At 45.2% G+C, this 113,466-nt stretch carries 111 protein-coding genes and 6 tRNA genes (1 of these 117 cut by a window edge); 67 read left to right on the top strand and 50 right to left on the bottom strand.

Annotated elements, in window-relative coordinates; all coding sequences use genetic code 11:
- Positions 1-94: 94 nt before the first annotated feature.
- The 5 genes from RDK53_RS00865 to RDK53_RS00845 all read right to left on the bottom strand — a co-directional run bounded on the left by RDK53_RS00865 (position 95) and on the right by RDK53_RS00845 (position 4,436).
- A tRNA-Glu gene (locus RDK53_RS00865) sits at positions 95-170 on the bottom strand.
- Positions 171-184: 14 nt separating this feature from the next.
- Positions 185-260: transfer RNA gene (locus RDK53_RS00860), tRNA-Ala, on the bottom strand.
- A gap of 84 nt (positions 261-344) precedes the next feature.
- Positions 345-1,775: a glutamate--tRNA ligase gene (gene gltX / locus RDK53_RS00855; protein ID WP_308512846.1), complete on the bottom strand. Its 1,431-nt coding sequence runs from the start codon at positions 1,773-1,775 to the stop codon at positions 345-347.
- A gap of 84 nt (positions 1,776-1,859) precedes the next feature.
- Positions 1,860-3,536 carry a putative transporter gene (locus RDK53_RS00850; RefSeq protein WP_308512845.1) on the bottom strand — a complete coding sequence of 559 codons (1,677 nt, stop codon included), beginning with the start codon at positions 3,534-3,536 and terminating at the stop codon, positions 1,860-1,862.
- Between the two features lie 447 nt (positions 3,537-3,983).
- A complete protein-coding gene (locus tag RDK53_RS00845) occupies positions 3,984-4,436 on the bottom strand; it encodes a DIP1984 family protein (protein WP_308512844.1) in 453 nt (150 codons plus the stop codon).
- Between the two features lie 262 nt (positions 4,437-4,698).
- Between RDK53_RS00845 and dcuC the strand changes: the two genes are divergently transcribed.
- The 3 genes from dcuC (at position 4,699) to RDK53_RS00830 (ending at position 8,121) form a co-directional block, all read left to right on the top strand.
- On the top strand, positions 4,699-5,973 hold the full coding sequence (dcuC, locus tag RDK53_RS00840; RefSeq protein WP_308512843.1) for a C4-dicarboxylate transporter DcuC: 1,275 nt from the start codon (positions 4,699-4,701) through the stop codon (positions 5,971-5,973).
- A 217-nt stretch (positions 5,974-6,190) separates the two neighbouring features.
- Complete coding sequence (locus RDK53_RS00835) at positions 6,191-6,808, top strand: translesion error-prone DNA polymerase V autoproteolytic subunit (protein WP_308512842.1); 618 nt, start codon at positions 6,191-6,193, stop codon at positions 6,806-6,808.
- A gap of 2 nt (positions 6,809-6,810) precedes the next feature.
- The gene (locus RDK53_RS00830; RefSeq protein ID WP_308512841.1) at positions 6,811-8,121 is read left to right on the top strand and encodes a Y-family DNA polymerase; all 1,311 of its coding nucleotides are present in this window, start codon (positions 6,811-6,813) and stop codon (positions 8,119-8,121) included.
- Positions 8,122-8,243: 122 nt separating this feature from the next.
- On the opposite strand, the gene RDK53_RS00825 is transcribed toward RDK53_RS00830, so the two are convergent.
- From RDK53_RS00825 to RDK53_RS00810, 4 genes are all read right to left on the bottom strand, one after another.
- Positions 8,244-9,413, bottom strand: a complete 1,170-nt coding sequence (locus tag RDK53_RS00825) for a hypothetical protein (RefSeq protein ID WP_308512840.1) — start codon at positions 9,411-9,413, stop codon at positions 8,244-8,246.
- Between the two features lie 123 nt (positions 9,414-9,536).
- Positions 9,537-9,611: transfer RNA gene (locus tag RDK53_RS00820), tRNA-Val, on the bottom strand.
- A gap of 45 nt (positions 9,612-9,656) precedes the next feature.
- Complete coding sequence (gene rnhA / locus RDK53_RS00815) at positions 9,657-10,130, bottom strand: ribonuclease HI (RefSeq protein WP_277041770.1); 474 nt, start codon at positions 10,128-10,130, stop codon at positions 9,657-9,659.
- A gap of 1 nt (position 10,131) precedes the next feature.
- Positions 10,132-10,917, bottom strand: coding sequence for a class I SAM-dependent methyltransferase (locus tag RDK53_RS00810; RefSeq protein WP_308512839.1), 786 nt, complete (start codon positions 10,915-10,917; stop codon positions 10,132-10,134).
- 103 nt (positions 10,918-11,020) lie between these two features.
- On the opposite strand from RDK53_RS00810, the gene RDK53_RS00805 reads away from it, so the two are divergent.
- The 7 genes from RDK53_RS00805 to RDK53_RS00775 all read left to right on the top strand — a co-directional run bounded on the left by RDK53_RS00805 (position 11,021) and on the right by RDK53_RS00775 (position 19,396).
- Positions 11,021-12,730: a LysM peptidoglycan-binding domain-containing protein gene (locus RDK53_RS00805; protein WP_308512838.1), complete on the top strand. Its 1,710-nt coding sequence runs from the start codon at positions 11,021-11,023 to the stop codon at positions 12,728-12,730.
- A 79-nt stretch (positions 12,731-12,809) separates the two neighbouring features.
- Positions 12,810-13,598 carry an SDR family oxidoreductase gene (locus RDK53_RS00800; RefSeq protein ID WP_308512837.1) on the top strand — a complete coding sequence of 263 codons (789 nt, stop codon included), beginning with the start codon at positions 12,810-12,812 and terminating at the stop codon, positions 13,596-13,598.
- Position 13,599: 1 nt separating this feature from the next.
- Positions 13,600-13,992, top strand: coding sequence for a DUF423 domain-containing protein (locus RDK53_RS00795; RefSeq protein ID WP_308512836.1), 393 nt, complete (start codon positions 13,600-13,602; stop codon positions 13,990-13,992).
- A gap of 11 nt (positions 13,993-14,003) precedes the next feature.
- Positions 14,004-14,699 carry a hypothetical protein gene (locus RDK53_RS00790; protein ID WP_308512835.1) on the top strand — a complete coding sequence of 232 codons (696 nt, stop codon included), beginning with the start codon at positions 14,004-14,006 and terminating at the stop codon, positions 14,697-14,699.
- A complete protein-coding gene (locus RDK53_RS00785) occupies positions 14,680-15,597 on the top strand; it encodes an NAD(+)/NADH kinase (protein ID WP_308512834.1) in 918 nt (305 codons plus the stop codon). Before RDK53_RS00790 ends, RDK53_RS00785 begins: the two co-directional genes overlap by 20 nt.
- Positions 15,594-17,252, top strand: a complete 1,659-nt coding sequence (gene recN / locus RDK53_RS00780) for a DNA repair protein RecN (RefSeq protein ID WP_308512833.1) — start codon at positions 15,594-15,596, stop codon at positions 17,250-17,252. Before RDK53_RS00785 ends, recN begins: the two co-directional genes overlap by 4 nt.
- Positions 17,253-17,596: 344 nt before the next feature.
- Entirely contained in the window at positions 17,597-19,396 is a 1,800-nt protein-coding gene (locus tag RDK53_RS00775) for a C69 family dipeptidase (RefSeq protein ID WP_308512832.1), read from the top strand.
- Positions 19,397-19,845: 449 nt separating this feature from the next.
- On the opposite strand, the gene fur is transcribed toward RDK53_RS00775, so the two are convergent.
- Complete coding sequence (gene fur, locus RDK53_RS00770) at positions 19,846-20,304, bottom strand: ferric iron uptake transcriptional regulator (protein WP_308512831.1); 459 nt, start codon at positions 20,302-20,304, stop codon at positions 19,846-19,848.
- A 72-nt stretch (positions 20,305-20,376) separates the two neighbouring features.
- On the opposite strand from fur, the gene RDK53_RS00765 reads away from it, so the two are divergent.
- From RDK53_RS00765 to RDK53_RS00745, 5 genes are all read left to right on the top strand, one after another.
- The gene (locus tag RDK53_RS00765) at positions 20,377-20,895 is read left to right on the top strand and encodes an outer membrane protein assembly factor BamE (RefSeq protein WP_308512830.1); all 519 of its coding nucleotides are present in this window, start codon (positions 20,377-20,379) and stop codon (positions 20,893-20,895) included.
- Positions 20,892-21,698 carry a 4-hydroxy-tetrahydrodipicolinate reductase gene (gene dapB / locus RDK53_RS00760; RefSeq protein WP_308512829.1) on the top strand — a complete coding sequence of 269 codons (807 nt, stop codon included), beginning with the start codon at positions 20,892-20,894 and terminating at the stop codon, positions 21,696-21,698. The genes RDK53_RS00765 and dapB overlap by 4 nt, the downstream gene beginning before the upstream one ends.
- A gap of 50 nt (positions 21,699-21,748) precedes the next feature.
- Positions 21,749-21,946 carry a hypothetical protein gene (locus tag RDK53_RS00755; protein ID WP_308512828.1) on the top strand — a complete coding sequence of 66 codons (198 nt, stop codon included), beginning with the start codon at positions 21,749-21,751 and terminating at the stop codon, positions 21,944-21,946.
- On the top strand, positions 21,943-22,248 hold the full coding sequence (locus RDK53_RS00750; RefSeq protein ID WP_308512827.1) for a hypothetical protein: 306 nt from the start codon (positions 21,943-21,945) through the stop codon (positions 22,246-22,248). Before RDK53_RS00755 ends, RDK53_RS00750 begins: the two co-directional genes overlap by 4 nt.
- Positions 22,249-22,559: 311 nt before the next feature.
- Positions 22,560-23,561 carry a 2Fe-2S iron-sulfur cluster-binding protein gene (locus tag RDK53_RS00745; RefSeq protein WP_308512826.1) on the top strand — a complete coding sequence of 334 codons (1,002 nt, stop codon included), beginning with the start codon at positions 22,560-22,562 and terminating at the stop codon, positions 23,559-23,561.
- On the opposite strand, the gene lgt is transcribed toward RDK53_RS00745, so the two are convergent.
- The 7 genes from lgt to mdcA all read right to left on the bottom strand — a co-directional run bounded on the left by lgt (position 23,558) and on the right by mdcA (position 30,476).
- Entirely contained in the window at positions 23,558-24,352 is a 795-nt protein-coding gene (gene lgt / locus RDK53_RS00740) for a prolipoprotein diacylglyceryl transferase (protein WP_308512825.1), read from the bottom strand. The genes RDK53_RS00745 and lgt overlap by 4 nt on opposite strands.
- A gap of 14 nt (positions 24,353-24,366) precedes the next feature.
- Complete coding sequence (gene sbcB / locus RDK53_RS00735; protein WP_308512824.1) at positions 24,367-25,836, bottom strand: exodeoxyribonuclease I; 1,470 nt, start codon at positions 25,834-25,836, stop codon at positions 24,367-24,369.
- Positions 25,837-26,049: 213 nt separating this feature from the next.
- Complete coding sequence (gene mdcE, locus RDK53_RS00730) at positions 26,050-26,841, bottom strand: biotin-independent malonate decarboxylase subunit gamma (RefSeq protein ID WP_308512823.1); 792 nt, start codon at positions 26,839-26,841, stop codon at positions 26,050-26,052.
- Entirely contained in the window at positions 26,834-27,685 is an 852-nt protein-coding gene (locus tag RDK53_RS00725; RefSeq protein WP_374041545.1) for a biotin-independent malonate decarboxylase subunit beta, read from the bottom strand. Before RDK53_RS00725 ends, mdcE begins: the two co-directional genes overlap by 8 nt.
- Complete coding sequence (mdcC, locus tag RDK53_RS00720) at positions 27,666-27,971, bottom strand: malonate decarboxylase acyl carrier protein (protein ID WP_277040328.1); 306 nt, start codon at positions 27,969-27,971, stop codon at positions 27,666-27,668. The genes RDK53_RS00725 and mdcC overlap by 20 nt, the downstream gene beginning before the upstream one ends.
- A 10-nt stretch (positions 27,972-27,981) precedes the next feature.
- Entirely contained in the window at positions 27,982-28,824 is an 843-nt protein-coding gene (locus tag RDK53_RS00715) for a triphosphoribosyl-dephospho-CoA synthase (protein WP_308512821.1), read from the bottom strand.
- On the bottom strand, positions 28,824-30,476 hold the full coding sequence (mdcA, locus tag RDK53_RS00710) for a malonate decarboxylase subunit alpha (protein ID WP_277040335.1): 1,653 nt from the start codon (positions 30,474-30,476) through the stop codon (positions 28,824-28,826). Before mdcA ends, RDK53_RS00715 begins: the two co-directional genes overlap by 1 nt.
- Positions 30,477-30,720: 244 nt before the next feature.
- Here mdcA and RDK53_RS00705 point away from each other — a divergent pair, with 244 nt between their 5' ends.
- Both RDK53_RS00705 and RDK53_RS00700 read left to right on the top strand, forming a co-directional pair.
- Positions 30,721-31,341, top strand: a complete 621-nt coding sequence (locus RDK53_RS00705; RefSeq protein WP_308512820.1) for a malonate decarboxylase holo-ACP synthase — start codon at positions 30,721-30,723, stop codon at positions 31,339-31,341.
- A gap of 4 nt (positions 31,342-31,345) precedes the next feature.
- On the top strand, positions 31,346-32,248 hold the full coding sequence (locus RDK53_RS00700; protein WP_308512819.1) for a malonate decarboxylase subunit epsilon: 903 nt from the start codon (positions 31,346-31,348) through the stop codon (positions 32,246-32,248).
- 3 nt (positions 32,249-32,251) lie between these two features.
- On the opposite strand, the gene RDK53_RS00695 is transcribed toward RDK53_RS00700, so the two are convergent.
- Positions 32,252-33,199, bottom strand: coding sequence for a LysR family transcriptional regulator (locus RDK53_RS00695; RefSeq protein WP_304702799.1), 948 nt, complete (start codon positions 33,197-33,199; stop codon positions 32,252-32,254).
- 262 nt (positions 33,200-33,461) lie between these two features.
- Between RDK53_RS00695 and RDK53_RS00690 the strand changes: the two genes are divergently transcribed.
- The 3 genes from RDK53_RS00690 to thiE all read left to right on the top strand — a co-directional run bounded on the left by RDK53_RS00690 (position 33,462) and on the right by thiE (position 35,804).
- Positions 33,462-34,277: a sulfite exporter TauE/SafE family protein gene (locus RDK53_RS00690; protein ID WP_308512818.1), complete on the top strand. Its 816-nt coding sequence runs from the start codon at positions 33,462-33,464 to the stop codon at positions 34,275-34,277.
- Positions 34,278-34,381: 104 nt separating this feature from the next.
- Complete coding sequence (gene thiM / locus RDK53_RS00685) at positions 34,382-35,176, top strand: hydroxyethylthiazole kinase (RefSeq protein ID WP_308512817.1); 795 nt, start codon at positions 34,382-34,384, stop codon at positions 35,174-35,176.
- A complete protein-coding gene (gene thiE, locus RDK53_RS00680) occupies positions 35,169-35,804 on the top strand; it encodes a thiamine phosphate synthase (RefSeq protein ID WP_308512816.1) in 636 nt (211 codons plus the stop codon). The genes thiM and thiE overlap by 8 nt, the downstream gene beginning before the upstream one ends.
- Here the strand turns inward: thiE and RDK53_RS00675 are convergent.
- On the bottom strand, positions 35,801-36,151 hold the full coding sequence (locus RDK53_RS00675) for a hypothetical protein (protein WP_308512815.1): 351 nt from the start codon (positions 36,149-36,151) through the stop codon (positions 35,801-35,803). The two genes, thiE and RDK53_RS00675, sit on opposite strands and share 4 nt — an antisense overlap.
- 189 nt (positions 36,152-36,340) lie before the next feature.
- Here RDK53_RS00675 and RDK53_RS00670 point away from each other — a divergent pair, with 189 nt between their 5' ends.
- The 8 genes from RDK53_RS00670 (at position 36,341) to murI (ending at position 43,645) form a co-directional block, all read left to right on the top strand.
- Positions 36,341-37,267 carry a hypothetical protein gene (locus tag RDK53_RS00670; RefSeq protein WP_308512814.1) on the top strand — a complete coding sequence of 309 codons (927 nt, stop codon included), beginning with the start codon at positions 36,341-36,343 and terminating at the stop codon, positions 37,265-37,267.
- Between the two features lie 125 nt (positions 37,268-37,392).
- Positions 37,393-38,286, top strand: coding sequence for a phosphoribosylaminoimidazolesuccinocarboxamide synthase (locus RDK53_RS00665; protein ID WP_308512813.1), 894 nt, complete (start codon positions 37,393-37,395; stop codon positions 38,284-38,286).
- A 62-nt stretch (positions 38,287-38,348) separates the two neighbouring features.
- Positions 38,349-38,849: a 5-(carboxyamino)imidazole ribonucleotide mutase gene (purE, locus tag RDK53_RS00660; RefSeq protein ID WP_308512812.1), complete on the top strand. Its 501-nt coding sequence runs from the start codon at positions 38,349-38,351 to the stop codon at positions 38,847-38,849.
- A gap of 5 nt (positions 38,850-38,854) precedes the next feature.
- A complete protein-coding gene (locus RDK53_RS00655; RefSeq protein WP_374041548.1) occupies positions 38,855-40,027 on the top strand; it encodes a 5-(carboxyamino)imidazole ribonucleotide synthase in 1,173 nt (390 codons plus the stop codon).
- An 88-nt stretch (positions 40,028-40,115) separates the two neighbouring features.
- Entirely contained in the window at positions 40,116-41,111 is a 996-nt protein-coding gene (locus RDK53_RS00650; RefSeq protein WP_308512810.1) for an L-threonylcarbamoyladenylate synthase, read from the top strand.
- 2 nt (positions 41,112-41,113) lie between these two features.
- On the top strand, positions 41,114-41,986 hold the full coding sequence (locus tag RDK53_RS00645; RefSeq protein WP_308512809.1) for a pseudouridine synthase: 873 nt from the start codon (positions 41,114-41,116) through the stop codon (positions 41,984-41,986).
- The gene (locus tag RDK53_RS00640; RefSeq protein WP_308512808.1) at positions 41,964-42,866 is read left to right on the top strand and encodes a DMT family transporter; all 903 of its coding nucleotides are present in this window, start codon (positions 41,964-41,966) and stop codon (positions 42,864-42,866) included. The genes RDK53_RS00645 and RDK53_RS00640 overlap by 23 nt, the downstream gene beginning before the upstream one ends.
- A complete protein-coding gene (gene murI / locus RDK53_RS00635; protein WP_308512807.1) occupies positions 42,851-43,645 on the top strand; it encodes a glutamate racemase in 795 nt (264 codons plus the stop codon). The genes RDK53_RS00640 and murI overlap by 16 nt, the downstream gene beginning before the upstream one ends.
- 7 nt (positions 43,646-43,652) lie before the next feature.
- Here murI and RDK53_RS00630 read toward each other — a convergent pair whose 3' ends face one another.
- Positions 43,653-44,243, bottom strand: coding sequence for a cyclase family protein (locus RDK53_RS00630; protein ID WP_308512806.1), 591 nt, complete (start codon positions 44,241-44,243; stop codon positions 43,653-43,655).
- Between the two features lie 106 nt (positions 44,244-44,349).
- On the opposite strand from RDK53_RS00630, the gene RDK53_RS00625 reads away from it, so the two are divergent.
- From RDK53_RS00625 to purB, 5 genes are all read left to right on the top strand, one after another.
- Positions 44,350-44,910 carry a nitroreductase family protein gene (locus RDK53_RS00625; protein WP_308512805.1) on the top strand — a complete coding sequence of 187 codons (561 nt, stop codon included), beginning with the start codon at positions 44,350-44,352 and terminating at the stop codon, positions 44,908-44,910.
- Positions 44,911-44,947: 37 nt separating this feature from the next.
- Positions 44,948-45,556 carry a LemA family protein gene (locus RDK53_RS00620; RefSeq protein ID WP_308512804.1) on the top strand — a complete coding sequence of 203 codons (609 nt, stop codon included), beginning with the start codon at positions 44,948-44,950 and terminating at the stop codon, positions 45,554-45,556.
- Entirely contained in the window at positions 45,534-46,514 is a 981-nt protein-coding gene (locus tag RDK53_RS00615; RefSeq protein ID WP_308512803.1) for a TPM domain-containing protein, read from the top strand. The genes RDK53_RS00620 and RDK53_RS00615 overlap by 23 nt, the downstream gene beginning before the upstream one ends.
- Positions 46,514-47,008 (top strand): TPM domain-containing protein, encoded by a 495-nt coding sequence (locus RDK53_RS00610; RefSeq protein ID WP_308512802.1) that lies wholly within the window; start codon positions 46,514-46,516, stop codon positions 47,006-47,008. Before RDK53_RS00615 ends, RDK53_RS00610 begins: the two co-directional genes overlap by 1 nt.
- A gap of 85 nt (positions 47,009-47,093) precedes the next feature.
- A complete protein-coding gene (gene purB / locus RDK53_RS00605) occupies positions 47,094-48,458 on the top strand; it encodes an adenylosuccinate lyase (RefSeq protein ID WP_308512801.1) in 1,365 nt (454 codons plus the stop codon).
- Positions 48,459-48,583: 125 nt separating this feature from the next.
- Here the strand turns inward: purB and RDK53_RS00600 are convergent, their stop codons facing one another.
- From RDK53_RS00600 to tsaE, 4 genes are read right to left on the bottom strand one after another with little or no spacing between them, the layout of a single operon-like run.
- A complete protein-coding gene (locus RDK53_RS00600) occupies positions 48,584-48,979 on the bottom strand; it encodes a diacylglycerol kinase (protein WP_308512800.1) in 396 nt (131 codons plus the stop codon).
- A 3-nt stretch (positions 48,980-48,982) separates the two neighbouring features.
- The gene (gene fba, locus RDK53_RS00595) at positions 48,983-50,050 is read right to left on the bottom strand and encodes a class II fructose-bisphosphate aldolase (RefSeq protein WP_282195894.1); all 1,068 of its coding nucleotides are present in this window, start codon (positions 50,048-50,050) and stop codon (positions 48,983-48,985) included.
- A gap of 59 nt (positions 50,051-50,109) precedes the next feature.
- Positions 50,110-51,540, bottom strand: coding sequence for an N-acetylmuramoyl-L-alanine amidase (locus tag RDK53_RS00590; protein WP_308512799.1), 1,431 nt, complete (start codon positions 51,538-51,540; stop codon positions 50,110-50,112).
- Positions 51,540-52,031 carry a tRNA (adenosine(37)-N6)-threonylcarbamoyltransferase complex ATPase subunit type 1 TsaE gene (tsaE, locus tag RDK53_RS00585; RefSeq protein ID WP_308512798.1) on the bottom strand — a complete coding sequence of 164 codons (492 nt, stop codon included), beginning with the start codon at positions 52,029-52,031 and terminating at the stop codon, positions 51,540-51,542. The genes RDK53_RS00590 and tsaE overlap by 1 nt, the downstream gene beginning before the upstream one ends.
- Before the next feature lie 254 nt (positions 52,032-52,285).
- Here tsaE and RDK53_RS00580 point away from each other — a divergent pair.
- The 4 genes from RDK53_RS00580 (at position 52,286) to RDK53_RS00565 (ending at position 54,912) form a co-directional block, all read left to right on the top strand.
- Positions 52,286-52,361: transfer RNA gene (locus RDK53_RS00580), tRNA-Thr, on the top strand.
- A 184-nt stretch (positions 52,362-52,545) separates the two neighbouring features.
- Positions 52,546-52,992: an Arm DNA-binding domain-containing protein gene (locus RDK53_RS00575; protein WP_308512797.1), complete on the top strand. Its 447-nt coding sequence runs from the start codon at positions 52,546-52,548 to the stop codon at positions 52,990-52,992.
- Complete coding sequence (locus RDK53_RS00570; RefSeq protein WP_308512796.1) at positions 52,949-53,737, top strand: site-specific integrase; 789 nt, start codon at positions 52,949-52,951, stop codon at positions 53,735-53,737. The genes RDK53_RS00575 and RDK53_RS00570 overlap by 44 nt, the downstream gene beginning before the upstream one ends.
- A gap of 335 nt (positions 53,738-54,072) precedes the next feature.
- Positions 54,073-54,912 (top strand): Bro-N domain-containing protein, encoded by an 840-nt coding sequence (locus RDK53_RS00565; protein ID WP_308512795.1) that lies wholly within the window; start codon positions 54,073-54,075, stop codon positions 54,910-54,912.
- A gap of 40 nt (positions 54,913-54,952) precedes the next feature.
- Here RDK53_RS00565 and RDK53_RS00560 read toward each other — a convergent pair whose 3' ends face one another.
- Entirely contained in the window at positions 54,953-55,327 is a 375-nt protein-coding gene (locus RDK53_RS00560; RefSeq protein ID WP_308512794.1) for a hypothetical protein, read from the bottom strand.
- A gap of 275 nt (positions 55,328-55,602) precedes the next feature.
- On the opposite strand from RDK53_RS00560, the gene RDK53_RS00555 reads away from it, so the two are divergent.
- On the top strand, positions 55,603-55,788 hold the full coding sequence (locus RDK53_RS00555) for a hypothetical protein (protein WP_308512793.1): 186 nt from the start codon (positions 55,603-55,605) through the stop codon (positions 55,786-55,788).
- A 187-nt stretch (positions 55,789-55,975) separates the two neighbouring features.
- On the opposite strand, the gene RDK53_RS00550 is transcribed toward RDK53_RS00555, so the two are convergent.
- Together RDK53_RS00550 and RDK53_RS00545 are read right to left on the bottom strand one after the other, a co-directional pair.
- Positions 55,976-56,206, bottom strand: a complete 231-nt coding sequence (locus RDK53_RS00550; protein ID WP_308512792.1) for a hypothetical protein — start codon at positions 56,204-56,206, stop codon at positions 55,976-55,978.
- A 943-nt stretch (positions 56,207-57,149) separates the two neighbouring features.
- Positions 57,150-57,234 (bottom strand) — tRNA-Leu (locus tag RDK53_RS00545).
- 175 nt (positions 57,235-57,409) lie between these two features.
- Here RDK53_RS00545 and RDK53_RS00540 point away from each other — a divergent pair.
- The gene (locus tag RDK53_RS00540) at positions 57,410-58,273 is read left to right on the top strand and encodes an ion channel (RefSeq protein ID WP_308512791.1); all 864 of its coding nucleotides are present in this window, start codon (positions 57,410-57,412) and stop codon (positions 58,271-58,273) included.
- Positions 58,274-58,316: 43 nt separating this feature from the next.
- Here RDK53_RS00540 and RDK53_RS00535 read toward each other — a convergent pair whose 3' ends face one another.
- Positions 58,317-58,805 (bottom strand): GNAT family N-acetyltransferase, encoded by a 489-nt coding sequence (locus RDK53_RS00535; protein WP_308512790.1) that lies wholly within the window; start codon positions 58,803-58,805, stop codon positions 58,317-58,319.
- Between the two features lie 165 nt (positions 58,806-58,970).
- Here RDK53_RS00535 and RDK53_RS00530 point away from each other — a divergent pair, with 165 nt between their 5' ends.
- Positions 58,971-59,648 (top strand): DUF6710 family protein, encoded by a 678-nt coding sequence (locus RDK53_RS00530; protein ID WP_308512789.1) that lies wholly within the window; start codon positions 58,971-58,973, stop codon positions 59,646-59,648.
- A gap of 226 nt (positions 59,649-59,874) precedes the next feature.
- On the opposite strand, the gene RDK53_RS00525 is transcribed toward RDK53_RS00530, so the two are convergent.
- Positions 59,875-62,316 carry a DNA translocase FtsK 4TM domain-containing protein gene (locus tag RDK53_RS00525; RefSeq protein WP_308512788.1) on the bottom strand — a complete coding sequence of 814 codons (2,442 nt, stop codon included), beginning with the start codon at positions 62,314-62,316 and terminating at the stop codon, positions 59,875-59,877.
- Positions 62,317-62,409: 93 nt separating this feature from the next.
- Here RDK53_RS00525 and trxB point away from each other — a divergent pair, with 93 nt between their 5' ends.
- Together trxB and RDK53_RS00515 are read left to right on the top strand one after the other, a co-directional pair.
- Positions 62,410-63,372 carry a thioredoxin-disulfide reductase gene (gene trxB, locus RDK53_RS00520; protein WP_308512787.1) on the top strand — a complete coding sequence of 321 codons (963 nt, stop codon included), beginning with the start codon at positions 62,410-62,412 and terminating at the stop codon, positions 63,370-63,372.
- Between the two features lie 7 nt (positions 63,373-63,379).
- Positions 63,380-64,024, top strand: coding sequence for a Smr/MutS family protein (locus RDK53_RS00515; RefSeq protein WP_308512786.1), 645 nt, complete (start codon positions 63,380-63,382; stop codon positions 64,022-64,024).
- Positions 64,025-64,069: 45 nt separating this feature from the next.
- Here the strand turns inward: RDK53_RS00515 and RDK53_RS00510 are convergent, their stop codons facing one another.
- From RDK53_RS00510 to RDK53_RS00490, 5 genes are all read right to left on the bottom strand, one after another.
- Positions 64,070-64,408, bottom strand: a complete 339-nt coding sequence (locus tag RDK53_RS00510) for a P-II family nitrogen regulator (RefSeq protein WP_066590876.1) — start codon at positions 64,406-64,408, stop codon at positions 64,070-64,072.
- A 26-nt stretch (positions 64,409-64,434) separates the two neighbouring features.
- A complete protein-coding gene (locus tag RDK53_RS00505) occupies positions 64,435-66,051 on the bottom strand; it encodes an NAD+ synthase (RefSeq protein ID WP_308512785.1) in 1,617 nt (538 codons plus the stop codon).
- Between the two features lie 75 nt (positions 66,052-66,126).
- Positions 66,127-66,879 carry a uroporphyrinogen-III synthase gene (locus RDK53_RS00500; protein WP_308512784.1) on the bottom strand — a complete coding sequence of 251 codons (753 nt, stop codon included), beginning with the start codon at positions 66,877-66,879 and terminating at the stop codon, positions 66,127-66,129.
- 277 nt (positions 66,880-67,156) lie between these two features.
- Complete coding sequence (hemC, locus tag RDK53_RS00495) at positions 67,157-68,089, bottom strand: hydroxymethylbilane synthase (protein ID WP_308512783.1); 933 nt, start codon at positions 68,087-68,089, stop codon at positions 67,157-67,159.
- A 134-nt stretch (positions 68,090-68,223) separates the two neighbouring features.
- The gene (locus RDK53_RS00490) at positions 68,224-69,189 is read right to left on the bottom strand and encodes a manganese-dependent inorganic pyrophosphatase (protein ID WP_308512782.1); all 966 of its coding nucleotides are present in this window, start codon (positions 69,187-69,189) and stop codon (positions 68,224-68,226) included.
- Positions 69,190-69,671: 482 nt separating this feature from the next.
- Here RDK53_RS00490 and RDK53_RS00485 point away from each other — a divergent pair, with 482 nt between their 5' ends.
- Together RDK53_RS00485 and RDK53_RS00480 are read left to right on the top strand one after the other, a co-directional pair.
- The gene (locus tag RDK53_RS00485) at positions 69,672-70,631 is read left to right on the top strand and encodes a DUF362 domain-containing protein (RefSeq protein WP_308512781.1); all 960 of its coding nucleotides are present in this window, start codon (positions 69,672-69,674) and stop codon (positions 70,629-70,631) included.
- 32 nt (positions 70,632-70,663) lie between these two features.
- On the top strand, positions 70,664-71,242 hold the full coding sequence (locus RDK53_RS00480; RefSeq protein ID WP_308512780.1) for a flavodoxin: 579 nt from the start codon (positions 70,664-70,666) through the stop codon (positions 71,240-71,242).
- A gap of 101 nt (positions 71,243-71,343) precedes the next feature.
- On the opposite strand, the gene RDK53_RS00475 is transcribed toward RDK53_RS00480, so the two are convergent.
- From RDK53_RS00475 to rpsU, 5 genes are all read right to left on the bottom strand, one after another.
- Positions 71,344-71,420: transfer RNA gene (locus tag RDK53_RS00475), tRNA-Ile, on the bottom strand.
- A gap of 236 nt (positions 71,421-71,656) precedes the next feature.
- Complete coding sequence (gene rpoD / locus RDK53_RS00470; protein ID WP_308512779.1) at positions 71,657-74,158, bottom strand: RNA polymerase sigma factor RpoD; 2,502 nt, start codon at positions 74,156-74,158, stop codon at positions 71,657-71,659.
- 271 nt (positions 74,159-74,429) lie between these two features.
- The gene (gene dnaG / locus RDK53_RS00465) at positions 74,430-76,358 is read right to left on the bottom strand and encodes a DNA primase (protein WP_308512778.1); all 1,929 of its coding nucleotides are present in this window, start codon (positions 76,356-76,358) and stop codon (positions 74,430-74,432) included.
- 69 nt (positions 76,359-76,427) lie between these two features.
- Positions 76,428-76,874: a GatB/YqeY domain-containing protein gene (locus tag RDK53_RS00460; RefSeq protein ID WP_066590867.1), complete on the bottom strand. Its 447-nt coding sequence runs from the start codon at positions 76,872-76,874 to the stop codon at positions 76,428-76,430.
- A gap of 20 nt (positions 76,875-76,894) precedes the next feature.
- Positions 76,895-77,107, bottom strand: a complete 213-nt coding sequence (gene rpsU / locus RDK53_RS00455) for a 30S ribosomal protein S21 (protein WP_008811706.1) — start codon at positions 77,105-77,107, stop codon at positions 76,895-76,897.
- 247 nt (positions 77,108-77,354) lie between these two features.
- Here rpsU and tsaD point away from each other — a divergent pair, with 247 nt between their 5' ends.
- Positions 77,355-78,371 carry a tRNA (adenosine(37)-N6)-threonylcarbamoyltransferase complex transferase subunit TsaD gene (gene tsaD, locus RDK53_RS00450; RefSeq protein ID WP_308512777.1) on the top strand — a complete coding sequence of 339 codons (1,017 nt, stop codon included), beginning with the start codon at positions 77,355-77,357 and terminating at the stop codon, positions 78,369-78,371.
- Here tsaD and ybaK read toward each other — a convergent pair whose 3' ends face one another.
- From ybaK to RDK53_RS12230, 3 genes are all read right to left on the bottom strand, one after another.
- Positions 78,372-78,863 (bottom strand): Cys-tRNA(Pro) deacylase, encoded by a 492-nt coding sequence (gene ybaK / locus RDK53_RS00445; protein WP_308512776.1) that lies wholly within the window; start codon positions 78,861-78,863, stop codon positions 78,372-78,374. It abuts the gene before it with no gap.
- A gap of 70 nt (positions 78,864-78,933) precedes the next feature.
- Positions 78,934-79,893 carry a 4-hydroxy-3-methylbut-2-enyl diphosphate reductase gene (gene ispH / locus RDK53_RS00440; RefSeq protein WP_308512775.1) on the bottom strand — a complete coding sequence of 320 codons (960 nt, stop codon included), beginning with the start codon at positions 79,891-79,893 and terminating at the stop codon, positions 78,934-78,936.
- Between the two features lie 551 nt (positions 79,894-80,444).
- Positions 80,445-80,777: a hypothetical protein gene (locus tag RDK53_RS12230; protein WP_374041549.1), complete on the bottom strand. Its 333-nt coding sequence runs from the start codon at positions 80,775-80,777 to the stop codon at positions 80,445-80,447.
- Between RDK53_RS12230 and RDK53_RS00435 the strand changes: the two genes are divergently transcribed.
- The 6 genes from RDK53_RS00435 (at position 80,701) to rpmG (ending at position 86,582) form a co-directional block, all read left to right on the top strand.
- On the top strand, positions 80,701-82,155 hold the full coding sequence (locus tag RDK53_RS00435; RefSeq protein WP_374041547.1) for an ATP-binding protein: 1,455 nt from the start codon (positions 80,701-80,703) through the stop codon (positions 82,153-82,155). The genes RDK53_RS12230 and RDK53_RS00435 overlap by 77 nt on opposite strands.
- On the top strand, positions 82,142-82,753 hold the full coding sequence (locus tag RDK53_RS00430) for a response regulator (protein ID WP_308512773.1): 612 nt from the start codon (positions 82,142-82,144) through the stop codon (positions 82,751-82,753). Before RDK53_RS00435 ends, RDK53_RS00430 begins: the two co-directional genes overlap by 14 nt.
- Positions 82,750-84,240 (top strand): FAD-dependent oxidoreductase, encoded by a 1,491-nt coding sequence (locus tag RDK53_RS00425; protein ID WP_308512772.1) that lies wholly within the window; start codon positions 82,750-82,752, stop codon positions 84,238-84,240. Before RDK53_RS00430 ends, RDK53_RS00425 begins: the two co-directional genes overlap by 4 nt.
- A gap of 96 nt (positions 84,241-84,336) precedes the next feature.
- The gene (locus tag RDK53_RS00420; protein ID WP_308512771.1) at positions 84,337-85,860 is read left to right on the top strand and encodes an FAD-dependent oxidoreductase; all 1,524 of its coding nucleotides are present in this window, start codon (positions 84,337-84,339) and stop codon (positions 85,858-85,860) included.
- A 305-nt stretch (positions 85,861-86,165) separates the two neighbouring features.
- Positions 86,166-86,399 (top strand): 50S ribosomal protein L28, encoded by a 234-nt coding sequence (rpmB, locus tag RDK53_RS00415; RefSeq protein WP_066590859.1) that lies wholly within the window; start codon positions 86,166-86,168, stop codon positions 86,397-86,399.
- 15 nt (positions 86,400-86,414) lie between these two features.
- On the top strand, positions 86,415-86,582 hold the full coding sequence (rpmG, locus tag RDK53_RS00410) for a 50S ribosomal protein L33 (RefSeq protein ID WP_066590853.1): 168 nt from the start codon (positions 86,415-86,417) through the stop codon (positions 86,580-86,582).
- 101 nt (positions 86,583-86,683) lie between these two features.
- Here the strand turns inward: rpmG and RDK53_RS00405 are convergent, their stop codons facing one another.
- Both RDK53_RS00405 and purN read right to left on the bottom strand, forming a co-directional pair.
- Positions 86,684-88,249, bottom strand: a complete 1,566-nt coding sequence (locus tag RDK53_RS00405; protein WP_308512770.1) for an RsmB/NOP family class I SAM-dependent RNA methyltransferase — start codon at positions 88,247-88,249, stop codon at positions 86,684-86,686.
- A gap of 7 nt (positions 88,250-88,256) precedes the next feature.
- Positions 88,257-88,901 carry a phosphoribosylglycinamide formyltransferase gene (gene purN / locus RDK53_RS00400; protein ID WP_308512769.1) on the bottom strand — a complete coding sequence of 215 codons (645 nt, stop codon included), beginning with the start codon at positions 88,899-88,901 and terminating at the stop codon, positions 88,257-88,259.
- 217 nt (positions 88,902-89,118) lie between these two features.
- On the opposite strand from purN, the gene RDK53_RS00395 reads away from it, so the two are divergent.
- The 5 genes from RDK53_RS00395 to dut are packed head-to-tail and all read left to right on the top strand — an operon-like array spanning position 89,119 to position 95,140.
- On the top strand, positions 89,119-90,063 hold the full coding sequence (locus RDK53_RS00395; protein WP_308512768.1) for a bifunctional riboflavin kinase/FAD synthetase: 945 nt from the start codon (positions 89,119-89,121) through the stop codon (positions 90,061-90,063).
- 42 nt (positions 90,064-90,105) lie between these two features.
- Positions 90,106-92,976 (top strand): isoleucine--tRNA ligase, encoded by a 2,871-nt coding sequence (gene ileS / locus RDK53_RS00390; RefSeq protein ID WP_308512767.1) that lies wholly within the window; start codon positions 90,106-90,108, stop codon positions 92,974-92,976.
- A gap of 3 nt (positions 92,977-92,979) precedes the next feature.
- Positions 92,980-93,474: a signal peptidase II gene (gene lspA, locus RDK53_RS00385; RefSeq protein ID WP_308512766.1), complete on the top strand. Its 495-nt coding sequence runs from the start codon at positions 92,980-92,982 to the stop codon at positions 93,472-93,474.
- Between the two features lie 18 nt (positions 93,475-93,492).
- Positions 93,493-94,710, top strand: a complete 1,218-nt coding sequence (gene coaBC, locus RDK53_RS00380; RefSeq protein WP_308512765.1) for a bifunctional phosphopantothenoylcysteine decarboxylase/phosphopantothenate--cysteine ligase CoaBC — start codon at positions 93,493-93,495, stop codon at positions 94,708-94,710.
- On the top strand, positions 94,694-95,140 hold the full coding sequence (dut, locus tag RDK53_RS00375) for a dUTP diphosphatase (RefSeq protein ID WP_308512764.1): 447 nt from the start codon (positions 94,694-94,696) through the stop codon (positions 95,138-95,140). The genes coaBC and dut overlap by 17 nt, the downstream gene beginning before the upstream one ends.
- Before the next feature lie 46 nt (positions 95,141-95,186).
- Here the strand turns inward: dut and RDK53_RS00370 are convergent, their stop codons facing one another.
- Positions 95,187-97,499 (bottom strand): AAA family ATPase, encoded by a 2,313-nt coding sequence (locus tag RDK53_RS00370; protein ID WP_308512763.1) that lies wholly within the window; start codon positions 97,497-97,499, stop codon positions 95,187-95,189.
- On the bottom strand, positions 97,492-97,806 hold the full coding sequence (locus RDK53_RS00365; RefSeq protein WP_066590835.1) for an ATP-dependent Clp protease adaptor ClpS: 315 nt from the start codon (positions 97,804-97,806) through the stop codon (positions 97,492-97,494). Before RDK53_RS00365 ends, RDK53_RS00370 begins: the two co-directional genes overlap by 8 nt.
- A 394-nt stretch (positions 97,807-98,200) precedes the next feature.
- Between RDK53_RS00365 and RDK53_RS00360 the strand changes: the two genes are divergently transcribed.
- Complete coding sequence (locus tag RDK53_RS00360) at positions 98,201-98,404, top strand: cold-shock protein (RefSeq protein ID WP_308512762.1); 204 nt, start codon at positions 98,201-98,203, stop codon at positions 98,402-98,404.
- Positions 98,405-98,454: 50 nt separating this feature from the next.
- Positions 98,455-98,868: a DUF192 domain-containing protein gene (locus RDK53_RS00355; RefSeq protein ID WP_308512761.1), complete on the top strand. Its 414-nt coding sequence runs from the start codon at positions 98,455-98,457 to the stop codon at positions 98,866-98,868.
- Positions 98,869-98,915: 47 nt separating this feature from the next.
- On the opposite strand, the gene RDK53_RS00350 is transcribed toward RDK53_RS00355, so the two are convergent.
- Together RDK53_RS00350 and xseA are read right to left on the bottom strand one after the other, a co-directional pair.
- Entirely contained in the window at positions 98,916-99,500 is a 585-nt protein-coding gene (locus RDK53_RS00350) for a superoxide dismutase (RefSeq protein WP_308512760.1), read from the bottom strand.
- 47 nt (positions 99,501-99,547) lie between these two features.
- Entirely contained in the window at positions 99,548-101,380 is a 1,833-nt protein-coding gene (gene xseA, locus RDK53_RS00345; RefSeq protein ID WP_308512759.1) for an exodeoxyribonuclease VII large subunit, read from the bottom strand.
- 446 nt (positions 101,381-101,826) lie between these two features.
- Here xseA and lpxK point away from each other — a divergent pair, with 446 nt between their 5' ends.
- The 5 genes from lpxK (at position 101,827) to galE (ending at position 105,612) form a co-directional block, all read left to right on the top strand.
- Positions 101,827-102,858: a tetraacyldisaccharide 4'-kinase gene (lpxK, locus tag RDK53_RS00340; protein WP_308512758.1), complete on the top strand. Its 1,032-nt coding sequence runs from the start codon at positions 101,827-101,829 to the stop codon at positions 102,856-102,858.
- Complete coding sequence (locus tag RDK53_RS00335; RefSeq protein ID WP_066590826.1) at positions 102,858-103,049, top strand: Trm112 family protein; 192 nt, start codon at positions 102,858-102,860, stop codon at positions 103,047-103,049. Before lpxK ends, RDK53_RS00335 begins: the two co-directional genes overlap by 1 nt.
- The gene (kdsB, locus tag RDK53_RS00330) at positions 103,046-103,804 is read left to right on the top strand and encodes a 3-deoxy-manno-octulosonate cytidylyltransferase (RefSeq protein ID WP_308512757.1); all 759 of its coding nucleotides are present in this window, start codon (positions 103,046-103,048) and stop codon (positions 103,802-103,804) included. The genes RDK53_RS00335 and kdsB overlap by 4 nt, the downstream gene beginning before the upstream one ends.
- Positions 103,805-103,884: 80 nt before the next feature.
- A complete protein-coding gene (gene adk, locus RDK53_RS00325) occupies positions 103,885-104,538 on the top strand; it encodes an adenylate kinase (protein WP_277036426.1) in 654 nt (217 codons plus the stop codon).
- A 54-nt stretch (positions 104,539-104,592) separates the two neighbouring features.
- The gene (gene galE / locus RDK53_RS00320) at positions 104,593-105,612 is read left to right on the top strand and encodes a UDP-glucose 4-epimerase GalE (RefSeq protein ID WP_308512756.1); all 1,020 of its coding nucleotides are present in this window, start codon (positions 104,593-104,595) and stop codon (positions 105,610-105,612) included.
- Between the two features lie 68 nt (positions 105,613-105,680).
- Here galE and alaS read toward each other — a convergent pair whose 3' ends face one another.
- Together alaS and hemN are read right to left on the bottom strand one after the other, a co-directional pair.
- On the bottom strand, positions 105,681-108,308 hold the full coding sequence (gene alaS, locus RDK53_RS00315; RefSeq protein ID WP_308512755.1) for an alanine--tRNA ligase: 2,628 nt from the start codon (positions 108,306-108,308) through the stop codon (positions 105,681-105,683).
- 159 nt (positions 108,309-108,467) lie between these two features.
- Complete coding sequence (hemN, locus tag RDK53_RS00310) at positions 108,468-109,868, bottom strand: oxygen-independent coproporphyrinogen III oxidase (RefSeq protein WP_308512754.1); 1,401 nt, start codon at positions 109,866-109,868, stop codon at positions 108,468-108,470.
- Positions 109,869-109,991: 123 nt separating this feature from the next.
- Between hemN and RDK53_RS00305 the strand changes: the two genes are divergently transcribed.
- The 4 genes from RDK53_RS00305 to RDK53_RS00290 all read left to right on the top strand — a co-directional run.
- Positions 109,992-110,726 (top strand): helix-turn-helix domain-containing protein, encoded by a 735-nt coding sequence (locus RDK53_RS00305; RefSeq protein WP_308512753.1) that lies wholly within the window; start codon positions 109,992-109,994, stop codon positions 110,724-110,726.
- 252 nt (positions 110,727-110,978) lie between these two features.
- Entirely contained in the window at positions 110,979-111,908 is a 930-nt protein-coding gene (locus RDK53_RS00300; RefSeq protein ID WP_374041546.1) for a Bug family tripartite tricarboxylate transporter substrate binding protein, read from the top strand.
- Between the two features lie 48 nt (positions 111,909-111,956).
- On the top strand, positions 111,957-112,421 hold the full coding sequence (locus tag RDK53_RS00295) for a tripartite tricarboxylate transporter TctB family protein (protein ID WP_308512751.1): 465 nt from the start codon (positions 111,957-111,959) through the stop codon (positions 112,419-112,421).
- Positions 112,422-112,430: 9 nt separating this feature from the next.
- On the top strand, positions 112,431-113,466 hold the 5' portion of the coding sequence (locus RDK53_RS00290) for a tripartite tricarboxylate transporter permease (RefSeq protein ID WP_308512750.1). 473 nt of this gene lie beyond the right edge of the window; 1,036 of the gene's 1,509 nt are visible here — the first part of the coding sequence; the start codon lies at positions 112,431-112,433; the stop codon falls past the right edge of the window.

The following is a 113,466-nucleotide window of genomic DNA, read 5'->3' as shown; positions in this document are numbered from 1 at the left end:
CCGCTGACCTCTTGCATGCCATGCAAGCGCTCTCCCAGCTGAGCTATACCCCCAATCGACAGCTATTCCGAAGAATCTCTATCATAACAAATTTTGGCGACGCTACGGGGATTCGAACCCCGGTACCGACCGTGAAAGGGTCGTGTCCTAGGCCTCTAGACGATAGCGTCAAGGACTTTTCTGTTGGTGGAGGTAAGCGGGATCGAACCGCTGACCTCTTGCATGCCATGCAAGCGCTCTCCCAGCTGAGCTATACCCCCAAACAACGAGGAGCGAATTTTATGGGAATTTTTTCTCCTCGTCAAGGCAATCGCTAAAAAATCAGCAATTAAAATGTAACAAAATTATTTTGTATGGTTGATCCAGTTGGTCAAACCTTCTTCTAATTTACCTCTAACTCTTTCTTTTCCAAAGAGTTCTAAGGTTGCATCAATAGACGGAGTATGTTTTTCCCCAGTGACTAAAACTCTCAAAGGAATTGCGATGTGAGGCATCTTAATTTTTAATTCTTTCATGATTGAACGAATTAAAGTATTGATGTCTTCTCTCTTCCATTCCATATCTTTGCTGCGTTCTAAGAACAAGCGGCAAGCTTCCTGGCTGGTAGCTGCATCTTTGATGCATTCGTCAAGAACAGCTAAGTCAATTGGATTATCGCGATAGAAGAGCATGGCGCCCTCAGCCAGTTCGGCTAAAGTGGCTTCACGTTCTTTGAGCAATGCAACAATGCCGACTAAATCCAGGTTTCTGCTTAAATCAGCACCCTTATCTTTCAAACGCGGTTCGATAAGCTTTGCTAAACGTTCGTCATCGGCTTCTTTGATGTATTCATGGTTGAGCCAGCGCAGCTTATCCATGTTGAACTGAGCGGCGGAACGGCTGCAGTCTTCCAGCTTGAACCATTCGGCAAGCTGTTCACGGCTGAATTTTTCAGCATCGCCGTGAGCCCAGCCCAAACGTGCCAAGTAGTTGAAGATAGCTTCCGGTAAGAAGCCCAATTCTTCATAAGCTAAAACGCTGACAGTGCCGTGACGCTTAGAAAGCTTCTGGCCGTCTTCGCCGTGAATTAAAGGCAAGTGTGCAAATGTCGGAATCTCTCCGCCGATAGCCTTGTAAAGGTTAATCTGGCGAGGAGTGTTGTTAATATGGTCAGCACCGCGGATAACATGGCTGATTTCCATGTCCATATCGTCAACAACTACAGCGAAGTTGTAGGTTGGAATGCCGTCGCCGCGCATAATAACGAGGTCGTCCAACTCGGAGTTGTTAATAGCAATTGGACCGTATACACCATCATTCCATGTAACGGTTCCTTCATCCGGATTTCTGAAGCGGATGACCGGAGTAACGCCTTCAGGAATTGGTTTACCGACGCAGTTTTCAGGACGCCAGCGGCCGTCGTAGCGAGGCTTTTCACCTCTGGCTTTTTGGTCTTCTCTCATCTGTTCCAGCTCTTCTTTTGTGGCATAGCATTTGTATGCCAAACCTTTTTCCATGAGCTGATCGACAACTTCTTTATAACGGCCAAGACGGTTCATCTGATAAGTCACATGACCGGCGTTGTCATAATCCAGATTGAGCCATTTCATCGCATCAAGAATGACCTGTGTAGCCTCCGGAGTGGAACGCTCTTGGTCAGTATCCTCGATTCTTAAAAGGAATTCACCGCCGAAATGGCGGGCAACGGCCCAACAATAAATGGCTGTACGTGCTGTACCCAAGTGCATCATCCCGGTAGGGCTCGGTGCAATTCTTGTACGAACTTTTTTAAACATAATTTTCCTAAGTTATTTTTATGTAAAAGAAAGGGCTTAGCCTTTCGGTCAAGCCCATTATTTTAGATCCTAAATCTTTGATTGTCAGACATACTGCCAGAGGATTAGTAGAACGAACTGGCCTGACAAAATTCTGAGGAACATCGCCAGAGGATAGACAGTGGAATACGCGATAACGGAACTGTTTTTCTCAGACAAAGTTCCTGCGTAAGCCAGAGTGGGAGGATCAGTTGTTGCACCGGCTATCATACCGATCATGGCGTGGTAGTTCATCTTATATTTCTTACGAGCAATGGTTCCGACTATCAGCAGAGGAATAACCGTAATAAACAAGCCCAGGAATGCATAGAGGACACCTTCCCCGTTGCCCAACGCTTCAACGAAAGGTTTGCCGGCATTTAATCCGACGCTGGCAAGGAATAATGCAATGCCCAGTTCTCTAAGCATAAGATTTGCAGACTCGGTCGTATATGTAATCAGACGCAGGTTCGGACCATAATATGCCAGCAAAATAGCAATAATAAGAGGGCCTCCTGCCAAACCGAGTTTTAATGGCACAGGCAAACCGGGAATGGCGATAGGAAGACTTCCGAAAATGATCCCGACAACAATGCCTAAGAAAATGGACACGAGATTCGGGTGATAAAGTTTCTTTTCTTGGTTGCCCAAAGTTTCGGCCAAACGTGCTACTGCCCTTTCCGGACCGACGCAGTAAACGCGGTCTCCGAGCTGCAGATGCAAATTGTTGTAAGGGAAAAGAGTTAAACCGGCACGGAAAATTCTTGTGATATTGACGCCGTCATACTTGCTCAAATGCAAATCATGAACGGTTAAACCGTTTACTTTCGGTTTTGTGATGCGGATGGTTCTCGAAGTAATCGGAGAAGATTCCAATACCAAATCGATTTCCTTATCTTCCTTACCGCAAAAAGCTACTACCGGCTCTTTATTTTCTTCCGCACTGACAATTCTTAAGACGTCTCCCGTGTGGAGTACGGTCTCGGCTGAAGGAGAGGTAATAACACCGTTATGAAGGACACGGGAACAGATAAATGGTCGGCCCACGAAATCTCTAACTTGATGAATCGTACGTCCCTCTAAGGCTGGATTGGTAATCCTGGCATGGAAGAAGATAGGTGCTTCGTTGTTAGCCTTTTGGGCTTCTTCCCATTGTCTGTCTTCTTCCTTCAGATCGATCCTAAATACGATTCTTAACACGATAGCTGTGGCAATGATGGCCACAACAGCAAGGGGGTACGCACAGGCATACGCAACTGCAATATCTTCTCCGGTGTATTCCATCATCTTTAGTGCCTCTTGAGTAGCACCGAGACCCGGAGTATTTGTTACAGCTCCGAAATAGACGCCGAGCATTGTCGCCAACGAGACCTTTGCTTTGAACATAAAGAAAAGGATGATGGTGACAACCAGGCTAAGGACAACCGTAAGCAAAGTCAGTAAATTTAATTGAAGTCCTCCGCTTTTAAACGATGAGAAGAAGGACGGTCCGACCTGAAGCCCAATAAAAAATACAAACAAGATAAGTCCGAAATCTCGGACGAATGACAATACCGTCGGATTGACAGTAAAGCCTACATATCCGCAAGCCAGTCCTACGAAGAGGATAAAAGTCACGCCCAGCGAGATACCGAAAATTTTAATTTGTCCTAACAACATCCCAACGCTGATCACCAAGGCATACACCATGAGGATATGAGCAATTGAGTTGGTGTCAGTCCAAAGATTGACGAGCCAGTCCATTGTTTTAATAAAGTTTAAAGATTTGAGGTATGGAACGTTTTCTAACAGTTAATTCCACATTGTGAACCGAACTTCCATGAAAAGAAAGAACTCAAGGACTCGCAGGAAGTGGTTAAAACCAATATAACTATTTGGTTTATTTGAAGAAATAGAATTCTAAAAGAAGAAATATTAAGTGAAAGTATCGATAGTAATTAACCTGACAAGCATTACAGAAAATTGCTTGTCAGGATGTTTTGGTTGCCCGCGACCCACCCTCGCACAAAGGTCATTGTCAAAACATGGTAGTAATGTATAAGCGGTGATTTATAACTTAACCCCCGTACAGAGAGAAGAGCTGTAAAAAATTGGTTTCCTTCCTCTGAGGTCCCTCGAGCCGTTTGGACTCGAAGGTAATTGACATTTGTTTTCGCCCAATTGACCTTTGCGCTACACACAAAACCAACACTAAATTAGATCTGTATTCCAATTGGTGTATTGAATTTTTGCATCTAACATGCGCGCTTCATAAGAAAGCTTATCTACAAGCTTTTGATAAGGTTTCACGTCAACCGCAGCGGTTATCATGATCTCATTACGAGAATATCGCTCAACCTTGTTGGAAGCTTTTTGCAGAAACTCACGCATGATTGAAATTCTCTTAACCATGTAATCACGTTTCGTGATCATTTCGGACAAAGTTTTTCCGTCAACAATAACCGCTCCGTTGGTTTTGTTGATGCGGTCAACCAAAGTTGTCAGCTCATCGATTGTGGTCTCGACATCATTGATCAACACCTTTGGATCTTCCGAAGGGACATCTCCTTCCTGCACTAGAGCATTGGCCTGCAAACGCTGATTGAGTCTGCTCAGCCGACTTTGTAATTCTTTTCTTTCTATCAATGCTTCTGCTAGTTTCATCTTTTTTCCTATTGGATAGGCCTGTTTTTTGCATACGCAAAGTTTACAACGGCAAAAAAGAGGTTAAGAGTCAAATTCACCGTTTCAAGAGCTGCATTGTGAGCAACTACTTACCTTGGTGTAACCAGAGGTTACAAGTTATTGCAATTCTTGAGAAACGTATCATCCATGAAACATAAGTGACAACGATTAAGCAGTAATACTTATAATAGGTACTCCAGTTGGCTTAGGCCTTCTTTTTTTGTTTCAAAAAGGTATATGTATGACACCAACCGCATGGATTGCCATTGCTGTAATCGTGGTCACGGTTTATTGCTTAATTAAGCGTTATGAAACCCGCTTAGTGCTTTTCACCGCCGGCCTCTTCCTCTGCTGTATCGCCATGAGTCCAATGGCTGCACTTGACCAGTTTGCTAAGAGCATGGCCAACGCATCCTTAATTATGGCTATTTGTTCGTCTATGGGTTTTGCTTATGTTGTGACGACTACCGGATGCGACAAGAACCTCGTTAAGTTCCTCGCCGCTCCTCTTCACAAACTCGGCATTCTCCTTATTCCGACAACTACCATCATCACCGCCTTCATTAATGTGGCCATTCCTTCCGCTTCCGGATGTGCTGCCGCTGTAGGTGCAACTTTCATTCCTGTCATGATTCGTGCAGGCATTCGTCCGGCCGCTGCCGGCGCCGCCGTCCTTATGGGCACTTTCGGTTCCAACATTTCCCCGGGAACCAGCCATAACAGTGTTGTTGCCAAAATTGCCAATATGGACATGATGGACCTCATCAGCCTTCACACTCCTTACTCTATCGGCATGGTACTTATCGGTGCAGTTGGGTTGACCATTGTTTGCTTGATTCTCCGCGACAATAAGCCCACTCAAAAAGAATTGGACGACTACTACACTACTGCCGATCAGTCTCAGGAACTTCAGCATATCAATCCTCTTAAAGCGATTGCTCCGCTGGTTCCGTTAGTTATTCTTCTTCTCGGCAACTCCTATGTTCCGTTCATCAAAATGGGCGTAGCACAAGCCATGGTTATCGGCGCAATCTTTGCCTTGATTGTCTCCTGGGTCAACCCGCAACAGTTCACCAAAGACTTCTTCAAAGGAATGGGTGAAGGCTACGGTTCCGTCATGGGCATCATCATTACCGCCGGAGTCTTCGCTGCCGGTCTTAAAGCCACGGGCTTGATTGATGCTTTCGTCGAAGTATTGAAGAGCTCAAACGAAATCGCTCGCTGGGGCGGCTCTTTCGGCCCCTTCCTCATGGCTGCAATTACAGGTTCCGGCGATGCTGCTACTTTTGCCTTTAATGAAGCCGTTACACCGCACGCCGCATCCTTCGGCATGCCGATTCCTAACCTCGGTGCCATGGCTTTAATCTCCGGTCAAATGGGCCGTACCATGTCTCCGATTGCAGGCGTTGTAATTGTGCTGTCCGGCTTGGCAATGGTTCCTCCAATGCAGTTAGTAAAACGTACCTGCATTCCATTGATTATCGGCGTCATTGTTTTAGCGCTGACCATCGTCTAGCAACAGTATTAAAACTCTGCAAAATGCCTCGCGGAATGCGGGGCATTTTTTTTCGGCTGGAATTGTAAAAAAGTCTTTGGGCTTTGGTTGGAGGCGTCCTCTGTCGGAAGCTGTAAAGAACACCGACAGCAAATTGAAGACTCTCTTCGTTTATTGATTTTGAAAAAGTATTATTATTTCAATAAATCCACTTCAACCTTCATCGAAGAGAACTATTATGACTACAACACCATCCGGCTCCCGGGGAGGAGCAAGAAAAGGCGCCGGACGCAAGAGTATTGGTAACACGAGACGCGTCACAGTATGTCTTACCGAAGAACTCTTGCCTATATTTAAAGAAAGAGGCGGTGCTAAGTGGCTGCGCAGTGAACTTTCCCGAACGGAGAAAAAATCCGAACCAGCACAGTTTGAATCCTTCTTTCTTCCTGTTGCCGATCCGGTTTCTATGCGACTGCCGCTTTATCAATCAGGCGTACAAGCAGGTTTCCCTTCTCCGGCAGAAAGTTATGTGGATAAATCTCTTGATCTGAACGAGTATTTAGTGGCCAATCCGGCCGCCACATTCTTTGTGCACGTAGTAGGCGACTCCATGGACCGAGCAGGCATGGAAGACGGAGATCTGTTGGTCGTGGATCGTTCGCTTGACCCTAAAAACGGCGACATTGTCATCGTCAGCATCGATAATGAATTCACGGTAAAACGTTATATGAACGACGAAAAAGGATTGCGCCTGCTGCCCGAGAGCTCAAATCCGATTTACAAAGCAATCCGACCTAAAGAATTTGAAGAATGGCGGTTTATCGGAGTAGTCAAGTTCACGATTAAAAGCAATTAGCTATGTCTTCGGTATTTGCGCTCGTTGACGGGAACTCTTTCTTTGCGTCGTGTGAAAAAGTTTTTAGACCCGACTTAACCCATCGTCCCGTTATTGTTCTCAGCAATAACGACGGCTGTGTTGTCGCTCGCTCCAAAGAAGCTAAAAAACTCGGTATAAAGATGGGGCAGCCTTTCTTTCAGATTGCGCAATTCTGCTTATACGAAGGAGTGGAGGTTTTTTCGAGCAATTACGAGCTATATGCAGATTTGTCGGGACGCATGATGTCGACCATCGCCTCTATGGTTGACTGCATCGACCCTTACAGCATTGACGAATGCTTTGCCAACATGAGCGGGCACGAACGGCTGGGAACGAATCTGACCGCCCTCGGCCGAAAAATAAAAGACAAAGTTCTTCAGGACGTAGGGATTCCAACGTGTGTTGGAATTGCGCCTACCAAAACTTTGGCTAAGTACTGCAACCATCTTGCCAAACACTATGCGGGACTCAAAGGCGTCTGCAGCTGGCTCGACCTTTCAGAAGAAAGACGTCGGCGTGCGCTTGCTTGTGAACCGGCATCTGAAGTATGGGGAGTAGGCAGAAGATATGCCGCCCGGTTAAAAATGCTCGGAGTCCACACGGCTCTTGATCTTGCAAACACCAATCCGGATCAAATTCGCAAAGAATTCGGGTTACCGTTGGCGATGACGGTTAAAGAACTTCAAGGAAGTTCATGTATCCCTTTAGAACTCATTAAGCCGAAACGTCAGCAGATTATGCGCAGCCGCAGTTTCAGCGAACTGGTTTCCGATGAAAATGATCTTCTCGGTGCCATTACGTTTCACGCACAAGAATGCGGACGGACGTTGCGTAAAGAAGGAACCTGTGCTCACACGGTTGGCATTGTTCTGCAAACCAATCCGTTCCGAACTCAAGATGTACAGCACCATGCTTTTCCGTCTTTGGGCCTGCCCTACGGAGTTGCCGATACCCAAACAATTATTCACTATGCCGCTGCATTGTTGAGACGAACATTCCGCAAAGGCTGTCTCTATAAGAGAGCAGGCGTCTACGTCGGCGAAGTTGTCTCCCGCAAAGGCCAAGTCCAAGATCTTTTCGAGTATCAGGAGACAGCTCCCCGCGAAGAAATTTGCAGAATAATAGATACGCTTAACACTCGCTATGGGAAAAATACAGTGCACTTTGCCTCTTCTCGTTTGGGAGAAAAAATTTGGTGCATGAATAGAGAACGGCTGAGTCCTGCCTATACGACCTGCTGGAATGATCTGCCCAAAGTCGGAGCTTTGTACAAAGAGCGCATTCCGTCTTGACGATACTCAAAATCTTACCTCTTTCGCCAAGAGTCCTGCGTCAAAAAAGACGAGAAGAGAAAGCATTCGACCAAGAAAAGAATGAAGACAAACACTACGCTGCAGACTCCGCCAAAGACTTTTTAAGAATTTTCGAGAAACTGTTTCAACTGTTCCGCAATAGCCTGAGGATTATCAATATGGTCCGCGAAAATCTTCATAATTGCGGTTTCTCTCTCATCTCTGTCGGGCGAAACAAACAAATCTTCGGAGTTAAAGGAAGTGGACAAATCTTGCCTGCATGTAAGAATGCTAATGGCTTTCACACCTGCCTCTGCAATTAAATTTATAGGACAGTTTCTATTATTTAGAAAGTTAAACTTCTGCAATTTAAAGGCTGTCACCTCGAGAGCATCGATGATTACTCGGCTTTCAGGATCCAAAGCCTGACAGTAAAATTCCGTCAATTTTTTATGTTCATACGTTTTCGCAAAAACTGCAGACTTGAACCTATTGAGCGCCAGCCAAGTGGGACTGCCGCTTTCATCAACCAAACCGGAGCGCTCATGAACCGGAAGTTTCCGGATGAATTCCATCAGAGTTTCCAGCGTCGGAGAACCGTCCGAATAAGTCTCTATAGATTCAAATGCGATTAACCGCGCATCGCATTCCGCCTGCTCAGCTGCAGAGGTTTGTTCTGCCTCAGGAACCATTTTTTGCTTCCAAAGTTCGGCTGTTACCTCCTTTGGCGGCAAGATTCGAACAAGAATAGGTGCTGTAATTCCGGAAATCGAGCCTCTATTGATTCCGTGGTCCTCATCGCAATACAAGTCCTTGAGATAATTGGAAGCAGTACCTTCTGGATAAGCCAGCCTCAATGCATTTACTCTGGCATGACCGGCTAAGACACGAAACTTTGAGACATCTTCGGAAAAATAGTCCTCATCCGGCTTTCCATCCAGATCATAGGCCGTTAACACTTTATCCGTCTCCACAACTGCATATTGAGCTGCTGACTTGGTTCCGTCCGGAAAAATTATCCAATCGATCTTTCCTAGCTGACTTGGCTCGATTTCTCCGAAGGCTACGACCGGAGCCCCCGCCTCAAAACTCCTCTCACCGCTTAGTCGAAGATAATCCGGATCGGCAGCAATGCTAAGCATCTGCAGGCGTGACGCAACGCTTCCGCGAGTTCTTTTAGGAGGAAGCATCTCGGGAGAAAGTTTGAGAGGATTTTCGAAATCCAACTTCTCAGGAAGTCTTTTTCGAGTCTTGAGTCGTTCTTCTCTTTTTTGGTCTTCTTCTTGCGTCATTTTGCCGTCTAACTAAATATTTATTGCGTATTTCCCTGATAATCAACAACAATTTTGCAGAAAGTACGGTCCGAGATCCAATATTAACTTTTGGAAAGAATGCAGAAGATACGGGAGGAAGTTTGGTGCGCGGTGTTGGTTTCGAACCAGCGACCCCTGCCGTGTGAAGGCAGTGCTCTACCCCTGAGCTAACCGCGCGAAGAAGTCAGGATTGTACACTAGAGAATTCGAATTTGGCGAATATTATTTTCTCGCTTTTTTCAAAGCCTCTTCGACACCTCGGTTAGCAAGCATATCTGCCATCTCATTGCCCTCAATGCCTGCATGACCTTTGACCCATTTCCACTCAATTTCATGTTCGTGGGTTTCTCTCTCTAATTCTTTCCAGAGTTCCGCATTTTTTACCGGCTCTCCCGCTTTTGTTCTCCAGTTATTCTTTTTCCATCCGTGAATCCACATGGTGATTCCTTTCTGAACATACTGAGAATCGGTATGAAGAATAACTTTGCACGGCCTTTTCAAAAGCCTTAACGCTTCCGTCGGAGCGGTTAATTCCATTTGGTTGTTTGTGCAGCTGATGTTGCCGCCGCAAAGCTCTTTTGTAAAGACACGAGTCTTTCCCTGCCACTTCAAAAAAGCGCCCCAGCCTCCCGGACCAGGATTCCCTTTGCTGGCACCGTCAGTCCAAATTTCAACCAGATCTTTTTCTTGTTCCATATTATTCCTTTACCGCCTGTTTGTTGCTTTTGACCCCGGCTTTAGCTCCCGCAAAAAAATAATTCTTCTTTAATACTTTTCCGACAAAAACACCGCTGTTAACGGTCTTCACTGCACTTAGAGCAAATAAAGAACCGCACTGCGGCCACCACCGGTCGCCGGCTTTTTCTATCCAAGCAGGGTGTCGAGCGCATTTATTCGTTTTATACCAACCGTACCTTCCGAATGCTCCTCGGTCTACATTGAAAGACAAAAGCTGCAGCCAGTCCCTGATCTGAGGAACCGTCATAAAGTTACGCGCCGGCAAGAACTGAGGAAGACCGAATTTCTGCATACCGACTCTTAGTCCCCAAAGACTGGCTAAATTAAAGCCCGTCAAAATCACTCTTCCGCCCGGAATTAAAACACGTGCGGTTTCTCTGAGGACACTGTGAGGATCTTCGGCCAGTTCCAACGTATGGGGCAGCAAAACAAGATCAATAGACTCAGATTCAAACGGCAATGTTTCGGGTTGTAACCTCACTCTTGCCGAGGCTTCATCAGGAACATGAGTCAGATTTCTCATCTCTCTATCCCCTGCTATCTTCAAGGCAATCCTGTTGTTGCGCAGGAAGTCGATGCTGGAAGCGCCGAGCTGAAGGGCATTGTACCCAAAACAGTCGGAGACCAATTTGTCAAATTCGTTCTGTTCCCAGGCCAAGCAATACTGGCCAAGGGATGTCCGATAAAAACTATCTAAATCGTATATCGCATCCATACCTGCTGGTCTGACTAGTCGGTTATTCAAAAACTTTGCGTAATTTCCATTAAAGTAATCGCTATTCTAATGTGAGTCGATTTAAATAAGAATGTTCTCCCGGTTTAAGCTAACCCTTCTTGCGTTGTCTTTTATGACGGCCGCCGTATGTCATGCCCAAGAGCCGAAGGTGCCTGACGTTATCGAGACCGCTGCGGCCCAAGACGACGATTTTTATACGGTATGGAGCCGCATCCGCGACGGGTTCAAGATACCCAACATGGACAACCCGGTCGTTAAAGAAAATCTCCAGAAATACTTGAAGCGGCCGGACTACATTCATCGAATGGCAAACCGCTCTTCTCAGTACCTATACCACATCATTGAAGAAGTCGATGCCAGGGGAATGCCGACTGAAATCGCATTGCTTCCCTTTGTGGAAAGCGCTTTCGTCTCTAATGCAAAATCCCGAGCAAAGGCAGCCGGATTGTGGCAGTTCATGCCGGCCACCGGACGGCACTACGACTTAGACCAGTCTTTGTGGAAGGACGAACGTTATGACGTTCTTGAAAGCACGGGCGCCGCACTGACTTACTTGCAAAGATTGTATGATGAATTCGGCGATTGGCAGCTGGCGTTAGCCGCCTACAACTGGGGTGAGGGCAATATCCGCCGCCAGATTAAAAAGAATCAAGCAGCCGGAAAACCCACCGACTATATGTCGCTGAAAATGCCGGCAGAGACCAGAAACTATTATCCGAAACTGCAGGCGATTAAAGAAATCGTGATGAATCCCGACAAATACGGGATTAAGCTGCCGGTTATCTATAACGAACCTTCTTTCATCCAGATCTTCAAAGAGCAGGATATCGACGTTAAAAAAGCTGCTCATCTGGCGGGAATGAAAGAACAGGAATTCACGGAACTGAATCCTTCTTTCAACCGTCCGGTCATCGTGGCTTCTCACCACCATTCTATGCTGGTGCCTTCAGACAAGATCGATACCTTTGTTGAGAACTTGGTAGCCTTCCGTACTTCCGGCAAACCGCTTTCCAGTTGGACCACTTACCGTGTAGGTCCGAACGAAAGCTTAGCTGCGATTGCTCAAAAAGCTCACATGACCGAAGCCGAGCTGCGAGAGGCTAACCAGATTCCTGCGGGACGACGAGTTAAGCCCGGTTCTCTCCTTTTAGTCAGCCGTGCAATCGGCATTGGAGATGCTGAGGACATCTCTTCGGATACCATCGGTGCAACTTTTAGTTTGGCACAGGACTACCGAAGAGTCTCCTACCGTGTCCGTAAAGGCGATACTTTGGCCCGTGTTGCTAAACGTCTCGGCGTAAGTCCGACAGCGATCGTTAAGAGCAATAAACTGAAGTCAAGAAGATTGAGGGTTGGTCAAACATTGGTTGTCAATGTACCGATCAGAAATCGTCAAATGGCTGAACACCAACCGTCAAAACCGGTTGAATCCGCCTCTTCGACTTCAAACACTTCACGTTTTTATGTTGTCCGCAGAGGCGACACACTCTATAGTATTGCCTCGAGGTTCGGAGTACCGGTTTCTGCCGTAAAAGCTGCGAATAATCTTACAAGTAATAATCTTTCTGTAGGCACGCGCTTGGCCATCAACCAGGAAGGTACCCCGACGAAACGAAATGTTGTTCTGGAAAAACTTCCTCCTTCCGTGAAGAAGACAGTGGCGCAACGGCCTTTGAGCAACCAGACTTATCACAAGGTCAGAAAGGGAGATACGCTGTTTTCCATTGCAAGCTCGGCTAATATCTCGGTAAACCGGTTGAAAGCTTTAAACAACTTGCGTTCCAACAATTTAACTATTGGACAAAAATTAAGACTTAAGTAGACTGTGCTAATAACTTTCATACCAAGACTGCAAAAGTCGCTTAATATCTAACAATTGGTTTTATTTATCTTTTCCGACTATGACTTTATTAAAAGACAAAAAGATTCTTCTTACCGGCGTCCTTTCAAACCGTTCTATTGCCTACGGTATTGCTAAGGCCTGCCATAGAGAAGGAGCCCAATTAGCTTTCACTTATCAGAATGAAAGATTTTTGGACAGAATCACAGAATTTGCCAAAGAATTTGACAGCGACATCGTGATTCCGCTTGATGTGGCAGAAGACAGTCAATTGGAGCAGATGGCAGCGACCCTCAAAGAAAAATGGGGTTACGTCGACGGTGCCGTTCACTCAATAGGTTTTGCACCACGCGAAGCCATTCAAGGAGACTTCTTAGACGGTTTATCCAGAGAATCCTTCAAAATTGCCTTAGATATCTCTGCTTATTCTTTCCCGGCGATGGCTAAAGCTCTTCTGCCGTTAATGGAAGGCCGTTCTTCTTCCCTGCTTGCTTTAACTTATATCGGCAGTGAAAGAGTTGTTCCTAACTACAACACCATGGGCGTTGCCAAAGCTGCTCTTGAAGCCTCTACCCGTTATTTAGCCGCTTCTTTGGGACCAAAAGGCATTCGTGCCAACGCACTCTCTTCGGGCCCGATTAAAACATTAGCTGCCAGCGGCATTAAAGATTTCGGCAAGCTTCTCAAAGAAATGGAACACATTGCTCCGCTCAAGAGAACCGTCACTATCGATGAAGTTGGCAATGCAGCAGCATTCCTCCTCTCAGACTATGCTTCGGGCATTACCGGCGATGTCCTCTATGTAGATGCCGGCTTCCATGCTATCGGCGTTGCGGTTGCTGGAGAATAATATGAAACATTTTTGGTCATTCATCGGCGCTTTAATGCTGGCTTCCGGAGTCGCTCTCGGAGCTTACGGAGCACACGGACTGCATAACGTCGTTACGGTGCAGCGCTCTATCGATGCATTTGAATATGCCGTGCTTTATCAATTAATCAGCGGCCTTGGCTTTTTTGCTATTGCTTGGGGCCTCAATCACTTCAGAGAAGGCCTTGTTAACCTGGCAGGACTTTGCCTTTTGATTGGTTCTTTAGGCTTTTCCGTCAGCCTTTACCTTCTCGTCCTGATTGAGTGGCGTCCGTTCCCATTGATTACGCCAATCAGCGGCGGATTCATGATTGCGGCTTGGGTAATTTTTGCCATTGCCTCTCTGACTAGCCATCCAAGAAGAAGTATTTTTTAATTAAGCACTAAATGTCTGCTCTGCTGCCTCCGCCCATTATTTACGTTGCTGACTATACGGTCCCGGTACCGGAAGATGTCTCTCACAAGTATTTAACCCTTGATGTCGTTGAATATTCAGAGCTGCTTCCGGAAGAGGAGTCAAAGGCGTTCTTGTGGAGCAGACTTATACTTCAATCTGTCACCCAACAATTTCAGCCCTCAATGGGCCGAACTCTAAAGGTTGTTGAGAATTACACGAATTCTCTAACCCTTGAAGGCGGTTTCTACAACTATTGTTCCATCGACATCAGAGAAAAATATGTAGCTCTTGCTCTGTCGATTCTTCCGATCAATATTTGCCTGACTTTATTTAAAGATACGCATTTTTGGGAAGAGCTCAGCACAGTCCGTTTTCCGCCGATTTTCCTTAATTGGATTGAAAGACAGCCTGATCCTCGCCTCGCTTTCAGCCAATTGTGGGCGGCAAAAATTTGTCTCTTTAAGAGAAATGATCCTACGATCCGATTGACGATTAGTCCAGAAGACACTCTCATGGTTGAAGGCGCTTGCGCATCTCTCCATGAATCCCTCTCTTTTTGGCAAGTAGATAACTGGCTTGCCACTGTTCAGGGTCCGGCTCTAAACTCTGTACTGACTGAGATTAGAACACCTGAAAAGACGATTGGATTACTGAAAGGCACATACGTTGAAGCAAGTATTGAATAGCGGTTCCGCAGAAGAACAAGTCACAGAATTTAAAAAAGTTGCTATTTTCAGCCGCAGAGGAAAGGTTCTTGTTGAACCAATGAAAAAATTGGCTGAAATCTTTACGAAAACCGGAAGAGAAGTTCTTCTGGAGCATGAAGCTGCCGAAGTTTTAGGATTTGAAAAAGGCTACACGCTCCCGGAAATCGGAAAACTCGCAGATTTAGCCGTAATTTTAGGCGGAGACGGCACTATGCTCGGCATCTGCAGAAAACTTGTCTCTTACCGAGTTCCGGTCATCGGCATCAATGCAGGACACTTAGGTTTCATCACCGACATCTGCTTTGACAACATGGAGTCAGAAATCAAGGAAGTCCTGGACGGTCATTACTTCATTGACTCGCGTATTTTCTTGAAAGCCGATCAGGTTCGCGACGGAAAGACTATTTATTCCGGAATAGCTTTAAATGAAATCTGCGTCAGCCGTGGAATTTCCGGCGGTATGATTGATTTTTCCGTTGCTGTCAACAAACTGCAATTAAGCGCGCAGCGTGCAGACGGCATTATCTTCTCAACACCGACCGGCTCTACGGCTTATGCATTAAGCGTCGGAGGCCCTCTGATTGCCCCTACCGTGCCCTGCATTCTGATGATTTCAGTTGCTCCGCATACTTTGAGCAATCGTCCTTTGATTCTCGCTCAAGAATCTTTAATTGAGCTGGATATTCTTGACATCCGAGATGCCGGCCTCTACTACGACATGCAGGACTTCACCGAGGTTAAAGTCGGAGATAAAATCGTCATCAAACCTTACGAGCATCCGCTCCATATTTTGCATCCCAGATCTCATAATTTCTTCGATACAATTAACAGAAAATTACACTGGAATTTGATGCCGACCACGCGCACGCCGTCATGATTACCTCTCTGAATATAAGAAATTTTGTAATTGTTGAACATTTAGAACTTGAACTTCCCATGGGGTTCACTGCCTTAACAGGGCAAACAGGAGCTGGAAAATCTATTTTGATAGATGCATTACAGCTCCTTTTCGGTGCTCGTTCGGACACTGAATTCATTCGTCAAGGATGCGATAAAAGCGATCTTTCAGCCTCTTTCTCCGTTTCTCCGGAAATCAAAGAATGGCTGGATGACAGAGAACTCAATAACGGTGAAGAAGAACTAATTATCCGCCGTACTTTGGATATTTCCGGTAAAAGCCGAGCATGGATTAACGGTTATCCTTCCACACTGGCTCAGCTCAGAGATTTGAGCAGTCTGCTGGTACTTATCCATGGTCAGCATGCTCACCAATCGCTCTTAAGACGCGGAGCTCAGCTTCAAATGCTTGACGGCTACTGCAAACTCGGTTCCAAACTCATCGAGATAGGCCGAGCTTGGGATGCACTTTCTACTGCGCAAGCAAAGTTAAGAAAAGCCAAAGAAGAAGCTTCTTTGAATGCCGAACGGCTGGAAAGAATCCGCTGGTTCTTGGAAGACATGAAAGACCTTGGTCCTTCCAAAAATGAATGGGCTTCGATTAATGAAGAACACACACGTCTATCGAGAGCAACAGATATTCTGGAAGCCTGTCAGAGCAGCCGGGGACTCTTGACTGAAGAAGACTCCAGTGTCCTCAGCATGATAGACACTGCCTTAGACAGACTCGGTGATGTTATCGACACTGATCAAAAACTGGAAAAGATTTACAACGCTCTGACAGATGCCCGAGAAATTGTTGATTCTGCGTCAGACGATATTGAACATTATCTTTCCCGCACAGACTTTGACGAATCCAGATTTGCAGAATTAGATACGCGTCTTTCCGACTACATCAGAATGGCTTCCAAATACCATCTGGAACCGGCACAACTGTACAACGAATACCTGACAGCTAAAAAGAAAGCTCACGAATTCGAAGAACTTGGTGATTTAACGGCTCTGGAGCAAAAGGTTAAGGAAGCAAAAGAAGTCTATGACGCCTTGGCTGCGGAACTTTCAAAATGCCGTAAAAAAGCCGCGCAAAGCATGGAAAGGCAAATCACCAAAGCCATGCAGACGCTAGCAATGGAAGGCGGCAAATTCGAGATTTCCGTACAAAACACGGAACATCCCGGGCCTAACGGAACGGATTCCGTTGAATTTTTAGTAGCTGGCCACGCCGGCGTTGCTCCCCGCCCTTTAATTAAAGTTGCTTCCGGTGGTGAACTTGCTCGAATCAGCTTAGCGATTGCCGTTACCGATTCAAGCACGGCAACCGTTGACACTTTAATTTTTGACGAAGTTGACACCGGCATAGGCGGAGCGGTCGCCGAAACCGTGGGCAGGCTGCTGAAGTCTCTTGGTGCCAATCAACAAGTATTATGCGTGACGCACCTTTCCCAAGTGGCGGGATGCGCAGAGAATCATTTCAGGATTGAAAAAGTTCAATCAGATAAGGACAAAGCACCCACCTCTCGTATTACTTTGCTGACTCCCGAAGAAAGAGTCGAAGAAATATCCCGAATGATGGGAGGCTTAAAGATTACGGAAGTGACCCGCGAACACGCGAAAGAAATGCTTCATCAAGAATGACTGAATGATTCTTTCGCTCTTGTGAAGTGAAAAGTAATTATGAATGCCGGTTTGAAGATTCTTCAGCCGGCTTCTTTCTTTTTAAGCCCTTCCCGTTCTCTTCAATTCCAAGCGAAGAAATGACAAAACCCAGAATCGAACAATTCTTAGACTATTCAATTCCACTTTCGACATATCTGATATTTGGTCGAAAGGCAATATATTTCTCGGTGTCGAATTTTCCTTCCAAATTTTCTCGAGAAGCTGTAGAATGAGCGTGTGAATGGAGGATTGAAAACAGGAATCCTTCGCTCATTGGAAATCAAAGAATTTCCATCACATTACTTCAAACTCAAGGAGGAACAATGTTTTCAAAGACTTTAGTCTCAGTTGCGATTGCATCAGCAGCTATTGCCTTCGGCGCTAATGCTCTCGCCTGCTCTACTATCATCGTCGGAAAAGACGTTAGTAAAACCGGGACCGTGATTATCGGGCATAACGAAGACAACGGCGGTCGAATCATCGCTCAGCAGCATTGGGTACCGGCTCAAACTCATAAAGCCGGCGAGATGATTAAGTTCGAAAAATCTGCCGCTGAAATTCCTCAGGCAGAAAAAACGCTCGGCTTCTATTGGACTCAAACCTTTTCACCGACAGGAGCTTCCTTCTCTGACGGCTTTGTCAATGAAAAAGGCGTAACTATCGTTTCCAATGCTTGCTCTCAAATCTTCCCGGAAAACAAAGAAAAAGTTAAAGACGGCGGTGTCGGCTATGGAATTCGAAGAATTATGGCTGAAAGAGCAACAACAGCCAGAGAGGCTATCAAGATTGCCACTGATTTGCTCGACAAATACGGCTACTTTTCCAATGGACGTACTTACACCATTGCTGATCCTAACGAAGTGTGGCAATTGGCTATTCACCAAGGCAACAAATGGGTCGCACGCAAAGTCAAAGACAATGAAGTTGTCTACATCCCGAACAATTTCATGATGAACAAAGTCGATGTCACAGACAAAGACGGCGTCATGGTTTCTCCGGGCTTAGTTGAAAAAGCCATCAAAGACGGTAAATACAAACCAGCCGTGGAAGGTCAATGGACAGACTTCAATTTCCGTGAGGCCTACCAGCCTGCCAAGCTGAGAGAAGCCCAATACAATTTCTCCAGAAACCAGATTGCATGGAAGAAAATCACAGGAAAGACGTTCAACTCCGCTGACGAATTCCCCTATAGCGTAGTACCGACCAAGAAGTTCGGGGTTGAAGACGTTAAGAAGATTCTTCGCGCCGACTCCAAAGAAGACGGAAAAGCCGGAGAGTGGTACCACGAAAAAGGCTTCGGCATTTCCAGACCGACGACTCACGAATCCGTCGTATATGTGATGGATTCCAATCCGCTTTTCATCCAGGCATACAAAACGTTAGCCAGACCAAGCGAAACACCGTATGTTCCGCTTTATCCGGTAGCAAAACCGGCTCAGGCTACAGCCTTCTTGACCTGGGATGAAGCGACAAAACAGCATTTCAATGCCAAACCGGAAAGCTTCAACTACAATCCGGATTGGCCCGTCTGGTCCTTCATCAATACTTCCAATGCCGTCGAATACATTCATCCGGCGTATGAAAAGAATATGAAGCAGGTCCGTTCTTTAGAGAAAGAACTCGGCAAAACAGTTGCAAAAGAATTAGAGACAGCAAAAGAATTGGCCAAGATTTCTCCTCAAAAGGCACAGGAATGGCTTCATGCCAAGAATGTTGAAAAATTTGACAAAGCTCAGCAAGCCATGCAAGAAGCTTTCGAAAAGCTTTCTCCTCATGAAGTCTTAGTTCTTGCAGATTCAATCAATTCAAAAGGCGACGAAAACGTAACTATTGCGTTGCTTGGCGATAAGAAGCTTAAGGCTAAAGATGTTAATCTCGCCAAGACTGTTGCGGGCCCGGGACGTTCTTCCGTTGGCGGCAAAGTTAGTTTAACTTCTTTGGCAAAACCTTCTTCTTCCGAAATCAAAGATGTTAACGGTGACGGCGTTGAAGATATCGTCTTTACTTTCACAGCAAAAGATGTAGCCAAAGATATGCTTCCGGGCGCTGTTTATGACGTGTGGCTTTATACCGAAGCCAAAAACAAACCTATTGCAGGTTTTGGCACTGCCATGATTAAGTAATCAAGTTGTTTCTTTGCGGCTCATCGTTTCGCACGATGAGCCGCTTCCAGAATATTTAACTTAGTTCCAGTTACTACAAATCAAACAGGATTTGACTATCTTTCCTCCCACACGGGGCAGAAGATTCTATTTTCTATAACTTTCCTCCAAACTAAGGCGAACTCTTTCGTGTTCATCCAAATATACCCCCAGATCATATTTTCTAATCTTGAATTTATTTCTTAACCGATTGGAAGAATTTCTGAGCATTGTCAGATCTTTTTCTGAGAGCTCACATTCCGTTGTGCTCTAGGCCCGCACGTTGAGAAGTTCTCGACTATTTTGCCGGAAGCTGAACTCTTTTGATGAGAGGAATATTCAATCTCATAAAATTGGAGAGGCGTTAGAAGACTACTCTCCTCCCCGCCCCTCTAATTTTTCTGCAAATCAAAGAATGTTATTTTGACTTTTTACTTGGCTTCTTTCTTCTGGCAGTCTGCACATAGTCCGTACAGAGCCATAGAGTGATGCACTAAACTGAAACCGTGTTTCTTGCTAATCTCTTTTTGCTTTTCTTCAATCTCCGGATCCACAAACTCTTCGACTTTGCCGCAGCTGACGCAAATCAAATGATCGTGATGATGATTGTCGTTAAGCTCAAATAAAGCGTTGTCTTTATCAAAAGTACGGCGTACAAGAATACCGGCAGTTTCAAACTGTGCCAGTACGCGGTATACCGTCGCTAAGCCGACATCTTCGCCTTCTTGAACGAGAGTACGGTAAACCTCCTCGGCACTCATATGGCGTTTCTTACCGGAGTCTGCGTTCTTAATAAAAAGATCTAAAATTTTTAATCTTGGGCCGGTCGCCTTCAATCCTAGATCTTTAAGATCAAAGGGATTTGCCGGATTGAATGTTTTCTTTATCATTTAGCCTTTCCATTTCTATCCTTAGTTAGCTATCATACAGCCTGTTACTATATTGTCCATTAAATTCAACTCATGAAACGATTTTTTGCAGTTGCGGCTATCTCATCCGTATGTTTAATTAGCGGTTGCTCTACTGACAGCCTTCCGGGTTATTTGAAACCATACCGCCCTGACGTTCATCAGGGAAACGTGGTGACTAGCGAAATGCTCGAGTCTCTTCATGAGGGTATGACTAAAAATCAGGTAATCTTTCTTCTTGGAACACCGACCCTGATCAGCTCTTTCCACAAAAATGAATGGGACTACATCTATTACCTGAATCCGAGAATCGGAGAAACACAGATCCGTAAACTTCAGGTGTATTTCGATGAGGACGGAAGAGTCGAAAGCTTCAAGGCCGACAAAATGCCGGACGAAACCGACGCCGACCTCATGATCTTGGGCGAAAGAGCCCGTGAAAGCTCCATCAAGCGTAACGAGGACATGAAAAAAGAAAAAGAGGCTGCTGCAGACTCTTCTGCACAGGCTCAACCTGTAATCCAAGAACAAGATTCATCAGTCTCCTCCACTGATAAGGAAGCTCAACAATGATTAAAACCGCAATCTCAGGGGCCAGCGGCAAAATGGGCAAAATGCTCATCGAAGCGGTCATAAATAATCCCGAATTCGAACTTGTAGCTGCATTGGATCATGCCGGCTCTTCTTCTATCGGACAGGATGCTGCTGCTTTTTTAGGAAAAGAAAGCAACGTAAAAATCACAGCTGATACAGCTTGCCTTAAAACCTCCGGAGCTCAAGTTCTGATTGACTTTACTCGGCCGGAAGGAACCGTCGGTTACCTCAAAGTCTGCGGTGAGGACAAAATAGCAATGGTTATCGGTACCACGGGTTTTTCTGCCGAACAGAAAAATCTGATCGATGAAACCGCTAAAGTCATCCCAATCGCTTTTGCTCCGAACATGAGCACCGGAGTAAATGTTACTTTCAAACTCCTTGCTGAAGCAGCTAAGCTCATGCCGGATTACGATTGTGAAATCGTGGAAATGCATCACAACCGCAAGGTTGACGCTCCAAGCGGTACCGCCGTTGAAATGGGCCGTGTAATCGCTGAAGCCCGCGGACAGAAACTTGAAGATGTTGCTCAATGGGCTCGTCACGGACACACCGGTCCCCGCGTTAAAGGTTCCATCGGATTTGCCGTTCTTCGCGGCGGCGATGTGGTAGGCGACCACCGCGTTATCTTTGCCGGTAAAGGCGAGAGAATCGAAATCGCTCACCTTTCTGCTTCCCGTGAAGGCTACGCTCAGGGAGCTTTAAAAGCCGCAGCATTTTTAATCGGTAAGCAGAACGGCCTCTACAACATGGCCGACGTTCTTGGCTTAAAGGATAACTAATCCTGATGGTTTCTGACACGGTCCGGAAACTGGAGGAGGCGGTCCACCAAATGGCTATCCGCCTCCAGCAGCTGCAGCTGGAAAACCAAAGACTGTTTGAAAAAGCTGCAAGACAGAGTATCGAAATTCAAAAACAAAATGATGAGATAGTCTCGCTGCGGGAAAAAATCGATATCGCTGTACAGGATATCAACGCCAACATTAAGAAGATCGATTCCATCATTGAGTCAGCCAAGAAAACCTCATGAGTTCCGTACCTAAAACATTCAACATCCAAGGCGTTCAGCTCGCTCTCCAGCTGGAGCCGGGAGACCTGCCGTTAATCGAAAAAGCTGTAAACGAAATTAATCAAGCAGTTCGAAATGTAAATCAAGGTAAAGACCTCGTCCTCACTCCCAATAAGCAAACCCGCATCTTGCTTTACGCCATTCTTCAGCTCATTTATTCAAGAGATTCAACGCCTGCAGCCGTGCCCCCGGATGTTGAAAAGAAGCTCGAATCACTCCTGGTTTTCTGCCAGGATACACTCAAGCGCTCCCAGTCATACTGAAACCAAAAGTTATCAAAAGCTCAATTAGAGGCTTCATCTATTTACTTCTAAAAGTTTCACTCATACAATACATCCATCCCCTGCGGAATACGATTAGCGACTGGTTGTTCTTTGAACCAATACTAAATCGTATGGATGCTAACTTGGCTTCCTCTCTGTTGAGCGGCACGCGCTGCTGCTCCTAAGACTAGTCAGAGGCGTCCACCCTGAACCTTCGGTTCAGGACACAAGTCGGACGGTTCAAGCGGGGGACCTAACAAACGCTTTGGTATAATCCAGAGCGTTTATTTTTTGCATGATAAGTGACTAATATGTCTCATAAAATTCAAATTGCAGATTCCAATATTATTTTTGCAGCCGAAGATGGAGAAACCATCAGCCAAGCTGCTGAAAAAAATGGAGTCTTACTGACTTTAGGCTGCAGAATGGGTGCTTGCGGTGCTTGCAAGAGCAAATTGTGCACCGGCGAAGTCAGCTACTCAAAAACGCCTCTTGCCCTGACTGAAGAAGATAAGAAAAACGGCATGATTCTTCTTTGTACCGCGGTCCCGGCAACTGACCTTGTAATCGAAGCTAAAAACGCCAGAAGAACAAAGAAATCAGCAAAACAGTTCGATGTAAAAATTGTCAAGATCGTTAAAGTGAGCGACGATATCCTGAGCATGACCATTGAACGCGTTGACGGTCAGAAATTCGACTTTGAGGCCGGTCAGGTCATCAATATTCTTTTGCCCAACGGCGATTCCAGAAGCTACTCTTTTGCCTCTCCGGCTGTTCAGCAAACTACAGCTGACCTTTACATTCGTCATGTCAGCAACGGCTTATTCACAGGACTTCTCTTCAACGGTGCCGTCAAGGAAGGCAACGTCCTGAAAGCAGAAGCACCGTTCGGAACTTTCACTTTTAATACTCCGAAAGATAAGAAAGCCGTCTTCTTAGTAACAGGCACAGGAATTGCTCCGGTAATGAGCATTCTTCGTACACTTAAAGCTAACGATGACTTGGAAGGCAGAGATATTTCTCTCTTCTGGGGTGTTCGTCACGCCAAGGATTTGGCATTCTTATCTGAACTGGAATCTTTAGCAGAAAGCTATCCGGCCTTTAAGTTCTATCCGGTCGTCTCCAAAGATGAAAACTGGCCCGGACTCAAGGGCAGAATCACCAAGCACGCTGCTGAAATTATCGGCGACTTCACTGACTGCGATGCTTATTTGTGCGGAAGCACACCGATGGTTAACTCCGTCACTGACTACTTGTTTGTCAGATGCGGCCTCAAAGAAGACCGCACCTTCTCTGATGCTTTCGGCGGTTAAGCCTTCTCTTTCTTAAGGTAGGCATAGGCCATCAAACCGATGCCGGCAGCAATCAAAGGAATACACAGCCACTGTCCTCTCGACAAGGACAGTGCCTGCAGTCCGAGATAGCTGTCGGGTTCTCTGAAGAACTCAACGATAAATCTGCCAACCCCATAAACCAGGAAAAACAGCCCGGAAACAGCGCCTCTCGGCCTTGGTTTAATCGAATAAATCCAAACAATCAAAAATAAAATCAAGCCTTCAGCGGTAGCCTCATAGAGCTGCGAAGGATGACGCGGAATGTTGTCTTCTGCTTGAGGAAAAATCATCGCTAACGGAAAATTCGGATCCGCAGCCCTTCCCCACAATTCCCCGTTGATGAAGTTTCCTAAACGACCGAAGAAAAAACCCAGCGGAACCAGCGGTGCAACAAAATCTCCGACAGTCAAAGGAGACTTCTTTTTGCGCCAGGCAAAATAACAGATAGCTAAAATCACGCCGATAAAACCGCCGTGTGCACTCATGCCGCCTTGCCAGACCGCAAAAATTTGCAGCGGATGACTGAAGTAGTATTCCGGCTGATAAAAAAGAACGAACCCCAGTCGTCCGCCGAGAATGACGCCGATCATTCCAAGAAATAACAGGTCTTCCAGGTTTTCTTTGGTAATGTCTCGCCAAGCCTGGCGGCTTCTATAGAGACCGAGGGTATAAAAAAGCGCAAATCCGATAAGGTACATCAAACCGTACCAATGAATGCCGAATGAGCCGATATGGAAGGCAATAGGATCAAATTCTGGGTGCACTAACATCGCGGATTGTTCCTTTACTGTAAATCTTCTTGAAGACCTTCTCCGTACTCTCTCAGTTCCTCAATGAGTTCCATATTGACGTTGGGTCTTTCAGCAAGTTCATCAAGAAGTTTGAAATACTCTTCAAAGGTTCGGCTGCCGTTTGCCCCGCGAATCAAATGCTGAGATTTATATAAATACCAATCCGCAGAATCCTGCTCGGTCATCGCTTCCGGATAATTCCTGGAAATAAAGCGGCGGATTAACTTATCCATGCCTTTGTACTGAAAATCTTTGGTTAAAGATTTCTCGGACAATTCAAACTCATTCATTGCTCTGAGCTCATCAAGAACTCTTCTGTCTTGATCGCCGACAAAACCGCCGGAATAAAGTGCCGTTTCAATATCTTCATCCTTCGGTTGAGTTCCTTCGAAATGTTCCCGACGAATTTCGTTGAGCTTCAAATAAAGATTGCTGACAAAACTTTTATCCATCTCTTTTAAGAATTTTGTTCTCTCTGCCAGTTCTGTTCGGCTTATGCCGAACATCTGTTCAAATTCGTTTTTATAGAAGGGAGAGGCTTTGACGACAAAAGGATATTTATTGGCTGAGAGGCTCACAAACGGAAGAGGCTTTTTGCCCGCTTCCCTATCTTCTGCAGTTAAATTCGTTCTGGCTTCTAAATCTGAATCTTTAAGCTGCGGCAGTTCAGCCGGATCGGCAGTTAAATCCCAGCATAAATATTCTTTGCCTGATTTCAGAATCGGGAAAAGCAAACGCAGGTTCTTTGTCGCGGGAATGGAATAATCGGCGACAGCTAAGAGGGCGGTCTGAGAGTCCAGCAATTTCTGCACATTCTCTTTATTAGACAAACTGACGGCGTAATCCCAAAACTTCGGCTCCGTATCTTTAATCTTCTTGGCCAGTAAAGCCGTTGCCCGCGCATCAGACAAAGCATCGTGAGCATGGTCGTGGACTAAGCCGTTTGCCTTGGTCAGCTCTTCGAGCTTCATCGAAACGGAACCGTTTTCTTTATGCGGCCAATTCAAGGTTCCCGGTTTAAAGGCATAAAGCGCTTTAATCACGGTAAACATATCCATTCTGGCGCGTCCTTCTCCGAACTCCCTGTCATACGGGTTGATGAGATTTCTCCAGAACATGAATCTGCTGACTTCATCATCAAACTTTAAATTGTTATAGCCGAGAACAATAGAATTCGGTTCTTTAAACTCTTTATAAATTTTGTTGGCAAAAACAGCCTCGGGCTCGCCTTCCGTTAGACACATAAGAGGCGTAATCCCCGTTAAAAGACACGCTTCCGGGTGCGGAAGATAGTCATCGGCAGGAGAACAGTAAATCAGCATATCCTTGCTTTTGCGGCGGAAGTTTGCGTCCGTCCTGAAACCGCCGAACTGCGCAGGCCGGTCCCGTTTCTTATCGGTACCGAAAGTTTCGTAGTCGTACCAATAAAAAGTTACGTCTGATGCTGTGCCTTCCTGGGCCATTTATTTCTCCACTTTCCGCGCAACTCAGGTGTCCGTCCTTATGCGCGTCTATTGCTGTTTTTCGATATCAAATAGAAGATTTTAACGTCAAAATGAAATTTTGATTAAGAGAAGAAAAGAGTGATCTCATTTCGCCGCATTGTTAATATGCAAAAAAACACTCAGCCTCAAAAAGAAATGACTGAGTGTTCTAGCTAAGAAAGAAAGGATTTTTTACCAAGCTTCTTTGACTAAGCGTCTGACTTCTGATGTTGCTTTACGGTTCGGACTGCCCAAGCGATTTCTGAGATCACGCGGACTTTCTTTAGCCTTCTGAATGGCAGCTGCAATTTCGTCTGCTGCCTGTTTAACATCTGCTTCACTCGGATCGTCAGCAGACGAAACCTTGAGAAGTTTTTCCAAGAGACCTAATTCCGCATAGTGCTTAATGTCATAGGCCATCGGAGGAACCTTGGCGGCAAACTTATCAAGTTCGGCTACGCTGCGCAGTGTAATTCTGGCGGCGGATTCTTTGCCCATCGCATGAATTAAAACTTTAGGATCGTCTAAGGCCAAAATACGGTTGGCTTGGTAGCCGTGAGCTAAGAAGGCCCCTGACATCGCTTTTCCTACAATCAAGGAAACAATCGGATGACCGGCCTCACGCGCCTTAGCATAAGCCGCTACCGAGCCGGCTAAAGCCTGATGAATGCCGAAGGCTTCTTCTCTTCTGCCGTAAGCCTGGCTGGTTACGTCAACAATAGCAACGATTGGACGCTTTTCTGCCTTATCAGCATCTTCCTTAACGATGGTGCTGATGGTTTTAGCCAAAGTCCAGCCTTCTAAAAGTCCGACTTCTCCGGTTCTGGCACGAGGATAATGATTATTCGGATCAGGGACGACCGCGACATAAATCACACCGTCCTGTTCTACTGCCTTGACGGAATCTACCAAAGGAAGGAATGGGACGCCGGCCGGCGCAAGCTTCTCTAACCAAACGGCACCGCGGCTTTTTGCATTAGTCATGTTTAAATCCTCCTTCATAGAGTTTTTCGGCGGTTCCCGGCTGAGCTTGCTCGGCAGTGTCATAGGCAGAAAGTTTTTCTAAGAAATAATCAATACATCCGGTCCTGAAATGTTCGGGAACGCCCTTTTCTGCACATTCTTCAACGGCCTTTCTGATTTCCGGAACATCATCTTTAACTAATTTTTCCACAAAGCCGCATCTGGATCTGACTTCACCGCCAGTCATCTGCCAAATAAACGGTTTGTCTTTAGAGTTGTACTCACGGATGCCGGCTTCCTGCTCAATTACCTGAGGGCCGTTTAAACCAAGACGAGCTTCTTTGGTCACCACAAGGTAGCTGCACAATGCGGCTGCAATAGACATACCGCCGAAGCATCCGACGGTGCCGGCTATAACGCCGATAACCGGTGTAACTTCTCTTGCTCTGACAATTGCAGCATGAATATCTGCGATGGAGGCCAGACCTAAGTTGGCTTCCTGCAGACGTACTCCGCCGGTCTCTAGGCACAGCACCACGGTAGTCGGTTTGCCTGCCAAGCAGTCTTCTGCTGCTAAGTCAATGGCCGCCGCCATTTTTGCGCCCGAGACTTCGCCCATGCTTCCGCCCTGGAAAGAGCCTTCGATAGCAACGACAACGGCGTTCTTTCCCTGGATTGTTCCCTTAGCAATGACCATGCCGTCATCTGATTGAGGAACGATCCCTTGCGGTTCCAACCACGGAGATTCCACGCCGTCAAAGGGTCCGAGAATTTCACGGAATGAACCGGAATCTAAAATGGCTTTAGCTCTTTGACGAGCGCCTAATTCAATAAAACTCTCTTTGTTATGCATGTTCGGCCTCATCTAAAACTTGTTCAACTCTTAAGCGCACAACTCCGGGAGATGCTCCGAAATCGTTAATCAGCATGCGGCCTGCAGGCAGCGAATTGAATTGTTGGATGCGGGAAAATAATGCCTTCCAGCGTTCTGCACTGTTATCTACAGAACTCTTAATAATCACGGTCAAAGTATCGCCGTCAGAAGATTCAAACACTACTTCCAGATCGCCCGAACTCACTACGCCGTTTTGTAATTGGACGTTCTTATCCAATGTCTTCGGCGCCTGAAGGGTTAAGGTAACTTTTTCCATAATAGTCGACCTAATTAATCCTAATTGAACTAAATTTATCTATAAACAATGTGGTAGCCAGCAGATCCGCGGCGCCTCCGGGAGAGACTCTCCGCGCTCTGCTCCAGACATCAAGTTCTTCCAGTATTCTTTCTCCGTCTTTACTTTCAAAGCCTCCGGCCTGAAGAAACTCACGGCTCTTTTTCTGCAGCCCTCGGAGAGCTTCCTTTCCTCCCCGGTAGGCAACGCAAGTGTCATTAAGAGAAGCCGTCAAAGCCAGCAGGCTGTTGATTCTGGCGCTTTCTTCCGAACAGCCTCTCTTGCGAGAATGATGAAGCATCGGTAAGGAAGCATAGACAATATGAGGGAAACCTCCCTGAGCTTCTTCTTTTGCTCCCGTCAAGCCATGAAGCTGCTTAACCGTTTGACCGTGTGTCGGTTTATGAGAGGATGCCTTTCTGTCTTCGGTGGAGGCCAATTTGGCAATGTCTTGGAAGAATCGTCTCTTTGACGTATTCATCTGATGCGATGCCAGAACGGAACTGCAAAGTCCTAACGACCAGATTGCTCCTTTGTGCGTATTCACGCCTCCGGTCACAGAAAGCATCTGGGCTTCCGCCTCTCTGCCGATAAGGCCAATCTCTTCTCGAAGAACCGCATCAACTTCCCTTCCCCAAGAGACTTTTGCCATCTCCAGGAAGAAGGGTTCGAGACACTGAGCGGACCTCTCCATCAAGGTCAAATCCATATCGGAATGGCTGCCGCTGCTTCTCCTGTCTACTAATCCGGGCTTAGGGGCCAAGAACGCTTCTTCTATCAAAGCTAAAGAAGCATTTGCAGCCAGAAAGTGAAGATCAGAGAAGGAAGAATTCATTACCAGCTCCGGAATTTTGCCGGTGGTTCATACAAACCGCCGGACCACTCAACCAAATCAGCAATGCTCTTGGCTGCAAGCATGGAGCGGGTAGCTCTGGACTTATCGATTCCCAAATCAGATGGGAAGGCCACCTTACCGGACTGACGCAGTTTTTCGACATCCTTCGGGTTTGCTCTGAGACCGATATCGGTAATGCCTGCGACTGCCGCAATCATCTTCTTCCTCTCTTCCATGGAATCAGCCATGTACAGATAAGCGATTCCTTCTTCTGTCAGAAGATGAGTGACGTCATCAGCGTAAATCATGATCGGGGCAAGAGGCATTCCGGCGTCCTTAGCAACCTGAACGGCTTCCAAGTTTTCGACGAATGTCGGTTTAGCCTTAGCCTGGAATGTTTCAACCATCTGAACAACCAGCTTGTGGCCGCGGGCAGTTGGACTTGGTTCTTTGATCATGTCAAGCCATGCTTTTGTGGCATGCCGTCTTCCGTGAGGATCGTGGCCCATGTTCGGAGCTCCGCCGAAACCCGATAAGCGTCCCTTGGTAACGGTAGAGGAGTTGCCTTCAGCATCAATCTGCAGAGTGGAGCCGATAAACATGTCGGCTGCATATTGGCCGGCCATTTGGCAGAAAGCTCTGTTAGAACGCATACTTCCGTCAGCGCCGGTAAAGAATACATCCGGGCGTGCAGCCATGTATTTTTCCATGCCGAGCTCACCGCCGAATGAGTGAACGCTTTCAACCCAGCCGCTTTCAATAGCCGGGATTAGCGTCGGATGCGGATTCAAGCACCAGTTTTTGCAAATCTTGCCTCTAAGACCCAGTTCTTCACCGTAAGTAGGAAGAAGAAGTTCAATAGCTGCCGTATTAAAACCGATACCATGGTTCAAAGACTGAACCATGTGGCGCCCATAGATCCCCTTCAAGGCCATCATCCCCATCAAAACATGTTGGTTCTTAATCTGGCGCGGATCGCGGGTAAACAACGGTTCAATAAAGAAGGGCTTATCGCTCTTCACGATTAAATCAACCCAAGAACCTGGAATATCAACGCGTCTCAAGTCTTTCGGATCGTCAACAATCTCATTGACCTGGGCAATCACGATGCCGTCATGGAAAGCTGCGGCTTCGAGCAGTGCTGGGGTATCTTCCGTGCTCGGGCCGGTGTAGAGATTGCCTTCTCTGTCAGCAGCATAAGCAGCAACCAATACAACATCGGGGATGAGATCGACGTAGAGACGGGAATAAAGTTCGATATAAGTATGAACGGCACCGATTTCCAATGCACCGTCTTCAAGAAGCTGTGAAGTTCTAAGGCTTTGTGCGCCGGAGTAGGAAAAATCTAACTTTCTGGCGATGCCTTTTTCAAACACGTCCAAATGTTCCGGAAGACTCATGCTAGGGATAATCATGTGCAGATCATGGACTTTATCCGGATTGACTTCGCACAAAGATCTAGCGAGAAAATCTGCCTGTTTCTGATTATTACCTTCAAGAACGACCTTGTTGCCTGGTTCAATAACGGCCTCTAAGGCTGCAACGATATTTTCAGTTGGAATAACCTTACCGTCTTGTTTTAAGCGGGACAGCCGCTCTTTTTTCAAGCGGCGGCGTTTGTCCCAAATTTTAGGCTCTGAGCCAAACTGCATTTATTGCTCCTTTGGGAATGTGATTGCTTTTCTAAATTATGAAAATTCAGGCTGCCTCTTTCAATAAGTATTCACGTCACTTCATTAACTTTAATTTAATGAATTTTTTGATTCAAAACCCTTTTAATTCATCTTAACCATATGTTTTTAAAGAATTATCGAGATTAACTTTCGTTTCAATAACCGTTTCACTTTATTTATTTTGAATCTGACCGTTTTCTCAGACTCCTTTATCATTAACGGCATGAACCTCAAAGCTTTTCTTCCGCACGATCTTCTTTTTCTGCGTCCGCAGACTCTTCTGCCGGATGATGCACCCGCCTGGGCGCAAGATTCGATAAAAGAAGGTCTTCCATGCGTTGTCAGACGAGACTTCTTCTCATTAGAAAAAATTCCGGTCGGTTTCCGAGGAACGCAGAGACGTCAACGATACGGTAGTTTTATTTCAAGTCAGGATGTCTTAAAGAAATTCTCTCCGGAAGACGCAGTTGCACTTCTATCATCGACCCACCTTCAGTCTTCCCAGATCGACTATTTAAAGGAATTCTCAGAATTTATTCAAGCAAATGAAGAACTAAAAAATTCAGTGAAATGGGGAGTTTCAGGTTCTTTCGGTTTTTCTTTAGCGGTCGGAAGGCAATATTTTCGAGACACAAGCGATATTGATTTAGTTGTCAGAGCCAATAATGAAGAAGAGCTGAAGTGTTTAGCTTCGTTGAAATCTTGGATTCTGACGCCCAAATTCCAACTTGATATTCAGATTCAAACTTCTAAAGGCGGATTCTCTTATAAAGAGTGGCTTAAATCGAAGAAGGTTCTTCTTAAAACAAATACCGGTCCGCTCTTAACCGATAATCCTTGGTGATCTTATGCGTAAAATCCTCTTCTCTTTTCCAGGTCAAGGTTCTCAGTATCCCGGCATGCTAGACGGGATTGCAAATCGTGATTTCTACGAAGATCTCTGCGTCCGAACCTTGAACAAAAGCTTAAATGAACTCACAACCGAAGATGCGCTCCAACACAATGCCAATGTTCAGGCTGCCCTGCTTATTTGCGGCGTCAGTTGGGCCAATGACTTCATTCAAAAAGGTCTAAAACCGTCCTTTACTGCGGGACTGTCCATCGGCGCCTTTCCCGCCGCTGTGATAGCAGGCGCTTTGTCGATGCAAACCGCGTTAAAGATGGTTTATAGAAGAGGAACCCTGATGCAGGAAGCCTATCCAACCGGATACGGTTTGACTGCCGTCGTCGGATTGACTTTAGGAACGGTTGAGCAAATTTGTACTGATACCGGATGCTTCATCGCCAATTACAACGCAGAAGATCAAATCGTTATAGCGGGCAGCGATGAAAACATGAGCAATGCCTCTGCAGTCGCCCTAAAAGCAGGGGCAGTCAAATGCGTCCGCATTAAGATTACGGTTCCCTCACATTGTGAACTTCTTAACGGCGCCGCAAACGCCTTAGCAGAAGAATTCTCCAAGGTAGAGTTGTCCAGACCCCGCATTACTTACATCAGCTGCTCTACCGGCCGGGCGATTTTTGATCCCGCAAAACTCAAAGAAGATCTTCTCTTTAATATGTGCCGCCGAACCCAATGGCATGAAGCGATGGTCAGTGTTTTCCAAAGAGGCTGCAATGTTGCAATTGAAATGCCTCCCGGAGAAACGTTGACGGGACTAACTAAAAAAGCTTTCTTGGAAAGTTTATGCGTCAGCGCCCAAACCATGGGAGTGGGAGAAATCTTCGATCAGCTCGAATTTATGCAGTAAGGCCTATTTGTTTCTTAGACTTCGTGCAAACATTCTTCCTTCGGCTACCAAGGCTAAGATATTCGGCTCATGCTGTCTGCTGCGCTTAAATACCATTGTGATGGATTGGCTTCTGCGGCATGGAGGCTGAAGCGGAATAAATTTAACGGTATCCGGATAAACTGCAGCCATTCTTCCTGGAAGAATGGAAACCCCGACGCCTGCGTTTACTAAACTCAATGCAGAGAAAATGTCCTTAACTTCGGTTATGTGTTTAGGGGCAATATCAGCCTTCTTAAACAGCTGTCGAAAATCTTCATACGTGGCAAAGCCCGGTGCCAAAGTGATGAACCGTTCGTTTTCAAAGGCAGACAAAGGAACCGCCTCTTGAGTGTGGATTTTCATCCAGGCAGGAGTGGCGAGAAATAGTTCATCAACAAAAAGGGGCAGGATTTCAAAATGACTTGGCAAATCACTTTGCTCATCTAAAGCAATGACAATGAGGTCAAGCTCGTTTCTGTCAAGCTTAGACAACAGCTTCTCATTTGAACCCATCGTTAATTCAAATTCAATTCCCGGGCGGCGCAGTTTCGAAGCATTAATCAAATGCGGAAGTGTACGGATAGTAAGAGAATATAAAGTTCCTACTTTCACCAAGGGACTGCCGACGCCGCCCGCAATTTTTGTGAGTTCAACCGCATGGGTCAAATGATCGATTACTTCTTGGCAATGAGATTGAAAAAGCTTGGCCGTCTCCAAAGGACGCAGGAGCCGTCCGCGGTGAGAAAACAGCGGACAGCCCAAACCGTCTTCCAGAGAATGAAGTGCACGATGAATACTGACCGAACTCATATTTAAAGCTTCAGCTGTTTTTCCCAAATTACCCGTCTCCATGAAAGACAAAAAGATCTCTATCTTCCTTAAGGTAATTTCTTCGTTTAACCGAAAACCTTCAAAGTAGTCTTTATCCATCTATACCTTCCAAATTTATCAATCGCGAAGCTGCGCCGACACACCGGCACAGCAAAAGCCGGTTTCGAGTTCCTGATTTTTCAAAAATTCACCCGCTCCAAGAAGAGGTGATAGCACTTCGAAGGCAAAGAGGAAATCCGATTTTTCCCGAATCTTGTCCTTTCAGTCCTGTAATCATCGGTATCTAAGCGTTATATTCCCGATTTGTTTTCTATTACTAAAACTTTCCCAAGACACAAGTTACACAAGAAAAGAGGTTCAAGTGGAATTACAAACAATTGCGCTCCTCGCTGCACTAGGATGCTGCACCGGATTTTTAGCAGGCCTTTTAGGAATCGGAGGCGGAATGATTATGACGCCTTTCTTGATCATGCTCATCCCTGCTTCGCTCATTCCCCAAGATCATATTGTTCATGTTGCCATCGCTACTTCCTTGGCAACCATCACTTTTACTTCACTTTCCTCAGTTAGGGCTCACCATAAAAGAGGAGCTGTTCTTTGGAATGTAGTTGCATCCGTTGCACCGGGAATTTTGCTTGGCGCTCTCCTTGGTGCGCAAATTGCCAGCCTGCTTTCTACATTTTGGATCTCTCTGATTTTCAGCTGCTTCGTCGGTTTTTCTGCTTTCAAGATGTTCATGAATAAGCGTCCGAAAGCTGATAGAGAACTTCCCGGAAATATCGGCCGCATATTTGTCGGTACCATTATCGGTATCCTTTCGGCCTTAGTGGGTGCCGGCGGCGGCTTCATTTCCGTCCCCTGGATGATTTGGTGCAATGTCAAAATGCACAATGCTGTGGCAACCAGCGCCGCTTTAGGATTTCCAATCGCTTTATTCGGTACCATGGGCTACATCATCAGCGGATGGAACGTCCAAGGACTTCCGCAATGGCCTGTTGATATTGGCTATATCTGCATCCCGGCTTTATTCGCTTTGGCTATTCCAAGCGTTCTTTTCGCCCCTCTCGGAGCAAAGGTCGCCCACTCTATCGACGTGAAGCCTCTCAAAAAATGTTTTGCCTGCCTGCTTTGCTGCCTTTGCGTTTATATGCTTAGACAAGCCTATTTGGCCTGGTAAAAGTTTTCTGCCTACCTAATTGAAGCACCCGGTTGCTCGGTTTCGTTTTTTATTAAAAACTTAGCCTTAAACTTGGTGCTTTATTATTTAATCTGCTAAAAGTAATGACCGCTGTCCAGTTCATTCCCGGCTCTTCAGTAGCTGAATATTTGAGTCTCCTTAGAAGAAAGAATCCTTTGATTCATTGTGTGACCAATGAAGTAGTCCAAGAAATTACCGCAAATGTTTTGTTAGCTGCGGGCGCTTCTCCTGCTATGGTTGTCGGAGAAGGCGAAGCTGAAGACTTTGTCGGCATCTGCGATGGTCTGTCCATCAATGTCGGAACGCCGTTTTCAATGCGCGTCCAAATCATGAAAGCCGCCGCCCGAAAAGCCAGAGAATTAGGAAAACCATGGGTCTTGGATCCGGTAGCTGCGGGGTCGCTGGTTTGGCGTGACAAAATCATCTTTGAATTGATGAGAACCGGTCCTGACGTAATTCGCGGCAACGCTTCTGAAATCAAATTTCTCGCCGGTCAAGGCTCAGGCGGAAAAGGCGTAGATAGTACAGACTCTTCTGATTCCGCCGTTCAGGCTGCCGTCGAATTGGCCGAACACTATTCTTCTATCGTGGTCGTCACCGGCAAAACTGACTATATCACTGACGGCACTACCACCTATTCAGCTGAAGGTGGGAACCCCTTGATTACGAAGGTTGTCGGCACGGGCTGCTCTCTGTCCACTTTAATTGCCGCTTTCATCAGCAGCACGGATAACAAGCTTGAAGCTGCAGCCGCCTGCTGCGCCTATGTTAAAAAGGCTTCCGAAAAAGCTGCGGCAGACTCTCACGGCCCCGGTTCTTTCCATGTCGCCTACCTGGACGCCCTGTACAACTTAAAACCGGAAGACTTTAATGCCTAATCCAATCGATCTGTCTTTATATCTGGTTTTGGATGCCATTCTGTGTCCGACACCGGAACAGATGGTTGAAACTGCCTTAGAAGCTGTTCGCGGCGGTGCCACCGTCGTCCAGCTGCGTGCCCCTGAATGGAAAAAACGCAAACAGCTTGATGCCGCTCTTCTGTTAAAGAAGGCCCTTTGCGGAACAGGTGTGCCTTTAATCATTGACGACCATCTCGATATCGCTTTAATTTGCCGAGCCGACGGTGTTCATGTGGGTCAAGCAGATTTGCCTGTGAATGAAGTAAGAAGGCTGATGGGAAAAAATGTCATCATCGGTCTTTCCGTCGGCAGCCAAGAAGAAATGCAGACGGTAACCGAGGATGTTGACTATTTGGGCATCGGTCCGGTTTTTGCGACGGCCACTAAAAAGGACGCCGGCAAAGCTATCGGGCTCCAAGAGCTCAAGGCACTCAAAAAGCAAACTTCCTTACCGGTAGTGGCTATCGGCGGAATTAATGCGTCTAACGCTAAAGAGACGATGCTGACCGGCGTAGACGGTATCGCTGTCGTCTCTGCTATCTGCGGAGCAGCTTCTCCCTACGAAGCTAGCAAAAAGCTTCGGGAAGAAATCAAAGACGGTGATTAATTAGATTTCTTCTTGTTCTGATTTCTGTTGATGAACTTCATCGCGCCGAAACAGACAAGAAGAATGGCTATCCAGCAGCCGATAAACTGAAAAGTCAGCCGAATGCTGGCTTTTCTTGCTTGAGTTTGAACAAACAGCCCGTAAGAAGCTTTTGCTTGCTCTAAAGTCGGAGAACAAAACAAAGGATTTTCATCGGAAAAAGGAGCCGCGGTATAACCGGCAGGTTCTTTTGCAGTCGAGGTTAAACCTTTTTTCTGACAGAAGGCTTCCAAGGACGGAAAGTCTTGTTTGACGGCATATTCCCAGTTGGCTTGCCCCAGTTCTTCTCCTTCTCCGTACGAATTCATAGAGTTGTACAAACTCCAGGAGGCCACGGCCAGGAAAGAAATCAAAAACCAAATTTGCCAGCGGAAAACCATTGAAAAGACCTTTAACAAAAAACGATTCGGAGTGTTCTTTTTGAGAGTCGAACTTCGAAGCTTCAGCCAAGAACGTGTACTCTTCTCTTATCCGATTAATAAAAAGGAAATTTTATTATGTATCAGAAGACTTTGCTTGCAGTGCTTGCAGCCGCTGCACTTTCTTCAGTTCAGGCCCAAACCGCTTCCGATGCGCCGGCAGCAGTCCAAAATGCTCCTGCTGCAGAAAGCTTCGGCCAGAAAGCAACCTCTTTCTTTGATTCCATAACGGATACCGTAAAGAATTGGGCAGATAAAACCCCGGGAGAAGTCGACAAGTATTCTCAGGAGTTGAAAGAGAAGTGGCCCGGCATCAAAGACCAATTTAAAGAAAAATGGCAGCAGGGACTTGAGAAAGGCGGCGAAGCTAAAGACCAAGTCACCAAATGGATGAACGATACTTTCAGTAAAGAAAGAATGGATAAGGCGGAAGCTTGGATTAACAACTTCAAGGCCGGTACCGAAGAAAAAGTTATCGATCCGCTCGTCCCCTACCTCCTCTCCATGCGTTATCCAAACCCGATGGACGAATGGCAGGCCGGTTACCGCAAGATGGTCAATGTCCAAGTCAAAGGCTTGGAAACACCTTTGACCCTCCAGCTTCCGATTTCATGGGATGTCAGCCAAGATCTGAATGCTAACGGAACCACGTTAATGACATGGAGAAGCGAATCCGGCGACGGCCCATACGCAGTCTCTCTAATCAGCACTCCGGAGGGCGCAACCGTTGACAGCATTATGGCTGGTTTGGAAAAAGACAAACCGGGCCTCACGGCAAAGAAATTGGAAAATTCTCAGATTAAATATCTGGAGTATCCTGTGACTTCCGAGTCTAAAAACGCCGTGACCTACTATGCCGTTCCTCTCGAAGGCAAAACGATTTTGTTAGCCGCCGAAATCACCAAGACGTCAGGACAAACCGAGCTTCAGCTTCAGGAAGCCATGCAGAAAGTCCAGCCTTTCTTTGCCCTGCTTGCCCAAAGCGCCTTTGTAAAACAGCAGTAACTTGCCGGCAAAGAACGGAAATTTAAAGCTTTGAGCTGGTTATAGACGAGTTGGTTTAATTAAAATGTGCACCAAAGACGGTGCACTTTTTTTACCGTCATTTTCAATTCCACCGAGGACTTTAAATGGCCGAAATTGTTAAAACCTCTATCAAATCTCTCCCCTTAGTCTATAGAGGAAAAGTTAGAGACAGCTACGCTGTCGGAGAAGACAAACTTTTGATCGTAGCCAGCGACAGAATCTCTGCTTTCGACGTGATTCTTGACGACCCTATTCCTAACAAAGGAAAAATTCTCACGGGATTAACGGACTTCTGGTTCAAAGAATTGGACGGTATCGTTCCTAACCATTTGACAGGTATTGATCCTGAATCTGTGGTTGCTCCTGAAGAAAGAGACCAGGTTAAAGGACGTGCCGTTGTCGCTAAGAGACTCAAACCAATCCTCGTTGAATGCGTCGCCCGCGGCTATTTGGCAGGCAGCGGCTGGAAAGAATACCAGCAAAACGGTACAGTCTGCGGTGTTAAGCTTCCCGCAGGCTTAAAGCAAAGCGAAAAACTTCCTGAACCAATCTTTACTCCGGCAGCTAAAGCAGAAGCAGGCCATCACGACGAAAACGTCTCCTATGAACAAGTCGTTGAATTGGTCGGTCCGGAAATTGCCGAAAAAATCCGTGACTATACTTTGAAGCTTTATAAGAAAGCCGCTGATTACGCTGCCACTAAAGGCATCATCATTGCCGATACAAAATTCGAATTCGGCTTGGACGAAAACGGCACAGTTGTCTTGATGGACGAAATTCTCACTCCCGACAGCTCCAGATTCTGGCCTGCTGATCAATATAAAGTCGGTCAGTCTGAACCAAGCTTCGACAAGCAGTTCATCCGGGATTGGCTTGAAACTCAGCCGTGGAACAAGAAAGCCCCGGCTCCGAGAGCCCCGGCCGAAATTCTTCAAAAGACCAGCGAAAAATATGAAGAAGCCTTGAAGCGCTTAACAGGCGAAGGCGTAGAAGCTTAATTTAGAGTCTCGAAGACAAGGCGCACTCGTGCGCCTTCGTCGCTATCTAGAGGAAAAAATTCATGTCAGAAAAAATTGAATCTCCGGTAGTAGGCGTTTTGATGGGTTCCAACTCCGACTGGGAAGTCATGGGCAACGCCGTCGAAATGCTGAAAAACTTCAATGTGCCTTTCGAAGCAAAGGTCGTTTCCGCACACCGTATGCCCGATGAAATGTTCAAATATGCCGAAACTGCCAGAGAACGAGGCATTAAAGTCATCATCGCCGGTGCCGGCGGTGCAGCTCACTTGCCCGGAATGCTCGCCGCTAAAACAACGCTTCCGGTTCTCGGTGTTCCCGTCCCTTCCCGTTATTTGAAGGGCGTCGACTCTTTGTACTCTATCGTCCAAATGCCTAAAGGCGTCCCTGTCGGCACATTTGCCATCGGTGAGGCCGGTGCAGCCAACGCAGCCCTTTTTGCCGTAGAGATTCTCGGCACAACTTGCCCGGGATTGGCCGAAAAGCTTGCTGAATTCCGCAAAGCACAAAACGCCAAAGCCCGTGCAATGGAACTTCCCGCTTAAGGATCATTATGAGTCATGAACCAATTTTGCCGGGCGCCTGGCTCGGCCTTCTTGGAGGGGGCCAGCTAGGGCGCATGTTCGCACAGGCTGCCGCTACGCTTGGGTACAGAGTCTGCGTTTTGGAAAAAGATCCGCACGCACCGGCCGCAGCCGTCAGTGAAATGCACCTCTGCGCTGCTTACACGGATCGCTCAGCCTTGGAAAAATTAGGAGAGAAATGTCTTTCCGTCACGACTGAGTTTGAAAACGTTCCGGCCGATAGCTTAGAAATCCTAGCTGAGATGACGCAGGTTTCACCTGCTGCCAAGGCTGTTTCCATCACTCAAGATCGCTTGGACGAAAAGTCTTTCTTGAGTTCCATCGGCGCGCCCGTCGCTCCTCATTGCTTAATTGCATCTGCTCAGGATATTGAAAACGTCGATGAAAACCTTTTCCCGGGTATTCTGAAAACAGCCCGCTTGGGCTATGACGGCAAAGGCCAAGTCCGCGTCAAAAATAAAACGGAATTGAGTGAAGCATTCAATACCCTCGGTAAAGTTAAATGCGTACTCGAGAAAATGCTTCCTCTCTGGAGAGAAGTATCCGTGATTTCAGCCCGCAACGCCATGGGCGAAGCAACAACCTTCCCGGTTTCGGAGAACGAACATCGTGACGGTATCTTGGCAGTATCCATCATGCCGGCAAGAATCAGCCAAGAACAAGCAGACAAGGCTCGTTCTATCGCTAAACACATTGTCAATAGTCTTGACTATGTCGGTGTTCTCTGCGTTGAATTTTTTATTCTCGAAAACGGCGAAATCATTGTTAATGAATTAGCGCCACGTCCTCACAACTCGGGCCACGCCACTATCGAAGGCTGCATCAGCAGCCAATATGACCAGCAGGTTCGGGCCATGACAAATATGCCTTTGGGAGACACCACCCAAATTCAATATACCGTCATGCTCAACATCCTCGGCAATCTGTGGTTTAAACCCGACGGCAACAAGTTTGAGCCTGATTGGGATAAGGTCTTAGCCTTCCCGCACGCCAAACTGCACTTGTACGGCAAATTAGACGCGAGAAAAGGCAGAAAGATGGGACACATTACTTGTGTAGGCTCCACTCCCGAAGAAGCAATGAAGTGCGCTCTTCAGGTCTGCGATGCGATCGGTCTTCCAAAGCCTGAACACATATAGTTTAATGCTCTCAAATCAAACGGCCGGTGAACTTAACCGGCCGTTTGAACATTAAAATTAGCCATTCTGATTTTGTACATAACCGGATATGCTCGATAACGATCTGCTTCAAAAAGCAATAAAAATTTTGGACAACGGAGGCCTCGTCGGCATTCCGACGGAAACTGTTTACGGTTTGGCTGCGGATGCTGAGAATCAAGAGGCAGTAGAGTCCATCTATAAAGCAAAAAATCGGCCGTCCAATCATCCTTTGATTGTTCATTTAGCCAACGCCAAGGCGATTCCTCGTTGGGTCAGCGACTTTAATGAAGATGCCAAAAAGTTAACGGATGCCTTCTGGCCCGGTCCTTTGACAATCATTCTAAAAAAATCAGATATTGCTAAAGACTTTGTAACCGGAGGACAGGACACGGTAGCTTTGCGTTGCCCCTCTCACCCGATTGCTCACCGCCTCTTGGAAATCTTTGACAGAGGACAAGGGAAAGGACTGGCTGCTCCGAGTGCTAACTCTTTCGGACGGATCAGCCCTTCCACTGCTCAGCACGTTCGCGATGATTTAGGTGAGAAGCCTCAAGGCAAGGTTGACCTTATCATCGATGGCGGTCCGTGCGAGGTGGGCATTGAATCCACTATTTTGGATCTTTCCGGCGATACCCCGCGAATCTTGCGGGAAGGAGCGATTGACTCTGACCAGATCTCCTCTGTTATCGGCAAGCCTGTCATGCACGGCACCGTGTACAACTCTCCGAGAGTCTCAGGAACTTTAAAGAGCCACTACGCTCCGAAGCACAAGATGGAAATGGTCTCAGCCGAAGATTTGCCCGGTAAGACTCAATTTCTGGCAAGACAATTCAAAACATTTGGGTTAATTGCACCGGAAAAAATTGCCCGTCGATTTAAACCGATATCGGAAAAAACATTTGCCTACTGTTCCGTACCGGAACTTTCTGCTCATCTTTATCAATGGATGCATGACCTGGATAAAGAAGATATTGACAGAATTTTTGTTGTTCCCCCTGAGTATTCTCCGTCCTCGGCAGGCGTTTTGGATCGTCTGACAAGAGCTTCGGCTAAAAAGGAATAATTATGTCTGAACAAGAGAATTCCCCCGACGCGGGTTTAGTTCGTCTCTCTAAGAGGATGGGAGAACTCGGTATTTGCTCACGCCGTGAAGCAGATTCTTGGATTGAAAAAGGCTGGGTAAGCGTAGACGGTGTCAAAATCACTGAGCTCGGCACCAAAATACGTCCTGATCAAAAAATAACTATCAATAATGCGGCAAAAACCGAACAGGCCGAAAAGGTAACTATCCTGCTTAATAAACCTCTCGGTTATGTCAGCGGGCAGGCGGAAGACGGCTATGAGCCGGCAAAGGTCTTGGTTACCGATGAAAATCATTGGTCGGAAGATCCCGTTAAAAAAGTCTTTAAACCTTTCCAAAGAAAAGGTTTAGTACCCGCAGGACGTTTGGATATCAATTCCACAGGACTTCTCGTTCTCACGCAGGACGGCAGAGTTGCTAAAAAGCTCATCGGCGAAGAAAGCAATGTGGACAAAGAATACATTGTGCGGGTCACTCCGGCGGACGGCACTTCTAATGCTGACTTCCCGGAAGAAAAGCTTCAGCTCTTGAACTTCGGACTCGAAATTGACGGCAAAAAACTTCTTCGTGCCAAAGTCGAATGGATTAATGACAATCAGCTTCGATTTGTTCTGCGCGAAGGCAGAAACCGCCAGATTCGTAAGATGTGCGAAGCCGTAGGCTTGAAAGTTCTTCAATTAAAGCGAGTCCGAATCGGCGGCATCAATCTTGGAAAACTGCCCGTCGGTAAATGGCGTTATCTGCAGGAAAACGAATCTTTCGAAGCTTCCTCTCATCACAAAAAAACAAATTTTTCTTATTCAAAAAAATCTATAAGTCCCAAGAGAAACGTAAATGGAAATAGGAAAAAGTCTTAAACATATTTCGCCGGAATGGGGGCTCGTCTCCGTCTGTTTTCTTTGGGGCAGCTCCTTCATTCTTATTGCTACAGCCCTGGAAAGCATTTCTCCGGGGCTTTTAGTCACGTCTAGATTTATCTTAGGTGCTTTGCTCACGGCTCTCATCATGGGCAAAGAATTAAAAAACATTACCCGTGTAGATTGGATGGGCGGACTCTGGGCCGGGACCTGCATCTTCTTCGGGTATTTTCTTCAGACGGTAGGCCTTCAAACAATTCCGAGTTCTATCTCGGCCTTTCTAACCGCCTTGTATGTGCCTTTTGTCCCTTTGCTGCAGTTAATTCTGTTCAGAAAAGTTCCTGAATTAACGGTTGGCCTTGGTATTGCTGTTGCTTTCGGGGGCATGCTGCTGATTCTTGACCCAACGAAACTTTCTTTTTCCGGGAGTTTCGGCGAATGGCTGACCATTGCCTCGGCTTTGGCTTGCGCTTTAGAAATTATTGTTATCGGAAAATTCGCAACTCAATGCAATCCAAAAGCTTTTTGTTTAACTCAGCTGACCGTGGTAGCAGCCTGGAGCACAGCTTATACCATTGCGTTTGAAGACATTTATGTCAATTGGAATCCGACTTTGATTGTCTGCATAGCCATTCTGGCCGGAATGATTGCTTTCAATCAAATCGTTATCAACTGGGCTCAAAAGACAGTCTCCCCGACAAAAGCCGTCCTCATTTATACGTTAGAACCTGTATTTGCCGGGATTATCGGTTGGCTCGTCGGAGAGAAAATCGGACTGATGGCAGCCTTCGGCGGCGTCCTAGTGGTAGCCAGTGTCATTATCAGCTCTTGGCTGCCCAGATATATTCAAGAGAGGAAACTTGCGTGCAAAAAGGAATAATTGGTATTTTTGACTCGGGGTTGGGAGGTCTCTCAATTGCCCGAGAAGTTCGCACAATTCTGCCTTCCGAGAATATCCTCTATGTCGGAGATTGCGGAAATGCCCCTTACGGAGATCAAACCGAGGCCTTTGTAATTGAAAGGGTTCTCAAGATTTCGGACTTTTTCCTCAAACATAATGCTAAAGCCATCGTCGTGGCCTGCAATACCGCAACAGCTGCCGCTATAGATATCCTCAGAACAAAAGTGTCTATTCCCGTAATTGGCGTAGAACCGGCTTTAAAGCCTGCCGTTCTGAACACTAAGACCGGAGCGGTTGGGGTCATGGCAACAACGCGAACAATTTCCAGCAAACGTTATCAAAAATTATTGAATACCTATAATCCGGACAATAAAGTCAAAGTCGTCTCCATGAAATGTTCGGGGTTGATGAATTGCGTCGAAAACGGCGCTTGGGACGCTCCTGAAACCATTGAATTAATCGAGAAGTACACAAAGCCTATCAAAGAGGCCAACGCTGACTTTACGGTTCTAGGGTGCACACACTATCCGTTTCTAAAAAAACAAATCTCCAAGGCTTTGGGACCAAATGTGACGGTCTACGATCCTAGCCCGGCCGTGGCTAAGCAAGTCTTACACCAACTGGAAAAACAAGGCAGCTTGGAACTCGGAAAACAAGGAACGGAAAGATTTTTGATTACGAGTTTGACTCCTAAAACTCAGCAGATTATCTCTCTGCTCTGGGGCAAACCCGTTTCAGCAGAGAATTTGGAAATCTAGTTTTTAGCTATTTCTTTATAAGGTAAGCACGAACCGGAGACGCTTCGGCCTTGAGCCATTTAATCGGAGCAGCACTCAGAAAGTAAACTCCCGGTTCGACCTTATCAAGTACCAGGTTTTCCAAAGCGCAAAGGCCGTGACTTAATGCAAATCGATGATTAGGAAAGTCATGGCTTTTTTCGTCATCAATAGACGGAGTGCTGGTACCGATCAAAACAAATTTTTCTTCAACCAAAAGCTCAACGACTTCCTCTGCAATTCCTTGTTCCTTGTCTTCAAACTTGAAAAGAATCCTTCCGCAAGCTTTGTATTTCTGAAACACTGCCCATGCCTCCAAGGCCTTTGCGTTCAGCGCGAATTCAGAAGCCGCCACGATACAGTCACCGACAAAGGTCGATAAAGGAACCTTTCCGATACCGTTTTGTGAACAAGAAAAATGCATCGGAGAATCGACATGAGTTCCAACGTGCGGAGTGACTTTGATTTCTGAAGTTTTAACTTCGTCATTGCAGATCCATTGCAAAGTAAACGGCGTATCTCCGTAATAGGCCGGCGTGTTCTCGTCAACCGCTTGAGAAATGTCAATAATCTCACTCATACTCATCTTTTATTAGTTCAATGTTATTGCCCGACTTTGGGCCCATTTCTTACCAAGCCCTTCGCAGGCATTATGCTTAAAGCTTCAGTATATAAGGAGAAAAGGCATGGCAGAAGCAACACCGCTGTGGCAAAAATTAGCTCAACGTCATTCCATCGGAGCAAAATATCTGACCGATCCGGTCCCGTCAGAAAAGGATTATTCAGAAGCAATTAGCGCAGCAATAGCAGCTCCGAACCATTTACGAGATAACCAATGCCGGATGGTACTAATCAATGATAGAGAAAAGCTGGCTGACTTTTTTGAAGCCGGAGCTATCCAAAGCGGGGCAACGCAGGAAGAAGCATTAAAAGCCCGCTCAAAAGCTGTAAAAGCCCCTGCTCTTCTGGCAATGATCGTCAAAATTGAAGAAAACAATTCACGAGTCCCGGTCTACGAACAATGGATGACCGCCGGTGCATTCCTAATGCAATTTATGGATGTTCTTGAAAACAAAGGATTCGGATTAAAAGTTGTCAGCGGTTCGAGCACGGAGTATCCGGACGTTGTCAAAGCTCTTTGTAAAAAGGATGAAAAAGTTGCCTGCTGGATTATGATCGGTACCTCAACACAAGTGCCGGAAGGAGCAAAACGGGCTAATCCTGCTGATTTCTTCTCGGCCTATTAACTAGAATTTGTAAATAAACCTTCTTAGAGTCTTAGCTATGAAACGACTAATACTTTTATTCGCCAGCTTGGTGCTCTCTTGCTCTCTTTTGTCCGGCTGCGGATATAACGAACTGCAGTCCATGGATGAATCGGTAAATGCAGCATGGAGTGAAGTTATCAACCAATATCAGAGAAGAACTGATCTGATTCCTAATGTCGTGAACTCCGTTAAAGGTGAAGCAGATTTCGAAAAATCTACTTTGACTCAAGTAATTAACGCCAGAGCAAAAGCGACCTCCATTCAAGCAACACCTGAACTGCTGAATAATCCGGAAGCTTTCCAAAAGTTCACACAGGCTCAAGGCGAAATCGGCAATGCTCTTTCTCGATTACTCGTTACTGTTGAACGCTACCCGACCCTTCAGTCCAACAAAGCATTCCAGGAATTGAGAGTCCAATTGGAAGGCTGTGAAAACCGTATTGCTATTGCCCGCAACAACTACATTAAGACGGTTCAGACTTACAACACTTGGATCCGCCAGTTCCCGCAGCTGATTTGGGTAAAAATCTTAGGTTATAAACAGAAACCGCAGTACAAGGTAGCTGATGAAGCAGCTGTAACAACTCCTCCGGTGGTCGATTTTGGAACAAGTACTCAAAAATAACTTCAGCCGTTGGTTCCTAGGTCTTTTCCTGGGACTAACGCTGCTGTTCGGCTCTTTGGCACAGGCAAACCTATTGCCGGTGCCGAAGTTTGATTACGTCACGGATACCGCGGATCTATTTACAGAACAGCAGAAACAGGCTTTAGAAACCAAGCTTCAAGACTTTGAGAAGAAAGTCGGGAGCCAGATTTGTGTCATTGTGGTTCCTTCTACGAACGGAGAACCTATTGAGGACTACGCTCATCGAGTGGGAGCTGAATGGAAACCGGGCAGAAAAGGTGTGGGCGACGGCCTGCTGTTTGTTGTTGCTCTCAATGACCATAGAGTCAGAATTGACGTCATGAGGGCTCTTGAAGGGGCAATCCCGGATGTCACTGCCTACAGAATCCTGCAGGAAGCTGTGCTGCCTGCATTTGCAGCCAACAACTACTATGAAGGCATCAATAAAGGTCTTGATCTCATCTTTAAAAAGATTGAAGGCGAAGATCTTCCTCCTCCTACAGCCAAAAATCCCGGTTCCCAGTCCGTTTTTGAAATGGAAGGCGACCCTCTCTGGGATCAGCCCTGGGTAGCCATAATATTCATCGGGTTTGTAGCTACGATGATGATGCGTCAGCTCCTCGGCAGAAAATCCGCTCCGGTAGCAGGTGTCCTCGTAGGAGCTTTTGGAACCTTTGTCATGCAGTCCATTGTCGCCGGCATCATAATCGGTGTGATCGTGATGGTTGCTAGTCTGCTCATCCCAACTTCTGTTCTGGAAGCGGGTGCACGACGAACTGCCAGAATGAATAATAGAACCAACCGTAGATTTAGAAATTCCGGCGGGTTCGGAGGATTCGGAGGCGGATTTGGCGGCGGCTTCGGTGACGGAGGATTCGGCGGAGGAGGTTTCGGAGGCGGTCCGTCTTCCGGAGGCGGCGGTGACTCAGCAGGCGGCGGCGCTAGCGGAGGTTGGTAATGACAATTCTACGTACCCTTAAACATTGGGCCCTTTCTCCGATACCAGTGAAATATTCTTTCCCGGAAGAAGCTTTGGGAGAGATTACTCAATGCATTGAAAAAGCAGAAACCACGACCTCCGCAGAGTTTGAGGTCATTATTGAGAGAAGCCTTCCGTTGGATATTTTGAAATCAAACTCCGTCGCTCACACTCGAGCCGAACAACTCTTTGCTCAGTATCGAGTTTGGGATACGGAAGACAACAATGGAGTATTGATTTACTTAAATCTCTCCGACCACGCGATTGAATTGGTATTAGATAGAGCTGCGGCGCGCCTATTTACGCAACAGCAGCTCGATGTCATCGTTCATAAAATGAGCGAGAGGTTCCAGCAAAAATTATTTGCAAAAGGAATTTGCGAAGCCATAACCGAACTGGCAAAGGTTCTATCAGCGCATTTCACGAATAAACCGGTAAATGATCCTTTGCCGAACAATCCAATTCTTCTCTAAATCTTTTTGTTGCAAGCCAGTCTTCTGCCGACTGGCTTGTTTTTTTCTAGAATATGACATCTTTTAATGTTTTCTGGAAAACAACATGGAAATTTCCTCTTTGATGGCCTTGTCTCCTCTTGACGGCCGCTACGCTAAGCAAACTGAAGTTCTTCGTGATATCTTTTCTGAATTCGCTTTAATGCGCGCCCGCGTTACTGTTGAAATCGAATGGATTATTGCCTTATCCGAATTCAAACTCCCCGAATTAAAAGAACTGTCAGCAGAGAACAAAGAATACTTAAGAAGCCTTGTTTCTGATTTCTCTTTGAGCGACTGTGAAGATATCAAGAAAATCGAAGCCACTACTAACCACGACGTTAAAGCCGTAGAGTATTGGATCAAGGGCAAAATGGAGAAGAACGCAGAACTGGCTGCCGCCAGCGAATTCGTTCATTTCGGATGCACTTCTGAAGATATCAATAACACATCGCACGCCTTGATGCTGTCTTCCGGCCGTCAAGTCATCTGCTCTTATCTTCAGGCAATTACAGACAAATTAAAGACATTTGCTCACGACTGGGCTTCCGTCTCTATGTTGTCCAGAACTCACGGACAGCACGCCAGCCCGACAACCGTCGGTAAGGAAATGGCCAACGTTGCCTTCAGATTGGAAAGAGCCATCAACAACATTGAAAAAGTTCACTTGCTGGCCAAGATGAACGGTGCCGTAGGCAACTTCAATGCACACTACATCGCCTATCCCGACAAAGATTGGCCTGCATTTGCTCAAGACGTCATCACCAACAAGCTCAATCTTGAATACAACAAGTACACCATTCAGATTGAACCTCATGACTACATGGCTCAATTGTTTGACGCAATCGTCTGCGCAAACACTATTTTGATCGACTTAGACAGAGACATCTGGGGCTATATCTCCTTGAACTACTTCAAACAGCAGTTGAAAGAAGGCGAAGTCGGCTCCTCCACAATGCCGCATAAGGTCAATCCGATTGACTTCGAAAACTCCGAAGGCAACCTCGGTATGGCTAATGCATTCTTGACTTTCTTAGCTCAGAAATTACCGATCTCTCGTTGGCAGAGAGACTTAACTGACTCCACAGTCCTCAGAAACATGGGTGTTGCCTTCGGTTATTGCGTTGTCGGCTACACTGCTCTAACAAGAGGCATGGGCAAGCTTCAGCTCAATGAGCAGGCCGTCTCCGCTGACTTGGATAACTCTTGGGAAGTTTTAGCTGAAGCTATTCAAACAGTGATGAGACGCTATGGAGTTCCTCATCCATACGAACAGCTCAAAGCTTTGACCAGAGGCAAAGGCATTACGCCGGAATCCTTGCATGAATTCATCGCCAAGCTCGATATCCCTGAAGATGCCAAGCAGAACCTTCAGAAACTGACTCCTCATACATACATCGGTATCGCTGATGTATTAGCAAAAGAAATTTAATTTTCGATAGAGGTATCAACGGCAGCCGAGGCTGCCGTTTATTTTTGGTTTTATTAAAAATCCGGCCTCGTGAAACGGGAAAAGGAGCCGAAAAGCTCCTCTCTTCTGTTCTTCCTAAGGAAGAATCACAAAAAGTTGTGCACTAATACGCTAACCCAGACAATCGCACAAAGAATAAGTGCCAACAGGACGGCCAAACTTCCTAAATCTTTGGCTTTGCCGGAGAGCGGATGGATTTCAGTACCAAATCTGTCAACCACGGCTTCAATTGCTGAATTTAAAACTTCCGTAATAAGGACAATAAACACGGAGGCAATCAGAAAGATCTTCTCCAAATAATCAATCGGCAAAAAGACTGCGGTTGGAACCATCACGCAGGCCAAAATGATTTCCTGTCTCAAAGCTTCTTCACTTTTCCAGCCTGCGACTAAGCCTTGTTTGGAGTACTTGGTTGCATTGATAAGTCGGGTAATGCCCGACTTACCTTTTAAATCAGATGCGTTTTTAGGCTGATTATCCATTTATTAGAAATTAACTTTCTGTTTTAACACGCCTTCAGAATAAAGCTTTGCCATTTCCGGCAACGGCAACGGTTTAATCTTGGAAGCCTGACCTTCGCAGCCGAAAGCAAGATAGCGGGACTTGCACATATCTACGGATGCCTGCTTAGCAACTTTCAAATAAGCGCGCGGGTCAAATGCTTCCGGATTTTCTACGAAGTACTTACGGATAGCAGCTGTCATTGCTAAGCGAATATCCGTGTCGATGTTGACCTTGCGGACACCGTACTTGATAGCTTCAACAATTTCTTCGACCGGAACGCCGTATGTTGTCTTAAACTGACCGCCGTACTTTCTGATTTCTTCAAGATATTCTTGAGGAACGGAAGAAGAACCATGCATCACTAAGTGAGTATTCGGGATTCTGGCGTGAATTTCTTTGACGCGTTGAATGGAGAGAATATCTCCTGTCGGCTTACGGGTGAACTTGTAGGCGCCGTGGCTTGTACCGATAGCGATGGCCAAAGCGTCAACCTGAGTCTGTTCAACGAATTCAGCTGCTTGGTCCGGATCAGTCAAGAGCTGGTCTTTAGTCATTGTAGCGTCTGTTCCGTGACCGTCTTCTTTGTCGCCTTTCATAGTTTCCAAAGAACCTAAGCAGCCAAGCTCGCCTTCCACGGAAACACCGACCTTATGAGCCATGTCAACAACAGTCTTAGTGACATCGACGTTATAGTCAAAAGTCGAAATGGTCTTGCCGTCGCTCATCAAAGAACCGTCCATCATGACGGAAGAGAAACCGAGATTAATAGCACCTTCGCAGACCTTAGGACTTTGGCCGTGATCTTGATGCATACAGACAGGAATTTCCGGATAAGTTTCAATTGCGGCCTTGATAAGGTGTTCAAGGAATCTTTCTCCGGCATACTTTCTGGCACCTGCAGAAGCCTGCATGATAACAGGAGCATTGACTTCGCTGGCGGCCTGCATAATTGCTTGAACCTGCTCAAGATTGTTGACATTGAATGCAGGAATACCGTAATTATTTTCAGCTGCGTGATCTAACAATTGGCGCAACGAGACGAGAGCCATACTTATCTCCAACTCTAAAAGAAAATGATCGTTTGATTGTAAACTAAAACATCCTTAGCTTAAGACAAAGTTCCCGAACGTCCGAAACCTTTCAAAATTCCGTTTCCGATAGCGCAAGCAACCTTCCTCTGGAAAGCGCGTGTTCTGAGCTTCTGCTCTTCCTGCGGATTAGAAATGAAGGCGGTTTCCACCAGAACCGAAGGAATATCAGGAGCCTTCAGCACGGCAAAATTAGCCTGCTCAACACGGGACTTATGCAGAGTATTAATCTTGGCAATTTCAGTCAGGATTTTTTTACCGTAGGCCAAACTGTCAGATACCTGTGCGGTGAAAGACATATCCAACAAAATCTTTGCAATCTGCTTATCGTGACGTGTGACATTGACGCCTCCGATAAGGTCAGCGTTGTTCTGGTTGCGGGCAAGCCATTTATTTTGAGTTGAAACACGTCCGCGGGTGTCTAAAGCAAAAATGGAGGATCCCCTTGCAGTGGGCTTCACCCAAGCATCCGCATGAACGGAAACAAAGAAATCTGCTTTGGCTGCTCTAGCTTTTTGAACTCTTCTGTTCAACGGCACGAAGTAGTCGCGATCTCGGGTAAGCATAGCTTTGAAGCCTTGAACTTTGTTTAATTCAGCCACTAGGATGCGGGAAATAGACAAAACCACTTCTTTTTCTTTCGTACGGTAACGCTTTCCAACTGCGCCAGGATCCTCACCGCCGTGGCCCGGATCGACCATTACGACTAGAACTCTCCCTCTGCCTCTGCGTTGAGTTGTCTTGGGTTGTTCTTTCTTGGGCTGTTTAGTTACAGGAGCCTTCGAAGATTTCGGCTTTTCCTTAGACGGCTGTTCCGTATAACCCAGATCGCCGGGTTTCATGGGCACGATATTGCCTGAAGTAATGCCGGCAATTAAATCACCGATAGAATCCTGCTCGGCTTCCGCGCGGTTTTCTTCCATTCTCTGCTGGCCTTCGGCAACCTGGGCAAGGATTCTTCCGATGGCATCCGGTTCGCTTTCCTCCTTACGGATAAGCGCCATAATCGGATCCTTTTCGACTGCCGGGTAAAGGTCAAAAACGAGTCGATACTTGTATTCTCCAAACGGCTTCAAAGAGAACACCTGCGGATCAACATCCTGCTTGAAATTAATAACCAACTGAACTGTCTTGGAACTGTACTGCGAAGCGGTAATCCCGGAAATATAGGGATCATTTGGCTGCTGCTTGCTCACTAAGTTTTTCAGTTTAGTTGTCAGAGTCAGTCCTTCAATAAGGACGACCATTTTCACTGATGAACCGTTGCGAACCATGGTGTACTTAAAAGGAATCGGTACATCATGTTCAAGCGTAATACGCGTGTATTCTGGTGATGGCCAAATTCTAAGGTCAACGAGCTGAGCTGCTTTTGCCGAGGAAATAGGCAAAAAAGAAAACAAAATCAGACCACCGACCTCATTTACTAGTGTTCTTCTACTTATTCCACTCATTATTTAATTTTTGCTAGAAGGTTTTGACCAACTTCACTACGTGCAGAAATTTTGACCTCTCTGGTCTGCTCATCTGCTCCTTGGGTGATGTCGATTTCAACATCTGCTTCCGGAACGAAAGGTTCTGCTTTAGAAGTCCATTCTGATATTGTTACTTGTCCGGGGCCATAATTTTCACGGAATCCGGCATCTTCAAATTCTTCTGGTGTCTCGAATCTGTAGAAATCAAAATGATTAAGAGTAAACGCCTCAAGTTTATAAATTTCCAATAAGGAAAATGTAGGACTTTTCACTCTTCTTTGATAACCCAAGCCTCGCAAAATAGCTCGAGTCAAGGTAGTCTTCCCTGCTCCTAGATCTCCGTTTAATCGTATGGTCAGACCTTTTTCTTTAATCAGTTCTGTCAGGCCGTCTAAACCTTTGGCAAGATCTTGCCCAAGCAGTTCCATTTCATGTTCATTGGAGAGATTTTTTAAAAGAGGCGCACACATAATTAACTACAGATCGGACATCGTTTCACAATGATAATAGTTAGACAAACTTCCTTCTTAAGAATTACAATTTTTTAAGTTTTTTTAGGAGCCTGTATCAGTAAATGGAAAATAGCGCGCTTGTTCGAAGCTACTCGACTTGTCTTTATACTTTTCGCCAATTCTGCATACAGCTTAAAAGATAAAGAAGATTTCCTTCGTATTTTTTATTTGCTAATAGAAAAATTCCTAGGATATAATTACTTTCCTTTGGCGCCGGTGTAGCTCAGTTGGTAGAGCAGCGCATTCGTAATGCGAAGGTCGGAGGTTCAAGTCCCCTCTCCGGCACCAAAAACACTCCACACTCATCACGAATAATCCCCCCCAACCCTCCTCACTATCCCATATAATCCAAGGCTAGTCTCCCACACTTAACCACATTTATCCACACGTAAAATTTACTGAACAAAATCTCAAGTATGGGAACGCCCCATACTCTGAGTGTGGGACAACGGACTGTCCGGATGTCTTAATTGTGCATCCCATACTTTACGGCATCAATTATCAACCGGCCTGCATTAATAAATTGAAAAACGGCGAGTTAAAAAAATTGCCTGACGGTATGCATGCTGACGGCAACGGCCTATATCTAAGAGTCCGAGAGAATTCAAAATCATGGATTTTTCGATACCGAGTTAACGGCAAACTTCATGACGTCGGACTGGGATCTTTAAATGACATCTCTTTGGCTCAGGCCAGATTTCGACTCAAAGAGTATAGAGGATCTGCCGCAAAAGGAATCTCTCCGATTATCAAAAGAAAATCAGAGCTCCGCTCCCGTGCTTCCGGGATGTCATTTAAGGAGGCCGCACAAGCATGTATCGCCCGACTTCAGGAAGTCAGAATGTTGAAATCTGACAGACAGGCAGGCGGCCAGATTGAACAATACTATCGCACAATATGCGAAGCCAATCTTAGATAAACCTATTCAATCCATTACTGCCGATGATATCCTCGAATTCTTGAATCCTATCTGGAGAACTAAAACAGAAACCGCATCAAATTTACAGCGATATCTTGCTCGGGTCTTTGACTACGCAAAAATGGCAGGAGAATTGCAAGGAGACAATCCGGCGCGATGGAAAGGATGCTTAGATCACTTCTTGCCAGCACCCTCAAAAATTCAAAATGTCGTACATCATCCGGCAATCGAGGCAAGTAAAGTGCCGGCGCTGTTTTGGGAGCTTTCCGGTCACAGATTAAGTATTGCAACGCAGGCAATTATGTTTGGTACTCTGACAGCTACCAGAGTGCAGGAATTCGTTGATGCAAAATGGGATGAGTTCGATTTCGAAACTAAAAAATGGTCTATACCTCCTGAAAGAAGAAAAGATATGAAACCATATCCACATCGTATTCCGCTTTCAGAAGAGGCATTACAGATACTGGGTCGGCTGCCGAAACTCAACGACTATGTTTTTCCGTCTTCCAGCAGAAATAAGCCAATCCACCGTGAATCTCCGATCAAATACCTAAAAACACTCTTTCCCAGTCGAAATTACACTATGCACGGCATGCAATCTACATTTAGAGATTGGTGCGCAGAAACCGGTATTGATCCTAGTCTCGCTGAAAAATCTCTAATGCATGTCACAGGCAACGAAGTAGAGTTAGCTTACCAAAGAAGCGATCTTTTGGAGAGAAGACGAGCAGTTATGGAAGAATAGAGTAAATACTGCTTTTCTTTGATTGTTAAGAAACAAGAACCAATGTAACTAGCAATCGCTAACCACGTTTAGAGGTATGAGATTTCATTGAACGTATGATCTCATACTTTTAAGGGGCTAGGAAGGAATAGTTCCGGGCCGTTCTTCTTGTTTCTACCCAGACTCGCGAGCTAACCGACAACCCTGCCAATTCCCTCTCCGCCATGAGAACCGGAGTCGATACCAGCATACTAATTACTTGTGGCTTTCTGCGCAGAATTTAACTGCGCTTGCAGTTCTGATTAGCTGTAGGGTAATCTCTTTAGTAAACTTAAAATCTGTGGCACGGAGGAGTAATGATGGAAAACGGATTAAAACTTTTTGAGAATAAGAAGGTCAGAGCTGTCTGGAATGAAACAGAACAAGAATGGTTTTTTTCTGTGGTTGACGTCGTGGGTATATTGACCGATAGCCCTAATCCGACAGATTATTTAAAAAAAATGAGGAAGAGAGATCCTGAGCTTGGAACTTACATAGGGACAAATTGTCCCCAGGTAGCAATGGAGACCAACGGAAAGAAAAGAAAAACTTTGGCTGCCAACATGGAATGCCTATTTCGCATTATTCAATCCATTCCATCTCCAAAGGCTGAACCGGTTAAGTTATGGCTAGCTAAAGTCGCAAAAGAAAGAGTCGAGGAAGAAATAGACCCTCAGAAAGCCATAGATAGGGCACGCAATGCCTATAGAAGAAAGGGTTTTTCTGAAGAGTGGATAAATGCCAGAATGAAGGGAATAGAGACAAGAAATGCTCTGACTTCAGAATGGAAAGAACATGGGGTCCGAGATCAACAGTACGGAATGTTAACTGACATTATTCACCGCGGAACCTTTGAAGTGAGTATTAAACAACATAAAACGATTAAAGGGCTCACAAAAGAAAACCTTAGAGACAATATGACGTTGGTTGAGTCGGCTTTAACAACATTGGCTGAGGCAACTGCAACAGAAATCACACGTTCACAAAATCCGGTTGATATAGAAGAAAATAAGGAAATTGCTAAAACTAGTGGAAAAATAGCTGGTGATGCTAGAAGAAAAATTGAGTTGAAGACAGGGAAAAAGGTAGTTTCTGAAAAGAACGCCAAGCACTTGATAGAGGAGGAGCGCCAAAGAAGACTGGGTTCAAATTCCTAATTTCTCACTAACAGGCAAGGATCCTCCTACCAAGGCTCAGTTATTTGTGATTTTCTTCGCAGAATTTAATTGCTCTTGAAGCTTCTTCGAGTAGTTCCTTACCCTCAATTGCCAGTCTGAGGCATCGATTACGCTGCCGATCGGCGTCGCTTTTGGCTTTTCGCTCAAGCTCTGAGATCTGACCGCGCATCCGCTCAAGTTCAGAACGAGAAACAGACTCATCAACACGAAGCTGAGCCAAAGCAACCGCATCGTTCGTCTGTTTGGTTTTGAATTCCTGAACCGTTCTGGTGAGCGTTGATATTTCAGCACGGGCATGTTTAAGTTCCTCGGAATTTTTCCCATTAGCTAAACCTAGCCAGTAGGCAAAAATAGGAGAGACAATAACTGCTCCGGATTTAATCAAGTTAAGCATCCCTGAGTATTCTGATGTTAAGGGACACTCAAAATTTTGTTTGGGAGACGATTGAGACAGCTAAAGGCTAAGTAAATTTTCAGTTTTTGCCGCCCCTTTGAGAGAGCGCCGGTATATCACCTAATGCCATGCGGATATTGCTAGAAGCTTTTTTAAACTATTGGCAAATTTGCTCTCCTCCGCCCCGATCGGGAAGATTACCTCGTATTTTGTGGACATTTTTTCATTTACCTATACGTATGCAGTTGTTAAAATGAGAAGAGGAGGAGACAAATATGTTCTGCCCTGTTACTCGCAGTCGAGAAGAACGACATCAGCTGTTAGACGAGATTCAGAAGGATCACGATAGATTCGTAAATGAACATCCGTTCTTGTCGACTTTTTTCGGTACTGTCTCGGTTCTCGCCCAGCTCGCATTTTGGATCATCGGTCTGTTTATTGTTGTCCTTTTCCTTTTCTGAATTCCGGAACCTTTTTCTCATTTTTTTCAATTTGCCTCTGGAGCTCCCTCACGACAGAGTCACATCCAAACATCTCAAGATATATTCCTCTTCTCTGAAACGCCCACGCCTGTATCAGCTGAAGCCTGAGCGAAGGTATAGTCCATTAAGAAACCTTTCTGGGTTTCGATTTTCTTTTGTTGGGCTTTCATGTTTGCTTTGTCTGCTTCTGAGAAGCCTGAAGCGAGAAAAATATATGGCTGCCGCCGCATCGCGCCCCGTGGTCTGCCTCTATCGGGAAAGCTCTTATATCGGTACCGACTTCGGCTTTATAACCCGCGTCCCCAACGTACCGGTAAGTGTTTTTCTCTGCTGTCAATCCAAAAGGAGCGCCACGCGAGGATTCTTTGGCGTTAGCTTCTTTAGTATGTCGTCCCATAAAGATTGAGTTCAAAGTTTCGGACAAAGGAGAAAATCAGAGAGGGCTTCTTTCTCTGCGCTATAGCGATGGCAGAATCCTCTTAAGAGAGAATTCTGATTCTTCAAAAGCGGTTAGAACACACAAAAAAACTTGGATACGCCTAGGATTATCGATGAATTGAACAGCATCGTTTTGGTCCGTCACGATATGGAGCGGGAATTCAGATTTATTGGGACTTAATTCCAAAGAAAATAAGATTAACTTTGGAAGCCATAGGAATCAAAGAACCTCCTAGATTTATCACCTAGCAGGTCCGGAATTCAGGGTCACAACTTGTGGTAGTTTAGAACGGCGATTTAAAAATTGATACCGTTTTAGCTATCGTAGTCATGTTGTGCCTAGTCCGCACGAAGTAATACTAATGGGCCAGTTATCTGCAAAGATCTGGCTCTGAGCGCTTTATTGAAAGGTTAACCCGTATTTTCATCAAGAATTCTTCCAACTGTTTCGCTGCTTATGCGTTTTAAAACGAAGCCACCCCATTTTTTTTACCTGAGAACTTAAAAAGATTTTTGGGTTTTCTGAACTAATAACGGAAGAAGTTCATTTAAAAGAGTTTGAAAAAGCATAGGGAGGGATACACTAGATATGGAAATTTATCTCTAGAAACAAAGACATATCTTCCAAAAAAACGGCTAAAGCTGGCTCTGGATAAGGGGTTTGAGGGATCCGGCTAAAAGATTTTGAGAGATAAATCTAGTTTAGTAAAGTTCAAGATTCAGGCACAAAATCCATGCCATAAATTTTGCCATAAACTTTATCTTGATTTTCTTTTGTTTTCTTTGGGCGTCTTTAACTAATAAAAATCTCGATTGATATGAAAAAGGCCTTGATTTTTAAGGATTTTATTGAAATTTTGTACTTTGTTTTAGTCTATTTGACGATCTTTTATTTTTGGTTCTGGTGCCCGGGGAGAGACTCGAACTCTCACGCTTGTTGGGCGAGGGATTTTGAATCCCTTGTGTCTACCATTTCACCACCCGGGCAACGATTCGAGAATTCTATCAACGTAAAATTAAAATTGCAACTTATTTGACTCTTTTTTGTGTTTTTTGTTGTAAAAACGCAACTTCCCGTTTAAGTCACCTCAAAGACCCGCCTTTTTTTCTCTTTGTTATCCTGTCTGTAGTTAGAACTTAAAGGATTCTTTGCTTCGAGGATATGGCAATTAATTGGACTAAATTTGAAGAAAAAAGATTGAACTTTCAGGGTGTCCTGAGGATCTTCATCCTAATTTTGTCTCTGATTCTCATTGGCTCCATCTCTTACGATACCTTTGAGTTCAACGACCCCTTCTATGCAAGCCCAATCTATATGGAAATTCAGTTTTGGGTTTGTATTTTTTTCCTCATTGACTTGAGTATTGAGTTCTTTCTAACTAAACATAAGGGCCGCTATCTTTTTCGATACATCTTACTTTTCTTGGTATGTATTCCGTATCTGACCGTCTTCTCATGCTTTAACTGGCAGATCCCAAGCGAATTATCTTATGTTTTTAGATTTATTCCTCTTATCCGCAGCGTTTATGCCTTAGTAATCGTTGTTGGATGGTTTACTTTCAGCAGAACATCAACAATCTTCGTCACTTACTTAGTAATTCTCGTGACTTGCGTATATCTGGGAAGTCTTGTGTTTTATGTTTGTGAAGTAAATATTAACCCTCTTGTCAAAAACTTTAGCGACGCTCTTTGGTGGGCAACGATGGAAGCAGTCACCGTCGGTTCCAATATTCAGGCTGTAACCCCTATTGGAAAAATTCTCTCGGTTTTTGAAGCAGTCTTCGGAATGCTGATGATCCCGATGTTCACCGTCTACGTAACCAATATCGTCGGTACGTTCCAAAAAGTCACAACCGATGTCTCCGGTGAGGCTTATGTCAAACAGCTTGAGTCCACCCCATCTCAGTCTGACTCTAACCAAAAGACTGACGACAAGCACAAAGACGATAAGGCAGATAAAGATAAGGCAAACTCAGACCCGACAAAAGATAAAAAAGACACTAGTGGAGAAACGTCAAAAAATTAAGCTCACTGCCATATAGGAAAGTGAGCATGAAAGTCAAAGGTAACTATCTGGGAAATACCAAACGCATCTGATACCACTTGTCTCCGCCGTGGGTAGAAACTGAAACGCCTTCATCAACAAAGTCAAAACGAGAATAAAAGTCTCTGAGTTTGTCCTTACATGTCAAAATAACGCCGGTCTTTCCCCTCTTCTTCGTATCCTCTAAAACTTTTTCCATAATTCTAGAAGCAATCTTTTGATGACGGAAAGCAGGATCTGTGACCACGCTGAACAATAAAAGCCATTTGCCGTCCGGATTATGAAAAGAAGTATCCGCAAACATATCGTCCACTAATATTTCCTGATCAGAAACTAAGCCGCATATAAAACCTTTAGTTGAACCATCCTCTTCCATCAGCCAAAAATAATCCGGATACACGGCGACTCTGGAACGGATTCTTTCCTCTGAAGCTGCTTCGGCTGCGGGGTAGGATGCGCCTTCAATCCTGGCAAGTTCCGGAACATCATTGATAGTTGCGTGACGAATAGGCATTATTTCCCTCATTTACACATTCTTTAAAAAGTGAGGGAAATTATAGAGTACGCAAAATAGTTACAACCGGTTTCGTATTGTTCACCAGTCTGCAACACTGACGCCTGCTGATTTGTCGAGTTCTTGGAATGACATTTATACTTGCTGAGAATAAAGAGGTTTTGAATGTTTCAGAAGATTTGGCAAAAAATTGGAGAACCCCAGGAGAAAAAAGCTTTCGATAGCGTTCTGAGGACCATCAATACCATTTGTATGGATAAAAATGGAGATGCCCGTCGGGAAGCTCTTTTAGACTTTCAAAAAATTTTGCTCCGGCCGGTTCAGAATTTGACTGTTCGGTCCTGCTACCTTTTTGAAGATTCTGCAGAGTCCGTTCCGTTCGATTTCAATACCACATTCGGTTTGAGTCAGACTATTTTGGAAGAAAACGGTGCCAAACTCTGCACTCCTTCTGATTCTTTATCTCTGCAAACTTGTGCCGATTTGCTGTTCTTCTTGCCGCATCCAAGCTTAAATTTGCTGAAAATGCTTGGTGAAATCGGCAAAGACAACAGACCGCTTGGAAGTTTTCAGCAAACGGAAAAACAATCTATTCTCTGGATCGAGCCTTTAAATATCGGTTTTGCAGTTGGTGAAACATTGCCAATCTGTATTTCTGAATTAAACGAAAACGCTTCTCTGCGCCCTCAGGAAGTCCTCGATATCCAATCTTGCCTGGAAAAAATTCGCTTTAACGGAGCTCACTGGATCGACGAAAACAATGATGTCCTAGGTAAGCCGGTTTTTCCGGAATTCGGTTGGATTTGGGAGATCCATAGAAAAAGCTTGTTCGAATTCCAATGAGCATTAACAAGGAACCGGCACAAAGTTCGCTTGAACTCCATGAGAGCCGTCGATTCCTTCTTTACGTATTCAGTAATCGAGCGCACTCAAAAAAATCGACGGACTTAATGGTAAACAGAGAGCCCAAAGCTCTCTGCCTTCCGTGAGAAAGCCGTCTCCAGCAAAGACGGCTGCCAAGATTCATTTCAACTTTTTCTTCTCAAGCCTTCAGAGCATCTTATAAAAACTACTCTCGGCCTCTGAGAATCGAACGTTTTCCGGTACTTGTAGGTTTGGATACGATACCGGCTTCTTCCATCGCTTCGATAAGCTTAGCCGCGCGGTTATAGCCGACACCCAGCTTTCTCTGAAGATAAGAAATCGAGGCTTTGCCGTCCTCTAGGACAATCTGCACGGCCTGATCGTAGAAAGGATCCCCTTCGCCTCCGGGCGGTCTTGCCGCAATTTCATCCTCAGGCATTCCTTCTTCTTCCGGAGCATCTGTCACGCCGTCGGTATATTCAGGTTCTCTCTGAGCTTTGATGAAGCTTGTTACAGCATCGATTTCTTTATCTGTTACATTCGCACCGTGCACTCTCTGAAGCGGCGTACTTGGATTCATGTAGAACATATCGCCGCGGCCTAACAGTTCCTCGGCACCCGGTTCGCCGAGAATTGTCATAGAGTCATAGCGGTTAGAAACCTGGAAGCTAATGCGCGACGGACAGTTCGTTTTAATAATCGGCGTAACAATGTCAGTACTCGGTCTTTGAGTAGCCAAAATCAAATGCATGCCCGCAGCCCTGGCCTTCTGGGTCAAACGCATAATAGAACCTTCAACCTGCTTGCCGTTAGTCATCAACAAGTCAGCCAACTCATCGATGATAATGACGATGTAGTGCAGTTTCTTCAGAGGCTCAGGCTGCTCAGGTGTCAGGCTGAACGGATTGGGAATAAATGTACCGTCCTCTTTTGCCTGATCAATCTTTTCATTAAAGCTTGCAAAATTTCTTACGCCCACTGCCTTCATAAGCTTGTAACGCTTGTCCATCTCACGGACGGCCCAGTCCAGAGCGTGGGCAGCCTGGATCATGTCAGTAATAACCGGTGTAAGAAGATGCGGAATCTTTTCGTACGGCGCAAATTCAACTTCTTTCGGATCGATCAAAATCAGTTTCAGCTCATCCGGCGTATTCTTAAACAGCATCGACAGAATCATGGCATTGATGCCGACGGATTTACCGGAACCTGTAGTACCGGCAACAAGCAAGTGTGGAGCTTTGCCCAGATCAATAGTGACCGGGTCACCTTGTACGTTCTTACCCAAGGCTAATGTTAAGTTTGATTTTCCAAGCTTAAAGGTGTTGCTGCCGATAATTTCACTAAGATAAATCATCTGCACGGCGCCGGGTGGATTCGGAACTTCCAAACCCAGACAGTCGACTTCACGCAAGTTCTCAATAACACGGATGCTCGGCTGTCCCAATCCTCGAGCCAAGTCCTTAGAGACCTTAACGAAACGGCTTGACTGGATGCCGACACCGGGCTGCACCTTGAAGCGCGTAATGACAGGGCCTCGCATCGCAGATAACACTTTGGCTTTAATCTTGTAAGTAGCCAAGATATGTTCAATTCTGTCAGAGGTAAACGTAACTTCTTCCTCGCTGATTTGCGGGCGATCGTAGGGCGGCACTTCCAGCAAATTGGAAGTCGGAAGAACAAAGTCTTCTTTTTGTTCTTGTTCGGGAGGAACCTGACCAGCCAGCAACGCGTCAGTATTTGGAGTCTCTTCAAACTCGAGTTTTGTTTGTTCGGGCTCAGGAGGAATTGGTTCAGTAACGGAGTGATGAGTAATGATGATCGGGTCTTTTTTAATCTCTCTAATAGAACTGCGTTCCACCTTATTAGGAATTGTAGGAACAGGGACTTTACGAGGTGCCAATTTCTCGGCCGGAGCGGTCTCACGGCTGTGACTGAGTTTCTCCTCTCTGAGTTTGCGCTGAGCAATCCCCTCCTCTTCGTCCTCTTTTGTCTCTTGTGTCTTTCTAAACCGCATCAAGACAGATTCGCATCCTTTTCCGATACCTTCCATCAGCTCTATCCAAGAAAAATTGAAGAAGATTCCGAAACTCAGTACGACTAAAACGGCTGCGATAATTGTGCTGATATTAAGGCCCACTGCAGTTAAAAGAGCGGTCCCGATGGCACTTCCGATTGCACCCCCTGAAGTACCCGGCAAATCAGAAGAAAAAGAATGAAGCCTTAAAAAAAAGAGAGTGCTGCTCGCGACGATAAGCAGAAAAAAAGCAATAACTCGCAAGCCGTTGGGATACTTATACGGATAAATGCCGTTAAAAAACATCTGTCCGGAACGAATCAAGGTAAAAAGAGCCCCGGCAACAAGCAGCCAAGCCGACCAGCCGAATAGCAAATACAACAAATCTGCAACCCAAGCGCCGACTACTCCGAAAACGTTGCTGATTCGAGAAAAACTGTTGGCCATGGAAAATCCCGGATCCATACCGCTGAAGGTGGCCAAAGACAGCGTAAGAAAAACTGTTCCTACAAGTGACAGAATAAACAGGACGGAACCGAAAATTTTCGAAACATTTGAGGGTTCGTCTTTACCTTTACGGCGAAAAACCTCAATGCCTGAAGGCGGGAAACTCTGACTTATCGAATTACTCATTGCGTGCTACCTGCTGTCTGTCCATTTATTATTTCTATCGACAGTACTTATAATCTCGTTCCTATAAAGTTTACATCTTAAAGGAACAAATCAATGTCCACCATTGTTGAACACTCCAAAGTATTAGTTCTCGGTTCAGGTCCTGCCGGTTATACCGCTGCTATTTACGCTGCCAGAGCCAATTTGAAACCTACTCTCATTACAGGTATGGAACAGGGTGGCCAATTAATGACCACCACAGAAGTTGATAACTGGCCCGGAGATCCTGCAGGAGTTATGGGACCGGCCCTCATGCAAAGAATGCTTGAGCAAGCAGAAAGATTTGAAACAAAGATTGTTTTTGATGAAATTCACACTGCTCACCTCAACGAAACTCCGATCCGTTTATCCGGCAATAATGGTGATTACACTTGCGACGCCCTCATTATTGCAACCGGCGCCAGCGCTAAATACTTAGGTCTTCCAAGCGAAGAAACTTTCAAAGGCAAAGGCGTTTCTGCTTGCGCAACATGCGATGGCTTCTTCTACAAAAACCAGGAAGTTGCTATTGTCGGAGGCGGCGACTCTGCTATTAAAGAAGCCATTTATTTGTCCGGTATCGCTTCCAAGGTTCACATGATCCACCGCCGCGATAAGTATCGTGCCGAACCGATCATGGTCGACAGATTGAAGAAAGTAGCCGCTGAAGGCAAGATCGTCCTCCACGAGTTCTGCACTCTCGATGAAATTTTGGGCGATGCTACAGGAGTTACTGCCGTCCGCATCAAGAATGTTCAGACCGGCCAGACTGAAGATATTCCGGTTATGGGTGTCTTTATCGCCATCGGTCATAAACCAAACACTGACTTGTTCGAAGGCCAATTAGAACTTCAAAACGGCTACATCGTTACTAAGGGCACTGCTACTAAGACTTCTCAGGCCACTAGCGTTCCTGGCGTCTTTGCTGCCGGCGACGTGCAAGACCAGACATACAGACAGGCTATTACTTCCGCAGCTTCCGGCTGCATGGCTGCCCTTGATGCCTTAAACTTCCTGGAATCTAACGGAAAGGCATAAAACAACGATGAAAGGTAAAGATCTATCGTCCCTTCTTTCACTGAAGGACGAATTGAAGAAGCAGGCTGAAGAAAGAGAACGGCTGCGTCTCGAAGAAGAAAAACGTAAGAAAGAACGCCATGCACAGCAAGTGTTCTTTGAAAAGGAAATGTCAAAATTAGGTGTTTCCAAACAGACTTACGCTAAAAACTTAGCAGACATTAATCGTCCGAAGCCTGCTCCTTTACCTTTACAGACTCACAAGGATAATCAGGCAGTGCTTGAAGACTCTTTGTCAGATCAAATCGGTATTGAACATCTTTTAGCCAGCGACGATCGGATTTCTTATTACCAGAAAGGCGTGGCTCCGAATGTCCCGAAGCTTCTTCACCAAGGCAAATGGTCCATAAAAGGTTCTCTTGACCTTCATGGCTATACCTCGGATGAGGCCAAACAGCTTTTAGTTTTATTTCTGAATGAGCAAAGAAAGGCCGGCCATCGAGCCGTTCGGATCATTCATGGAAAAGGCTTCGGTTCTGTTGGAAGAAAACCTGTCTTGAAAGAGAAAGTTCCCGTCTGGCTCGTTCAGAAAAAAGAGGTTTTGGCTTTTGTGCAAGCCCCTGAACATGACGGAGGTGAAGGTGCGCTGCTTGTCTTGCTGTCCGCACCTTAATTCGTGAAAGATATTGAAAAGTCCGCGAGATGCGGACTTTTTCTTTTAGATAGCGGCGTTTCCTGTTTCGCCTGTTCTGATGCGGATAACTTCTTCAACCGGCATCACAAAAATCTTGCCGTCGCCAATCTTGTTTGTACGGGCGGCCTTCATAATAGCGTCAATAGCTAAATCCACAAGAGCGTCATCCACTACGCACTCAATCTTCATTTTTGGAAGGAAATCAACTACGTATTCTGCACCGCGGTAAAGCTCAGTATGACCTTTTTGTCTTCCGAAACCTTTAACTTCCGATACTGTCATCCCTTGAACGCCAATCTCTGCAAGGCTTTCACGTACTTCATCAAGTTTAAAAGGCTTAATAATGGCTACTACCTGTTTCACTGTGGACTCCTATTTGATTTCTAAAGTTATTCTTCATATTTATTGGTGATGGGATATCTCCAATCTCTCCCAAAAGCCATACCTGTCATTTTAGGACCAATTGGGCCTTGACGACGCTTATATTCGGCTCTTTTCACCATCCTAATAATCTTTTTAACGGTTTCTTCTTCAAATCCTTGCTGAACGATCTCCTGAAGAGCCTTCTTCTCTTCCAGATAAAGCTTTAAAACCGCATCTAATGTCGGATAATCGGGAAGACTATCTTGATCCTTTTGGTTTTCTCTGAGTTCAGCCGAAGGGGCTCTCGTAAGAATGTTCTCGGGAAATACCGGGTTCGGAGAAACCTTATTGATCCAATGGCAAATGGCATAGACCTCCGTTTTGTAGACGTCTTTAATCACGGAGAAGCCGCCTGCCAAATCACCATATAGTGTTGAGTATCCTACGGCCATTTCACTCTTATTGCCCGTTGAAGCAAGCATTAAACCTTTTTTATTTGAGATGGCCATTAAAATAACGGCTCTAATACGAGCTTGAAGGTTCTCTTCGGTCAAGTCTCTGCCGTATCCCTTGAACTCCTCTTTTAGAGCGTTTTCAAAAGCCAAGTACATTGGTTCGACGGAAATAACGGAGTACTTAACTCCTAAGCGGGAAGCTAATTCAGCGGCATCCGTCTTGCTCATATCCGAAGTAAATTTGGACGGCATCATTACGGCTTCAACCTTATCGGCACCAACCGCATCTACCGCAATTTTCAGGACCAAAGCCGAGTCAATTCCTCCTGACAGCCCTAAAACAACACCCTTGAAGGAGTTATTCTCTATATAAGATTTAAAGCTCAAGACCAAGCCGGAATACAGATCAGCGATTCCTTGAGAAATCTCAAAGGAGGAGGTTTCTAAGAGTCCTCCGTGCTCGGCTTCCGCAAGCATAGAGGACGCTTCAAAGCCGGACATTTCTCTGCCCTTACCGTCTTTGGCACGGGTAAAGGAGAAACCGTCGAAGATAATTTCATCCTGGGCACCGCATGCATTGACATATACGGCATCCATCCCTTGAGCGCAGACATTCTTTTCTACGCATTCAATTCTTTGCTCCCTTTTGTATTTCTCAAACGGAGAAGCATTGAGGATCAAAAGGACTTCACTTCCGGCTTTCTTTGCCAACGCCGGAGCTTCCGCATGCCAAATATCTTCACAGATATTGACTCCGAACCTGGTTCCATTTACATCAAACACGAGAGGTTCGCTGTTTTTTCCTGCGGTAAAGTATCTTCTTTCGTCAAAAACACCGTAGTTAGGTAAATTGCGTTTTTTATAGCAGCCTAATAATTGTCCGTTCTTGATGAGGAAAGCTTCATTGAAGATTTTTTCTCCTTCCTGAACCGGAAGACCAACTAAAAGATGAATATTCGGAAATTCTTTTGAGCTCTCCACTAATTGTTGAGCTGTCTCAAAACAAGAAAGGAGAAAGCTCTTATGGAAAATGAGATCTTCCGGAGGATAGCCGCATAACGATAACTCTGGGGTTACAACGATATCGCAGTCTTTATGCGATAGACAAAAACTAAGAATTTTGTTTTTATTTCCTTCAAAGTCTCCCAAGACGGAGTTCATTTGAAACAATGCAATGGAAGTTTTCATCTTTTCTTATCCAAAAGAATATCCGTTTATTTTAGAGACTGAGCCTTCTTCTCAGGATTTTTTAGTTGGAATCTTTCAAGAAGCTGTATCTGCAATAAGCTGAACAATATTATCTTTAGCTGAATCATAAATCGTGATTTTCTCAGCACCCAGGCTCTTAAGGCGTTCGGCAATCCGATGGTGAATTGTAAAATAGACTGCCTTTTTTAAAGAGTCCACAAATTCTTGTCCCAAGTTTTCCCATAAATGATTGACTGCATCCGTACTGGTAACCAAAACAATAAGAGCATCCGATGGAGAAACTTTTGCTTTTTCCGAGACTGAAAGTTGAAAAGGAACCCGTTCATAAATAACCGCCTTACTTACTGAGACTCCTCTTTTCTGTAAAGCTTCGTAGAGATATTCTCGGCCGGTTTGTCCCCGAACTATCACGACCCTTTCAGGCAAACCCATAGCCTCGAATACTTCGAACAGCCTTTCACTGCCGCTCACGTCGACGCTTCCAGACGGAAAAATTACGGGTTTAATAGGTTTATAAAGTGCTTCGATTTTCTTAGCTGTGGGCTCTCCAACAGCCGCAAATTGAGAATCCTTAGGCAAATTTGGAAGTTGGTCATACAGGAATTGAGCCGCCGTCGGACTAACGACGACAAGGACAGCTCCTAAGTCTGCCTCTTTGAGAATAGTTTTCGTGTCAGGAGCGTCAGGCTTACGAAAAGAAAAAGCAGGCCAAACTAATAGCGCATCTTTTGGCAAACCAGCCTTTTCCAGCTGTTTAGAAATCTCTTTTGAAGCATTTCCAGGTTTAGTCAAAATAACTTTCTTCATCGAGAATCTCCCAAAACAACTTCTAAGTCAATCGGATAATCGAGGATCTAGGTCAGCTTGTCTTTCGGTATCGGAATGCTGATCCTGTTTCAGCGCTCTGCCTGCTTTTAATACACAACGGAACTTCCTTGGAGAGAAAGCATACAGAAAAGCCGACTTTAGAAAACTTTGAGAACAGCTCAGGCAAGTTCAGAACTTGGAAACTGAAATGTTCTCAATTCTTTAGAACAGGAAAGAACTTTTCTTCCTTCTATCAATCGAGAAGGAAAAAACAATTTTATTTTTCTTCTAAAACTTCTTTCAAAAGTTCTTCAGCACCATTTTCTCTAAGGATGCGCAGTGCTTTCTGAGCATTCTTTTCCGGTTCATTTGCCGGACCGAAGACATCGGCCTTTATGTGTTCTCCGGTCTTGTGATTGCCCACCAAAGCGCGTAGGTGCATTTGGTCTCCATCGATTGTTGCATAGGCAGCCAAAGGAACCTGGCAAGAACCGCCCAAGGCGCGAGAAACTTCTCTCTCAGCTCTGGTGCAAAGACGTGTTTCTTCGTTGTTAAGGAAGGATATCAATTCAGCAGTTTCCTTATCCCCTTTTCGGATTTCAATGCCGATAGCACCTTGTCCGGGAGAAGGTAAAGACAATGGAGCAGGAATAATTGTCTTAATTCTGTCAGTCATGCCAAGGCGCTTGAGACCTGCCGTTGCCATAACAAGAGCATCAAATTCGCCGTTATCAAGTTTGGCAAGTCTAGTGCCCACATTTCCTCTGATAGTTTTAACTTTCAAGTGAGGAAATCTAGCACGAAGTATCAGCTCTCTTCTCAAACTGGCTGTGCCGACAACGGCGTTGTAAGGCATCTCTTCAAGGCTGTTATATTTCGAGGAAACAAATGCATCTCTCGGATCTTCCCTTTTAAGAACGGCTCCGAGTTCAAATTCTTCCGGAAGTACCATCGGTACGTCTTTCAAACTATGAACGGCAAGATCTGCCTTTTTCTCAAGCATTGCGACTTCAAGTTCTTTAACAAAGAGACCTTTGCCTCCGATCTTGGAAAGTGTCACATCGAGGATTTTGTCTCCTTTTGTGGTGATGCCTAATAATTCAACATCCAGATCAGGATATTTTTCTTTGAGGAGTGATTGAACAAACTTGGTCTGCCAAAGAGCCAATGGGCTCTCTCTAGTAGCAATAACGCATTTTTTTGAAGTCATATTTCTTTTCTCTATCAAAGTTGACCAAGTCTAGCCAACCGATTTTAACTACTGCTTAATCTTTTTCGAAGATTGACAACATTTCCGCTCTTCGAAAAAGACCTGCACGGAGGCAGGCCTTAAGCTAGAAATGATTAAGCGAATTTTTTCTGTAATGGTGGAACAATCTGTTTCTTACGGCTCAAAACACCATCCATCCACATATCAGCATCTGCGCCTAAAGTTTCTGCGATGGAAGCAGCGTCAGGTCCGACAACCATTAATCTGGAACCTTTCTTGAGAATGTCAGTGATGACCAAAACAACGTCATCTCTTCCTTCTTCTTTAGCCTTGTCCATTTCTTCAATGAGTTTAGCTTTAAGTTCAGGAGTAACCATATCTTCAGCAATGAGTTCCAACTGACCGATGCCAATCTTCTTTTCACCCATTTCGAAATCTTTGAAATCGCGGTTAAGAAGTGCCTTTGGAGTGTCATTGAGATTGCTCTTTGCCTTGAACATTTCCATGCCAAGAGCTTCAATATCTTCAACTTCAGCAATCTTAGCCAACTCTTCAACAACTTTTTTGTCCAATGGAGTAGCTGTCGGGCTGTTAAAAATCAAAGTATCGGAAAGAATGGCGCACAACATTGCACCGGCGATGTTCTTTGGAAGCTCAACTCCATAGAAGTCATGCATGACTTTGAGGATAGTGTTGGATGATCCAACCGGCCAAATCCAGCATTCCAAAGGAGAATCGGAACTTACATCACCAAGTTTATGATGGTCAACGATTCCAAGAAGTCTTCCTTCTTTGAAGTCTTCAGGAGCTTGTTTGAGGTCTGCGTAGTCAACCAAGAAGAAATCTTTGCCTGCAACGCTGGAAATAACTTCAGGAGCTTCTAAATTAAACTTTTCTAATACGAAAGCTGTTTCAGGAGCTGGTTTTCCTTGAGCAACCGGCTTGACATCATAGCCTCTGCCTTTGTAAAGATTAGCAGCAGCAATTGCACCGACGATTGAATCTGTATCGGGGTTCTTGTGGCCTAATACGTAGATAGGACCATTTTCACTTTGAATAGGGGCTGTAAAAGCTCCGGGAAATTTAGTTAATTCTGACATTGATTTTTCCAAATTTATAGGTGTCTTATAAAGGCAGACAATCTAAAAATTTTAGCAGAATTGGATATTTAGTTGAACAAAGGAAACGGCTCTGACGGCTCTTCTAATTAAGGTTACTGCTCATGAAATCAAGGAATCAAGAAAGTGTGTAAGCGAAAGTTCTTTCAAGCTCAAAACAAGCTCGTCCTTTAGCCTTCTGCTAGGACAGTTATTTATGCGTTTTAGGTATGAATGCTTATGAAAACAAATCATTGGATATTTTTCTCACGGTTCCATAAGATAAGTCCAAACAAGGACTGAAGATTTCATCTTCTTTCAAATGATTTGAATTCAGTTTGGAGATAAAACGGTAATTCAGCAATCCTTCCTTCAGCTGCCTACTGTTTCACTATCCTCGTTAGGAAAATCTTCAACTTTTGAATAGAAGAGACGCAACCTTTTTCATTTCCTTGAGGCCAAATCATTTTGGAAGGACGAATGTCATGAAAGAAAACCAGGGAATATCGCGTAGAACTTTACTCTTAGCCACTTGCACTCTCCCTATCTTAGAAAGGTCAGTATTTGCCGCAGATACTTCACATTCAAATACTCAAGACTTGCCTGTTGTGTACTTTGCAAAAAATGTCAGCTCAAACAACTTCATCGACATTTATGACCGATTAAGAAAGGATGCCGGAATTCCTGACCGTGGGGGCCTTACAGGAATCAAGCTTCACGGTGATGATGTCGACAATAATCGAGAACTATGGAAAGCGCTCCAAAAGCATATTCCTAACAGTAAGTTCGTAGAGTGCAACTATGCTTCTCTTTATCCGTCGGGAAGAGGCAATACCCCTGGAAATATTCGAGCCATTACTTCCCAAGGCATATCTCCTACTCAGCTTGATATCCTTGACCGTAACAGTGAATTTACTTTCGTTCCAATTGATGGCGGTAAAGAGCTGAAAGAGATCTCAGTTCCAACAGCACTTTTGAAAGAATACGGTTGCGTAGCCGTCACGGCTAACTTTAGGATTCCTAGCTTCGCCGGATTCTCCGGAGCATGCAAGAACGTAGGTATTGGTCTTGCAAGCGGAGAAGGAAAGACTCAAGTTCACAGTCATAGCGTTCAGCGCGATCCGGGCTTTTTTAGGAGGTTAGCGGATGCCTCCAAAGGCATTCATGATGCGATGGGGAACCGTCTTCTTTTCATCAATGTGTTATCCGACATTTCAGTACAACCTCTGGAAGGAACAAAGGTCAACAACGGCTCTCTTGGCATAGTTGGTTCATTAGACCTTCTGGCGGCAGATCAGGCAGCTGTCGATCTCATTTACGGGCTAGAACCGGAAAAATATGACCGGTACTCAACAAAAGTCAAAATCGACAGAGGATTCCTCCAGCTGGAATACTTATCTTCAATTGGAGCAGGAAACAGAAAATATCTCGTTAAAGAAATCTAATTTTTTTACTCTTATGACTGTGAGATTAATCTATGAAAAAATTATTAATTACCGCATTGTTAGGTTTAAGTACGGCTGTCTCTTATGCCGAAGCCAAAACTTTGATGATCTTCTATAGTTTCAGCGGAAATATTGAAAAGATTGCCGAAACTGTTAAGGCTGAAACAGGAGCTGATCTGGTTAAGGTCGAACCAATGCAAAAAGGACTTAATTATGCCGCCAATAACTATTCACTCGGAAGTGATTTAATCGATAGAATTCGTCGAAATCCAAATGATTCAAAATCCTATCCTCCCATTGAACCTACAAAAATAGATTTTTCTTCCTATGAATTCATCATTATAGGAACGCCTCTCTGGTGGAGTCAGATGGCAGCGCCTATGCAAACTTTTTTATATAACAATGCCAATGAGTTGGAAGGAAAAAAGTTGGGACTTATTGTCTCGAGTGCCAGCAGCGGAATATCCAGAGTTGAACGCGATGCTCACCGACTGATTCCAAAAGGTGACTTTCTTCCACGCAGTTTGTGGATCCACTCCTCTCAAACATCGTCAGCTCCCAGGCTCATTTCAAATTGGCTCAAAGAAGTCGGATATACAGAAAAGAAGTAGATCGAAACCGAGATTCTCACAAAATTTACGACTTTTTTTCTTATTGCCTTTTCTACTGAGTGATATTCAGGAGTGATGATGAATGGAGAAAAGTGGGAGAGTGGTGGCCCCAACTGGACTTGAACCAGTGACCAATCGATTATGAGTCGACTGCTCTAACCAACTGAGCTATGGGGCCTGAGAAAAGTTGATCTTTTCTCGAAAGAGCGTGAATTTTATCAGAAGTCACCGATTCATTCAAATCCAACATTCTGACTGATGGACTGACTATGGGTAACATTTGAGTGAATCTTTCCGACCTGTCTGTCAGAAAAATTCGACCTCCTCTTCTTGACTGCCTAAGTAATACTCGAACCGCCGGCAACAAAAAACCGAGAGTTTGATGTCTCGGTTTTTTGTATTTAAGAACAATGATTATGAATCACTGCCGCCTTCTAAGAAGCTCTTGAGCTTTTCAGCGCGGCTTGGGTGACGAAGCTTGCGAAGTGCTTTAGCTTCAATCTGACGAATTCTTTCACGAGTAACGTCAAACTGTCTGCCGACTTCTTCGAGAGTGTGGTCAGTATTCATTTCAATACCGAAACGCATTCTCAAAACCTTGGCTTCTCTCGGAGTCAAAGAATCCAAAACCTCTTTGGTGATTTCCTGAAGGCTGGAATGCTGAGCTGCTTCGGCAGGTGCAACAGTTCCAACGTCTTCAATGAAATCGCCAAGATGTGAATCCTCGTCATCACCAATCGGAGTTTCCATAGAAATTGGTTCCTTGGCGATCTTAAGGATCTTGCGGATCTTATCTTCCGGCATATCCATCTTCTCAGCCAGTACTGACGGATCCGGCTCAACCCCGGTTTCCTGCAGAATCTGGCGGGAAATTCTGTTCATCTTGTTGATGGTCTCAATCATATGAACAGGAATACGAATGGTTCTAGCCTGATCGGCGATGGAACGTGTAATAGCCTGGCGAATCCACCATGTGGCATAGGTAGAGAACTTATATCCGCGGCGGTATTCGAACTTGTCCACAGCCTTCATCAAACCGACGTTGCCTTCCTGAATCAAGTCCAAGAACTGAAGACCTCTATTGGTGTACTTCTTAGCAATAGAAATAACCAATCTAAGGTTAGCTTCTGTCATCTCTCTCTTGGCCTTTCTGGCTTTTGCTTCGCCGGTGGCCATTTGATTGTAGACATCCTTGAGATCCTTCAAAGGAAGGGTAACTTGGTTCTGAACGGTAGCCAGCTGAGACTGCAGCTGCTGGATTTCCGGAAGATTGCGCTGCAGCACTGAAGCATAAGGCTTACCGGAATTGGCTTCCGCGGTCGTCCATTCCAACTGAGTTTCTTTGCTGAAGAAGTTGTCAAGGAAGTAGTCTCTCGGCATCTTGGCTCTGTTAACCATGATGTCGTAAATACGAGATTCAACCTTCCTTACCCCTTCAACCTGTGTCTTCAGAAGAGTGCACAAACGCTCAACGGTGTTGGCTGTAAAACGTAAGGTAAGAAGTTCTTCCTGGATTTCATTCTGAGCTTTGATGTAAGCTTCGGAGCGATATCCGTCTTTCTGATAGGCTTCTTTAAGCTTCTCATACAAAGCGGTGCAGTGGTCCAGCTTTTCGAGAACTCGTGTCTTGAGTTCGTCAAGCTGACCTGCAGTCATACCGGAAGCACCGATATCGGTACTTTCGTCATCGTCTTCAGGCTGATTGATTACTTCATCATCAAGACCGTCAACCAAACCGTCTACGATCTCGTCAATCTGAATCTGACCGTCACGAACCTTTTGTCCGATTTCAAGAATTTCCGCAATGGTAGTCGGGCAGCCGGAAATCGCATGAACCATGTGCTTGAGACCATCCTCAATTCTCTTTGCGATTTCAATTTCGCCCTCACGAGTCAGCAATTCAACGGAACCCATTTCTCTCATGTAGAGACGGACCGGGTCAGTTGTTCTGCCGAATTCCGGGTCAACGGTAGCCAATGCAGCTTCTGCTTCTTCTTCAGCAGCATCGTCCGTTGCTGTCGGAACAGAATCTCCGATCAACAAATCATCAGCAGTCGGTGCCTGTTCGTAAACCTGAATACCCAAGTCAGCCAGAGTGGAAACAATCTGGTCAATCTGTTCCGGTTCAACAATATTTTCCGGCATGTGGTCATTGACTTCAGAGTAAGTCAAATAACCTCTTTCTTTACCCATGCGGATAAGTGCACGAAGCTTGTTGAGTCTGTTTTCCTTACTGTCTTCGTCATGATGACTGAAGCTTCTGGAAATAGCCTCTTTCATGGCTTTGTCTTTTGCACCTTTTCCACGGCCGCGGCGTGATGTTGGAGGCACGTAAGCTTCTGCAATCGCAACCTCTTCATCATAGGCGTCATCATCGGCTTCTCCAACTAAATCGTCTTCGTTGGATTTGGAAGCTCTTGATGTCTTAGAAGCTTTGGCAGAATCAGCTTTCGGCTTTCTGCCCCGTGTGGATTTTTTAACTACCGGCTCTTCAGCGGCTTCAACATCCTCTGCAGGCGATTCCTCCTTAACAGCTTTCTTGCGTCCGCGTGTGGACTTCTTCTCGGCTGCTTCTGCAGGAGCTGCCTCAGCTGTCTTTACTGCCGGCTTGCGGCCGCGAGTCTTCTTTGGAGCTGCTTCTGCAGCTGTCTCAGGTGCTGTTGTAGTTTCGGCTTCAGCAGTTTTTACTGCTCTCTTACGGGTAGACTTAGCTGGTGTTGCTTCAACTGCTGCTGCGGTCTCTTCTTCCTTAACGGCTTTTTTAGTGGTTCTTCTTTTAGGTTTAGTTTCTGCAGCTGCTGCGGTTTTTACGGCCTTTGCAGCCTCAACTTTCTCTGCGTTGTCTTCAGCTGCTTTTGTTGTAGTTGATTTTGTTGTAGTTGATTTAGTAGAAGTAGATTTTTTGGCAGTCGCCATTCTTTCACCTTCAATTTGACTAATTGTCTTTGCATAACAAGTTTCTTTTCTAAACGAACACTTGCAGCAATACCTTAATTCCATTCTTTGTCAAAGCTAATACGCATACCTGCTGCCTTTCTCGGCCTTTACTGCTTTGCTCAAGAACTTCCTTAAGGGTTAAAATGCCTCCGATCTTTCGCGATCTCCTGGGCGACAATACTCAGAGATTACCTCTGAAACTTCTAATTATATCACAAACAAGAATTCATTTAGTAACAAAATATTTCTACTATTGCAAATCCTTGCTGATCTTTTTCGTTAAATCTTGGATTTGCGCTTTAAGAAGCTTGGCTTTGTTTTGATAAACCCTCAAAAGATCCTTATCCTCTTCCGTCAATTCCCCGGAGAGCAAGTTCTTCTTTTCTTCCTCTATGTGTTCTAACTCAAATTTATAAAATATTGTTTGAGTCTCTTTTTCAGCCGCAAAATAATTGGTGCCCAAATCTCTTCCGCGGATTAATTCTTCCTGAATCATTTCTTTGCCTTCTTCCAGCGAAACAATCGTCAGAATCAAAGATCTTGCGGCTTCAACCGTCTCTTCAAATTGAGGAGATAACGGATCCGGGATTGAAATCAAAGAGTTTTGAATTGAATAGCCGTCTTCGCTCTCCTTGAAAATAATCGCTATGAGACTGAGAATGGTTTGAGCCGTCTCATTTTCTATAGTAGAAAACAATTCTGTCGCTGCTTTTTCATAAAGCACTGCCAGCTGAGGAAAGAGAACAAAATTTCTCAGTACCGTTCTCAGAAGACGGTTCTTTTCCGGCGCTACTCTTCTTTTTTGAAATCCGTAGTTCGAGTGGGCTGCATTTTGAGGAATCCAAGGCTGGAAACCTCCTCCTCGAAACCTTCTTTCCGGGGCCGCAGCTGCCGCAGGCAAAGAAACTCCCAGCTGTGCAGCAAGAACTCGTACATCATTGACGCCCGCGGCCTTGGCGATATTACTCAGAACCGCACTGCGGTACAAAGAATTAGATATCGAACGAACCAGGGGCGCGGCTGCCGATAAAAACTCACTCTTATCTTCCGGAACTTTCAGATCAAGCCCCTCGGAGAGGTTATCAATTAGATACGACGATAACGGCTGGGCCTGAGAAAGCAATTTCTCAAATTCGGGAGCCCCGTAATTTTTGACATAGCTGTCCGGATCCTCTCCTTCGGGAAGAAACAAAAAGGACGCTTTCTGCGCTTCTTTAAGTAAAGGCAGAGTCAGTTCCATTGCTCTTCGGGCCGCCTTTCTTCCGGCATTATCGCCGTCAAAAGAAAAAATAATATGATCCGTTACCTTCAGCAGTCTTTCGACATGCTCCGAGCGAATAGCCGTTCCAAGTGGAGCACAAGCTTCTTTGAATCCGGCCTGAGAAAGTTGAATGACGTCCATTTGGCCCTCAACCACAATCGCACGATTCTTTTCTCGAATAAAGCGCTGAGCCTCGTACAGACCAAAAACTTCACTTCCTTTTTTAAAAATAGGAGTCTCACCGGTATTGATGTACTTCGGCTCTTCGCCCGTCATGGTACGGGCACTGAAAGCAATAACTTGTCCCCGCACATTGCGGATCGGGAACATCAGCCGATTACGGAAAAAATCGTACGGTTCGTTGCCGTTCTTTCCTTCTCTTTGCAGACCTGCTTCGATTAAATATTTAGTATTGGCCGAGCCAAAGATTTCCGAAAGATTGCGCCAGTTGTCAGGAGCAAATCCAATTCCGAATTTTTCAATAGTTTCCGCCGTCAATCCGCGGTCAGTTATGTATTTAAGAGCTGATGGGTTGGTTTGAAGCTTCGAGCGGTAATACTCTTGAGCTTTACCCATGAGATCCACTAAGCGAGGAGCTTCCGGATTTCTCTTTACCGGATTACCTTCATAGCGGACTTGCAAACCGTTTTCTTGAGCAAGTTTCTCAACGGCCGAGGTAAAGTCCAAGCCCTCGTACTTCATCAGGAATGAAATTGCATTCCCGTGTTCTCCGCAACCGAAGCAGTGATAGAACTGTTTCTGCCTGCTGACGGAAAAGCTGGAGGTTTTTTCGTTATGAAAAGGACAGCATGCCCATCCGTTCTCGCCTTTTACTTTGAGAGTAATTCGGCGATTAATCGTATCAAAGATATCTACTCTTTCAAGCAAATCTTTTATAAACGATTGAGCAATGAACACGGTGCGTCCTCTGAAAGAAAAGCCTCGAAGGCGTTACCCAACGAGGCTTGTATAGGTGTAAGAAAGAAACTACTGAGCTAATTTCGCTTTGACTAAAGCGCTTACTTTACCCATATCAGCTTTTCCAGCTACTTTAGGTTTAATTAAGCCAATTGCCTTTCCCATGGCAGCCATACCGCTGAGTCCGTTTTCTTTGAGCACTTCATCAACAACAGCAGCGATCTCTTCATCGCTCATCTGCTTAGGAAGATAAGCACTTAAAACTTCAATCTCAAAGGCTTCCTTATCTGCCAAATCATCTCTGCCGCCGGCTCTGTATTGCTCAACAGAATCACGTCTTTGTTTGATAAGTTTAGCGATAATTTGTTGGATAGCTGCATCATCAGCAACGATGCGTTCGTCAACTTCTTTCTGCTTAATAGCAGCCATCAGAAGACGGATCGTACTAAGACGTGCTGCTTCATGAGCACGCATAGCAGCTTTCATATCAGCTGTAATTTGATCTTTTAAACTCATCGTAGATCTGCGAAAAAAGATTAGTAAAGCTTCTTAGGAAGCATCATGCTGCGGAGACGCTTGTAGTGACGCTTGATAGCAGCGGCTTTTTTGCGCTTGCGTTCTGCAGTTGGCTTTTCATAAAACTCACGGGCGCGGAGCTCTGTGAGCAAGCCGCTCTTTTCAATAGTGCGCTTGAAGCGGCGGAGAGCAACTTCAAACGGTTCGTTTTCTTTAACGCGAATAGTGGGCATCTAGCACCTAAACTAAAATTAATTAACTAAAAAGTGTACTTGTTTGAGTCAACTATAGAAATTCAAACTGACTTCTATATGACTCGAAAGTTTGCAATTGTAATCCAAATTCAGAATTTTTTCCTTTGATTCTTTTGAGAATATGTATTTTTTATGTAACGAAGAAGAAATTCACCTTTTGAGATTATTCTGTTCCTTGGACTTTCTTAGAAGATTAGAATTGACTCTCTTCTTATAAGGCAAAAACATGATTATTTTAGGAATTGAATCCAGCTGTGATGAAACCGGGGTAGCGCTTTATGATTCCGAAAAAGGACTGCTCGGCGCAGCTCTTCACTCACAAATTGATATGCACAAACTCTATGGAGGTGTCGTTCCCGAACTCGCCAGCCGTGACCATATCAGACGAATCATTCCTTTGCTTGATCAAGTTCTTGCCGAAGCTAACATCTCCAAAAAAGATATTGACGCAGTCGCGGTAACCGAAGGACCGGGACTTGCGGGTGCTCTTTTGGTGGGAACCTCCGTAGGTTATGCTATCGGTTTGGCGTTAAACATCCCCGTCATCGGGGTCCACCATATGGAAGGGCATCTTTACTCTTGTCTGCTCGCCGGAGAAGATCTTAAATTCCCATTTATTGCCCTGCTCGTCTCGGGAGGACACACCCAAATTATGAAGGTTGCTTCTCCCGGTAAATATGAACTGCTTGGCGAAACATTAGATGATGCCGTCGGGGAGGCATTCGATAAAACCGCTCAGGCGCTTGGAGAATGCTATCCGGGAGGCCCAGCCGTGTCTCGCTTTGCGGAACAAGGGACTCCGGGTGCCATTAACCTTCCGCGACCCCTGCTTCATGCCGACAACCTTGATTTCAGTTTTTCCGGCTTAAAAACCGCAGTCATGAATACCATTAGATTGGCTGAAGATCCATCAGCTCAATCCTTTAAAAATGACCTTGCCAGAGCTTTTGTTGATTCCGTCACTGAAGTTCTCGTCAAGAAAACCGTTAAAGCTCTTAAGAAAACCGGCTATAAGTCTTTAGTCGTTGCGGGCGGCGTCAGTGCAAACAAACAACTGCGCGAAGGATTAATTAAAGCCTGTAAGAAAATCGGCGTTAAGGTCTACTTTCCTCCTCTGGCTTTATGCACGGATAACGGCGCCATGATTGCAGCTGCAGCCGCAAGTCATCTTCAAAACATCAAAACCCTCCCGAAGGAGGGCTTCTCAATTAAACCGAAGTGGCAGCTTGAAGGTTTCCAATGATTACTTCGGATTGGCGCAATTGACCGGCGTTGCGCCTAAAGCATCCACCAAAATCTTCGGATCGAGTTTGACGTTGAATCCTCTTCTGCCGCCGTTGATGTAAATGAAGGGCAAGCTGAGAATGCTTTCCTCTACATAGATCGGCATATTCTTCTTCGTTCCGAAGGGAGAGGTTCCTCCGACCTGGTAACCGGAATTTCTTTGGGCAACTTCGGGTTTGCAGGGCTGAATATGCTTTTTACCGATTTCTCGAGCTAGATTCTTTGTCGAGACTTCACAGTCTCCATGCATCAAAACTACTAACGGTTTTTCGTGTTCATCCTGCATGATTAAGGTCTTGACGACATTATGCTCATCTACTCCGAAACATTGTGCCGCTTGGCTAGTGCCGCCATGTTCGACGTATTCGTAAATACCTTCTTCATAAGGAACTTTCTTTGCTTTAAGCCAAGCCGTAGCAGGAGTCTCAGAAACTGTTTTCTTTTTAGTCATGTTGAACTCTTGATTTGGAGAATGTTTTTTAAACCGTGAACTTATTCCTTTTCGCTTCTTTTACGCCAAATTACACCTTATTTTGAGATTTTGCTTCCTCAAGATCTTTTTTCCATAGGCCTTTGGGAAGCGGGAATTCTACGTTCTCCTCTACGCCTTCCATTGCGATTACTTCACAAGGTTCAAATTCTTTGAGTCTTTCAATAATTTCTTCAACCAAAATCTCCGGAGCACTTGCACCGGCTGTAATTCCGATACTTTCTACACCTTTAAGCCAACCCGGATCAATCTCAGAAGCGTCATCAAGCAAATAAGCCTTGGTGCCTACCCCTTCGGCTACTTCACGCAAGCGATTGGAGTTCGAACTTGTTTTGCTTCCTACAACTAAAATCAGATCAGAACGCTTAGCCAGTTCTTTTACGGCATCTTGACGGTTCTGAGTGGCATAGCATATATCCGCTTTCTTGGGCTCTAGCACCTTTGGATATTTCCTCTTCAACGCATTAATAACAACTTTAGAATCGTCGCAGGAAATAGTAGTCTGACTGACATAGGCAACTTTCTCAGGATTCTTGAGTTGAAGGTTTTCGACTTGTTCGGCTGATTCCACTACTTCGACATGTTGATCAACCTGACCTACGGTTCCTTCCACTTCCGGATGGCCAACGTGGCCGATCATAATGATTTCATAACCGGCTTTATGCATTTTTGAGACTTCTGCATGAACCTTTCTTACTAAGGGACAAGTGGCATCGTAGATAACTAAATCTCGAGAAGCTGCCTTTTCCGCTACCTTTTTTGGAACTCCGTGGGCAGAAAAAATTAAAACGGAGCCATCGGGTACTTCGTCAATTTCATTGACAAAAATCGAGCCCTTTTGCTTTAGAGCATTAACGACATATTTGTTATGAACGATCTCATGGCGTACATAAATAGGAGCCCCATGGACTTCAAGTGCTCTTTCAACAATTTCTATGGCCCTTTCTACTCCGGCACAAAATCCGCGTGGCTGAGCTAGTATTATCTTCATTGGTCTCTCCGAGTGAATCCTCGATTTTAGTCCAGACACGGTAATCTTAAATTTTTATGGCTACTGTAAGTATGTAACATGTCTTCTTATGACAGTCTTTTCCATCTAGTTGCATAGAAATTTTAAATAGTGAACTCTTTTTCGATCTTCATTAATGAGCAAACGTACGATGAAAAGTTCATTAATCACTTATTTGTTTTAGTAAGCTTCCTTGTGCTGTTGGTATTTTCTTCTAATTCCACTTAAATTGACGACCTTTTCAGCTTTTAGTTTTTTCTTTTAAAGCCGTTCTAAACCTTTACTCTCTTTAGAAATAAATTGACAGAGCATCTTTCCCATAGAAAATATGGAATGAATCAAGCCCCATAGAAATAGCATGGCGAACATTTTGCAGAAAAAGACGAAAACAAAAACCGCCCTCCTCTTTAAAATTAAATCATGTGCCTCTTTTCTAGAATTTTCTAAATGAGAATTTTGCTTGTGCTTTTTCTTTCCTTACCTCTTTTAGCAAGGGGAGAGAGTTCTATCCGCATAGGTCTAGTTGATTACTTTCATTCTGGTCTTTCATCCTCTTTTACACTAGCAACAGTGGAAAGCTTACGAAAGGCTTTTGCTCCTAGAAAAGTTGAAGTAGAAAACGCCCCTGATTCCGAGATTCTGAGTTCTGGTTTATCAGAAAAGTTTGATTTTTTAATTGCACCGCCGTCTTTTTCACTTTCGAAACCAGAGATAAAAGAACGAAGGATTGCCGTTAAAACAAAAGCAGGAAAGACAGAAAAGCACGGTCTTTCCGTTGGCGGTTTAGCTATTACCAAGAAAGATAGAAATGACATTGAGGATTGGAAAAGCTTAAAAGGAAAGATTGTTGCAACAACATTACCCACGGACTTGGGAGCTTGGCTCGCGGTGATCGGAGAAATTAAAAGAGAAAATGGAGTTGAAGATCCTTATAAATTCTTTAAAGAGGTCAAGTTTCTCCAACACGATACACCTAATGTATTAAACACACTTTTAAATGACAAGGCCGATGTTGGATTCATAAATATTTGCCGTTTAGAGGAAGCTGAAAGCGTCGGACTTATACCTGCCGGAAGATTCAAGCCGGTGGGAAAATTAAAAAATACGGAATCTGCTTGTCTCAGGTCAACCGAATTATTTCCAGGCCTTACACTTCTAGCTACTCTAAAGTGTACCCAGGAAGATGCAAAGATTGCAGCTAAAGCCGTTCTCTCAATGCCAGAGGTCGAAGGATATGAATGGTCTAATCTATCTGACTTTACTTCTTTGGATGATCTATTGAAAACTCTAGAAATAGGACCATATTCCTATCTTCGAGATCAAGGAATACGAGGTTTATGGAAAAACTACAAAAATTGGTTCATAAGTGGTCTCGTTCTTCTGTGCCTCCTTTTACTTAACGAGAGAAGATTGCAGAAGATGGTTGAGAAAAAAACAAAAGAAGTTCGAGACCTGAGCCAAGAAAAAATCAAATTACATCAAAATCTGATGGAAACTAGAGAAAGAGTCAACATTCTCGAACACAACAATGTTGTGTCGGGGCTATCTCGTTTGGTCGCTCACGAACTCAAACAACCCTTAACAGTTTGCGCTAATCATATGGCAGTGCTGAAATTACGATTAAATGAACTTTTAAATGAAGACGAACAAAGTGCCGATTCAATTGAAGCACAAGAAAATGCACTGAAAAGAATATCCACAATTGTTGACAGAGTTCGAAACTATGCAAAAAATGAGGCGCTTCCACATGGCGTTTTCAAACTAAATGACATCGTTAGAGGAGCCGTTCAAGATTTCCAAGATGACCATGCGGAAAATCCTGCCTCAATTAAATTGGAATTCTTTACAGAAGCAGACGTCGTTTGTTCGGATATTGAAATTCGTTTAATGTTTTTGAATCTGATTAAAAATGCCGTTACAGCATCGACTCAAGAAGGCAAAGGCTCTGATGTGGTAATTAGGATTGAAAACAATAATATAGAAAGAGATCCAAAAGTAGAGGTTCACGTAACAAACGCAGGAAAAATCCTAGATGATTCTTTTCTTCAGCTCTTAAATTCCTCTATGCCCTCCCTTCCTTCCTCTTCAGGAGGATTAGGATTAGGAGTTTCTTTGATCAAATCTATTGCGGAAAATAATAATGCTGCCGTTGTATATAAAAAAATAGATACTGGAGGCATCAAAGTGATCATCACTTTCGAGGTTGCTTCAATTGACGAGGTTCAAAGAAATGACAAAAACTAACTCAATAAGAATAATTCTTGTAGACGATGACAAAGAAGTGAGATCCAGTGTAGCTGCCTATTTAAGAACCCTTAATTGGGAAGTAAAAGAATTTGCAAGCGCAGAAATGTTTTTACACGCCGGATCATGGGATTCCCCTGGCTGTATGGTGGTGGATCTCACAATGCCAGGGATGGATGGCCTCCAATTACAAAAAGTCCTCCGCCAGAGAGGTTGTAGGTTGCCGATAATTTTTCTTTCAGGGACAGGAACAATTCCCAAAGTGGTTCAGGCCATGTCCGCAGGGGCCGAGACTTTTTTGGAAAAACCTGTCGATCCAAATACTCTTAGAGAATCCATTGTTCAAGCTGTGGCCAAGAGTTTATCTCCCACGCAAAAAAGCCGTGAAGAGGACGAAATAAAGAAAAAGTTTTTATTGCTTACAGAAAGAGAAAAAGAAGTAGCCTTGTTAGTTAGTCAAGGAGTACTGAACAAAAACATTGCGGACAAATTGAACGTCTCTTTGAACTCCGTTAAAACACATAGATCGAACTGTTTTGCAAAATTAGGAGTAAAGACAGCTGTTGAGTTAACTCATTTATTGATGAAATTGAAATGAAGCGTCGTAGTTTTAATGGACTATTTCTGTCACCGGCGATACTTGAATTTTCATTGTCTAACTCTGCCTTCTCGAGAGAGGTACCAATTAAAAAGCAGAGATCAGAGGCCGTTCATGCAGATTTACCTGATGAAGTTTCACTTATTGTCGCGGGAACTGGAGGAGCAGGTCTTTGCGCTGCCATATCAGCGGCAGAAAACGGAATTAGAGATTTGATTGTTATTGATAAGGCACCCATTGTCGGAGGCCATACAATTACAAGTACTGGAACGGTAGCTGCGGTTTGGCCAGAATTACAGAAAAAGCAATTAATAGAAGACTCTCCGGAATTAATGTTTTCTCAAATAATGGCCATAGGTAAGAACAATAATGCACAGCTTGTGAAAACCTTAACGGAACAAAGCGGTTCGGCTCTAGAGTGGATGAGAACGTTAGGGGTTAAATGGAGACCAAAAGTCGGGGCAATTTATGGTTGTCCTCATATTCGGGGCTTCAAAAGTTTAAATCCAAAGAGCGGATACGATTACGTTATGGCTCCTCTAAGAAAGTTAAAAGAGAAAAATGTACCGATCTATCTGGAGACCTCTCTTAAAGATTTTATTATCGGAAAAGATGAAAGACTGGAAAGTGTTTTGATTGAACAAAATACTCCCGAAGGCAAGCTCCTCAAACAAGTTAGAGCAAAAGCTTTGGTCATAGCTACCGGAGGTTTTACAGCTAATGCCGAATTACTGGCTAAATATGCCCCTGGCCAAACCGAAGGGATGATTTCTAATTTTAACCCCCATGGAAATTTATATGACGGAGCTACAGGCGATGCAATCATAATTGCTGAGAAACACAATATTGCTCTATCCCATATGGATTCAATTCAGTGCATTCCAAATGTCGGAGGAAGAACGATTTTGGAGTCCGGATGGGATATCTTCGTTGACCCCAGAGGAAAAAGGTTTGTAAGGGAGGGATGCTCGTGGCAGGAGCTCCGAAAAGCTGTTCAGAAAATACCTGAGAAGTATTATTGGGTTATCACCCCTCAGCACGGGGAAGAAACTGAGAATATTGAATACAAACTTTTGACGGGCTTATTGAAAGTTGTTAACGACTATAAAGAATTAGCTCAAGAACTTAACGTTCAGTTAGAAGAAATTCGAAAAACTATAGATAGATACAATAGAGCGGTGACAGGGGAAGTTGATGATGAAATAGAAATAGCCCAGAATGCCAGAATTCTCCCGCCTCCTCCATATTATGTCGGAAAAGAACAACTTGGTATTCATTCAACACTTGGAGGAATCACGATAAATAATCACTCTCAGGTTTTGTCCAAATCCGGAAAACCTATACCAGGACTCTACGCATGCGGGGAAGTAGTTGGAGGACTCCATGGAGAGGATAAGGTTGCGGGAACAGAAATGACAGGAAACTTTGTTTTTGGACGGATTGCAGGACGTGAAGCTGCAGAATATCTACTGACTTACAAGCGATAAAAATCAACTCTCTGTCTCACCCGTTGAGGTGAGGTAAAAAAAACAGGAAAGTTCAGAATACTTCTTGAGTTAAATGACTTAACCAAGGAGAAAAAAATGTCTCAACTTTCAAGGCGTAGCTTTATTTCAACATCAGCAGTTTTTATTGGCACTGCTTTAACAACAAAAAAATCCTTAGCTGCCACAGCACCCACAAAATGGAGTGAAACTTGTGATGTGCTTGTACTTGGAGGGGGCGCAGCAGGAATGGCCGCTGCAGTTTCAGCAAAAGAAGCCGGAGCAGGCAAAGTCATAGTTGTAGAAAAGAATCCCACTTTATTCTTAAACTCAACAACTTATTCTATGGGACAATTCAGCGCATCTGGATCCCGCGTTATGAAGGACAATGGAGTTAAAGATCCTGGAGCAAAAGTCTTTGCAGAGGAGATCATGAAAGGAGGACATCAAAAGAATGATCCACTTCTGGTCAAAATTTATGCGGAACACTCTGGTGAAACCATCGATTGGTTAAGTGGAATGGGTTTACCATTCCGCCTTATGCCCAACCCTGCCTATGGTGTTTTAAGAACTCACGATCTAGGAGTCCCCCAGACGGGAGCTCGTCACATTGAAGCTCTGAAAAAACGTGCGGATGCTTTAGGAATTCAAATCGTTACCTCTTGCCCCGCCAAAGAGCTCATTACTAATGAAGATAGAAGCGAAGTCCTAGGAGCTGAATGTATCAAAGATAAGAAACCGTTTTTCATTAAGGCAACCAAAGGAGTGATCATTGCCACTGGTGGTTTTATGAGTAATGGAAAACTAGTTGATAACTATCTGCCTGACTTTAAAGGTGCCTTGAGTTGTGCCGGTCCGTCTGCGCAGGGAGACGGCCTGAGAATGGCTCAGAAGATCGGTGCTCAAACACAGTTCATGGGTAATGGAGCGGTATACTGCTATGGGGTGCCAGTCGACAAAGAAAAACGTCGTGGATTAATTTTCCGTGGCCACATTATGAATATATACGGCTCTATTTCTGTCGGGCCCGATGGAAAGCGTTTTGTACGGGACGAACTAGGTGCTACTACAGCAGGAATTGCAGCCTCACGCAAAGGCTACGACAAAACATTTGTTATAGCAACTGAGGCCCAATTAAAGAGCTTCATGGACAAAGACAAGACTCAAGTTATTGGGTGGAGCCAGGAACGCTTCAATAAAGAACTTGAAGAAAATAAAATCTTTGCGAAAAAGGCAGATACCATTGCGGAATTGGCTGATAAATTAGGCATTAACAAAGCAAACTTGCTAAAGACTATCTCTGACTACAATGGTTACGTCAAAACAGGCAAAGATTTAGAGTTTGACAGAAAAGCTCTAAAAGGAGGTTTCGAAAAAGGCCCCTTCTACGGCTTCAAAGCTCAGTATGTTGCAATGGCAAACCTTGGTGGACTCAAACCAGGCGAATCCTTAGAAATTGTTGACGTCTATGACAAACCAATTAAACATCTTTACGCAGTGGGTGAAGCTTTAGGAGGTGTCCACGGTGACTCTTATCTAAGCGGTAATAGCATTGGAGCTTCTTTAACAATAGGTCGTTATATCGGGAAATTAATTGCTAAAAACAAACCAATCAACCAATAAGTAGTTTTTCTTCTTTCGCTAGGGACATCCGTACGATGTCCCTTTGCCTTAGAAAATACAAATAATATAAAAAGTTATTCAAAAGGGACTTTTACTAAAAACAACCGTTTCATTTGCAACATGATATTTCCGAAACTTTCCAAAGTCTGGCAGAGTGAGGACTCCAGGAGTTTAGAAATTTTTTCCCGAAGTTATGCAAAGTGAAAGAAAACAACGTATAATTTGGTGTTTTAGTCCCTAGCCTTTTCACTTTCTGAATTTGCTGAGGGTAAGTTTTAAACAATTTTATTTCTGGAGAGTTAGCGATGGCACGAGTGTGTCAAGTCACCGGCAAAGCTCCAATGGTCGGCAACAATGTTTCGCACGCAAACAACAAAACAAAGCGTCGCTTCATGCCCAATTTGCAATATCGCCGTTTTTGGGTTGAAAGCGAAAACCGCTGGGTTCGTTTGCGCGTGACCAATGCAGCCCTGCGTACAATTGACAAGAACGGCATTGATGCTGTTTTAGCGGACCTTCGCGCCCGCGGCGAAATCTAATCTAAGGAGTTCACCATGGCGAAAGGTATTCGTGAAAAAATCAAATTGGTATCCAGCGCTGGAACCGGCCACTTCTATACAACCACTAAGAACAAACGTAATCAAAGTGGCAAAATGGAAATGAGCAAATACGACCCTGTTGCTCGCAAGCACGTGGTCTACAAAGAAACTAAGTTGAAGTAATTCAGCTAAGATTCTTAGCAGAAAACCGAAGCCTCCGCTTCGGTTTTTTGTTGCCCGGAGAGCTAGAGGCAAAATCGCTGCCCCTGCTCTTCCTTCCTGTCCTACTTCGCAGCCTCTGTTGCCTCTTCAGCTTTTACCTCAACCGGCTTTTCAGCTTCTGCATTTTCCGGAGTATTTTGGGTCAAACGTTTGTTTGGCTTTTCTGATCTTTTCTTCTGAAGTACCGCACCGAAGAAACCATCAGTCTTATTCAAGTGCGGAAGCATCACAAAATATTCTCCGAAGCGTTCCTTCTGATAAGGATTGATTTCTACTCCCTGCTTCTGAAGAATATCAAAAGCATCAAGCAGCTCAAAATCTTCATTCTCTTTCAGGAACTCTTCAATTACGTCCTGATTCTCCCGCTTCAAAATGGAACAGGTGGAATAAACCAAACGACCGCCCGGTTTCAGCATTTTTGCTGCACTGCGCAAGACCGACTTTTGAATATCGTTAATTCTGTTCAGTTCTTCTTCGCCAAATCTCCATTTCAGATCAGGATTCCTTCTGTAGGTTCCGGTTCCGGAGCATGGAGCATCAACAAGAACGCGATCCATCTTTCCGTAAAGACGTTTGATATGCTTGTCGTGTTCATCGCGAATCACAACCGGATAAATATTGCTTAATCCGGCTCTTCTCATACGCGGAGCAAGACCGTTCAGACGCTTCTCATTAACATCAAAAGCATAGATTCGGCCCGAACTCTTCATAAGTGCGCCCAAAGCCAGCGTTTTACCGCCGGCACCGGCACAGAAGTCGCAAATCATTTCGCCGCGTTTAGGCTGCACTAGGCGAGCAATCAGTTGACTGCCTTCATCCTGCACGTCAACCTTGCCTTCTTTGTAAATAGGCCATTGAGTCAGAGCAGGCTTAGTAAAGAGACGGACGCAGTCAGGACTGTATATACCCTTCTCTGCTTTGACGCCGTGCTCTTCCAATTCCAGAATAACTTCATCCGGCGTACTCTTAAGGCTATTAACGCGCAAATCCAAAGGAGCGCCTTCCTGCATGGCTTCAAACAAAGCCTTATGGTCGGTGTACTGTACCACCGCCAAGTCATACAGCCATTTCGGCACTTCAGCTTGAAACTCTTTCGGAGCATCAGAACTCTTAGGAGCAAGCATGTTCTTCAGAGTTTCTTTTTCTTTGCCTAAAATCTGATCATGGATGGCATCTAACCCATGCTGCAGAGCCAACGCAACCAAACCGGTCAAACGCGGTGCTTTGTTAGGTCTTACCGGGTCCATCCTCCAAGTGATCATAGAAAGATGACGCATGGTGTAATAGATGCCTTCGGCAATAAGCGTTCTTTCTCTCGGACCTAAATGCCGTGCATTCTTAAAGTAAATGCTCATCAGAACATCGGCCGGCCCGTCAAGCTTCAAAATAGTTCTTAAAGCTTTGCCCAGTTCATCAACCACTAAAGAAGTGATGCGGACTTGTCCGGGATGCTGCTTCTGCATTCTCGGATTCGGAGCCTTAGTTTTGTCATGCGTTTGACGCTCTTCCGGAGTCATCTTCGCCCAACGTTCTTTCGCCGCTTTTTGTCTGTCAGTTAATTTGCGTTTAGGTGCATCCTGACGCTTATAGCCGGGCTTTCTGGCTGATCTTGGTTTTTCTGTTGCCATTTTTAACTTAGAAAATTGCTAATTGCTCACTGGATTCAAGATCCATCTTAACTGTACCTTCTTCCAGTCGTACTTTTTGACAGGCTACCAGGCGGATTGCCCTTGGGTAGAGAATGTGCTCTTTTTTGAGTACTCTTTCAGCCAGCTTGTCAGGGGTATCTCCTGCTAAAACAGGAACGGCAGCCTGTCCGACTATTTCGCCGCCGTCGAGCACATCGGAAACAAAATGTACCGTTACTCCGTGGATGCGGACGCCCGCTTCCAGCGCTCTTTCATGGGTATGCAGACCGGGGAAAGACGGCAGTAGTGCGGGATGAATGTTGAGAATTCTTCCCGGATACTGACGGACAAAATACGGTGTTAAAACTCGCATAAATCCGGCAAGAACAACCAACTCTCCGTGGAATGCTTCAATTTGCTTGACCAGATCTCTCTCGAAGCTTTCTCTGTCTTCATACTTCTTATGATCAACTACTGCGGTCGGAATGCCGACGCTTTGAGCAAATTCCAAACCAGCGGCTTCAGGGCGGTTGGAGATAACGCCGACAATGCGAATATCCCAAATCTCAGCCCATTTTTCTTTTACGCTTGTTTCATAAACTGCTTTAAAGTTGCTTCCGCGCCCGGAAATGAGAACGACGATGTTTTTCATAAAATTGAACACTGATATTAGAAAGGCCTGTGGCCTTTGATAAGGTAATCTGATCGAGTATACACAATAAGAGGTTCTGAAACTCTGGCTCAAAATTGATGCATTCCTATTTCCAAGGAAACTTCTTGTTAGAAAAGTTTCTTACATTCAAAAATGAGAATCCAAATCGATGCTGGCATAATTGATCGTTACAGTTATTTTTTGAGATTTGAGGAAAATGAAAGTTTTTCGGGGACTGCCAAAACCAGAAGATAGATTGGACTGTGCCGTGGCCATCGGCAACTTTGACGGTGTACATCTCGGCCATCAGGCTTTAATTCGGGAAGTAGTTGAGGCTGCACACGCCAGACTGTTATGCCCGGCTATTCTGACTTTTGAACCTCATCCTCGGGAATTTTTTAATCCGGCTGCCGCCCCCGCAAGAATCTTAAGCCTTCACGACAAAGTGGAGGCATTGAAGGGAAGCGGGATCGAAAGAGTCTACATTGTTAAATTCGATGAAAAGCTGGCTTCCTTAAGTCCGTATGACTTCGTTAAAGACCTGCTAGTACAAGGTCTGCACGCTCGTTGGGTCACCGTGGGAGAAAACTTTCACTTCGGTGCTAAGAGAGCGGGAGATTTCCATACCCTGGAAGATCTGGGAAAAGAATTTCATTTTGAAGTTCATCCTATGCCCATGATTTATCACGGGGAGGCGGCAATTTCCAGCTCCCGCATTCGTCAAGCTTTAGCCAGAGGTGACATTGCTTCGGCAAACTATATGCTTGGACGCCATTACAGCCTTTCCGGAAAAGTTCTTCACGGAAAACAGTTAGGCCGCAAGCTCGGCTTTCCAACGATTAATCAAAGAATTCTTCCTCCGTACTCCAAAGCACGCCCGGCAATCACCGGTGTCTACGCCGTAAAAGCTCACGGGATTGCTCCGCGCCCGATTGAAGGCGTTGCTTGTATCGGAAAAAGACCGACCGTCGATGATCACGGTGAGTATTTACTCGAAACTCACTTATTTAATTTCCATGAAGACCTATATGACAAGATTGTCAATGTAGAATTCTTTGCGAAGATCCGAGATGAGAAGAAATTCAATTCTCTCGAAGAGTTGCGGGCAGCTATTGCTGATGACCAGAAAAAGGCAAAGCAAATTTTAGGCTTGTCCGTTTAGTTTTTTTATTAACCTTGAAGAGCCCGAGGGGGCCAAGGAATTATGTCAAAAGCAAATAAACAGAATTCGGATGCGGCCGAAGTAAAAAAATTTCCGTTAAATCTTCCTGACACTGAATTTCCGATGAGAGGCAATTTGCCTAAGCGTGAGCCAGAATTCATTAAGGAATGGGAAGCCAAGGATGTTTACGGAAAAATCAGAGCAGCACGCAAAGGTGCGCCTAAATTTCTTCTCCACGACGGCCCTCCCTATGCAAACGGCAACATTCACGTCGGACACGCTGTCAATAAAGTTCTAAAGGACATCATCTGCAAAACCCGTACACTCCAGGGGTTTGATGCTCCTTACGTCCCGGGTTGGGACTGCCATGGCATGCCGATCGAAATTCAAATTGAAAAGACTTACGGCAAGAATCTTCCTAAAGAAGAAATCATGGCTAAATGCCGCGCCTACGCCAAAGAACAAATTAAGAATCAAATGGCAGGCTTCAAGCGCCTCGGCGTTCTCGGCGATTGGTCAGATCCATATCTGACCATGCGCCCGAAAACTGAAGCAGAAGAAATTCGCGCTCTCGGTATTATTTTGGAAAAAGGTTACGTCTACCGTGGTCTTAAACCCGTTAACTGGTGCTTCGATTGCAAGAGTGCTTTAGCTGAAGCTGAAGTTGAATACGCGGACAGAAGCAGCCCCGCTATTGACGTTGCTTTCCCCTTGGCCGATGAAGACAAAGCCAGAGCCGAAGAGCTTTTCAATGTCAAATTGACCAAGCCGACCGCAACCGTAATCTGGACAACCACTCTTTGGACAATCCCGGCCAACCAGGCTTTGAACTTCAGCCCGGAGTTGGACTATGTTGTTGTTGAAACTCCGCATAGAAACTTCATCCTTGCTGAAGGCCTGTATGAAGATGCTCTCAAACGTTATGGCTTAGAAGGAAAAGTTATCGGTAAAGCAAAAGGCTCCGATCTTTATCACCTTCGTTTCAAACATCCTCTTGCCGGTCTCGACAAAGGCTATGACAGATTTTCTCCTGTCATCATCGCCGATTACGTTGACGCAACAGCCGGTACCGGTATCGTTCACAGTGCTCCTGCATACGGTGTAGACGACTACGTCTCCTGTAAGAAGGACGGCTTAACCAACGACGAGATTCTCAATCCCGTTCAGGCAGACGGTGTTTATGCCTCTTGGCTGCCGATGTTTGCCGGATTAAATATTTGGAAAGCTCAGCCGAAAATTTTGGATGCATTGACTGTTGCCGGCAACCTCCTCAATCACGAGACTATCAGCCACAGCTACATGCACTGCTGGCGTCATAAGACACCGCTGATTTACAGAGCAACTAACCAGTGGTTTATCAGAATGGATGAACCGGTCGCTGACTCTGAGGGCGTCTGCAAGCCTGTTGAAAAAGAACCTGTTCTTCGCAAAGTCGCATTAGAAGCTGTTGAAGCCACGACTTTCTATCCTGAATGGGGCGAAGTCAGACTCCACAACATGATCGCCAACCGTCCTGACTGGTGTATCTCCAGACAGAGAACCTGGGGTGTTCCTCTGCCCTTCTTGATCAATAAAGAAACCGGCAAACTTCACCCGGACACACTGAAAATCTTGAGAGACGTTGCAGACAAAGTTGAACAAGGCGGCATCGAAGTTTGGACGCAGTTGAAAGTCTCCGACCTCATCGATAAAGATGTTGATTTGTATGAAAAATCCACTGATACGTTAGATGTTTGGTTTGATTCCGGTACCACTCATATGACTGTCATGAGAGGCTCTCACGCTGACAAGCTCGGCTATCCTGCAGACTTGTACCTCGAAGGAAGCGACCAACACAGAGGGTGGTTCCACTCTTCTCTTCTGACCGGCTGCGCCATCGATAAGAGAGCTCCGTACAAAGCTCTGCTCACGCACGGCTTTACCGTAGACGAAGAAGGCCGCAAGATGAGCAAATCTTTAGGCAACGTCATTCTGCCTTCCGAAATTGCCGATAAATACGGTGCTGAAATTATCCGTTTGTGGGTCGGCAGCTCCGATTACACCGGTGAAATTTCTCTCGGTCAGACAATTCTGAAAGGTACCGTAGATTCCTACCGTCGCTTCAGAAATACCATCCGCTTCCTCTTGGCCAACACCAACGACTTTGATATTGAAAAAGACGCCGTTCCGGTTGAAGAGTTAGCAGAACTGGATAGATGGGCTATCGCAAGAACTCAACAGCTTCAAGACGAAGTTTTGACTAAGTACGATGCTTATGATTTCCATATGGTTTCCTCCATGCTGCAGCTCTTTGCAAGCGATGATTTGGGCGGTTTCTATTTGGATATTCTCAAGGATCGTCTGTACACAACAGCTGCCGATTCAAAGGCTCGTCGTTCCGCTCAGACAGCATTGTGGTATCTGACCAATGCCTTCTTGAAGATGATTGCTCCGATTCTTTCCTTCACTGCTGAAGAGGCATATTCCTTCTTCAACCCGAAGAGCTCCGGAACCATCTTCACGGAAAAATTCGAAGCCCTTCCTGTCATCAGCGAATCCGTTGAACTGCTCAACAAATGGGCTGTCATCCGCGCTATCCGCTCTGATGTCCAGAAAGAAATTGAAGTTCTCAGAGCTGAAGGCAAAGTCGGTTCCTCATTACAAGCAGCTGTGGAACTGAAGGTACCGCAAACCGAATACGATATCCTCCAGACTTTAGGCGACGAACTTCGCTACGTCTTCATCACAAGTTCCGCAAAACTTGTCGGTGTCTCTGACAAACGCGAAATTATCGTTAAGCCGATGACCGAAAAGAAATGCGAACGCTGCTGGCAATACGTTGAAAGCGTCGGAAAAGACCAGAACTATCCGACACTGTGCTGCCGCTGCGTAGGCAATTTGTTCGGTGTTCCTGAAGAACGTAAATTTGCTTAATTGATGGCTTCAAAAAAAACTAATAATTGGAACTGGACCGCGGTATTCCTGTGGTCCCTCTTTGCTGCACTGCTTATCGGACTTGATCAATGGACCAAGTACTGGATTCAGCATCGGATGATTGTCGGTGACTCAGAAAGAGTCACTGACTTCTTCAATCTCGTCGTTGCTTACAACACCGGTGCAGCATTCTCTTTTCTTGCAGATGCCGGCGGATGGCAGCAGCCGATTTTCTTGGTGCTAGCCCTTGTTATTTCCGTCGTCATTCTGTGTCTTATTGCTAAAAACAGTTCGAAACCCGTTTTGTGCTTCGGACTGTCTCTCGTTTTAGCCGGTGCCATTGGAAATGCCTACGACCGCATGAATTTAGGTTATGTCGTCGATTTTCTGGACTTCCATGCATTTAACTATCATTGGCCCGCATTTAACGTTGCTGACATTTGTATTTGCGTCGGCGCTTTCATTGTCATTATTTGGGAATTTTTCCGTTCCAAGTAATCTTTCTAAGGATGTCGTATGCACATTCTAAAAGGCAAAAAAATACTTCTGGGCATTACCGGAAGCATTGCTGCTTATAAAGCGTGTGAGCTCATCCGTCTGCTTGTCAAAAATCAGGCGGAAGTTCAGGTAGTGCTTACGGAGGCCGCCTCCCATTTCGTCGGTGAAGCCACCTTCGAGGCTCTTACCCGAAGAAAAGTTGCCAAAAATATGTGGGACCCTTCCAACAGCACAATCGCTCATATCGATCTTGTTGATTGGGCTGATCTCATCGTAGTAGCCCCGGCAACCGCCAACTTCATTGCAAAACTTCGGAACGGCATTTGCGATGATCTTCTCAGTTCTTTATGTGCAGCCCGCAAGACACCGATAATCATTGCTCCGGCAATGAATGCTTTTATGTGGAACAACCCGGCAAATCTAGAGAACGTCGAAAAGCTTCAAAGCTGGCCCGATGTTTCGTTCTCGGGTCCTGAAGCCGGCATTCAAGCTTGCGGAGATAACGGCAAAGGAAGACTCAAAGAGCCGGCAGACATCGCTGAGGACATTAGCCGGGCTTTTTATCCTAAACTTCTGTCGGGTAAAAAAGTATTGATTACGGCAGGACCGACTTTTGAAGCGCTCGATCCGGTCCGAGGAATTACCAATTCCTCCAGCGGAAAACAAGGCTACAGCATTGCATCTGCCTGCAGCCGTTACGGGGCAGATGTTTTACTGGTATCAGGACCGGTGCACCAACAGACGCCTGCAGGAGCAGAACGATTTAACGTCACGAGTGCCGAAGAGATGAAAAATTGCGTTATGCAGCTCTTAGATAAGGAAAAACCGGACGTTTTCATTTCAGTTGCCGCCGTAGCGGATTATCGCCCGGCTCACTTTTCTGATAAGAAAATCAAAAAAGAAAACTCTTCGGATTCCTACACTCTGGAACTGACAAAGAATCCGGATATCCTTTCCTTAGTTGGCCATTTAGAAAACAAGCCCCTTTGCATCGGCTTTGCGGCCGAAACTAATGATGTCATCGAAAACGGCCAGCTTAAGCTTCAGAGAAAAGGCGCAGATTTAATTGTCGCCAATCCTGCCAATGCGATTAATTCTGACTCCAATGACGCCGTGTTCATTACAAAGGACGGCCTAAAAACACTCGGGCCCGGAAGCAAAGAAGCATTAGCCGACACACTTGTATTAGAAATCAACAGACTCTTGAAGGACAGAAACTGTGAACGTTCAAATTAAATACTTAGATCCACGGGCAAAAGAATTCAAACCCTCCTACGGAACAGCCGGATCTGCCGGAGTTGACTTAAGAGCCATGATTGATAAACCTATTGTGGTCGAACCGGGAGAAACTTATCTCATCGGCACGGGAATTAGCATCTATCTGCGGGATCCAAACTATGCTGCGCTTGTTCTTCCGCGCTCAGGTCTCGGCCATAAGCACGGAATAGTTCTCGGCAATTTAGTCGGCTTGATTGACTCCGATTACCAAGGCGAACTGAAAGTCTCCTGCTGGAATCGTTCGAGTGAAGCTTTCACCGTTCAGCCTCTGGACAGAATTGCACAGATGATTATTGTGCCTGTGGTTCACGCTCAATTCGAAGAGGTTGAAGAGTTCCAAGAAACCGAACGAGGAACGGGAGGTTTCGGTTCCTCCGGAATTGGTTAATTTCTCTGCAAGAAAGCCGCATTCAGCGGCTTTCTGCTTATTCTTGCTAATTATTGTGCGAAACTTCTGCGGGCAACTCTTGAGCCGAGTCGGTCGTTTCAGATTTTGGGATAATCGGAGCCGGCTCGATATCTAAAGTCACTTTTTCCTGCGCATCCAATCCAATTTTGACCTTTCCACCTCGGCTTAGCTGACCGAAAAGCAGTTCATCGGCCAATGCTTTTCTCACCGTATTCTGAATCAAGCGGGACATCGGACGAGCTCCCATCTTCGGATCAAACCCTTTCTTAGCCAAGAATTCTTTAAGCTCTTCCGTAAATGTCGCCTCCACTTTTTTCATGTGAAGCTGGGTTTCAATTTCCAGGAGGAATTTATCAACCACTTTTCTAATTTCGTTTGTTCCTAGTGCTTTAAAGGAAACAATCGCATCCAAGCGGTTGCGAAATTCAGGCGTAAAGGTCTTATTAATCTCAATCTGCTCATCGCCGTAATGCGTCGAGTTAAGAAAACCGATGGAGGATTTGCTCAAATCTCTGGCCCCGGCATTAGTCGTCAAGATCAAAATAACGTTTCTAAAGTCTGCTGTTTTACCGTTGTTGTCCGTCAATGCGCCGTGATCCATCACCTGTAGAAGGATGTTGTAAATATCCGGATGAGCTTTTTCAATTTCATCTAGCAGCAGAACGGAATGCGGATGCTTGCCGATTTCTTCAGTCAATAATCCGCCTTGATCAAAGCCGACGTATCCCGGAGGCGCACCAATCAAGCGCGACACGGAGAATTTCTCCATGTACTCACTCATATCAAAACGTATCAGCTTAACCCCCATGGCTGAGGCCAGCTGTTTTGCTAATTCTGTTTTACCGACGCCTGTAGGCCCGGCAAACAAGAAAGCACCAATTGGCCTATCTGTCTTGCCAAGACCGCTCCTAGAGAGTTTTATCGCGTCTGAAATAGCGTCAATAGCCGGATCCTGACCGTAAATTACATTCTTCAATGTTTGAGCCAAAGTCTTCAATCGATTCTTGTCGTCCGAAGAAACGGTCTGGGGAGGCACCCTCGCCATCTTTGTAATGACTTCCTCAATATCCGCCTTGGTAACAATATTGCTCTTGCCGTCCGAATGCAATCTTTTTCTTGCACCGGCTTCATCGATAACATCGATGGCCTTATCAGGAAGTTTTTTATCGGAGATAAAGCGGTCGGAAAGTTCAACTGCTGCAACAATGGCTGAGTCTTTGTAAACCACACTGTGATGTTCCTCAAACTTGCCGCTCAAACCCTTAAGAATTTCTATTGTTTCCTTGACGGTCGGTTCAGTCACATCAATCTTCTGGAAACGTCTCATCAGGGCGGAGTCTTTGCTGAAAATTTTTCTGAGTTCGTCGTAGGTTGTGGCCCCGACGACTCGCAGAGTACCCTTTGCCAGATGGGGCTTCATCATGGTTGCGGCATCTGATGCACTGCCCTCGGTAGTACCGGCCCCTAAAATCTGATGAATTTCATCAATGAAGAGAATGGTCTTCGGCTTGGATTCAACTTCCTTAATAAGGTTCTTCATTCTTTCTTCGAAGTCGCCGCGATAATGAGCGCCGGCAAGCATTGAGCCGACATCCACGGAATAAACTTCGAAGTCTGATAAGAATTTAGGAACTTCTCCTTTTACGATCTTGTAAGCGAGTCCTTCGCCGATTGCAGTCTTACCGACACCGGCCTCACCGACAAGAATAGGATTATTCTTCCTTCTTCTTGCCAGGACCTGGATAACTCTTTCAATTTCTTCGCTTCGGCCGATCAATGGATCAATGCGGCCTTCTTTAACCTCATTGTTTAAGTTCAACGCATAGGTGTCTAAAGCGGATTTTCGTCTTTTACTTTCTCTCGCATCTTCCTCGGCCTCTTGTGCTCCGAGTTCTTCGCTCTCGGCCAAGATGGTTTCGATGTATTCGGCAAGAACGTTTCTATCGATACCGTGCTGATTAAGAAGGTAGACCGCTTCGCAGTCCTTTTCCGCCAGCAAAGCATCGAGCAGATCTAAGCTGTCGACTTCTTCTCGGTTTTCCGACTGTGCTTGAATAATGGCACGCTGCAAAACTCGTGAGTACCCAACGGTCACGTCCGGATTCTTATCCTTAGCAAGTTTATTTTGCTCAGCTATCTCTTTTGAAATAACCAGGTTAATCTCGTTTTCGAGTTCGTGAGTATCAACTTCTTGTTCTTCCAAGAACTCCTCGACCTCTCCTCCCTGCAGAAGTCCCCATAGCAAATACTCTAGAGTCAGATACTCAACTCCGTCGCTTCTTCCTCGAAGGAAGACAATCATCATTAATTTTTGAACTTCTTTACTTAAACTACTCATTTTCTTCTATGGTTATCTTAAGCGGATAGCCTTCAGCTCTTGCCATTTCACGGGATTTCATCATTTTTGTTTCGGCTAAATCCTTGCTGTAAATCCCTGCAACACCGCGCCCTTCTTCATGCACTTTCAGCATGATCGTCATCGCGTCTTCCGTTGATTTTCCGAATACCTCTTTCAGGAGCATTACAACAAACTCCATTGTCGTTACATCGTCGTTATGGAGAATGACACTCCATCTATTCGGTCTCTTATAAGGCTTAACCTTCGGTTTTACCCTTGTTGACGATCCAGTTTGCGAGCAAGACATATCACTAATTTTTGTGGTTAGATAACAACAATTAAATGCGGACAAACCGCCAAAATACTTTTTCCTTGTCCGAACCCAACTATCAGACAATTTTGACTAAATAACCTCAGAGTAAGGGTTACAAAGCATTTTTTTCTGTAATAAAGATATGCGCTTGTCCCAACTCATCTTGTCAATGATACTTTGTCCTCGTTGACAATTCTCCCGTATACATTAAAAATCTAGTTACTGTCAGTCTTTTCTCACAGACAGTAAGGCAGTACCGCAGTAGTAGTCAGGTTTCAGCAAAAGGTCTTACCGGTTGTGAAAATCCAGCTTAACGAACTGTCAAAAACACATTCAGTGGCGGGTGAGCACCAGAGACAACGCCGTTAAATTTTTGGAGATATAAAAAATGGCAACAGGAACCGTAAAATGGTTTAACGACGTAAAAGGCTACGGATTCATCACTCCCGATGACGGCGGTGAAGATCTCTTCGCTCATTTCTCTGCAATCAAGATGGACGGCTTCAAGACCCTCAAAGAAGGTCAGAAAGTTACCTATGATGTGAAAGTCGGTGAAAAAGGCAAACAAGCTGACAACATCAAACTGGTTTAATTCGAAATCTTAGCTATAAAAACTCGGCTCAGACCGAGTTTTTCTTTTCCATGAAATACTGCTGCCGCATTCTCTTAGCTCTGCTCCTGCCGATGGCCGTTAATGCCGCCGAACTAAAAGAGATTCAAATCAATCAAAAAATCATTCAAGTGGAAATTGCTGACACTGACCAAGAAAGAGAAATCGGCCTGATGTACCGCAAGAAACTTCCAGCTGAAAATGGAATGCTCTTTAAATTCGACTATGCCATGCCGGTCTGCATGTGGATGAAAAACACCTACATTCCGCTCTCGGTCGCTTTTATTGACAGCAACGGGACAATAATCAATATCGAAAAAATGCACCCCCTGACAGAGAATATTCACTGCAGCAAAAGAGCAGCGAAATACGCTCTTGAAATGAATCAAGGCTGGTTCGAAAAAAACAACATAAAGAAAGGGGACAAAGTCGCCTCCCTTAAATAAAACCGCAGGCTCCTCGCCTGCGGTTTTCTCTCATCCAATCAATTCAATTATTGAAGATTCTTTTCTACGAATTCCCAGTTAACGAGATGTTCGAGGAATGTTGTAACGAACTGGGCTCTGACATTGTAGTAGTCCAGATAGTAAGCATGTTCCCAAACGTCGCAAACCATCAAAGGCTTAGATGGAGAGGAAATCGGGGAGCCTGCATTGCTGGTATTAAGAATGTCTAAAGTACCGTTTTCTGTTTGAATCAGCCATGTCCAGCCGGAACCGAAATTGCCGGCAGCACTCTTAATGAACTGTTCTTTGAATGCATCATAGTTTTCCCACTTAGCCTCGATCGCTGCTAAAACTCGGCCGGTAGGAACTCCGCCGCCGTTAGGAGTTAAGCTGTTCCAGAAGAAAGTGTGGTTCCAATTTTGAGATGCGTTATTGAAAATTGGACCCTGTTGAGTAGTACGGATAATCTCCTCTAAAGGCATTGATTCATAGTCTGTACCAGCAATCAATGTGTTGAGTGTGTCAACGTAGCCTTTATGATGTTTTCCATAGTGATAGCTCAGAGTCTTTTCGCTCATGTAAGGCTCGAGAGCATTCATCGCAAAAGGAAGAGGAGGAAGTGTAAATGCCATTTGGGGTCTCCTAGTGTTTATTATTTCTTGCGGTATTATGCATAGTTTTAAGTGTTTTTGCTAGTGATCCTCTCAACTCGAGCATTAATGGTTCGATCATAGAAAATCACTTGAATCTCTTGGCCTTCCTGCAGCTCTTCACCCCTTCTGACAACCTCATTTTTACGCTTAACAATAGCGTATCCGAGTTGTAGCATTTTGTTAGGATCCAGTCCTGAAAGTTTCGTCTCCAGATTAATTAAACTATTCCGCCTTACCGTCAGTTTCATTTGGCCATAAGCGCGCATTGACTCGGCGGCGATTTTTATCGAATCATTCTTCAAAACCGGCCTTTGTTTGCGCAGACTCTGCAGACTGCCGAGAAGCCTTTGTCTCTGGAAAACAACCTCGCTGAAAAACCCCTTAAACAGGGCCAAAATATATTGTCTGGTTTCTTTTTTTCCTTCAGCAATCCTTGCATCCGGAGTTTCCAATCGATAAAGTGCCGGAGTTTTTAGCTGAATAAAGAATCCTTCTCTCTGCACTTTAATCTTTTCTAATAGATGATGGAGATCTTTGGATCTGTCCTGAAACTGAACCTTATTTTTAAAACCGCAAATCTCGTAAAACAGTTTTTGACTTTGACGCCCTCTATGGTCTTGGAAATTCTTTGCGAGTCCTTGTGCTAAAAAAGCCAGTTTGTCTTTGTAGCCCGCCAACAGAATATCCAAAGGCGGAAGTTCAATTTTCAGCTGACGTTCCCTTGAAGCCAAACTTTGATTGACTAAATTAGAGATACGAACCAAACAGGAAGAATATTGAGAGGCTTTCGGCACAAAAGAAATCCTCCCCATACTATGAAGCTTTTTCTGCAAATTTGTCTGTGAAGTAAATAAAAAATTGCTTGCGCTTCCTTTAAAGCCCAGAAGATCTTTTTTAAAACGATCCGAGTAATAGTTCAGAAAAACATCGGGAGACTCAAAAAGTCTGGAGGCATAAGCCGTCTGGTTTTCAGAACGGCTCAAAAAGTTCTCGATGTCTTTGTAAAGGGTCCGGCACAGTTTCTCCACACGCAAAAGGAGCTCTTCTTTTGGCGCAGCCGCTGCCACAGCAGCCGCCGTAGGATTCGGAGCCCAGATATCAGCGGCAAAGTCTGCAATGGTCTGATCACTGTCATGGCCGATACCGGTGATCACCGGAATGCTGCACTGGCGGATGGCTCTGGCGACCTTCTCTTCGTTAAAGCACCATAAGTCTTCTATAGAACCTCCCCCGCGAACAAGAAGCAAAACATCAACCTCTTTTCTTTCTGATGCAATTCGAAGCGAACGAACTATACCCTCGGCAGCCGCAGCCCCTTGTACAAAGGTCGGATAAACAATGATGTCAACGTATGGTGAATATCTTTTTAGCCGAGTAAGGACATCTTTTAAAGCTGCGGTTTGAAGCCCTGTAACGACTCCTACAGTTCTCGGTGCCAGAGGAACCGGCCGTTTCAGCTCACGCTGGAAAAGTCCCTCGTCAGACAGCTTCTTCTTTAATGCAAGAAATTTTTCAAAGAGTTCTCCTTGTCCGCTTCTGACCATTCGGCGGACTTCCAGAGACAGTTTTCCGGTTTTACCGTAGAGGCTCAGATTGCCTCCGACTTTAACCTTGTCGCCGATAGCCGGACTAAAAGTTACGGCGTAATTTTTAGAAGCGAACATCATGCAGTTTAAAACTGCCTCTTCATCCTTGATAGCAAAATACCAATGCCCGCTCGCACGGTTATTATTAAAAGAAGAGATTTCCCCTTCGACAAGAAGAGTCCTCATCGACTTAACCGTCCAATCAATTTTCTGAACCGCTTCCGAGACGGTCATAATTCTCGGATCTTTTACTGTATTTACTATCTCACTCAATCTTCACTCCTTGATGCATGAATATTAAGCCAATTATTTTTTTGTTCGTGAACAAAGAACATATTGAGCCGTTATTTTTTACCCTTATCCACATAATCCACAAAGTTATCCACAATTTTATTCACCACCGTTGAGAATGCCGATGAGTTTATGTAACTTATTGAATTTAAATATAATTTTTGAATTAACAAAGGTGGAAAAGCTAAAAAATCCTTTTAAATTCAAAATAGTTATGCACACTTTCCAGAAGTTATCCACAAAGTTATTAACAATGAAAAGGTTGGAAGCAGGAGGTTATTTTTCTCTTACTCATTGATTTCACGTCTCTTCGTTTTTTTGAGTCATCTCAAACATTTTTTGTTCACAAAATTCGGAAATTAAGTTGAACGAAAAAAATAAAGTGTTTTCTCTTTTACAATTAATTTTTTTGACTCTTAATGACTTCAATGAAAGTTCAACTTGAATCTTTCCTACATAAACAATGGGATCGCCGAGGATTAATTTCCTGGCTCCTTTTACCGTTTTCCGCCGTTTTTATGGGTGCGGCGAAATACAGAAAAAACAAGACCGTTCCTGTGAAAATCAGAGTTCCGGTTGTTGTGGTAGGAAATATTTATGTCGGAGGTACAGGAAAAACACCGGTCACGATTGCATTAGTCAAAGAACTTCAGGAGAGAGGATGGAACCCCGGTGTAATCTCCCGCGGCTACAAAGGCAAAACCGATTCCCCTAAAGAAGTTTTAACAACCAGTGATCCGGATATTGTCGGAGACGAACCTCTTCTTATAAAAAAATCCACGAACGTTCCGACTTTTGTTTCTAAAAAGAGAGTTGCCGCTGCCGAAGCTCTGCTGAAAGCCTATCCTGAGGTCGATATTCTTATTAGTGACGACGGGCTGCAGCATTATGAACTTCAGCGTGACTTTGAAATTGCAGTTATCGGAGCCCGGGGCTTAGGCAACGGATGGGTTCTCCCCTCAGGCCCTCTAAGAGAGCCGCCTTCCCGTCTTAATGATGTTGATGCTCTGGTCCTTAACGCAACGGAAGACGTGATTTCTTCCACAACTCCGAGATATGTGGCAACCAGCGGATTTACCAACGCCATTCAATACGCAACCGGTGAAGTCATTTCTTTGGATACATTAAGCAAGATCCAAAGAAAGAAGCAATACTCAGCGGCAGCAGTGGCTGGCATCGCCGTGCCGAAAAGATTCTTCTCCATGCTCAGAGCTCACGGTTTGGAAGTGGTAGGCATTCCGCTTCCGGATCATTACGATTACGACAAAAATCCCTTTAAGGACATCAACGCTGATCTCATCTTCATTACAGAGAAAGACGCGGTTAAATGCAGAAAGCACGAAGACATTAAAAGAGACACTAGAATCTACGTCGTGCCTTTAGAAATAGTTTTAGATAAGTTCTTAATAGATTTCATTGAAGAAAAACTTTCTTCTTTGAAACCAGAGAAAAAAGCATAATGGATCCGAAATTAACACAAATACTTGTTTGTCCTTTCTGTAAGGGCCCTCTTTTGTACGATAAAGAAAAGAAAGAACTGTTTTGCAAACGCGATAAAAAAGCGTTTTCAGTTATCGATGAAATTCCCGACTTAGTGCCGGATGAAGCAAGAGATCTTTCCGATGAAGAGCTGGAGCAAAAACTGAAATGAGTTTTACCGTTATTATCCCGGCGCGACTGGCCAGCACAAGGCTTCCGAACAAGCCTCTGGCTTTAATCGACGGTATTCCAATGATTGTCAGAGTAGCTCAACAGGCTGCGAAGTCAGCAGCCTCGCGCGTCATTGTCGCCTGCGATGACCTGACGGTCCAAAAGGCGTGCGAAGAGCACGGCATCGAAGCACAATTGACCTCAAAAGACTGTGCCTGCGGTACCGATAGATTAAGCGAAGTGGTCAATAAACTTAATCTCGATGAAAACGAAATTATCGTCAATGTCCAGGGAGACGAGCCTCTTATTCCGGTTGACATCATTAATTTAGTTGCAGAAATTCTAAAAAAGGATGAAGGCTTGGCAATGGGAACGGCCGCCATTCGAATCCGTGATGCAGAAGAATTCTTCAATCCGAATGTTGTCAAGGTTGAGCTCAACAAGAAAAATGAAGCGCTGACTTTCAGTAGAGCCCCAATCCCTTGGGATCGAGATTTGTTTGCCAAATCCAAAGAATCCATTCCGGAAGATTTAGGACTGCGCCATGTCGGAATTTACAGCTATCGGGCTTCTTTCTTGAAGCAATATCCGCGCCTTTCTAAATCACCTTTAGAGACTTTCGAAAGTTTGGAACAGCTGCGTGCTCTTTGGCATGGTTACAAAATCGGTGTAGAAATCTTCAACCGTGAGATTCCTCCGGGAGTAGATACTTTTGAAGATTTAGAAAGAGTCCGGCTTTATTTCAGCAAGAAATAATGTCTCACACTAAATTATTTCTTCGATTCCTAATTTCTTTTAAAATTTAACTTTTATATTTCAATAAGTGGAGTTGTCAAATGCGTTTGATTCTTCTCGGAGCTCCAGGTGCAGGCAAAGGCACTCAAGCAGCTCTCATCACTGCCCACTATAACATTCCTCAAATTTCTACCGGTGATATGCTGCGTGCTGCTGTCAAAGCAGGTACTCCTTTGGGTTTAGCCGCTAAGAAAATTATGGATGCCGGCGAACTCGTAAGCGATGACATCATCATCGGCCTGGTTAAGGAACGCCTCCAGCAGCCTGACTGCAAGAACGGATTCCTCTTCGACGGTTTCCCACGCACAATTCCTCAGGCAGAAGCTCTGAAAGAAGCAGGCATTCCAATTGACTACGTTTTGGAAATCGCTGTACCCGATGAAGCCATTTTGGAAAGAATGAGCGGCAGACGCGTTCATCTTCCTTCCGGCAGAAGCTACCACATCAAGTTCAATCCTCCTAAAGTTGAGGGTAAGGACGATGTGACGGGCGAAGATTTGATTCAGAGAGACGACGATAAGGAAGAAACCGTTAAGAAGCGTCTTCAGGTTTACCACAACCAGACTGAAGCTTTGGTTGATTTCTATCAGAAGCTCGCTGCTGAAGGTCAATCTAACACTAAATACGTTAAAGTCGACGGTATCGGCGATGTGAAAGAAGTTAACCGCCGCATCATTGACGCGTTGAGTAAGTAATTCAGATCAGTTTCGGCCTTGCTCTTTGCAAGGCCTTATTTTTTGGATTTTGGAATGACTAAAAATATCCTTGTAACCGGAGGAACGGGATACATCGGATCCCACATGGTTGTCAGCCTGATTGAAGCCGGCTACAACCCGATTATTTTTGATAACTTCAGCAACAGCAAACCGACTGTTCTGGATCGCATCGAAAAAATTACCGGTAAGAGACCTGTTCTTATCGAAGGCGACATCCGCTTTGAGAGCGACTTAGACAAAGTTTTCACGGAGTACAAAATCGACTCCGTCATTAACTTTGCAGGGAAAAAAGCCGTCGGTGAATCCGAGTCCGATCCGCTTCTTTATTTTTCCTACAACGTCGAAGGCACTATCGTGCTTCTGCGCGTTATGAAAAAACACGGTGTCAAGGAATTTATCTTCTCCTCATCGGCCACCGTCTACGGCGATCCCGGCTATGATGAATTCGATGAATCCACTCCTCTGTCCCCGATCAACAATTACGGCCTGAGCAAGTGGATGATTGAAGAAGTTCTTAGAAAAACATTCAGAGCAGAACCCGATTGGTCAATTGCCATCCTGAGATACTTCAATCCGGTCGGTGCCCATGAAAGTGGACTCATCGGCGAAGATCCTAACGGCATCCCAAACAATCTTATGCCGTTTATTTCTCAAGTCGCCGTCGGCAAACGCGATCACTTAAATGTGTTCGGCAACGACTATCCCACTGCAGACGGCACCGGCTGCCGAGACTACATCCATGTAATGGACCTCGTAGACGGCCATTTACAAGCCCTGAAGGTACTTAATCATCAACCTCAGCTGCTTACCGTTAACCTCGGAACCGGCAGCTCCACGAGCGTTTTAGAGCTTGTACGCGCCTTTGAAAAAGCAAGCGGCAAGAAAGTTCCTTACCAAATTTGCCCGCGCCGTGCAGGAGACAAAGCGGCCTACTGGACTAACCCTGCAAAAGCAAAGACAGTCCTAAACTGGCAAGCCAAGCGTGGTATTGAAGAGATGTGTGCCGACACTTGGCGTTGGCAGAGCATGAATCCTAACGGATACGAAGATTAATCCAACACACCTATCCAACAAAAACGCCGCGAATGCGGCGTTTTTGTTTAAGCACTAGACCTCGCGGACTAGGCTAATTTTTCAGAGATGAATTTCTTCACATCTGCAATTACTTTGCCCATGCTTTCCGGTGCGTTTCCGCCGCCTTGAGCAAAGTCAGGACGTCCGCCGCCTTTACCGCCGAGTTCTGCAGCAGTGAAAGCAACAACTTCACCGGCTTTGATCTTGCCGACGAGATCTTTAGTAACACCGACTGCTACGCTCGCTTTACCCTCGTCAGACTTGAGAAGAACGATAACGCCGGACTTCAATGTGTCTTTGAGTTTGTCGATGGAATCACGAAGAGCCTTGGTTTCAACGCCCTTCATTTCAACCACCAAGACCTTGGTTCCGTTCATCTCTTCGGCCTGGGAAGCGACGTTGGCAGAAGCACTCTGTGCTAGCTTGGTCTTGAGTGCAGCAAGTTCTTTTTCAAGAGCCTTAACATCAGCCAAGGTATCGTGAACTTTGCCTAAAACCTCTCCGACCGGAGCCTTAAATTCGGCAGCAACTTCTTCTAAAGACTTCTCTTGGGCCTGGGTAAATCTTAGGGCGTTCATGCCGGTAACAGCTTCTATTCTGCGGATACCTGCAGCCACAGCGGACTCGCTGACGATCTTGAACATGCCGATATCGCCTGTTCTCTGAACGTGAGTACCGCCGCAGAATTCGCAGCTTGAACCGATGTTGAGAACACGAACGACTTCGCCGTATTTTTCACCGAAGAGCATAACGGCTTCGGTCTTCTTAGCTTCATCGATCGGCATGACGCGAGTCATTGTCTGAGTGTTTCTCAGAATTTCTTTGTTGACGATATCTTCAACTTGGAAAATCTGTTCTTCAGTCATCGGACCGTTGTGAACGAAGTCAAATCTCGTTCTTTCGCCGTTGACCATAGAACCGCGCTGCTGGACATGAGAGCCAAGCACTTCTCTCAGTGCTTTATGCATCAAGTGAGTAACGGAGTGATTTCTTGCGGTAGCAGCTCGGATATCTTCGTTTACTGTACCTGTAAACAAATCGCCGAGCTTAACGCTGCCTTCTGCAACGTAACACATATGTCCGAAGACGTCTGCCTTAATCTTGAATGTATCGTCAACTTTCAGGATTGTGGTCTTGTTCTTGAACTGGCCTTGATCGCCGACTTGGCCGCCGCTTTCTGCGTAGAACGGAGTCTTGTCGAATACGACAACGACTTCATCGCCGGATTCTGCTTCATCAACGATTTCACCGTCCTTGTAAATAGCCTCAACCTTGCAGCCGTGAGCTGTCAAAGTTTCGTAGCCTAAGAAGTTAGTCGGAGCTCCGGCGTAATCAAGACCTTGAGCCATCTTAAACTTGCCTTGTGAGCGGGCAAGTTCTCTTTGTTTGGCCATTGCAGCTTCAAAGCCTTCGATATCAACTGCAACGCCTCTTTCACGGCAGACGTCGGCTGTTAAATCAACCGGGAAACCGTATGTGTCATGCAGTTTAAATGCAATGTCGCCGCCGAGAACTTTTTCTCCGTGTGCCAAAGCTTCATTAAGAATTTCAAGACCTTTGGCAAGTGTCTGGGAAAATCTAACCTCTTCCTGACGGAGAACTTCTTGAATACGCGGATTGTTCAGTTCCGGATACTGCTGTCCCATTTCCTTAGCAACAGCCTTTACCAGCGTATTGAAGAAAAGGGTGCGGGCACCGAGCTTAAAGCCGTGACGCATACCGCGACGGGCAATACGGCGCAAAACATAGCTTCTGCCTTCATTGCCCGGAAGAATTCCGTCGGCAATAATGAAAGAACATGCACGGATATGATCGGCAATAACTTTCAAGGAAGGAGAGTTCGGATCAACGTTTTCTGCTCCGGCAGCTTCAACAGCTTCCTTAACGGCCTTCATCAAGTTCTGGAACAGATCAATTTCGTAGTTGGAATGAACGTGCTGCAAAACGGCGGAAATTCTTTCCAAGCCCATACCGGTATCGACGCTGGGTTTCGGAAGAAGATGCATTTCGCCTTTATCATCACGGTTGTACTGCATGAAAACCAAGTTCCAGATTTCGATGTATCTGTCGCCGTCTTCATCAGGACTTCCCGGAGGACCTCCGGCAACTTCTTCGCCGTGGTCATAGAAAATTTCAGAGCATGGACCGCACGGACCTGTGTCGCCCATCATCCAGAAATTGTCGGAAGCATATCTTGCGCCTTTGTTGTCGCCGATTCTTACGATTCTTTCTGCCGGAACACCGACCTCTTTATTCCAAATGTCATAGGCTTCATCATCCTCGGCATATACCGTGACCCAAAGCTTTTCTTCCGGAAGCATGAAATGCTTGGTCAAAAGCTCCCAAGCGTTTTTGATGGCGTCGCGCTTGAAGTAATCGCCGAAGCTGAAGTTACCCAACATTTCGAAGAATGTGTGGTGACGGGCTGTGTAGCCTACGTTCTCCAAGTCGTTGTGCTTGCCGCCGGCACGCACACACTTCTGAGAAGTAGTCGCACGTTTATAGGGACGCTTATCAAAACCTAAGAAAACATCCTTGAATTGATTCATGCCGGCATTGGTAAAGAGCAATGTCGGATCATCGCCAGGAACCACTGGGCTTGAAGCAACAATGGTGTGGCCTTTAGATTCCATGAACTTCAAAAAAGTTGAACGAATCTCTGAAGCTGTAAACATTTATTAATCTCAAAAATAAAAAGCCGGTTTTCCCAGCACAATAGGCAAATTTTAACAGACCGGTTATTGAGTTAACTTTCAATTGGATTAGGAAAATACGAGAAAAAAGCGGATCTAGCTTTCTAGTCCGCCTTTTTGTCAGAAATCCTGAAAAATCCTCTAAACGATCTTAGAGTATCTTCTTACTCTTTCGTCTTCTCTGAGATATCTGTCGAAGTTCATGGCTACTGCTCTGACTAACAGTTTTCCTTTCGGTGTCACGACGATGCGATCCGGATAAAGTTCAACCAAACCTTCATTGGCGAAATGCTGAAGGTTCTTCAATTCGAAAGCGAAGTACTCGTCAAACTTAACTTTGAATTTTTGTTCAATCTCTTCTTTTTGGACCATGAATTGGCACATCAAGTTCATGATGACCTGTGCTCTGAGTCTGTCGTCAGCATCAAGCATATAGCCGCGGATAGTAGCAAGCTGGCCGTTATTGATTCTTTCGTAATAAGTCGGGAGATCTCTGGCGTTAGCGGCATAGCAGCCGGAGACCTTGCTGATAGAAGAGACACCGAGGGCGACCATATCGCACTCCGGCTTAGTGGAATAGCCCTGGAAATTTCTCTGCAAAGTGCCATTTTCCTGCGCCTGCGCTAAAGGATCGGAGACTTTAGCAAAGTGATCCATGCCGATATAGTGATAACCGTTAGAAGTCAGGCGGCGGATGGCATCAAGCATAATCGCAACCTTTTCCGGAGTGCTCGGCAAATCTTCAGCGTTGATTCGTCTTTGAGCCTTGAAGTGCTCAGGCAAATGGGCATAGTGATAAAGTGCAATGCGATCCGGAGAGAGCTCGAGAACCTTATCTAACGTCTTAGCAAAAGATTTTTCGCTTTGGAACGGAAGACCGTAAATCAGATCCATATTGATGGATTCAAAGCCGTTTGCTCTGGCGGCATCCATCGTAGCCTTGGTCATTTCAAAAGGCTGGACGCGGTTAACGGCAATCTGCACTCGGTCATCGAAATCTTGTTGACCGACACTCATTCTGTTAAAGCCGGCTTTTGCCAAAACCTCAACTTTTTCAGGGGCACAGCAGCGAGGATCAACTTCAATGGAAATTTCAGCGTCCTTTTCAAGCGGGAAACGGCTGGTAAGAGTTTCCATCACTTGAACGATTTCTTCATTATTCAGGAAGGTCGGAGAGCCCCCACCGAAGTGGAGTTGTTCAACCGTACCGATACCTGTTAGAGAATCTTTAATAAGATCACATTCTTTACCTAAAGTTTCGATGTACTGGGCAGAGCGGGAGTGATCTTTAGTAATCTCTTTGTTGCAGCCGCAGTAATAGCAAATATTGGAGCAGAACGGAATATGTACATACAAAGACAAAGCCGCATCAGGTGAAACCGTTCCGCGGTTTTTCAGCACTTCTTTGTAATCTTCCGGTCCGAACTCTTTTTTGAATCTGTCGGCTGTCGGATAAGAAGTGTATCGCGGGCCGGGAACGTCAAATCGCTGAAGAATATCGAGCTCCGGCAACTCAACGCTGTTCTGTTTTGTTTCTGACATATCAACTGTCCTTTGTAATGAGAATTACTTGTTTCTTATAGTCTGTAAATCTTTTATACTCGATCGAGTCGTCTTTCTTTAAGCCGTCTTACCCCGGCAAAACTCAATTCCAAGCTTGCAAATATGGGACTTAAAAATTTTAAACAATGCTCCTCCCCCTCCTGCGGCACCTGCGGGTTGAGAAACATTTGTCTTCCCAAAAAACTAGCTTCGGAAGAGCTGAAAGCATTTGAATTCATTATCCCTCATTCAAAAAAAGTCTTCAAAGGCGATAAGCTTTTCAGAAAAGCCGACTCATTTAAAAACCTTTACTGCATCAGGATTGGGTCTTTTAAAACCAGTGTAACTTCGCCGGAAGGAACCGAGCAGGTCACGGGGTTTTATATGCCCGGGGAAGTTCTGGGTCTGTGCGGCGTCTCCTCCAACAGCCACTATTGCGATGTGACGGCAATCGAGGATGCTGAGGTCTGCGTAATTCCTTATCAGAAATTCGAAGAATTCTGCAATAAAAACAGCCAATTAAACAAAAACTTCCTGCGCGTTCTAAGTGCTGAAGTCGTCCGCGGGCATAAAAATCTGCTCTCCCTCGGTTCTCTTCGCGCTGACGAAAAACTCGCGTCTTTCTTACTTGACTTATCGCAGCGTTATGAAGCCAGAGGGTACTCGAGAACCGAATTCGTTCTAAGAATGACAAGAGGAGAAATCGGCAGTTTCTTGGGCCTTAAACTCGAAACAGTCAGCCGCGTTTTATCCAAGTTCGCCGACTCAAATCTCATCGAAATTCATCAGAAGAGAGTCCATATTCTCAACCTCGCGGGTCTAAAGGCCATTCTCACTGAAGAATGCCGGTCAGAATGACTTTCCCTTAGCTCTCATCCTAGAAAATGTCTCTTAAGACATACTGAAACACAAAGCCGGCCGGGATTACAGAATTTCCCGTATATTGCATTTTTCCGCCCTGTTTTGTAAGCATTTGATTCTTTGAAGCTAGAATTGTTATTGGGAATTGTCCTCGGACAACTTCATGACAATTATTCTAACGAGAAGACTTTGACAAAATTATCTTTCACCAGACGAAGCCTTTGTGCGGCAGCCGTCAGTGCTGCTGCCATGGTAGCCCTTCCCTCAGTGTCCTGGGCCGATGATCCAATCCGCATTGTTGTTCCTTACCCTCCCGGAGGTCCTCTTGACGTAACGGCTCGTGCTATTGCTGAAGAAGCCCGCGCTGATCTGGGAAACATTATTGTTGAAAACAAACCGGGTGCAGGCGGCAATATCGGCGTGGAATACGTCTCTAAACAAAAACCGGACGGAAAGATTTTTGTAATGGGCGCATTGGCAACACATGCCGTCAACCCCAACCTCTTCAGCAAGATTCCTTACGACCCGATCAAAGACTTCACACCGCTTACATTAGTTGCTCAGACACCTAACGTATTGGTTATTACTCCGGAATTCTCTCAGAAGACAGGCATCAAAGACCTCAAGGGCTTGATTGATTACGCCAAGAAAAATCCCGATGCTCTCAACTACGCTTCCGGCGGCAACGGATCTGCCGGTCATATGTCCGGAGAACTCTTAAAGAGCTCTTCCGGATTGAAGATCATGCACATCCCGTTTAAGGGCGCCGCCGCTGCACAAATGAGCGTGCTCTCCGGACAATGCGACTTAATTTTTGATAATCTTGCGTCTTCCGCCGCCAACATTAAAGCAGGAAAACTTATCCCGTTAGCCGTAACTACCCAGTTCCGCGCTCCGGAACTTCCTAACGTTCCGACAATGGCAGAAGCCGGTGTCCCGGGATTCGATATTTCCACTTGGTATGCTTTCTTCGGTCCTGCCAATATGGATAAGGCCATCCAAGATAGACTAAACCAAGCTTTAGTGAAGGCTATCAAGTCTCAAGCCATGGCTGTGAGATTCGAAAAAATGGGTGCGGTTGCTAAACCAGGCACCCCCGCTGAGCTAGACGCTTTTGTAAAAGCTGAATTGGCAAAATATAAGAAAATCGTCGAAGCAAGCGGTGCAAAAGTTGACTAGTTGTTTTTAGCTGTACATACGGGAGCTTAGCTCCCGTATTTTTAAAATATGATTAAAGATCAAAGAGATTTTTGGGCAGGCGTTTTATTTTCAGCCTTTGGTGCCTTTTTTTGTTTTTATGCGGTAGCTAATTACCCGCTCGGAACCGCCTCACGCATGGGTCCGGGTTACTTTCCCATGCTACTCGGCGGCTTTTTGCTGTTTCTCGGCGTGCTCATCAGTCTCAAATCTTTTTTCTTTCCTCCTCATGACGGCACCGGCATCGGGCCTTTCGACTGGCGTGTGGTTTTCGTCATCCTTGGTTCCGTATTAATTTTTGCTTTGCTTCTGCGCCCTGCCGGTTTAATTCCGGCCACGGCTGTGATGGTATTTATTTCTACTTTTGCCAACCGAAGCTACAAAATTGTTCAAGGCATCGTACTTTCTATCATTCTGAGCATCGCAGTCTGGCTTATTTTCGTCCTCGGTTTAGATTTAACCGTGCCTATTTGGCCTTCCTTTTTGAGTAAGTAGGAGGCACAAATGGATTTATTAAATAATTTGGCACTTGGCTTCAGTACGGCCTTTTCTCTCACCAACCTGCTGTACTGCTTTATCGGCGTCACTCTCGGCACGCTCATTGGCGTACTTCCGGGGCTCGGTCCGGTGGCCACCTTGGCCATGCTTTTGCCAATCACCTATTCTCTCGATCCGACGGCAGCTCTCATTATGCTCGCCGGTATCTATTACGGCTCACAGTACGGCGGTTCCACGACGGCCATCCTTGTTAACCTTCCCGGCGAGTCTGCCTCAGTCGTCACTTGCTTAGACGGCTATCAAATGGCCAGAAAAGGCAAAGCAGGCACAGCCTTAGGTCTTGCCGCTATCGGCTCTTTCATTGCCGGCTGTTTTGCTACCGTCTTGGTCGCCGCTTTCGCTCCTCCGCTGATAGAACTGGCTTTTAAGTTCGGGCCGGCAGAATATTTCAGTTTGATGGTTTTAGGCCTTGTAGGCGCTGTAGTTTTGGCTAACGGTTCCATATTAAAAGCCTTTGCCATGATCATTCTCGGTTTACTCCTCGGCATCATCGGTGCTGACGTCAACTCCGGGGCCTTCCGCTTTGACTTCGGAATCTCTGAGTTGCAGGACGGCATCGACTTTGTGGCGATTTCCATGGGCTTATTCGGCTTTACTGAAATCATGGTGAACCTGCAGAAAGGCGAAGCCAGAGAATCTTTGACGGAAAAAGTCGGCTCTATCTGGCCTTCTAAAAAAGAACTTTTAAAAGCCATGCCCTCTATCTCTCGCGGAACTTTGCTGGGTTCTTTCCTCGGCATTCTGCCGGGAGGAGGAGCGTTGTTGGCCTCTTTTGCATCTTACTCGTTGGAAAAGAAACTCGGCGGTAAAAATGCTGAACCTCCTTTCGGAGAAGGCAACATTAACGGTGTAGCCGGACCCGAATCCGCCAATAATGCAGGGGCCCAAACCAGCTTTATTCCGATGCTTACCCTGGGTATTCCAAGCAATGCCACTATGGCATTGATGATCGGCGCTTTGATGATTCACAACATCACGCCGG

It is taken from the genome of uncultured Turicimonas sp., assembly GCF_902477955.1.
Classification (GTDB): Bacteria; Pseudomonadota; Gammaproteobacteria; order Burkholderiales; family Burkholderiaceae_F; genus Turicimonas.
Note: the sequence above shows the minus strand (reverse complement) of the source record. Positions and strands in the feature narration are given on the sequence as shown.

Excerpts from the sequence above, each read along its gene's own strand:
- gltX (WP_308512846.1), bottom strand. The coding sequence starts at position 1,775 with ATGTTTAAAAAAGTTCGTACAAGAATTGCACCGAGCCCTACCGGGATG.
- RDK53_RS00850 (WP_308512845.1), bottom strand. The coding sequence starts at position 3,536 with ATGGACTGGCTCGTCAATCTTTGGACTGACACCAACTCAATTGCTCAT.
- RDK53_RS00845 (WP_308512844.1), bottom strand. The coding sequence starts at position 4,436 with ATGAAACTAGCAGAAGCATTGATAGAAAGAAAAGAATTACAAAGTCGG.
- dcuC (WP_308512843.1), top strand. The coding sequence starts at position 4,699 with ATGACACCAACCGCATGGATTGCCATTGCTGTAATCGTGGTCACGGTT.
- RDK53_RS00835 (WP_308512842.1), top strand. The coding sequence starts at position 6,191 with ATGACTACAACACCATCCGGCTCCCGGGGAGGAGCAAGAAAAGGCGCC.
- RDK53_RS00830 (WP_308512841.1), top strand. The coding sequence starts at position 6,811 with ATGTCTTCGGTATTTGCGCTCGTTGACGGGAACTCTTTCTTTGCGTCG.
- RDK53_RS00825 (WP_308512840.1), bottom strand. The coding sequence starts at position 9,413 with ATGACGCAAGAAGAAGACCAAAAAAGAGAAGAACGACTCAAGACTCGA.
- rnhA (WP_277041770.1), bottom strand. The coding sequence starts at position 10,130 with ATGGAACAAGAAAAAGATCTGGTTGAAATTTGGACTGACGGTGCCAGC.
- RDK53_RS00805 (WP_308512838.1), top strand. The coding sequence starts at position 11,021 with ATGACGGCCGCCGTATGTCATGCCCAAGAGCCGAAGGTGCCTGACGTT.
- RDK53_RS00800 (WP_308512837.1), top strand. The coding sequence starts at position 12,810 with ATGACTTTATTAAAAGACAAAAAGATTCTTCTTACCGGCGTCCTTTCA.
- RDK53_RS00795 (WP_308512836.1), top strand. The coding sequence starts at position 13,600 with ATGAAACATTTTTGGTCATTCATCGGCGCTTTAATGCTGGCTTCCGGA.
- RDK53_RS00790 (WP_308512835.1), top strand. The coding sequence starts at position 14,004 with ATGTCTGCTCTGCTGCCTCCGCCCATTATTTACGTTGCTGACTATACG.
- recN (WP_308512833.1), top strand. The coding sequence starts at position 15,594 with ATGATTACCTCTCTGAATATAAGAAATTTTGTAATTGTTGAACATTTA.
- RDK53_RS00775 (WP_308512832.1), top strand. The coding sequence starts at position 17,597 with ATGTTTTCAAAGACTTTAGTCTCAGTTGCGATTGCATCAGCAGCTATT.
- fur (WP_308512831.1), bottom strand. The coding sequence starts at position 20,304 with ATGATAAAGAAAACATTCAATCCGGCAAATCCCTTTGATCTTAAAGAT.
- RDK53_RS00765 (WP_308512830.1), top strand. The coding sequence starts at position 20,377 with ATGAAACGATTTTTTGCAGTTGCGGCTATCTCATCCGTATGTTTAATT.
- dapB (WP_308512829.1), top strand. The coding sequence starts at position 20,892 with ATGATTAAAACCGCAATCTCAGGGGCCAGCGGCAAAATGGGCAAAATG.
- RDK53_RS00755 (WP_308512828.1), top strand. The coding sequence starts at position 21,749 with ATGGCTATCCGCCTCCAGCAGCTGCAGCTGGAAAACCAAAGACTGTTT.
- RDK53_RS00750 (WP_308512827.1), top strand. The coding sequence starts at position 21,943 with ATGAGTTCCGTACCTAAAACATTCAACATCCAAGGCGTTCAGCTCGCT.
- RDK53_RS00745 (WP_308512826.1), top strand. The coding sequence starts at position 22,560 with ATGTCTCATAAAATTCAAATTGCAGATTCCAATATTATTTTTGCAGCC.
- lgt (WP_308512825.1), bottom strand. The coding sequence starts at position 24,352 with ATGTTAGTGCACCCAGAATTTGATCCTATTGCCTTCCATATCGGCTCA.
- sbcB (WP_308512824.1), bottom strand. The coding sequence starts at position 25,836 with ATGGCCCAGGAAGGCACAGCATCAGACGTAACTTTTTATTGGTACGAC.
- mdcE (WP_308512823.1), bottom strand. The coding sequence starts at position 26,841 with ATGACTAATGCAAAAAGCCGCGGTGCCGTTTGGTTAGAGAAGCTTGCG.
- RDK53_RS00725 (WP_374041545.1), bottom strand. The coding sequence starts at position 27,685 with ATGAGGCCGAACATGCATAACAAAGAGAGTTTTATTGAATTAGGCGCT.
- mdcC (WP_277040328.1), bottom strand. The coding sequence starts at position 27,971 with ATGGAAAAAGTTACCTTAACCCTTCAGGCGCCGAAGACATTGGATAAG.
- RDK53_RS00715 (WP_308512821.1), bottom strand. The coding sequence starts at position 28,824 with ATGAATTCTTCCTTCTCTGATCTTCACTTTCTGGCTGCAAATGCTTCT.
- mdcA (WP_277040335.1), bottom strand. The coding sequence starts at position 30,476 with ATGCAGTTTGGCTCAGAGCCTAAAATTTGGGACAAACGCCGCCGCTTG.
- RDK53_RS00705 (WP_308512820.1), top strand. The coding sequence starts at position 30,721 with ATGAACCTCAAAGCTTTTCTTCCGCACGATCTTCTTTTTCTGCGTCCG.
- RDK53_RS00700 (WP_308512819.1), top strand. The coding sequence starts at position 31,346 with ATGCGTAAAATCCTCTTCTCTTTTCCAGGTCAAGGTTCTCAGTATCCC.
- RDK53_RS00695 (WP_304702799.1), bottom strand. The coding sequence starts at position 33,199 with ATGGATAAAGACTACTTTGAAGGTTTTCGGTTAAACGAAGAAATTACC.
- thiM (WP_308512817.1), top strand. The coding sequence starts at position 34,382 with ATGACCGCTGTCCAGTTCATTCCCGGCTCTTCAGTAGCTGAATATTTG.
- thiE (WP_308512816.1), top strand. The coding sequence starts at position 35,169 with ATGCCTAATCCAATCGATCTGTCTTTATATCTGGTTTTGGATGCCATT.
- RDK53_RS00675 (WP_308512815.1), bottom strand. The coding sequence starts at position 36,151 with ATGAATTCGTACGGAGAAGGAGAAGAACTGGGGCAAGCCAACTGGGAA.
- RDK53_RS00670 (WP_308512814.1), top strand. The coding sequence starts at position 36,341 with ATGTATCAGAAGACTTTGCTTGCAGTGCTTGCAGCCGCTGCACTTTCT.
- RDK53_RS00665 (WP_308512813.1), top strand. The coding sequence starts at position 37,393 with ATGGCCGAAATTGTTAAAACCTCTATCAAATCTCTCCCCTTAGTCTAT.
- purE (WP_308512812.1), top strand. The coding sequence starts at position 38,349 with ATGTCAGAAAAAATTGAATCTCCGGTAGTAGGCGTTTTGATGGGTTCC.
- RDK53_RS00650 (WP_308512810.1), top strand. The coding sequence starts at position 40,116 with ATGCTCGATAACGATCTGCTTCAAAAAGCAATAAAAATTTTGGACAAC.
- RDK53_RS00645 (WP_308512809.1), top strand. The coding sequence starts at position 41,114 with ATGTCTGAACAAGAGAATTCCCCCGACGCGGGTTTAGTTCGTCTCTCT.
- RDK53_RS00640 (WP_308512808.1), top strand. The coding sequence starts at position 41,964 with ATGGAAATAGGAAAAAGTCTTAAACATATTTCGCCGGAATGGGGGCTC.
- RDK53_RS00630 (WP_308512806.1), bottom strand. The coding sequence starts at position 44,243 with ATGAGTGAGATTATTGACATTTCTCAAGCGGTTGACGAGAACACGCCG.
- RDK53_RS00625 (WP_308512805.1), top strand. The coding sequence starts at position 44,350 with ATGGCAGAAGCAACACCGCTGTGGCAAAAATTAGCTCAACGTCATTCC.
- RDK53_RS00620 (WP_308512804.1), top strand. The coding sequence starts at position 44,948 with ATGAAACGACTAATACTTTTATTCGCCAGCTTGGTGCTCTCTTGCTCT.
- RDK53_RS00610 (WP_308512802.1), top strand. The coding sequence starts at position 46,514 with ATGACAATTCTACGTACCCTTAAACATTGGGCCCTTTCTCCGATACCA.
- purB (WP_308512801.1), top strand. The coding sequence starts at position 47,094 with ATGGAAATTTCCTCTTTGATGGCCTTGTCTCCTCTTGACGGCCGCTAC.
- RDK53_RS00600 (WP_308512800.1), bottom strand. The coding sequence starts at position 48,979 with ATGGATAATCAGCCTAAAAACGCATCTGATTTAAAAGGTAAGTCGGGC.
- fba (WP_282195894.1), bottom strand. The coding sequence starts at position 50,050 with ATGGCTCTCGTCTCGTTGCGCCAATTGTTAGATCACGCAGCTGAAAAT.
- RDK53_RS00590 (WP_308512799.1), bottom strand. The coding sequence starts at position 51,540 with ATGAGTGGAATAAGTAGAAGAACACTAGTAAATGAGGTCGGTGGTCTG.
- tsaE (WP_308512798.1), bottom strand. The coding sequence starts at position 52,031 with ATGTGTGCGCCTCTTTTAAAAAATCTCTCCAATGAACATGAAATGGAA.
- RDK53_RS00565 (WP_308512795.1), top strand. The coding sequence starts at position 54,073 with ATGATGGAAAACGGATTAAAACTTTTTGAGAATAAGAAGGTCAGAGCT.
- RDK53_RS00560 (WP_308512794.1), bottom strand. The coding sequence starts at position 55,327 with ATGCTTAACTTGATTAAATCCGGAGCAGTTATTGTCTCTCCTATTTTT.
- RDK53_RS00555 (WP_308512793.1), top strand. The coding sequence starts at position 55,603 with ATGTTCTGCCCTGTTACTCGCAGTCGAGAAGAACGACATCAGCTGTTA.
- RDK53_RS00550 (WP_308512792.1), bottom strand. The coding sequence starts at position 56,206 with ATGGGACGACATACTAAAGAAGCTAACGCCAAAGAATCCTCGCGTGGC.
- RDK53_RS00540 (WP_308512791.1), top strand. The coding sequence starts at position 57,410 with ATGGCAATTAATTGGACTAAATTTGAAGAAAAAAGATTGAACTTTCAG.
- RDK53_RS00535 (WP_308512790.1), bottom strand. The coding sequence starts at position 58,805 with ATGCCTATTCGTCACGCAACTATCAATGATGTTCCGGAACTTGCCAGG.
- RDK53_RS00530 (WP_308512789.1), top strand. The coding sequence starts at position 58,971 with ATGTTTCAGAAGATTTGGCAAAAAATTGGAGAACCCCAGGAGAAAAAA.
- RDK53_RS00525 (WP_308512788.1), bottom strand. The coding sequence starts at position 62,316 with ATGAGTAATTCGATAAGTCAGAGTTTCCCGCCTTCAGGCATTGAGGTT.
- trxB (WP_308512787.1), top strand. The coding sequence starts at position 62,410 with ATGTCCACCATTGTTGAACACTCCAAAGTATTAGTTCTCGGTTCAGGT.
- RDK53_RS00515 (WP_308512786.1), top strand. The coding sequence starts at position 63,380 with ATGAAAGGTAAAGATCTATCGTCCCTTCTTTCACTGAAGGACGAATTG.
- RDK53_RS00505 (WP_308512785.1), bottom strand. The coding sequence starts at position 66,051 with ATGAAAACTTCCATTGCATTGTTTCAAATGAACTCCGTCTTGGGAGAC.
- RDK53_RS00500 (WP_308512784.1), bottom strand. The coding sequence starts at position 66,879 with ATGAAGAAAGTTATTTTGACTAAACCTGGAAATGCTTCAAAAGAGATT.
- hemC (WP_308512783.1), bottom strand. The coding sequence starts at position 68,089 with ATGACTTCAAAAAAATGCGTTATTGCTACTAGAGAGAGCCCATTGGCT.
- RDK53_RS00490 (WP_308512782.1), bottom strand. The coding sequence starts at position 69,189 with ATGTCAGAATTAACTAAATTTCCCGGAGCTTTTACAGCCCCTATTCAA.
- RDK53_RS00485 (WP_308512781.1), top strand. The coding sequence starts at position 69,672 with ATGAAAGAAAACCAGGGAATATCGCGTAGAACTTTACTCTTAGCCACT.
- RDK53_RS00480 (WP_308512780.1), top strand. The coding sequence starts at position 70,664 with ATGAAAAAATTATTAATTACCGCATTGTTAGGTTTAAGTACGGCTGTC.
- rpoD (WP_308512779.1), bottom strand. The coding sequence starts at position 74,158 with ATGGCGACTGCCAAAAAATCTACTTCTACTAAATCAACTACAACAAAA.
- RDK53_RS00460 (WP_066590867.1), bottom strand. The coding sequence starts at position 76,874 with ATGAGTTTAAAAGATCAAATTACAGCTGATATGAAAGCTGCTATGCGT.
- rpsU (WP_008811706.1), bottom strand. The coding sequence starts at position 77,107 with ATGCCCACTATTCGCGTTAAAGAAAACGAACCGTTTGAAGTTGCTCTC.
- tsaD (WP_308512777.1), top strand. The coding sequence starts at position 77,355 with ATGATTATTTTAGGAATTGAATCCAGCTGTGATGAAACCGGGGTAGCG.
- ybaK (WP_308512776.1), bottom strand. The coding sequence starts at position 78,863 with ATGACTAAAAAGAAAACAGTTTCTGAGACTCCTGCTACGGCTTGGCTT.
- ispH (WP_308512775.1), bottom strand. The coding sequence starts at position 79,893 with ATGAAGATAATACTAGCTCAGCCACGCGGATTTTGTGCCGGAGTAGAA.
- RDK53_RS00430 (WP_308512773.1), top strand. The coding sequence starts at position 82,142 with ATGACAAAAACTAACTCAATAAGAATAATTCTTGTAGACGATGACAAA.
- RDK53_RS00425 (WP_308512772.1), top strand. The coding sequence starts at position 82,750 with ATGAAGCGTCGTAGTTTTAATGGACTATTTCTGTCACCGGCGATACTT.
- RDK53_RS00420 (WP_308512771.1), top strand. The coding sequence starts at position 84,337 with ATGTCTCAACTTTCAAGGCGTAGCTTTATTTCAACATCAGCAGTTTTT.
- rpmB (WP_066590859.1), top strand. The coding sequence starts at position 86,166 with ATGGCACGAGTGTGTCAAGTCACCGGCAAAGCTCCAATGGTCGGCAAC.
- rpmG (WP_066590853.1), top strand. The coding sequence starts at position 86,415 with ATGGCGAAAGGTATTCGTGAAAAAATCAAATTGGTATCCAGCGCTGGA.
- RDK53_RS00405 (WP_308512770.1), bottom strand. The coding sequence starts at position 88,249 with ATGGCAACAGAAAAACCAAGATCAGCCAGAAAGCCCGGCTATAAGCGT.
- purN (WP_308512769.1), bottom strand. The coding sequence starts at position 88,901 with ATGAAAAACATCGTCGTTCTCATTTCCGGGCGCGGAAGCAACTTTAAA.
- RDK53_RS00395 (WP_308512768.1), top strand. The coding sequence starts at position 89,119 with ATGAAAGTTTTTCGGGGACTGCCAAAACCAGAAGATAGATTGGACTGT.
- ileS (WP_308512767.1), top strand. The coding sequence starts at position 90,106 with ATGTCAAAAGCAAATAAACAGAATTCGGATGCGGCCGAAGTAAAAAAA.
- lspA (WP_308512766.1), top strand. The coding sequence starts at position 92,980 with ATGGCTTCAAAAAAAACTAATAATTGGAACTGGACCGCGGTATTCCTG.
- coaBC (WP_308512765.1), top strand. The coding sequence starts at position 93,493 with ATGCACATTCTAAAAGGCAAAAAAATACTTCTGGGCATTACCGGAAGC.
- RDK53_RS00370 (WP_308512763.1), bottom strand. The coding sequence starts at position 97,499 with ATGAGTAGTTTAAGTAAAGAAGTTCAAAAATTAATGATGATTGTCTTC.
- RDK53_RS00365 (WP_066590835.1), bottom strand. The coding sequence starts at position 97,806 with ATGTCTTGCTCGCAAACTGGATCGTCAACAAGGGTAAAACCGAAGGTT.
- RDK53_RS00360 (WP_308512762.1), top strand. The coding sequence starts at position 98,201 with ATGGCAACAGGAACCGTAAAATGGTTTAACGACGTAAAAGGCTACGGA.
- RDK53_RS00355 (WP_308512761.1), top strand. The coding sequence starts at position 98,455 with ATGAAATACTGCTGCCGCATTCTCTTAGCTCTGCTCCTGCCGATGGCC.
- RDK53_RS00350 (WP_308512760.1), bottom strand. The coding sequence starts at position 99,500 with ATGGCATTTACACTTCCTCCTCTTCCTTTTGCGATGAATGCTCTCGAG.
- lpxK (WP_308512758.1), top strand. The coding sequence starts at position 101,827 with ATGAAAGTTCAACTTGAATCTTTCCTACATAAACAATGGGATCGCCGA.
- RDK53_RS00335 (WP_066590826.1), top strand. The coding sequence starts at position 102,858 with ATGGATCCGAAATTAACACAAATACTTGTTTGTCCTTTCTGTAAGGGC.
- kdsB (WP_308512757.1), top strand. The coding sequence starts at position 103,046 with ATGAGTTTTACCGTTATTATCCCGGCGCGACTGGCCAGCACAAGGCTT.
- adk (WP_277036426.1), top strand. The coding sequence starts at position 103,885 with ATGCGTTTGATTCTTCTCGGAGCTCCAGGTGCAGGCAAAGGCACTCAA.
- galE (WP_308512756.1), top strand. The coding sequence starts at position 104,593 with ATGACTAAAAATATCCTTGTAACCGGAGGAACGGGATACATCGGATCC.
- alaS (WP_308512755.1), bottom strand. The coding sequence starts at position 108,308 with ATGTTTACAGCTTCAGAGATTCGTTCAACTTTTTTGAAGTTCATGGAA.
- hemN (WP_308512754.1), bottom strand. The coding sequence starts at position 109,868 with ATGTCAGAAACAAAACAGAACAGCGTTGAGTTGCCGGAGCTCGATATT.
- RDK53_RS00305 (WP_308512753.1), top strand. The coding sequence starts at position 109,992 with ATGGGACTTAAAAATTTTAAACAATGCTCCTCCCCCTCCTGCGGCACC.
- RDK53_RS00300 (WP_374041546.1), top strand. The coding sequence starts at position 110,979 with ATGGTAGCCCTTCCCTCAGTGTCCTGGGCCGATGATCCAATCCGCATT.
- RDK53_RS00295 (WP_308512751.1), top strand. The coding sequence starts at position 111,957 with ATGATTAAAGATCAAAGAGATTTTTGGGCAGGCGTTTTATTTTCAGCC.